The following is a 109,334-nucleotide window of genomic DNA, read 5'->3' as shown; positions in this document are numbered from 1 at the left end:
CGGTGTCCGGATCCTCGTCGACTTCCTGGTCGGCGACGGCGGCCAGCCGCTCTTCGAGTTCGGCGAGCTGCCGCAGCGCCTCTTCGCGGCTCTGCTCGACCTTGGCGCGCTGGTTGCTCAGCCGGTCCATTTCGGCCTGCGCGGCACGCGCGGCCTGCTGCATCCGGTTCAGCCGCTCGGACGAGCGCGCCTTGCGGACCTTCGCGTCCCCGAGCGCTTCCTTGGCCCTGCCGACCTCTTCGCGCCGGGCAGCCTGTCCGGCGCGGGCGCCTTCGAGTTCCGCGGCGGTGCGTTCCAGCGCGCGCTCGGCGGCGCTCAGCCGATCGCCCGCCTCGTCGACCGCGGCCTGCACCTCGATGACGCTCTCGCTGCGGGCGGAACCACCGACCGCCCAGCGCGCGCCGAAGACGTCGCCTTCGGGCGTGACCGTGCTGACTTCGGGATACACCTCGACGAGACGGCGCGCCGACTCCAGACCGTCCACAATGGCCACCCGATCGAGCGCGTGCTCGACGGCGGACCGCAACGCGGGCGGCGCGGTGACCACTTCACGCGCCCAGCGCGCGCCTTCGGGAAGCGAAGGCCAGCCGCTCGTGTCCACAGTGGACTCCAGGCCGCCGAGCAGGATCCCCGCGCGCCCGGAGTCGTGGTCCTTCAAGAACTTCAGCGCGGCGAGTGCGTCTTCGCCACCGTTGACCGCGACCGCGTCGGCGACCGGGCCGAGTGCCGCGGCCAGCGCGACCTCGTGGCCGGCTTCGACGGTGAGCAGCGCGGCGACCGAACCGAGCAGGCCCGGCAGTTCGTGCTGCGCGCCGAGCAGCGCCCCGGCACCGTCCTTGCGCCGCAGGCCCATCGACAACGCCTCCACGCGGGCCTTCTCCGACGCGATCTCACGTTCGGCGGCCCGCTCGGCCTTGACCAGCTCCTCGACCCGCGCCTTGGCGGCGTTGTTGGCCTCCACGGCGCGGTCGTGATGGGCCTGCAGGTCGGAGTCGTCGGATTCCTCGACGCCACCGGCGGCCTTGGCCTCTTCGAGCTCCTCGACGGCGATCTCCGCCCGCTCGGCCGCCTCTTCGAGCGACACGGTGAGCCGGTCGATCTCGTCGGACGTGGCGCCGTTCTTGCTGCGCAGCGCCTCGACCTGACCGGACAGCTTCGCGAGACCTTCCCGGCGGTCGGCGATCGCGCGGACGGCGGCCATATGCGCGCGCTCGGCGGCCTGGACGAGATGTTCGAGCTGCTCGCGCCGCTGGACGGTCTCCGAAAGCACCATCCGGGCCTCGGCGACGGCCTCGTTCAGCTCCTGCTCTCGTTCGGCGACCTGCTCGGCCTCGGCGAGCAGCTCGTCGGGGTCGCGGCCGGTGCTCGCCTGCTGCACGTCGGACGACAGGTGCCGCTGACGCTCCAGCGCGAGCCGCACGGTGCCCCGCAACCGCTCGGTCAAGGCGGAAAGCTTGTACCAAGTCTCCTGTGCGGCGGCCAGCTTCGGCGCGTCCTCGGCCAGCGACGCTTCGAGCTCGGCCTCCTCGGCGGCGACGATCTCCAGCGCCTGCTCGACCTCGGAGCGCCGCTGACGCGCGACACGTTCGTCCGCCTCTTCCTTGGCGATGCCTTCGCGCTGGGTGACCAGGTCGTGGGCGAACAGCCGCAGCCGCGCGTCGCGCAGTTCGGACTGCACCCACTGCGCCTTGCGGGCGATCTCGGCCTGCTTGCCCAGTGGTTTGAGCTGACGGCGGAGCTCGGTGGTGAGGTCGCCGAGGCGGTCGAGGTTGCCCTGCATGTTCGCGAGCTTGCGCAGGGTCTGTTCCTTGCGCTTGCGGTGCTTGAGGACGCCGGCGGCCTCTTCGATGAAGGCGCGGCGCTCCTCGGGCTTCGATTCGAGGATCGCCGAAAGCTGCCCCTGCCCGACGATGACGTGCATCTCGCGGCCGATACCGGAGTCCGACAGCAGTTCCTGCACGTCCATCAGGCGGCAGCGGTCGCCATTGATTTCGTACTCGCTCGCGCCGTCACGGAACATCCGGCGGGTGATCGAGACCTCGGAGTACTCGATGGGCAGCGCGCCGTCGGCGTTGTCGATGGTGAGGGTGACCTCGGCGCGCCCGAGCGGGGCACGGCCGGCGGTCCCGGCGAAGATGACGTCCTCCATCTTGCCGCCGCGCAGGTCCTTCGCGCCCTGGGTGCCCATGACCCAGCGGAGCGCGTCGAGGACGTTCGACTTGCCGGAGCCGTTCGGCCCGACCACACAGGTGATGCCCGGCTCGAAACGCAACGTCGTCGCCGAGGCGAAGGACTTGAAGCCCTTGAGCGTCAGGCTCTTCAGGTGCACGTCGTGCTGACCCCTCTGGCTGCGGGAACCGGTCTTTCAATCGACCCAGGCTACCTGTGTGCTCACGGTGATCGTGGGACGCGGGGCTTCAGCGCTCCACGAACCCGCGAAGCCCGCCTTTCGCGGGCGACCACCGCTCGACGACGTGATCCACACTTCCGGGTGATTCCCCGGATCGCAAGGCGGCCAAAAGCCGCTCACAGTGTTCACGATCACCCTCCGCTATCACCTCGACACGCCCGTCCGCCAGATTGGCCGCGCTGCCGACCAACCCCAGCTCAAGCGCCCTACTGCGGGTCCACCAGCGGAAACCGACACCCTGCACCCGGCCGTGCGCCCACGCGGTCAGCCTGGTGTGCGTTACTTCTTCACTCACGTCCCCTATCGTGCACCATGCGGATGAACGCGGAGGGTGAACACAACGTTCGCTGTAGTTCGCAGACGGTGAAGCGGCGGTGATAATCTCCGCGCCGGGTCCCCACTTCGGGCTACCTCGCCCGGGTAGCCGAACTCCCCGAAGCCCCCCATCCGAGGAGCCAGCACATGCCCCGTCCCGACGGGTCTGATCCGAGCGCACGCGTGTCCGTGGCACCGCCGCGCGGCGCCACCGGCAAGCTCAACCGCGCAGGCTACGCCGTACTCGGCGTCAGCGGCCTCGTGGTGGCGACGGCCTTCGCCGCGATCGCCGAACTCGCGGGCCCCGGTGTCTCCGCCACCGCGGGCGGCACCGGCGTCCCCGGCGGCGGACAGGGCATCGCCCCCGCCGGCGTCCAGCTGGTCCCGGGCAACGCCGTCCCCGGCGGCCCGATGACCGTCAGCGGCTCGCCGACCCCGGGCGCGCCCTCCAGCTCGACGGCGCCGCCGACCACGGTGACCTCGGTCGGCGCGGACGGCAAGGAGACGACGAGCGTCGTCACCCCGCCCCCGCCGAACCCGGGCCCCGGCCCTGGTCCCGGCCCGGGCACCACGGTCCTGCCGCCGACCACGACCACGACGACCCCGCCGAAGACCACCACCACGACCACGACGCCGAAGACGACCCCGACCACGACGACCCCGCCGGAGACCTCGTCGGCCCCGCCGGGTGGCGGCTCCAGCTCCAGCGGCGCCCCCAGCGAGTCGACGCCGGGCCGGTCCAGCACGTCGGGCACCGACACGTCCACGAGCAGCGCCCGGTAAGCCTTGGGTCGTGAAGGCCTCCTTGCCTACCTTGAGGGTAGGGAAGGAGGCCTTCACTACTTTGCGGCAGGGTTCGCAACGCGTCAGCCGCCATTCGAACGGGCTCACACTTCGAAGCGGTACCCCATTCCCGGCTCCGTCAGCAGGTGCCGCGGCCGCGAGGGTTCCGGTTCCAGTTTCCGCCGCAGTTGCGCCAGATACACCCGCAGGTAGTGCGACTCGGTCTCGTAGGTCGGGCCCCACACCTCGTGCAGCAGCTGCTTCTGCGCCACCAGACGGCCGCGGTTGCGCACCAGCAGCTCCAGCACTCCCCATTCGGTTTTGGTGAGGTGCACTTCCTTGCCGTCCCGGCGCACCTTCTTCGCCGCGAGGTCGATCCGGAACGATCCCGTGTCCACCACCGCGTCCGCACCGTCCACACCGGACGACGCCGAGCGGCGCACGGCGGCCCGCAGCCGCGCCAGCAGTTCGTCCATGCCGAAGGGTTTGGTGACGTAGTCGTCGGCGCCGGCGTCGAGGGCCTGCACCTTGTCGGCCGAGTCGCCACGCGCGGACAGCACGATGATCGGCACGGTCGTCCAGCCGCGCAGCCCGGCGATCACCTCGGTGCCGTCGAGATCGGGCAGGCCGAGGTCGAGCACGACGACGTCGGGTTTGGTCTCGGCGACGGCTTTCAGCGCGGCCGTCCCGTCGTGCGCGGTGATCACCTTGTAGCCGCGGGCGGACAGGTTGATCCGCAGGGCTCGCACGATCTGCGGTTCGTCGTCGACGACCAGCACGGTCGCCGACGCGGTGTCTGCGCTCATCGCACTCGCTCCTCCTCTTCGTTCTCGAGGCCCTCGTCGTCGAACGCGAGGAGGCTCTTTTCCGGATCCTGACCAACATATGCGGGCAGCGAGATGACGACGGTGAGCCCGCCTCCTGGCGTGTCCTCCGCCCGGATCCGCCCGCCCATCGCCTCGGTGAACCCCTTGGCGACCGACAGCCCCAGTCCCACGCCGGGCACGCTGTCCCGGTCTCCCCCGAGCCGCTGGAACGGCGCGAACGCCGAGTCCGCGGTGCCCTTCTTGAGCCCGCGCCCGTGGTCGACGATGCGCAGTTCGACGTGATTCGAATGCGTGCTGGCGCGGGCCGACACCGGCTCGCCCGAAGCACCGTGCCGCAGCGCGTTGTCGATCACGTTCGCCACCACGCGTTCCAGCAGGCCTGGATCGGCGCAGACCGACGGCAGCCGCGAGTCGATCGCGACGACGACCGACGCCGAGTTGTCCACATTGGACAGGGCGTGCGAGACGACCTCGTCGTAACCGACCGGGCGCAGGTGCGGGCGCACCGCGCCGGTCGCCAGCCGGGATGAGTCGAGCAGGTTGTCGATCAGCCCGGCCAGCCGGTCCGCCGATTCCTCGATCGCTTCGAGTAGCTCGTCAGTGTCCTCTTCGGACAGTGAGATGTCGGTCGCTCGCAGGCTTCCGCTGGCCGCCTTGATGGACGTCAGCGGGGTCCGGAGGTCGTGTCCGACGGCCGACAGCAGGGCCGTGCGGAGCTCGGTCGCCTCGGCCTTGCGCTCGGCCCGGATGGCCGCCTTCGCCGTCCGCTGCTGCCGCAGGGCGAGCAGTGCCTGCCCGGCGACGGCTTCCAGCACTCCCCGGTCCGACGCGGGCAGCGCGCGGCCCCGCAGCGTCAGGTGGACGTCGGCGGTGACCGCGATGTCGACGTCGGCCTGATCCGGGTCGGTGCACGGGTCCGTGCCGGCGTTCGCCACCCGTTTCCACTTCCCGTCCCGCTTTTCCAGCAGGGTCACCGAAGTCAGGCCGAAGTTCTCTCGGACCTTCTCCAGCAGCCGCTCGATCGGGTTGGTGTGCGTGAGCACCGTCCGCGCATAGGAAGCGAGCAGCGCCGCCTCGGTCCGCGCCCGCGCCGCCAGTGTCGCGCGCCGGGCGGCCGTGTCGACGACCGCCGCGACGAGGACCGCCACCAGCACCATCGCGACCAGCGTGATCACGTTCCGCGGTTCGTGGACGGTCAGGGTGTACAGCGGCCGGGTGAAGAAGAAGTTCAGCAGACCGGCCGAGAACACCGCCGCGAGCAGCGCGGGCCCGAGCCCGCCCGCGAGCGCGACCAGTACCGTCGCCAGCATGTAGACGACCACGTCGGTCGAAAAATCGAGTTGCTCCTCCAGCATGACGCCGAGCAACGTCGCCAAGACGGGCAGGACGACGGCGAGCGCCCAGCCCGCCAGCCGCCGCGAGGAAGGAAGCGGGCTCCGGTTGAAGCGGGCGCGCAGCCGTCCGCCCGCTTCGTCGTGCGTGACCATGTGGACGTCGATCGGGCCGGACCGCTGGACCACGGCCGCGCCGATGCCCTCGTCGAACAGCCTCGCCACGCGTGACCGTCGCGAGGTCCCGACCACCAGCTGGGTCGCGTTCACCCCGCGCGCGAAGTCGAGCAGCGCCGTCGGCACGTCGTCACCGACGACGGTGTGGAAGGTCGCGCCGACCTCTTCGGCCAGCTTCCGGTACTTGCCGACCGCCGTCGGCCCCATCCCGGCGAGCCCGTCACCCCGCAGGATGTGCAGTACCTGCAGTTCGGCGCCCGCGCGGTTCGCGATGCGGCTCGCGCGGCGGATGAGCGTCTCGCTCTCCGGTCCGCCGGTGATGGACACGACCACCCGTTCGCGTGCTTCCCACGTGTCGGTGATCTTCTGCTCGGCCCGGTACCGCTGGAGCGCGACGTCCACCTGGTCGGCGACCCACAGCAGCGCGAGTTCCCGCAGCGCGGTGAGGTTGCCGGGACGGAAGTAGTTGCCGAGCGCGGCGTCGATCCGCTCGGCCGGATAGACGTTGCCGTGCGCCAGGCGCCGCCGCAGCGCTTCGGGCGTGATGTCCACCAGCTCCAGCTGTTCGGCCCGCCGCACGACCTCGTCGGGCACCGTCTCCTGCTGGGTGACGCCGGTGATCCGCTCGACGACGTCGTTGAGGCTCTGCAGATGCTGCACGTTCACCGTGGAGAGGACGTCGATCCCGGCGGCGAGGAGTTCGTCGATGTCCTGCCAGCGCTTCTCGTTGCGCGAACCCGGCACGTTGGTGTGCGCGAGTTCGTCGACCACGGCGACCTCGGGCGCGCGGGCGAGCAGCGCGTCGAGGTCCATCTCCTCGAACTCGTGCTCCCGGTGCGCCGACCGGCGGCGCGGCACCGTCTCCAGCCCTTCGACGAGTTCCGCGGTCTTCTTCCGCCCGTGCGTCTCGACCAGGCCGATGACCACGTCGGTGCCCCGATCGAGGCGTCGCCGCGCCTCGCCGAGCATCGCGTAGGTCTTGCCGACGCCCGGGGCCGCGCCGAGGTAGATCCTCAGCTCACCCCGGCGCGGCTTGGTCGTGTTCTCGTCCACGTCTGTCAGTGTGCTCCTCCGGCCGCGTCGCGCACGGCCAAGTTGACCTTCAGCACATTGACGCCCGGCACACCGATCCCGGCGCCGCTCGTGTTCTCCGCCACGAGCTGCCGGACCTTCTCCTCGGACAGGCCCGTGTTCCTGGCCACTCGCGGGATCTGGAGGTCGGCGTAGGCGACGCTGATCGCCGGGTCCATCCCGGAACTCGACGCCGTCACCGCGTCGGCGGGCACCCGCGACTCCTGGACACCCTCGCGGGCGGCGATGAGCTTCTTGCGCTCACCGATCGCGGAGACCAGGTCTTCGTTGTACGGGCCCTTGTTCGACGCGCCGGACGACGACGGGTCACCGGGACCGAGGACGTCCTTCGAGCCCGCGGACGGGCGGTTGTGGAACCACGGGTCCTTGGCCGGGTCGGCGGCGACCGGGTCGACGCCGATCAGGGCCGAGCCGACGGCCTGCCCGTCCTGGGTGATGATCGAGCCTTCCGCGTTGCCTTCGAGGCCGGGGATCCGGGAGATCGCCCAGACACCCAGCGGGTAGACCACGCCCAGCAGGACCGTGAAGACGAGCAGGACACGCAGCCCGGCGAGGGTCTGTTTCAGCAGTGCGTTCATGAGTCACCCGATTCCAGGGATGAGACGGACGAGCAGGTCGATCAGCCAGATCCCGAGGAACGGGCTGACGATCCCGCCGAGGCCGTAGACCAGCAGGTTCCGGCGCAGCAGCGCCGAGGCCGACGACGGCTTGTACCGGACGCCGCGCAGGGCGAGCGGGATCAGCCCGACGATGATCAGGGCGTTGAAGATGACCGCCGAGAGGATCGCCGACTTCGGCGTCGCCAGCTGCATGACGTTGAGCGCGCCGAGCTGGGCGAAGATACCGGTGAACATCGCGGGCAGGATGGCGAAGTACTTCGCGAGGTCGTTGGCGACGCTGAAGGTGGTCAGCGCGCCGCGGGTGATCAGCAGCTGCTTGCCGATCTCCACGATCTCGATCAGCTTCGTCGGGTCGGAGTCGAGGTCCACCATGTTCCCCGCCTCCTTGGCGGCGGAGGTCCCGGTGTTCATCGCGACGCCGACGTCGGACTGCGCGAGCGCCGGGGCGTCGTTCGTACCGTCGCCGGTCATCGCGACCAGCCGCCCGCCCTCCTGTTCCTTCTTGATCAGCGCCATCTTGTCTTCGGGCTTGGCTTCGGCGAGGTAGTCGTCGACGCCCGCGTCCTGCGCGATGGCCTTCGCGGTGAGCGGGTTGTCCCCGGTGATCATGACGGTCTTGATGCCCATGGCGCGGAGCTGGACGAACCGCTCCTTCATCCCGGGTTTGACCACATCGGACAGCCGGATCACGCCGCGCACGAACGCTTGCGCGCCGTCGTACTCGGCGACCACCAGCGGGGTCCCGCCCTGCTGGCTGATCTCGTCGACGACGCGTTCGGTCTCGTCCGGCATTTCGCCGCCGCGTTCGCGGACCCACTCCCGCACCGCCGCGGTGGCGCCCTTGCGGACCTGGCGTTCGCCGATGTCGATGCCGCTCATCCGGGTCTGCGCGGTGAACTCGACGAAGTCCGCGAGCTTCTCGTCGTCGGACGCCGTTTCCGCGAGCCCGTGTTCCCTGGCGACGAGTTCGACGATGCTGCGACCTTCCGGCGTGCCGTCGGCGAGGCTGGACAACCTGGCCACCTTGGCGATGTCGCCCACGGTGGAGGTACCGACCGGGATCAGCTCGGTGGCCTTGCGGTTGCCGAAGGTGATCGTGCCGGTCTTGTCCAGCAACAGCGTCGAGACGTCACCGGCGGCCTCCACCGCGCGACCGCTCGTGGCGAGCACGTTGCGCTGCACCAGCCGGTCCATCCCCGCGATGCCGATCGCGGACAGCAGCGCGCCGATCGTCGTCGGGATCAGGCAGACCAGCAACGCGGTCAGCACGATCACGGACTGCTGACTGCCGGAGTAGCCCGCCATCGGCTGCAAGGCCACCACGGCGAGCAGGAAGATGATCGTGAGCGTCGAGAGCAGGATCGTCAGCGCGATCTCGTTCGGCGTCTTCTGCCTGGAAGCGCCTTCCACCAAAGCGATCATGCGGTCCACAAAGGACTCACCGGGTTTGGTGGTGATCTTCACGACGACGCGGTCCGAGAGCACCGTGGTGCCGCCGGTGACCGCGCACCGGTCGCCGCCCGATTCGCGGATGACCGGGGCCGACTCGCCGGTGATGGCCGATTCGTCGACGGTCGCGATGCCCTCGACGACGTCGCCGTCACCCGGGATGACCTGTCCGGCCTCGACGACCACGAGGTCGCCGACGCGCAGGTCGGCGCCCGGCACGGTCTCCTCGTCGCCGTCCTCGGTGAGACGGCGCGCGACGGTCTCCTTCTTGCTGCGCCGCAGGGTTTCCGCCTGCGCCTTGCCCCGGCCCTCCGCGACGGCCTCGGCGAGGTTCGCGAACAGGACGGTGAACCACAGCCAGATCGTGATGAGGATGGTGAACACGCTCGGGTCGGTGATCGCGAAGACCGTGGTCAGCGCCGAGCCGATCCACACCACGAACATGACCGGGTTCCCGAGCTGATGCTTGGGGTTGAGCTTGCGCAGCGCCTCCGGGAGCGAGGTCAGCAGCTGGCGCGGGCTGAAGATCCCCGCGCCGACCCGGCCGGTGTTCTCCACGTGGTGCTGCGTTATCTCTTCAGGGGTGCGTTCTTGAGTGGCGGTCATGCGAGTGCTGTGTCCTTCGCGAGTTTGCGCGCGGCCGCGATCGCGTCGCCAGAGCGCGGTTTCCGGATGAAGCGCGAGTCCGATGTAATAGCGCCCTGCCGCCCCGATAGCGGGATCTGCCGACCAACGCGCGCGTGGTGGTCTCGGTGCGTGCCGTGACTCATGCCAGTGCTTCCGCTATGGGCCCGAGCGCGAGCGCCGGGATGAAGGTGAGGGCCGCGACGAGCACGATCGTGCCCGCGAGCATCGTGCCGAAGAGCGGTCCGGTGGTGGGTAGCGTGCCGGCGGTCTCCGGAACCTTCCTCTGCGAGGCAAGGGATCCGGCCAGGCACAGCACGGCGAGGATCGGGATGAACCGGCCGAGCAGCATGGCGACGCCGAGCGAGGACTGGAACCAGTCGTTGGTGACGGTGATCCCCGCGAACGCGCTGCCGTTGTTGTTGCCCGCCGACGCGTAGGCGTAGAGCACCTCGGAAAGCCCATGGGCGCCCGGGTTGTTCAAGGCGGCCAGGTTGCCGGGGTTCATCAGCGCGATCCCGGCGCCGAGCAGCACCACCGTCGGCATGGCGAGCATGGAGACCGCCGCGCAGGTGACCTCGCGTTTGCCGAGCTTCTTCCCCAGGTATTCCGGTGTCCGGCCGACCATCAGCCCGGCGAGGAACATCGCGATCACGGCCATCACGAGGATGCCGTAGAGACCGGTGCCCACCCCGCCCGGCGAGATCTCGCCCAGCAGCATGTTGAGCAGGGTTCCGCCACCGCCGAGCCCGCTGTAGCTGTCGTGCATGCTGTTGACCGCGCCGGTGGACGTGCCCGTGGTGCTGTTGGCGAACAGCGAACTCAGGCCGATGCCGAACCGCTGTTCCTTGCCCTCCATGTTCGCCCCGGCGGCCAGCGACGCCGGCCCGCTCGCGTTGGCTTCGGCCAGCCAGGTCACCGCGAGCATCGCGGTCCACAGCCCGGCCATCACCGACAGCAGGACGTAGCCCTGTTTGGTGTTGCCGACGAGCTTGCCGAACGTGCGGGTGAGCGAGACCGGGATGACCAGGATCAGGAAGATCTCGATCAGGTTGGTCCAGGCGTTCGGGTTTTCGAACGGGTGCGAGGAGTTGGCGTTGAAGATGCCGCCGCCGTTGGTGCCGAGTTCCTTGATGGCTTCCTGGCTCGCGGCGGGGGCGAGCGCGATCTTGCTCGTGCTGCCGTCCGGGTTGAGGACGTCGACGCCGCTCTTGAGGCTCTGCACGACGCCGAGCGCGATCAGCACGATCGCCGCCACGAAGGCGATCGGCAGCAGGATCCGGATCGTGCCGCGCGTCAGGTCCACCCAGAAGTTGCCGAGGCGGTCGGTCTTCGAGCGGACGAAACCGCGGACCACCGCGACGGCGACCGCGATCCCGACGGCCGCGGACAGGAAGTTCTGCACGGTCAGCCCGGCCATCTGTACGAAGTGACCCATGGTCGCTTCGGGGCTGTAGGACTGCCAGTTCGTGTTGGTCACGAAGCTGACGGCGGTGTTGAAGGCGACCGCCGGCGAGACCGGTTCCTTGCCCAGGCTCCACGGCAGGATCGCCTGAAGCCGCTGAAGCAGGTACAGGAGCACGACGGAGACGAACGAGAAGCCGATCACGGCGGACGCGTAGGTCTTCCAGTGCTGTTCCGATCCGGGGTTCACCCGGAACAGGCGGTACAGGCCGCGTTCGGCCTTGGTGTGCTTCTCGGTGGAGAAGACCCGCGCCATGTAATCGCCCAGTGGCCGGTAGACCACGGCGAGCGCGACGAGGAGGAGGCCGGCCTGCAGGAGGCCGGCCGCGGTGTCTGACATCAGAATTTCTCCGGCCTGACCAGTGCGATGAACAAATAGACGATCAGCCCCAGCGCCAGCAGTCCGCCGACGACGTTGGCCACGGTTCCCGTGCCGGTCACAGCTTTTCCAGGCCGCGAAGGGTCAGCGCGAGAACCACGAATACGCCGATCAGGAGCACGGCGTAGAGCAAGTCGGCCACTAGGCACCTCTCAGGACAGGTCACCCCATCGGTGACCAGGACCCCGCAACACTGCGCCTGGTACAGACCATCGTGGCCCCTGCCTGACGGCCTCTTGATGCCCCGATCGGGTGCCTTTACGACTTCTTGATGCCCGGTGACGTGCCCCACAGACCGTGACGCACTGCGGACGGAGCGTGCAATTCGGGCAGACAAGCCCGACGAAGCGTGTTACACCGGTGTTACGGATAGTTGTATGCGCTAACTAATCACCGGGAGGTAGCGATGTGCGGAATCGCAGGATGGGTCTCCTTCGATACGGACCTGCTCCAACGCCGTGAGGTCGTCGACGCGATGACCGCGACCATGGCGTGCCGCGGACCGGACGATTCGGGCACCTGGATCCGGCCGAACGTGGCGCTGGGCCACCGCCGGCTGGCGATCATCGACCTGCCGGGCGGCAGGCAGCCGATGGCCGAAGCCGGGCTGGCCGCGATGGTCTACAGCGGCGAGGCGTACAACTTCACCGAGCTGCGCGAGGAACTTCTCAAGCGCGGCCACAGGTTCGAGACCGACAGCGACACCGAGGTCGTGCTCCACGGCTACCTGGAGTGGGGCGACGAGGTCGTCGATCACCTCAACGGCATGTACGCCTTCGCGATCTGGGACGAGCGCGACGAGAAGCTCGTGATGATCCGCGACCGCATGGGCATCAAGCCCTTCTACTACTACCCGACCCCGGACGGCGTCCTCTTCGGTTCCGAGCCGAAGGCGATCCTCGCGAATCCCTTGGCGCGCAAGGTGGTCGACACCGACGGCCTGCGCGAGCTGATGGCCATGACCAAGACCCCCGGCTGGTCGCTGTGGAAGGGCATGCACGAGGTCGGACCGGGCACGATCGTCACCGTCGACCGCTCCGGCATCCGCACGCGGACGTACTGGACGCTCGACGCGAAACAGCACACGGACGACCAGGAGACCACGGTCGAACGGGTCCGCGAGCTGATGACCGACATCGTGCACCGCCAGCTGATCGCCGACGTCCCGCGCTGCGTCCTGCTGTCGGGCGGGCTCGATTCCAGCGCCGTCACCGGTCTCGCCGCCGCGCGGCTGGCCGGACAGGGTGAGCGGCTGCGCACGTTCTCCGTCGATTTCCAGGGCCAGGAGGAGAACTTCCAGCCGGACGAGGTGCGGGACACCCCGGACTCGCCCTACATCCGCGATGTCGCGCGGCTGGTCGGCTCCGACCACAAGGACGTCGTGCTGAACCCGGCCGAGCTCAGCGACCCCGAAGTCCGCCGCAAGGTGCTGGCCGCACGGGACATCCCGGCCGGGCTCGGGGACATGGACACCTCGCTGTACCTGCTGTTCAAGGCGATCCGTGCCGAGTCGACGGTGGCGCTGTCCGGCGAATCCGCCGACGAGGTCTTCGGCGGATACCGCTGGTTCCACGACGAGGCCGCGGTGAATTCGGGGACGTTCCCCTGGCTCGCCTTCCGGATGGGGCTCACCAGTGAGCGGGGCGCCCTCCTGCGCGGCGAGGTCCAGGAGAAGCTGGACCTGCCCGGCTACATCGCCGACCAGTACGCCACCGCCGTCGCCCAGGTCGAGCACCTCGACGGCGAGAGCGAGCAGGACCGCAAGATGCGCACGGTCTGCAACCTGCACCTGAGCCGGTTCGTGCGGATGCTGCTGGACCGCAAGGACCGGGCGTCGATGGCCGTCGGGCTCGAGGTGCGGGTGCCGTTCTGCGACCACCGCCTCGTCGAGTACGTCTACAACACGCCGTGGTCGCTGAAGACGTTCGACGGCAGGGAAAAGAGCCTGCTGCGGCACGCGACCGAACACGTGCTGCCGACGTCCGTGCGGGACAGGGTCAAGAGCCCGTATCCGTCCACTCAGGACCCCGGCTACGCGGCCGCGTTGCAGCAGCAGGCCAAGGAGGCCTTGACCGAACGGGACAACCCGGTGTTCGAGCTGGTGGACCGCGACTGGCTGCACCGGGTGTCCGAAGTGGACCCGGCCACGATGTCGTCGGCCCAGCGCTCCGGGATCGACCGGGCGCTGGACCTCTACCACTGGTTCGACCTGTACCGGCCCGAACTTCAGCTCGACTGAGCACCCCGGTCCACCGCCGTCTCAGCGACGGCGGCGGACCGTGCCCCCTACCGCGACGCCCCCGAGCACCGCGGTCGCGGCGAGCAGGATGCCCGCCTCGGTCCACTGGAACCGCCAGAACCGGCTGATGGGCTGGTAGACGGTGAAGTCCTGATATCCCGCCGCCTGAGCGCACGCGTTCTTCCCCAGCCCCAGCGGGCAGCCGGGCACTTCGTCCAGCGAACTCATCTCGCGGCCGTCCGGCGTGACCCTGCCCAGCTTGACGATCAGCGCCCCCTTCGTGGCCGGATCCGCGCCGATCGTGCGCACCGGCTCGGCGTAATGCGGCCTCAGCAGCAGCAAGGCGATCGAAGCCGCGAGGAACACCGCGACCGTGATCGCGATGGCGGGCAAGGTCTTGCGCACGAGCGCCCCAGCCGCCGTACCGAGAGCGAAGGCGAACAGCCACCAGGCGGCGGGCGCGACACCGAGCGCGCCGAAGTAGGACGTCTCGGCGAAGCTCTCCGACTTGCCAGGAAACATTTCCAGCCACGCGCCGAACATCTGCCCCGAAGCGAGTCCGGCCAGCATCGCGCATCCGGCCAGAACACCGAACTTGACGGCCAGCCAGTGCCCGCGGCCGACCGACTGCGTCCACGCGAGCTGATGGGTGTTGCGTTCGTACTCCCTGGCGAGCAGCGGCGCGCCCCAGAAGACGCCTGCCAGCAAGGGAACGAACGGTACCAGCACGACGAGCGGGTAGATCTTCTGATAGAGATCCTCCAGCCCCGCGTCGTACTCACGGCACGGGACGCCGCCGCCGTGACAGTACAAGGAGGTCTTGCCGTTCGCGGCGTCGACGGCGACCTTTCCGGACAAGAGCAGGATCCCGCCGAGCACGGCGAGGAATCCGAGGGTGACGAGCAGCTGCGTGCGGTGCTGCCGCCAGGTGAGCCAAAGCAAGAAGCTGTGCCTTTCTATAGAGGGTAAGGCAAACGTGGCGTGCCGGAGTTGGCGTCAGGAGCGGGACTCGCCGACGAGACACCTTCCAGACTGTCCATAAGGGACATTTTCCGAGGTGTCAGTGCCCGAGTTGGGTGATTTGCGCGGTTTGACGAGGAGGTCGTGAGTGGCAAAGAGGGTTAGAACCCTACTTGCCACTCACGACACCCTCACCAACCGGGCGTATGACCTTGAAGCAGACATTTCGCTACCAGAAAGCGTCCCTTGTGGACACTCAGAGGGCAGCTGGCTGGCTCCTGTCGGCCAGTCCAGCACCACGCCGCGAAGGCCGCCTCTCTGTCTTGACCCAGCGAAGGGGTCCTTCACCGCAGAGGCTCGGTCACGCCACATTTGACTTACCCCTTTCTAAGAGCGGCGGCGGATGGCGAAGGTCGCGACGACGGCCAGCAGGAGCGAGACGCCCGTCAGGATCGCGGCTTCGGTCCACTGGAAGCGCCAGTACCAGTCCGCGGGCAGGACCTTGAGCGCGGAGATCTCGCCGGCGGCGTCCCTGACCATCTCGACGACCCGGCCCGCGGGTTCCGCGCCCAGCGCGACGAGCCGGGGTTCCGCGTAGCCGTCACGGACGTTGCTCAGGCCGATCATCAGGCCCACCGACACCGCGATGGTGACGGCGATGGCGGGCAGGATCTTGCGGATGAGCGCGCCCGCGGCGGTGCCGAGCACGAACCCGAAGAGCCACCACGCGCCCGGCGCGACGCCGGTCATCGTGAACAGGACCGGGTTGTCGAAACGGCTGGTGAAGGCGGTGTCGCCGCGATCGGCCGGGAAGACCTCCACCCAGCGCTGCATCATCGCGCCGAACGCGAGCCCGCCGAGGGTGGCGAGAACGGCGAGGAAGGCCAGTTTCACTCCGAGCCAGTGGAACCGTGAGATCGACTGGGTCCAGGCGAGTTTCGTGGTGCCGCGTTCGAATTCGGCCGCGACCAGCGGGGCGCCCCAGAAGACGCCGATCGCGACCGGGACGACCTGGAGCCAGGAGAGGTACTGGTACAGATCCGCGAAGAGCTTCGCCGGGGCCGGACTGTCCGCGGCGGCGTTTCCGTTGATCAGCAAGATGATTCCGACGGCGACGAGCAGACCGGCGGTGATCATCAGCTGCATCCGGTGCTGACGGCAGGTGAGCCAGAGCATCGTTCCCCCTTACGCCGAAGCCAGTGTCGGGCGAGGCAGGCTCGCGGATTCGGGCCGCCGCAGGTAGGCGAGCACCAATTCCTCCAGGTTCGCCGGCCGTTCGGTCCACTGTGGACCCAGCGGGACCGGTTCGGTGCGGGCGAAGACGGTCGCCTGCCTCCCCGCCCTGGCCTCGTCCACGATCGCGACCCGCCTGGCCAGCGCGTCGGCCTCCTCGGCGGGGCCGACCAAGGTCCGGTGCCCGGCGACGAGTTCGTCGATGTCGCCGCTGACCTGGACACGACCGCCGTTGAGGACGATCAGCCAGTCGCAGGTGTTCTCCAGATCGGAGACGACGTGGGACGAGAGCAGGACGGTCATCCCGGTCTCGGCGACCGCCTCCATCAACCCCCGCATGACCTCGTGCCGGGCCAGCGGGTCGAGGTTCGCGAGCGGCTCGTCGAGCACCAGGAGGTCCGGGCGTTTCGCGAGGGCGAGGGTGAGCGCCACCTGCGCGCGCTGGCCGCCCGAGAGCTTGCCGACCTTGTGCCGCAAGGGAAGCCCGAGTGAATCGATGCGCTTGAGTGCGAACTCGTCGTCCCATCCGGGGTTCAGGCGTCTGCCGAACTTGAGCATCTCCGCGATGCTGAAGCCCGAGTACAACGGCTTGTCCTGCGCGAGGAAGGCGGCGGTGCCCCGGATCGCGACCGAGCCGAGGGTCGCGTCGAGCAGTCCGACGGCCAGGTGCAGGAAGGTCGTCTTGCCCGCGCCGTTGGGCCCGACCAGCGCGACGACGCGCCCTTTCGGGACGACGAGGGAACAGTCGCGCAGCGCCCACTTGCGGCGGTAGCGCTTGCCGAGTCCGGTCGCCTCGATGACGGGTTCATCGGTCATGCCGTCCGCTCCCCTCGAAAGCCATCGACCACCACCGAGGTGAACAGCGCCTCGACGTCTTCCTGATCCAGCCCCGATTCGCGTGCGTCGCGGACCCACACTGCGAGACTCTTCCGCAAGCGGGTGCGCTCCGCGAACGAAGCGCCTCCGAGCGTCTTCTTGACGAAGGTGCCGAGGCCCGGCTTCCCCTCGACGAGCCCTTCGCGTTCCAGCTCGCGATAGGCCTTGAGGACGGTGTTGGGATTGATCGCCAGCTCGGCGACCACTTCCTTCGCCGTCGGCAGCCGGTCCCCCGGCTCCAGCAAGCCCAGGCGGAGGGCGTTCTTGACCTGCTGGACGAGCTGAACGTACGTCGCGACGCCCGAACCCTTGTCCAAGTGGAAGGTGACCACCGGCAACACCCTTTCACTAATTAAGTAGTGAAAGGGTGCAGGCAGACGTCGGCGCCTGTCAAGTGATCACGCCGAAAAGCCGTGAAGGCCTCCTTGAGGGACTCTGATTCCCTCAAGGAGGCCTTCACGGAAAACCCCAGCCCCAGTCAAGAAGAAGCGCCAGTTCGACGACACGGGGGAAGACGTCGAGCTGGCACTACCCCCAACCCCCACCGCCCTCAGATTGGCGGTGCCTGTGAAAGTGAAGGTGCCCACCGTCGTACCGGAACCGAATGGGGGGTCCTGCCCGTCTGGTTGGTTGGGCACGGTTCCGGCGACGGGTCCTCGGTGGACACAGGCAAGGATCACGCCGTCCGGATGCAGGGCGCTTGCACTACGCTTGCAGGCTCCGACGAGGGTGAGCGGAGGTGGCCGCGTGGAGTTCCGCGTCCTCGGCGCCGTCGAGGCGCGGGCCGGTGGCGTTCCGGTCGATCTCGGCTCGCCCAAACAACGGCTCGTGCTGGCGGTTCTGCTGCTGGAGGCGGGCAAGCCGGTGCCGCGCGACCGGATCATCGACCTGCTCTGGCCCGAAGAACCCCCCGCCAGTGCACGGAACACCGTTCAAGCGCTGGTGTCCAGGCTGCGCGCGGTGTTCCGCGGCGCGGGCGGGCCGGAGATCGTCTCCGAGGGGACCCGGTACCTGCTCAAGGTCGACCCACGTCAGGTCGACCTGCACCGCTTCACCGAGCTGACCGCGCAAGCCCGCGACGCCGACGACGAGACCGCCGTGGAGCTCTTGGACGAGGCGCTCGGCCTGTGGCGCGGCGAGGCGTTGTCCGATGTGGTGAGCGGCGAGGTCGCCCAGCGGCTTCGCGGCGGCATGAACGAGGCGCGCTGGACGGCGCTCGAGGATCGCGCCGAAGCGCAGCTGCGGCTCGGCCGCGGCAGGCAGGTCCTCGCGGAGCTGACCGAGCTGGTCGCCGCGCATCCCTTGCGCCAGCGGTTCGTCGGCCAGCTCATGCTCGCGCTGCACCGCGAAGGCCGTACCGACGACGCTCTCGAGGCGTTCCGGGCGCTGCGGGGCCGGCTCGGTACCGAGCTGGGCCTCGATCCCTCTCCCGAGCTGCGACGCCTGGAAGCCGCCATCCTCGCCGCCGATCCCGCGCTGGAACCCGCGACCAGGCCTGTCCGCCCGGCCCAGTTGCCACACGACGTCCGGGGATTCGCCGGACGCGCGGCCGAACTGGAACGGCTCGACGAGGCCGCCCGGCACCCGGCCGACGGCACCGACATCTGGGTCATCAGCGGGACCGCCGGGGTCGGCAAGACCGCGCTCGCGGTCCGCTGGGCCCACCGCGTCCGCGACGCGTTCCCCGACGGCCAGCTCTATCTCGACCTGCGCGGCTTCGATCCCGACCACGAACCACTCACCCCGGCCGTCGCGCTCACCCAGCTCCTGCAGGCACTCGGCACCGCGCCCAAGGCGATCCCCCCGGACACCGACACGCGGGCCGCGTTGCTCCGCTCCCTCCTCGCCGACCGCCGGGTGCTGCTGGTGCTCGACAACGTGCGCGACAGCGGCCAGGTGCTGCCGCTGCTGCCGCCTTCGGGCACCGTCCTGGTCACCAGCCGCCAGCGGCTCGGCGACCTCATCGCGCGCACCGGCGCCCGCGCGCTCCCGCTGTCCGTGCTGCCCGCCGAAGACGCGCGGCACCTGCTGGAAGCCGTGCTCGGCAGCGAAACCGTCGCCGCCGAGGCCGTCGCGGCCGCGGAACTGGCGCGGCTGTGCGGGCATCTTCCGCTCGCCCTCCGGATCGCGGCGGCCAACCTCGGTGCCAGTGGCGAACCCGAGATCGCCGAACTCGCCCGCGAGCTCGCCGGTGGTGACCCGCTGGCGGAGCTGACCGTCGACGGCGCCGAGGAAAGCGCCGTGACCACGGCGTTCGGCGTCTCCTACCGGGCGCTTCCCGAGGAGCACCGCGAGCTGTTCCGCCGTCTCGCGCTGGTTCCGGGCCAGACGTTCACCGCTCCCGCCGCGCAGGCACTGACCGGCGTTCCGCACTCGAAGGCGAACCAGCAGCTCAAGGCGCTCGCGGCGGCGCACCTGGTCGAGCGCTACACCCCGGGGCGCTACCGGTTTCACGATCTTCTCCGCAGTTTCGCGGCGGGCCGCACGCTGTCGGAGGACTCCAAGGCCGAACGTGACGCCGCGGAGAGGCGGCTCTTCGAGAGCTACCTGAGCACCGCCGACGCCGCGGGACGTGCCCTCATCCCGCACTTCCTGCGCCTGCCGCGCGAAGAACCCGCGGGCAAACCCTTCGCCGACACCGAAGAGGCGCTGGCCTGGCTGGACGCCGAATGGCCGAACCTCGCCGCCGCCGTCGAGCACAGTGCCGAACACGGCCCGCCCGAGTTCTCCTGGCATCTTGCCGACGCGCTCCGCGCCTTTTTCCACCAACGCGGGCATCACGCGGAATGGATCGACACGGCCTCGACCGCGCTCAAGGCCGCGCGCCGCAGCGGCGCCGGGCAAGCCCAGGCCGCGATGCATCTGAGCATCGCGCTGGCCTGCGTCAACAGCGGCCGCTACGACGAAGCGCGCGAACACCTCACCAGCGCCTTGCGCGGTGATCTCCTCGACGGCTGGGACGCCGGCCGCGCGGCCGTGCTCAACAATCTCAGCGCGGTGCACCAGCGTCTCGGCAACCCGCAGGAGGCGATCCGCTGCGGGCTGGAATCCCTGCGGCTGTGCGAAGAACTCAACATGCCCGCCGTCTCGATGGCGCTGGCGAACCTCGGTTTCCCGTACTGGCAGACGGGGCAGCTCGACGAGGCGCTCGCCAACTTCACGCGCGCGCTCGCGGTCTCCGAACGGGACGGCGCCCGGTTCAGCGTCGCGGTCCTGCTGGTCGACCTCGGCAACGTGCACCGCGACCTCGGCCTCCTCGACGACGCCTACGATTTCTACACTCGCGCGCTCGCGGCCAACCGCGAGCTGGGCTACACCTACGGCGAGGCGACGGCGCTCTCCGGCAGGGCCGTGCTCGAAAGCAGGCGCGACCCGAGCGAGCAGAACCGTGCGGACGCGCTCGAAGCCGTCGAACTCACCCGCAAGATCGGCGACCGAGGCACCGAAGCCTGGACGCTCGTCGGGCTCGGCGAGGTCTGCCTGCGGCTCAGCCTGCCGGAAGAGGCCGCCGAGCACTATCGGCTCGCGTTGTCCATCGCGCGGACGACCAGCTTCTTCTGGTGCGAGGCCGCCGCACGCACCGGACTCGCGGAAACCCTGCTGAAACTGGGAAAGCTCGCGGAGGCCCGGACGCACGGCGAACTGGCACAGGAGCTCGCCGCGCGCTCCGGCTACCGGCTCGTCGAAGAACGCGCGAAGCTGATCCTGGACGAGCTTTAGTTCTTCCCGCCGTTGGATTTCACGCTACCGGCGATCGCCGCCGCGATCGCCGTCAGAACGGCGAGGATGATCGTCACCGCCATGGCGGTGCTGTCGCCGTCGTCGAAGCTGAAGAGCCACTTGACCTGAGCGCCGAACGGCGTGCCCCACACCAGGGGCGTCCCCACGAAGACCGCGACCACGTAGAACAAGCAAAGCCCGAACAGAGTCCACGCGGCGGGAATCCGGCGGGCGAACGTGAACACCGCCGCGATCACCAGGACCACGGCGGAGATGGTGCCGCTGACCATGTTCTGCACCACGATGCCCGACGGGCGATCGTCCGCCTCCGTGGCGACGATGACGTTGTAGAGCGCGAACCAGACGAGCATGGTGGCGGCGAGCAGCGCCAGGATGCCTGCGACCATCGCCGCCGCGACGTTGGCCCTCGGCTTGGGCGGCCTCGGCTCGCTCCACGGCGCGGGTCCGCTCGCGGTTGGCTGACCGTACTGCGGAAAGCCGGGCCGCGGTGGATTCGGCTGCATCCGCACTCCTCGCGCGTTCGGCGGCACGAACCGGCCGCCTGTCGTGGTTCGTGGCCACCGTAGCGAGAAGTGGCTCGCGGCGGGCTGTTTATGGCAGGAAGCTGCCTTCGCGGCGCGGTGACGCCGTGCCAGGGTGCGGCGATTTCGCGTGACTGGACGGACGACTCGCGTGATGGGGCGGACGACTCGCGGCGGAACCCGGTCACGCTCGTGTCGTCCACCCAGCCGGGTCGATCACGCGAACCGCCGACATCGGTACAGCGGTCGTGACTCCCGTGGTCAGACGCGGACCTCGTCCACGCGAACCGGGCGGCGTTCGCGGCGCGAGACCTCGCACGCCTCGGCGATGTAGAACGCTTCCAGTGCGTCCGCCGCGCCGCACGGGCTCGGCGCGCGACCGGCGGCGACGTCGAGGAACGCCTTCAGTTCACTGATGTACGCGGGGCGGAAGCGTTCCATGAACCCGGGATAGGCCGGGCCGGGCAACGGCTGGACGCCGGGCTCCACCGAGGTCAACGGCGCGCGGTCGTCCAGGCCGACCACGGCGTTGCCCGCCGAGCCGAAGACTTCCAGCCGGACGTCGTAGCCCGCGCCGTTATAGCGCGTCAGCGAAACCACCGCCAGCGTTCCGTCGTCCAGCGTCAGCGTCGCGGCCGCGGTGTCGACGTCACCTGCGTCGACGAAGAACCGCTCGCCCTTGTTGGCACCGACCGCGTAGACCTCGACGACCTCGCGGCCGCTCACGAACCGGACGACGTCGAAGTCGTGCACGCCGCAGTCGCGGAACAGGCCACCGGAGTGCGCGACGTACTCGGCGGGCGGCGGTGCCGGGTCGAGCGTGGTCGCGCGCAAGGTGTGCAGCCAGCCGAGTTCGCCCGAGGCCACCGCCGCCCGCGCGGCGGTGTAGCCGGCGTCGAACCTGCGCTGGAAACCGATCTGCACCGGCACGTCCGCACCGGAGATCTTGTCGATCACCGCGAGTGTCCCCGGGATGTCGGCGGCGACCGGCTTCTCGCAGAACACCGGGATGCCCGCGTCCACGGCCTTGAGGATCAGTTCCGGATGCGCGTCCGTCGCCGCGGCGATCACCAGGCCGTCCAAAGAGGACGCGAACAGCGAGGGGATGTCCGCCGCCGCTTCGACGCCGAGCTTCGCGGCGGCGGCCTGGGCACGGGCGGTGTCGACGTCGGCGACGACCACGGAGGAAACCTCGTCGAAGCTCTTCAAGGTCTCGGCGTGCGAAGTGCCGATCCGGCCGGTGCCGGCGAGTCCCAACCTCATGTGGTTACCTTTCTGGAGCGGCGGTGGTCGAACGGACCACCAGCGACGGGTGCAGCAGATGCCGGACCGGCTCGGCGCGTTCGCCCCGGATCCGTTCGAGCAGTGCTTCGACGGCCAGCCTGCCCATTTCCGTACGCGGCTGGTCCACAGTGGTCAGTGAGAGATGGCGCAGCGCGGCGAGCGAGGTGTTGTCGTAGCCGACCACGGAGACGTCCTCCGGCACGCGCAGGCCCACCTCTTCGAGCGCGGAGATCGCGCCGACGGCGTTGAAGTCGTTGCCCGCCACCAGCGCCGTCGGCATCCCTCCCTGCGGAGGGTCGCTGAGCAATTCATGCACGGCCTTCTCCCCGGCGGTGTCCGTGTGCTCGCTGTGCACGATGATCGGATGCAGCCGATGCCGCCGCATGGCCCGCTGGTAACCCCGGCGCCGGGCCGCCGCGCCGGCGGCGAGCCCACCGTCCAAATGCGCGATCCTTCGGTGCCCCAAGGAAACCAGGTGATCGACGGCGAGCGCGGAACCGGCCTCGCCGTCGTCGTTCACCGTGTCCACGCCCGCGGCGCGCGAAGTGCGCGACACCAGGACGACGGGACCTTGCGCGGCCGCTTCCTCGATCGCCGACGCGGGGACCACCGGCGACAGGAGGATCACCCCGGCTGGCCGGAAGGACAGCAGGCTCTTCAGCGCGGCACGCTCGCGCGCGGGACTGCGGCCACCGGTGTTGAGGATCAAGTGGAACCCGGCCGCTTCGGCCGCCGCGTCCAGCCCCTCGACGACGTCGGCGAAGAACGCGTTGCGGAGATCGGAGACCATCACGCCGAGGACGGTCGACGTCCGGCTCGCCAGCGACCTGGCCATCGCGTGCGGTTGGTAACCCAGTTCGTGCGCCGCGCACAGCACGCGCGTGCGCCGTTCGTCGGAGACGTTCGGCGCGTTCCGCATCACCAGCGACACAAGCGCACGGGACACCCCCGCCTTTGCGGCGACGTCCTCCATCGTCGGTCGCGCCATTTCCACTGTCCCCCTGCCCTTGACTTTACTGTGACGGACGCTACATGATTAGAGCGCTCTAATCAATAGAGCGCTCTAATCGATCTCCCGGAGGCCGCCGATGACAGCCACGACACCCCGGATCCGCATCGCCGCCGCCCCGATCTCCTGGGGTGTCTGCGAAGTCCCCGGCTGGGGCCGCGTGCTCGACGCGGGCACCGTACTGGGCGAGATGGCGGAACTGGGAGTGCGCGCCACCGAACTGGGCCCACCCGGATACCTGCCGCGCGACCCGGCCGCCCTGCGCGAACTGCTCGGCGGGTACGAGCTCGAACTCGTCGGCGGTTTCCTCGCCGTGGTACTGCACGAGAACCCCGAAGCCGCGCTGGCCGAGGCCGAGGAGTCCGCCGCGCTGTTCGCGGCCTGTGGCGGTGACGTGCTCGTGCTCGCCGCCGCCACCGGTCTCGACGGCTACGACGACCGGCCGAAGCTGAGCGACACCGAATGGACGACCCTCGTCGAAACCTCCGGCGAGATCGAGGAAATCGCCGCGCGCCACGGCCTTCGCACCGTGCTGCACCCGCACGTCGGGACGCACGCGGAGACCGAGGACGAGGTCGAGCGTTTCCTCGCGGATTCCGCTCTCCCGCTGTGCCTGGACACCGGGCATCTCCTGATCGGCGGGACCGATCCGGTCGCGCTGGCGAAGCGGTACCCCGAACGGGTCGGCCATCTGCATCTCAAGGACGTGCGCGGCGAGCTCGCCGAAGACGTCCGCGCCGGCAGGCTTCCCTACGCCGAGGCCGTGGGCAAAGGTCTCTATGTCCCCCTCGGCGACGGTGACGTCGACATCGAAACGATGGTCAGGTCCGTCCACGAGGCGGGCTACGACGGGTGGTACGTGCTCGAACAGGACACCGCGCTGAGCGAGGGGAGCCCGGAGGATCTGCCGAAGCGGGATGTGGCCAGGAGCCTGGCGCGTCTCGACGGAATCGTCAGCCGGCTCCCGGCTGCCAGGTAACGGAAGAAGCGAGGAGAGACGACGATGTCCCATCGCTTGAAAATGGCTTTGGTGGCCGTGGCGGGGCTGCTGCTCCTGTCCGCGTGCACCGGGCCGAAGGCCGAGGAGAAACCCACCGCGGGAGTGGGCCCGGCGACGACGGCGCAGCCGAGTGGTCCGCTGCGGGTCGCGGTCATCTCGCACGGCACGGCGGGTGACGCGTTCTGGAACGTGGTCAAGAACGGCGCCGAGGAGGCGGGCAGGCAGCTCGACGTCCAGGTCGAGTACAACTCCGACGGAGACCCCGGCAACCAGGCCAAGCTGATCGACAACGCGGTCGCCCAGCGGGTCGGCGGGCTGGTGGTGTCGATGGCGAACCCGGAGGCGCTCAAGACCTCGATCGAGAACGCGGTCCGCGCCGGGATCCCGGTCATCACCATCAACTCCGGCGAGGACAAGAGCGCGGGCTACGGCGCGCTCACCCACGTCGGGCAGAACGAGACCATCGCCGGCGAGGAAGCCGGGAAGAAGTTCCGGGAACTCGGCAAGAAGAAGCTGCTCTGCGTGGTCCACGAAGCGGGCAACGTCGGGCAGGCGCAGCGATGCGACGGCGCCAAGACCGGCTTCGCGGGTGACGTGCAGACCTTGCAGGTCGACATCAGCAACCCCACCGACGCCGAATCCCGGATCAGGGGCGCGGTGCGGACCGACTCCTCCCTCGACGCCGTTCTGACGTTGAACTCCCAGGTCGCGGCTCGGGCGGTGAGCGCGATCAAGGCGGTGGGCTCGGAGGCCCAGGTCGGCACTTTCGACCTCAACACCGACGTCGTCGGCGCGATCAAGGCGGGCGAAGTGGTCTTCGCGGTCGACCAGCAGCAGTACGAGCAGGGCTATCTCCCGGTGCAGTTCCTCAAGCTCTACCGGGACAACGCGAACGTCGTCGGCGGCGGGAAGCCGGTGCTCACCGGACCCGACCTGGTCGACAAATCCACTGTGGACACCGTCGGCCAGTACGTGCAAAGGGGCACGCGATGACAACCACCATGCTCGACGAACGGATCGCGAAACCCCGGCTGCTCGACCGGCTGGTCGTCCGCCCCGAGATCGGCGCGCTGCTCGGCGCCGTCGTCGTCTTCCTGTTCTTCACCCTCGTCACCGACCAGTTCTTCAGCGGCAGCGGCGTGGCGACCTGGCTGGACGACGCCTCGACGCTCGGCATCATGGCGGTCGCGGTGTCCCTGCTGATGATCGGCGGCGAGTTCGATCTCTCGGCGGGCGTGATGACGGCGTCCACCGCGCTCGTCACCGCGACACTGGCGACACAGGCCGGCTGGAACGTCTGGCTCGCGCTGTTCGCGTCGCTGGTCTTCGCCCTCGCGGTGGGCGCGTTCAACGGCTGGCTGGTGATGCGCACCGGACTGCCCAGCTTCATCGTCACCCTGGGCACGTTCCTGGCACTGCAGGGGCTCAACCTCGGCGTGACCCGCCTGGTCACCGGCACCGTCCAGGTGTCCGGGATGCGGTCGACCGACGGCTACGAATCCGCCGGTTTCGTTTTCGCGTCCACAGTGGACATCGGCGGGACCGCGTTCCAGATCTCCATCGTCTGGTGGATCGGGTTCGCCGTACTGGCGGCCTGGCTGCTCGTCCGGACCCGGTTCGGCAACTGGATCTTCGCCGTCGGCGGCTCCGCGCAGAGTTCGCGCGCGGTCGGGGTCCCGGTGGTGCGCACCAAGATCCTGCTGTTCATGACCACCGCGCTCGCCGCGTGGCTGGTCGGCTCGATCAACATCCTGCGGTTCGCGAGCGTCCAGGCGAACCAGGGCATCGGGCTGGAGTTCCAGTACATCATCGCGGCCGTGATCGGCGGCTGCCTGCTCACCGGCGGATTCGGTTCGGCGATCGGCGCCGCGATCGGCGCGCTGATCTTCGGGATGGCGCGGCAGGGCATCGTGTTCGCCCGCTGGGACAGCGACTGGTTCATGTTGTTCCTCGGGGTCATGCTGCTGTCCGCGGTCCTGGTCAACAACGCCTTCCGGCGGCGCGCGGAAAGGGTGCGGCGATGAGCCATCTTCTCGAGGTCAAAGACGTCGGCAAGACCTACGGCAGCGTGATCGCGCTGCGCGACGTCTCCACCGTGGTCGACGCGGGCGAGGTCACCTGCGTGCTCGGCGACAACGGCGCGGGCAAATCCACTCTGATCAAGATCCTCGCCGGGGTCCACCAGCACGACCGGGGCGAGTTCCTGGTCGAGGGAGAGCCGGTCAAGTTCGCTTCGCCGCGTGAGGCGCTCGATCGCGGAATCGCGACGGTGTACCAGGATCTGGCCGTCGTCCCGCTGATGAGCGTGTGGCGGAACTTCTTCCTCGGCTCCGAACCGACGGTCGGTTTCGGCCCGTTCCGGGCGCTCGACCGGAAGAAAGGTCGCGAGACGACCAAGAAGGCGTTGTCCGACATGGGCATCGACCTGCGTGACGTCGAACAGCCGGTCGGCACGCTGTCCGGTGGTGAACGGCAGTGCGTCGCCATCGCACGCGCGGTGTACTTCGGGGCGAAGGTGCTGATCCTCGACGAGCCGACGGCCGCGCTGGGTGTCAAACAGGCGGGTGTCGTGCTCAAGTACGTCGCACAGGCCCGTGACCGCGGGCTCGGCGTCGTGCTGATCACGCACAACCCGCATCACGCGTACCCGGTGGCCGATCGCTTCCTGCTACTCAAACGGGGCGCGTCGCTCGGCGCGTACGAGAAGTCCGAGATCGATCTGGCCGAGCTGACCCGGCAGATGGCGGGCGGCGCGGAACTGGAAGCCCTCGAACACGAATTGCGAGCCTCGGAGTCCCCTTCATGACCGCTCTCGAAGCACTGACCGTCGGCCGGGTCGGGGTGGACCTCTACCCCGAACAGAGCGGCGTGCCGCTGGCCGGGGTCAGCACCTTCGCCAAGTCGCTCGGCGGCACCGCGACCAACGTCGCGGTCGCCGCCGCGCGGCTCGGCCGCTCGACGTCGGTGCTGACGAAAGTGGGCCCGGACGGCTTCGGCGAGTACGTGCGGCAGGCGTTGCGGGAGTTCGGCGTGTCCCCCGAGCACGTCGGGACGTCGGCCGGCTTGCAGACGCCGGTGGTGTTCTGCTCGCTCGACCCGCCCGCGGATCCGCCGCTGCTGTTCTACCGGTCCCCCATCGCCCCGGACCTGACCATCACGGAGAACGACGTGCCCTGGGACGTCGTGGAATCCGTTCCGCTGCTGTGGGTCACCGGCACCGGTGTCTCCGCCGAGCCGTCGCGCGGCACCCAGCGCAAGATGCTCCAGCGGCGCGGGCGCCGGTCGCATACCGTGCTGGACCTCGACTTCCGGCCGATGTTCTGGCCCGACACCGAGACGGCTCAGGAAGAGATCGGCTGGATGCTCGACCACGTCACGGTCGCCGTCGGCAACCGCACCGAAGCCGAGGTCGCCGTCGGCACGGCGGACCCCGACGAGGCCGCGTCCCGGATGCTGGCCAGGGGGGTCGAGCTGGCCGTGATCAAGAAAGGCGCCGAAGGGGTGCTGGTGGCCACCGCCGGGGGCCGCTGGACCGTGCCGCCCCAGCGGGTCGAGGTCGTCTGCGGGCTCGGCGCCGGGGACGGTTTCGGCGGCGCGCTGATCCACGGTCTGCTGTCCGGCTGGGATCCGGTGGGGATCGCCACCTACGCCAACGCGGCGGGCGCGCTCGTCGCTTCCCGGCTCGCCTGCGCCGACGCCATGCCCACCGCCGACGAGATCGAGGAGTTGCTGTGAGCAAGCTGCATCGTCCACTCGGGACGCTTTCGGACGAGCGGGACCCGGTCCGGCTCACCCCGGATTCGGCGGGCTGGGACTACAGCGGCCTGCGGGTTCTCTCGTTGGCCGCCGGAGAATCCAGGCTGGTGCGCACAGGCGAATACGAAGCGTTCGTCCTGCCCCTGGCGGGTTCCTGCACCGTCCGGGTCGACGGACAGGTCTTCGCACTCGCCGGACGGGATTCCGTGTTCACCCGTGTCACGGATTTCGCCTATGTGCCACGGGACGCCGAAGTCGAGTTGTCGACAGTCGCGGGGATCGAGGTCGCACTGCCGATGGCGCGCTGTACCCGCCGTCTCGAACCGCGCTACGGACCGGCCGAAAACGTGCCGGTGGAGGTGCGCGGGGCCGGACAGGCGACCAGGCAGGTCACCAACTTCGGCGTGCCCGGTGCCTGGGAGCACGCGGACAAGCTGAACGCCTGCGAGCTGATCACCCCCGGCGGCAACTGGTCGTCGTACCCGCCGCACAAACACGACGAGGCGTCCGAATGCGAGGTCGTCAACGAGGAGATCTACTACTTCCGCATCGCGGGCCGCGACGGCGTGACACCTTCGCGCGAAGGGTTCGGCCTGCACCGGACGTACACCTCCGACGGTGAACTGGACGAGGACGTCGCGGTCCGGGACGGCGACGTCTTCCTGATCCCGCGCGGCTACCACGGGCCTTGTGTCGCCGCGCCCGGCTATTCGATGTACTACCTGAACGTCCTGGCAGGGCCCGCCGACGATCGGTCGATGGCCTTCTGCGACGACCCGGCGCACGGCTGGGTCCGCGAGACGTGGAAAGACCAGGAGCTCGATCCGCGCTGTCCGGTCACGAGCCACGAAGGGCGGGTCTCATGAAGCTGACCACGGCACAGGCCTTGGTGCGCTGGCTGCTGGCGCAGCGGTCGGAAACCCTGGACGGGCGGGAAGTCCCGTTGTTCCCCGGGGTGTTCGCGATCTTCGGGCACGGCAACGTCCTCGGCCTCGGCACCGCGCTGGAAGAGCACCGTGACGAACTCCCCGTGTGGCGTGGGCAGACCGAGCAGGGCATGGCGCTCGCGGCGGTCGGCTACGCCAAGGCGACGCACCGGCGACAGGTCGGCGTGGTGACGTCGTCGATCGGGCCCGGCGCGCTGAACATGGTCACCGCGGCCGGGGTCGCGCACGCGAACCGGTTGCCGGTACTGCTGCTCCCCGGGGACACCTTCACCAGCCGCGCCCCGGATCCCGTGTTGCAGCAGGTGGAGCATTTCGGCGATCCGACGGCCACGGTCAACGACGCCTTCCGCGCGGTGAGCCGGTATTTCGACCGTATCGTCCGGCCGGAGCAGCTGCTTTCGACAGTGCCGCAGGTCACCAGGGTGCTGACCGATCCGGCGGACGCGGGGCCGGTGACGCTGGCGCTCCCCCAGGACGTCCAGGCGGAGACCTACGACTTCCCGGACGCCCTGTTCGCGCCGGTGACCCATCGTCCGCACCGCCCGCGGCCCGATCGCCGGGCTCTCACCGAAGCGGCAGGCCTGCTCCGGGCGGCGCGGAAACCGTTGCTGGTGCTCGGCGGCGGCGTCCGGTATTCCGGCGCGGGCGGGCGCGCGCTGGCCTTCGCCGAACGGCACGGCATCCCGGTCACCGAAACCACGGCGGGGCGCACCCTGGTCCCGCACGGTCATCCGCTGCACGCGGGCCCGCTCGGGGTCACCGGCTCGGCGTCGGCGAACGTCCTGGCCGCGGAGGCCGACGTGGTGCTGGCCATCGGCACTCGCCTGCAGGACTTCACCACGGCGTCCTGGACGGTGTTCTCCTCCGGAGTCCGGCTGATCACCCTGAACGCCGCCCGGTTCGACGCGGTCAAGCACGGTGCGCTGGCCGTCGTGGGCGACGCAGACGCGGGTCTCGTGGATCTGGCAGGCCAGCTGGAGAACTGGCATGCCGATCCACAGTGGACAGAGCGCGCCTCGGCGGAACGCGGCCGCTGGGACGCGCATATCGACACCCTGCGCGCCGCTTCCGGCGAGCTGCCGACATACGCCCAGGTCGTCGGCGCGGTCAACGATCTTTCCGAGCCGCACGACTACGTGATGACCGCGTCCGGCGGGATGCCGGGCGAACTGATCGGCGGCTGGCGCGGATCGGGCTCGATCGGCATGGACGTCGAGTACGGGTTCTCGTGCATGGGCTACGAACTCGCGGGCGCCTGGGGTGCGGCGATGGCGCATACCGAGGGCCTGGTCACCACGATGCTCGGCGACGGTTCGTACCTGATGCTCAATTCCGAGCTGTTCTCGGCCGCCTTCGCCGGACATCCCTTCGTGGCGGTGGTCTGTGACAACGACGGTTACGCGGTCATCGCCCGGCTGCAGCAGGGACAGGGCGGCAAGCCGTTCAACAACTTCCTCGGTGACTGCCGGAGCGCGCACACCACTCCCCCTCGGGTCGACTTCGCGCGGCATGCGGAATCGCTGGGATGCGCGGTGTTCACAGCGTCCACTGTGGACGAGGTGCGGGCGGCGTACGCGAGGGCGAGGGAAGCCGCGGTGGCCGAGCACCGGCCGGCGGTGGTCGTGGTGCGCACCCAGCCGGACTCGTGGACCGAAGCCGGTGCCTGGTGGGAAGTCGGCGTTCCGGAACACCTCGCGGGAAGGGAGGGGTTCGAGCGGGGCAAGTCCGGCCAGGTGCGCTACGTGAACAGTCGCCTTTAGAGGACTAAACGCGAGCGGTGAAACTGGCGAAGTAGCCGGCCGCCATGTCCTCGGCACCGTGTCCGGCCTCGGACGCGCGGGCGAACCGGGCTCGCCCGGCCTCGACGGTGTCCATCCGGACACCCGCGCGGGCCGCGGCTTCCAGCACCAGCCGGGCGTCCTTCTCGGCGTTGTCGACCGAGAAGGCGGTGGTGTAGTCGTTCTTGAGGATCGCGGCGGACTTCGCCTGGAAGTAGCCGTTGTCCATCGGCCCGCCGGTGACGACGTCGACGAAATGCCGCGGCTCGACACCGAGCCCCTCGGCCAGCGCGAGTGCCTCGCCGACGCCGTGGGTCAGCGCGATCACCCAGGTGTTCAGCACCAGTTTGAGCCTGCTCGCCGCGCCGGTGCGGCCGTCTTCGCCGACCCACAGCGTGCGCTTGCCGATGGCGTCGAACAGCGGCTGGACGGACTCGCGCGCCTCGGTGGTGCCCGCCGCCAGCACGATCAGCTGGCCCAGCTCGGCGGGCTGACGGGTGCCCTGCACCGGTGCGTCGACGAAGACGAGGCCGTGCTCGTCGGCGTACGCGACCAGTTCGTCGACCGCGTCGCCGACGGTGCTGAGCTGGACCCAGATCGTTCCGGCGGCGGGGGCGGCCGCGCTGATCGCCTCCAGTACCGCCGGGCCGTCGCTCCCGGTCACCGCCGCCGCCAACGCGATCCCCGAGCTGATCGACCGGGTCGTCTACATCGCCGCGCAGTGCCCCGCGGACCGCGCGCCCGGCGAATACCCGGCGCTGCCCGAGTGGTCGTCGTCCGCTCTCTTCCCCGCGCTGGCACCGCTCCTCGTCGGTGCCCCGTCGCGCCAGGGTTTCGTCCGGGTCAACTGGCGTGGTGCCGACCGCGCCCAGCGCGACGCGCTGCGGAAGGCCATCTCCGGCGAACTCACCGAAGAGCAGTTCCTTCAGGTCGTCGTGACGAGCCAGCCGGACGAGGTGTTCTGGCTGACCGGGCAGGAATGGGACCAGCGCGCCGACAAGGACTCCTGGGGCCGGATCCCGCGCACGTACGTCAGGCTGACCGAGGACCGGTCGATGCCGCTCGCCGCGCAGGACCTCTACCTCGCCGAGGGCGACGCGCTGGCCCCGGACAACCCGTTCGGCGTCCGCGACCTCGCGAGCAGTCACGCCGGGTTCTTCCGGCGGCCCGCCGAGCCGGCCGGGATCCTCGACGACCTCAGCGTCCGAGCAGGCGCCGGATCTCGGTGACGGCCGTGCGGCCCGCCCGGTTCGCGCCGACGGTACTGGCGGACGGGCCGTAGCCGACCAGATGCAGCCGCGGCTCGGCGACGACGCGGGTGCCGTCCATCCGGATGCCCCCGCCGGCCGCGCGCAGGCGCAGCGGCGCGAGGTGGTCGATCGCGGCACGGAACCCGGTGGCCCACAAGATGACGTCGGCGGGCTCGAAGGTGCCGTCCGCCCATTCCACGCCGTCCGGCGTGATCCGCTGGAACATCGGGCGGCGGTCGAGGATCCCCGCGTCGAGGCCGGCGCGCACTTCCGGCGTCACCGCCAGGTCGGTCACGCTGACGACACTCTTCGGCGGCAGGCCCTCGCGGACCCGCCGATCGACCTTCGCGACGGCCTCCCGGCCCCAGTTCTCGCTGAACGGCTCGTCACGCCACACCGGCGGGCGCCGCGCCACCCAGCGCGTCGAGCGCGCGAAGGGCGCGATCTCCAGCAACAGCTGGACGGCCGACGCGCCACCGCCGACCACGACGGCACGTTTGCCGCGGAAGTCGCCGGTTCCGGTGTAGTCGGCGGTGTGCAGCTGGCGGCCGCGGAAGGTTTCCTGCCCCGGGTAGTACGGCCAGAACGGGCGGTCCCAGGTACCGGTCGCGCTGATCACCGCACGCGCGGCCCAGGTTTCCGCCGCGCTCGCCACGACCAGCCGATCGTCCTCGGCGCTCACCGACAGGACGTCGACGGGCCGATGGACCGGAAGGTCGTAGGTGCGCTCGAACCGGCCGAAGTACTCGGCGACGGCCTCGGCCGCGGGCTGTTTCGGATCCGGGGTGCCGAAGGACATGCCGGGAAGGTCGTAGACGCCGTGGACCTTCTCCATCACCAACGAAGGCCATCGGTACTGCCACGCGCCACCGGGCCGTTTGCCGTGGTCGAGCACGACGAAACCCGCCTCGTTGGCGAATCCCGCGCGGCGCAGGTGATACGCCGCCGACAGACCCGCCTGGCCCGCCCCGATCACCGCCACGTCGACTTCGTGATCCGCCTTCATACCGGGTTCAACGGCTGGGCGAAGCGGCTATTTCGTCCGCTGCGTCACAGCCCGCACGATCGCGACGACCAGGAGCACCCCGGCGAGCGCCACCAGCACCGGCGCCACGCGTTTGACCACGGATCCGCCCGCGTACTCCATCAGGTCGATGGCTTCGCCCTCCGTCACCGGCTTGACCGCTTGCAACGGCGGGCGTTCCTGGGGTTTCTCGGGCTCGGGCGTGGTGGCGAGCTTGCCGGACAGGCAGTCCGCGAACGAGTCGAGGATCTTGCCGCCGACCTCGGAGATCATCCCGCGCCCGAACTGCGCCGGCTTGCCGGTGACCGCCAGCTCCGTGGCGACGGCGCCGTGGGTGACGCCGCCCTTCTCGGTCAGGGTGAGCGTCACCGTCGCCGAAGCCGTGCCCGCTCCCCGCGCGTCCTTGCCCGCTGCCTTGATCACCACCCTCTTGGCGTCGGCGTCCTTCTCGACGAAGTGGCCGGTTCCCTTGTAGAGCAGGGAGATCGGCCCGAGCTTGACCTTCACCGTGCCTTTGAAGGCGTCCCCGTCGACTTCGGTGACGGTGGCGCCCGGCATGCACGGCGCCACTCGTTCCGGGTCGACGACGGCCTTCCAGACCTCGCCGACCGGGGCGGGAACGGTGAATTCGTGGTCGAGCCGCACGGGCCGACCTCCTCTCTGGTATCTAAGAACCCGCCGCGGCGAGGACCGCCCGGCCGGTCAGCACCCGCGCGAGGTGCTGCCGGTATTCGACGTCGGAGTTGCCGTCGGCCGTGGGGTTCGTGCCCTCGGCCGCGCGTTCGGCCGCGCCGCGGATCGCCTCGGCGGTGGCCGCGCAGCCGACCAAGGCCTCCTCGACCCCGGCCGCCCGTACCGGGGTCGAGCCCATGTTGGTCAGCGCGACCCGCGCCTCCTCGATGGTGCCCGCCTCGGTGCGGACACAGGCCGCGACCGCGACCATCGACCACGCCTGCGCGACCCGGTTGAACTTCTCGTAGTGGGCCTGCCAGCCGGTGTGCTTCGGCACCCGGACCTCGACCAGGAGTTCGTCCGCGGCGAGCGCGGTGGTGAACATGTCCTGGAAAAAGTCCGCCGCGGCGACCGTCCGCCGTCCGCCCGGCCCGGCGACGACGAGTTCGCAGCCGAGCGCGAGCACGGGAGCCAGCAGGTCACCGGCGGGATCGGCGTGCGCGATGGCACCGCCGAACGTGCCGCGGTGGCGGATCTGCGGATCGGCCACCGTGTCGGTGGCGGCCTTGAGCAACGCGGCGTGCTCGGCGACCAGCGCGTCCCGCTGGACGTCGTAATGCGTGGTCATCGAGCCGATCACCAGCGCGTCGCCGTCCTCACGGACGCCACGCAGCTCGGCGATCTTCCCGAGGTCCACCAGCGTGGTCGGCGTGGCGAGCCGCATCCGCAGCACCGGAAGCAGGCTTTGCCCGCCCGCCAGGACCTTGGCGTCCTCGCCCGCCTCGGCGAGCGCACTGATCGCTTCGTCCACTGTGGACGGGGCGACGTAGTCGAACGGGGCCGGGATCACTGGGCACCTCCGGTGGCGTCGATCGAACCGAGACCGCCACCCGCTTCGGAGCCCAGCCCGCCCGCGGCGGCCGACCCGTGCTGGATGGCATGCCAGACCCGCATCGGGGTCAACGGCATTTCGATGTCGTTCACCCCGAAGTGCCGGACGGCGTCGACCACGGCGTTGACCACCGCCGGGGTCGAGGCGATCGTTCCCGCCTCTCCGACTCCCTTGGCGCCCAACGGGTTCGTCGTCGACGGTGTCTCGGTGCGGTCGGTGGTGAAACTGGGCAGATCCGCCGCCGACGGGAGCAGGTAGTCGGCGAAGGTCCCGGTGGTCAGCGTGCCGCCTTCGTCGTGGACGGCCTCCTCGAACAACGCCTGCGCGATGCCCTGCGCGAGCCCGCCGTGCACCTGGCCCTCGACGATCAGCGGGTTGACGGCCACGCCGACGTCGTCGACGCAGACATAGGAGCGCAACCGCACGCGCCCGGTCTCGGTGTCGACCTCGGCCGCGCACAGATGCGTGCCGTGCGGGAACGAGAAGTTCTCCGGATCGAACGTGTCCGACGAATCCAGCGACGGTTCGACCCCGTCCGGCAGGTTGTGCGCCGAGAACACGGCCCACGCGATGTCCTGGATGGACGTCGAGGAATCCGTGCCCTTGACCGAGAACTCGCCCGCCGAGAATTCGAGGTCGTCCTCGGCACACTCCATCAGATGCGCCGCGATCGGCTTGGCCTTGGCGAGCACCTTGTCCGCCGCCTTGACCACCGCGATCCCGCCGACCACCAGCGACCGGGAGCCGTAGGTGTCCATGCCCTTGTGCGAGGACTGGGTGTCGCCGTGGATGACCTCGATGTCCTCGAACGGGACGCCGAGTTTGTCGGCGACGATCTGGCTCCACGCCGTCTCGTGGCCCTGGCCGTGCGCGGAGGCGCCGGTGATGACCTCGATCTTGCCGGTGGGCAGCACGCGGATCTCCGCGTGCTCCCAGCCTCCCGCCGCGTAGTCCAGCGAGCCGAGCACCCGCGACGGCGCGAGACCGCACATCTCGGTGAATGTCGAGATGCCGATGCCGAGCTGGACCGGGTCGCCCGATTCCCGCCGTTCCTTCTGCTCGCGGCGGAGCCCGTCGTAGTCGAAGAGCTCCTTGGCCTTGGCTGTCGCGGCCTCGTAGTTGCCCGAGTCGTAGGTCAGCCCGGCCACCGTGGTGAACGGGAACTCCTCGTGCTTGATCCAGTTCTTCTCGCGGATCTCCATCGGGTCCATGCCCAGTTCGACGGCGAGTTCGTCCATCATCCGCTCGATCCCGAACGTGGCCTCCGGCCGCCCGGCGCCGCGATACGCGTCGGTGAGCGTGGTGTTGGTGAACACGTTGGTGCAGGCGAAGTGGTACGCCGGGAACTTGTAGATCGCGTTGAACATGAACGCGCCGAGGATCGGCACGCCGGGGCCGACGAGGCCGAGGTACGCGCCCATGTCGGCGAGCAGTTCGACCTTGAGGCCGGTCACCGTGCCGTCGCGGTTCGCGGTGATGGTGATGTCCTGGATCTGGTCGCGGCCGTGGTGCGCGGCGACCATCGTCTCCGAACGGGACTCGGTCCACTTGACCGGTTTGCCGAGCCGCTGCGCGACGAGCGTCGACATCATCTCTTCGGGCAGCACGGCGATCTTGCCGCCGAACCCGCCGCCGACGTCGGGCGCGATCACCCGCACCTTGTGCTCGGGAAGACCGAGCGTGGCCGCGGTCATCGTCTTGAGGATATGCGGGACCTGGGTGGCCGACCACATGACCAGCTGATTGCCCGTCGGGTCCACGACGCACGCCCGCGGTTCCATGAACGCCGGCACCAGCCGCTGCTGACGGAACCGCCGCTTGAGCACGACTTCGGAGTTCGAGATCGCGTCTTCGACACTGGAACCCGTTCCCGCGTCGGCGGAATCGAAGACCCAGAACGCGTTCCGGTTCGTGCCGAGATCCTCGTGCACCAGCGGCGCGCCCTCGGCGAGCGCGTTCTCCAGGCCGAGGACGACCGGCAGCTCGTCGTAGTCGACGTCGATCATTTCAAGGGCGTCGTGTGCCTCGGCCGAGGTGCGGGCGACGACCACCGCGACCCCCTCACCGGCGAAGTTCACCGTGTCCGAGGCGAGGATGGGCCGCCTCGGCGACTTCATGTCCGGCGTGATCGGCCACGCGCAAGGCATGCCGATGGCGCCCTCGGGGTCGAGGTCCTTCCCGGTGAACACCGCGACCACACCGGGCGCGGACTTCGCCTCGGTGACGTCGATCGAGACGACCTTGGCGTGCGCGAACGGGCTGCGGAGCACCGCGAGGTGCAGCATGCCGGGCAGGGTCAGGTTGTCGGTCCAGCGGGTCCTGCCGGTGATGAGGCGCTCGTCCTCCTTGCGGCGACGGGACTTGCCTACCTCCGGTTCGATCGTGGAGGTCATCACTCACCACCCGCGCCGACACGGGAAGCGGTGTCCGAAGCGAGCCGCTCGGCCTCGGGACCGGCGCCGGGCCGCATCTCGTGGGCGACGTCGCGCACCGCGCGGACGATGTTCTGGTAGCCCGTGCAGCGGCACAGGTTGCCTTCGAGGCCTTCACGGACCGCCTTCTCGTCCGGATCGGGATTGTCGGCGAGCAGGTCGATCGACTGCATGATCATGCCGGGGGTGCAGAAACCGCACTGGAGCGCGTGGTTCTCGTGGAAGGCCTTCTGAACGGGATGCAGTTCGCCGTCGCGGGCGAGTCCCTCGATCGTGGTGACCTCGCAGCCGTCGGCCTGGACCGCGAGTACCGAACAGGATTTCACGCTGTGCCCGTCGAGGTGGACGGTGCAGGCACCGCAGTTGCTGGTGTCGCAGCCGACCACGGTGCCTACCTTCCCGAGCCGTTCGCGCAGATGGTGCACGAGGAGGGTGCGGGGCTCGACGTCGTCTGTGTAGCAGGTGCCGTCGACGGTGACGGTGATGCGCATCAGGCCTCCAAAAGCAAGAGAAACCCCGCGCTGGTCCGGGGTCGTTCGGGAGCGGCCGGTCATTCGGTTGTCACGGACCGACCCCGGAGCGACCGTGATCGGACTCACAGTCGAGCGTGCTACTTAGGTCCTGCCAGGGCAACCCCCACCAGGGGGTGACTCGCCAACAGGTGCGCAGATGCGGTGTCAGGGAAGAGAAAACGACGCAGATGCGGGGAAAGCGAGAGTGTCCTTTAGGTACAGACTCGTGAGTGGCAAGGACGGTTAGAACCGTCCTTACCACTCACGAGGCCAGACGGCGTTCGCGCCGGTGACCACGGTTGCGACCCGGTCGCCGGGGATCTCGTGCACGGTCAGCGCAGCCAGGCCGGCGGCTCCCGCGGGTTCCGGCAGGACACCGAGGGTTTCCGCGCCCAGCCGCATGGCCGCGCGCAGATCGTCGTCCTCGACCAGCACGAAGTCGTCCACGAGCGACCGCAGGCGCCGGACGGATTCGGGTTCCGGGGTGCGGATCGAAATGCCACCGGCGAACCAGTTGGCCCGGTCGACGGTGACCGGCTCACCGGCCCGCCAGCTCGTCGCCATCGCCCGAGCCGACGTAGTCCCGACGCCGACGATCCGGACGTCCGGCGTATGCGCCTTGAGCCAGAGCGCGACGCCGGCGATCAGCGCGCCGTCGCCGACCGGGAGCACGACCGTGTCGATCGCGCCCGCCCCCGCCAGTCCCAGCCCGATCGTGCCAGCCCCTTCGGAGATCGCCGGTTCACGGCCGTCGACCACGAAGACACGGTCCGGCGCTTCGGCGGCGAAGGCGGCCGCGGCGTCCTTCACCTCGCCCTCGACCCGGCGCACCCGCGCCCCCAAGGTCTTCATCCGCCGCAGTTTGACCGGGGAGATGTCGGCCGGGACGAACACCTCGGCCCGCGAACCGCGCTTCCTGGCGGCGAAAGCGACGGCCTGCCCGAAGTTGCCGCTGGTCCCGCACACCATCGTGGTGCCCGGCTCCAGCCCGGCCGCGAAGTAGTCCGCGCCCCGGCCCTTGAAGCTGCGCAAGGGATTCAGCGTCTCGATCTTCACCAGCACGTTCCGGCCGAGCCGCTCGTTCAGCTGTTCGTCGCTGTACTGCGGAGAGTTCAGGAAAACGGGATCGATCACCTTCGCCGCCTCGGCGACGTTGTCCAGCTTCAGGTCCATGTCGGTCATGACGCCCAAGCTAGGCCGGGAGCCGATCACGGCGATTGTAAATTTTCCCGCCCGCGTGCAAAATTCTTGCGTGCCTCTCGACGAGATCGACCATCGGCTGCTCGACCTCGTCCAGGCCGACGCCGCCCGCCCCCTGCACGATCTGGGCGACGCCATCGGCCTCTCCCCGAGCGCGGTCCAGCGGCGGCTGACCCGGCTTCGCGCCGCGGGCGTGATCCGCGCCGAGGTCGCCGTGCTCGATCCGGAGACGCTCGGCGCGGGGATGACGTCGGTCATCCTGGTCGCGCTGACCGACGACGACGAGAAAAGCCACACGGCCTTCCGCGAGCGGATGCTGGCCGAGCCCCGCGTCCAGCACTGCTACAGCATCGTCGGGCAGTGGGACTACGTCGTCGTCCTGCTCAGCCCGGATCTCAAGGCGAGCCGGTACCTGTCCAGGAAACTGTTCGACGAGCACGTCAAACGGTACGAGACCCTGCCAGCCTGCGAGGTGATCAAGTCGAGTCAGTCGGTGCCGCTGCCCGGCGTCAGCCGTGGATCCGGCCGCTGAGTTCGGCGAGCCTCGATCCCGAACCGCTCCACCGCAGCGCGATGATCTCCGCCGCGATCGACACCGCGGTCTCCTCGGGGGTCCGCGCGCCGAGATCGAGGCCGATCGGCGAGGAAAGCCGTTCGAGTTCCGCCTCGGTGATCCCGGCTTCACGCAGCCGCGCGAACCGGTCGTCGTGGGTCTTGCGCGAGCCCATCGCGCCGACGTAGCCGACGTCGAGGCGCAACGCGACCTCCAGCAACGGCACGTCGAACTTCGGGTCGTGGGTGAGCACGGCGATCGCGGTCCGGCCGTCGACCCGGCCCGCTTCGGCTTCGGCCTTGAGATAGCGATGCGGCCAGTCGACGACGACCTCGTCGGCGTCCGGGAAACGGCTCTTCGTCGCGAACACGGGCCGCGCGTCGCAGACCGTGACCTGGTAGCCGAGGTACGCGCCCATCTTCGCCATCGCGGCGGCGAAGTCGATCGCGCCGAAGACCAGCAGGCGCGCGGGAGGCTCGAAGGAGTTGACGAAGACCGTCATCCCCTCGCCGCGGCGCTGCCCGTCCGGCCCGTAGTGCAGGGTGCCCGTGCGGCCGCCGGCGAGCATGCCGCGCGCGTCGTCGACGACGGCGTCGTCCATCCGCGACGAACCGAGCGAACCCGCGACGCGATCCGGCCAGACGATCAGCTGCTCGCCGACCAGGCCGTCCCGTTCGTGTTCGATCACCGTGACCACGGCGACCGGCTGTCCACTGTGGACCGATTCGACGACGTCGCCGAACTCCGGCATCGAGTCGCGGTCGATGTGCTGGACGTAGATGTCGATGATCCCGCCGCAGGTCAGCCCGACGGCGAACGCGTCGTCGTCGGACACGCCGTAGCGCTGCAGCACGGGCGCGCGTTCGGCGACCACCTGCTGCGCGAGCTCGTAGACGGCGCCTTCGACGCAGCCGCCGGAAACGCTGCCGGTGACCGTGCCGTCCGGGGCGACGAGCATCGCCGCGCCCGGGCTCCGCGGCGCCGACGAGAACGTCGCCACCACGGTGCCGACCCCCACCGTCTCGCCTGCCGCCCAGCGGCGGTGCAGTTCGTCCAGTACGTCACGCATCGGCGATCTCCACCAGCAGTCGTTCCAATGTGGCCAAGCTGTGCCCGGCGAGCAGCCGATCGAGGTACGGGAGCGCGGCCACGATGCCGGACTGCACGGGAGCGTAACCCGCCCGCCCCGCGTGCGGATTCACCCAGAATACGACGTGCGCGAGCCGCCGCAGCCTGGCGAGCTGCTCGCCGAGCAGTCCGGGGTCGCCCCGTTCCCAGCCGTCGGAGAACACGGTGACCACGGATCGCCTGGCCACACCGCGTTGTCCCCACCGGTCCAGGAACGCCCGCAAGGTCTCGCCGAGCCTCGTCCCGCCCGCGAAATCGGGGACCGCGGCGGCCGCGGCGAGCATCGCGTGCTCGGGATCGCGCAGCCGGAGCTGGCGGGAGACCCTGGTGAGCCGGGTGCCCAGGGTGAACACCTCGACCCTGCCCGGAGCGCGCCGCGCCACGACGTGCGCGAACCGCAACAGGGAGTCGGCGTACGGCCCCATCGAGCCGGAGACGTCGATCAGGAGGACGACGCGGCGCGGTTTGACCCCCTTCCGCCGGTACGCCAGGCGCACGGGCTCGCCGCCCCCGGCCAGCATCGCGCGGAGCGTGCGCGAGGGATCGAGCGTGCCCCGGCGGGCCGCGCGACGGCGCGGGGACGACCGCACCGGGAGCGCGGGGCGCAGTTTCGCGAGCAGTTCCCGCAGGTGAGCGCGTTCGGCGACACTCAGCTCGGCGAGATCGCGGTGCCGCAGGACCTCTTCCTCGCTCGCCGCCACGCGGAGCTCGTCGGGATCCGCGGCGGACTCGCCTTGGCCTGCCTGCGCGAGTGTGGCGATCCTGGCGCGCTTCGGGGCCGCTTCCCGGCCGCGCCGCCGTGACCCGGTTTCCTTTCCGGCGAACCAGCCGTCGAACGCGGCGTCGTAGCGCGGAACGTCGTCGGGATCAGCGCACAGCGTCAGCCGTCCGGCCCAGTACAGCTGGTCCGGATCGGCCAGATCGATCTCGCCGACGGCTTCGAGGTACGCCCGCACTCGGTGCGCGTCGCACGGCAAACCGGCTTCGCGCAATGCCTCCGCGAAGCCGACGAAGCCCGCCAGTGGATCGCTCACTCCCCCATTGTGCGCGCGTTTCGTCCTCTGGATGCGGTACTTGCGCGTGCAAGTATCGCATTCAGAGGACGAAACGCGGGGTCAGCGGCGCGCGAAGACCGGGGTTTTCTCGCGCAGGGGGCCGATGCCACCCATGAAGGCAGCGAGAGCGGTCAGCTGCGGAAACCGGTCCGAAATCCGGAGCGGGAGCGGCACGGTCCGCTCGTTCAGGGTCCCGTCGAGAGCGGGCTCGATGAGCATCTTGTGCTCCTCCAGCTGCTGCTTCTGGGCGAGCGAAACGGCCACCGATCGCCTGCGCTGCACGCGGGCGAGATCCCGTGCGGTCAGCGTTCCGCGCAGCAGCGGGGCGGCGAGGATCCGCGCGGCCGCGACCGCGTCCTGCACCGCGATGTTGACGCCCATGCCGCCGACCGGCGACATCGCGTGCGCGGCGTCGCCGATGCAGAGCACCCGGCCGGAGTACCAGTGCGGGAGCTTGGACATCCGCACCTTCAGCAGTTTGACGTCGTCCCAGCCGCGGATCTCGCTCAACTGCTCGTCGTTCCAGCCGAACAGGCCGCCGATCCGCTCCCGGAACTTCTCGATCCCTTCGGCTCGGTGCGCGGCGTCCTGCCCCTTCCTGATCAGGTACGAGGTCTGGAAGTAGTCGCCGCGGTCCATCGTCACGCCGGCGAGCCCGCCCTCGAACCGGCCGAACACCTGCGCATCCTTGCCGGTGTCTTCGAGTTTCGGCACCCGGACCCACCAGACGTCCATCGGCACCTCGTACTCCTTCGGCACGAGTCCCGCCTCGGCGCGGATCAGCGAGTCCCGGCCGTCACAGCCGACCACGAGCGGCGCGGCCAGTTCCCGCTCCTCGCCGTCGGAATCGCGATAACGCACGCCGCCACCGTCGCGCAGGCCGAGCACCTCGGCCCCCATGCGCAGGGTGAACGTGGGTTCCTCGGCCGCGGCTTCGGCGAGCAGGTTCAGGAAATCCCATTGCGGGACCATCGCGATGTATTTGTGCGGCCCCGGAACGCGGCTGAAATCGGCGGCGACGATGGTCGCGTCGCCGATCAGCATCCGCATCTTCTCCAGCCGTCGCGACGGCAATTCCGCGAAGCGCTCGCCGAGCCCGAGTTCGTCGAGCAGCATCAGCGTCGGCGGATGCACCGTGTCACCACGGAAATCGCGGAAGAAATCCTTGTGCTTTTCGAGAACGGTGACCTCGACCCCGGCTCGCGCCAACAGGAGCCCGAGCACCATCCCCGCCGGACCGCCCCCCACCACACAGCACTGTGTACGTTCCATAGTCGAGTTGTAGCGCGTGGAATGGGACGTCGCCACGTCTTCGGCCGCGAAGGGGACCTAGGTCCTAAGGCCCGCGATGAGGACGCCGACCATCTTGCGCGCGTTGTAGCGCGGATCGCTTTCGGCGCCGATACAGAGGTTCCCGACGCCGCGCATGACTTCGAGCGCCTCCAGATCGGAGCGGATCTCGCCCGCCTCCGCCGCCGCGTCGAGCAACCGGGCGCACACCGGCAGGAGGGTGTCGAGGAAGTAGGCGTGCAGAGTCTCGAATCCGGCGTTGTCGGACTGCAGTACCGCCGCCAGACCGTGTTTGGTGACCAGGAAATCGACGAAGAGGTCGACCCAGCGCCGCAACGCCTCATAGGGGGAAGCGCTCGACGCCAGCAGCTCCGGCCCGGCTTCGGCGCACGCGTCGACCTGATGCCGGTAGACGGCGATGATGAGGTCGGCCCTCGTCGGGAAGTGCCGGTAGATCGTGCCCATCCCGACCCCCGCCTTGGCCGCGATGTCGCGGACCGGTGCCTCGACGCCCGAGGTGACGAAGACCGCGGCGGCGGCGTCGAGCAAGGTCTTCTCGTTGCGGCGGGCGTCCGCGCGTTTGGACTTGGTGCCCTCTTCACTCATCACGCCACTCCTCTGCCACCGGGCTTGCCAAACGGAACACTGCTCCGTATCGTTAGCGGAGCAACGTTCCGCTTGCTCATTTTGCCATGGAGGACATCGTCATGCGGTACCGCACCTTGGGCAGGACCGGCGTGCAGGTCAGCACCCTCGCGCTCGGCGCGATGAACTTCGGCGCGATCGGGCGCACCACCAAGGACGAGGCCACCGCCATCGTCGACGCCGCGCTGGCTGGCGGGATCAACCTCATCGACACCGCGGACATGTACAGCGCAGGCCAGTCGGAGGAAATGGTCGGGAAGGCCATCGCGGGCCGCCGCGAGGACATCGTGCTGGCCACGAAGGCGAGCATGCCGATGGGCGACGAGCGCAACCACCAGGGCGCTTCACGTCGCTGGCTGGTCACCGAACTGGACAACAGCCTGCGCCGCCTCGGGGTCGACCACGTCGACCTCTACCAGGTCCACCGCTGGGACCCGAAGACCAGCGACGAAGAAACCCTTTCCGCGCTGACGGATCTGCGACAGGCGGGGAAGATCCGGTACTTCGGTTCGTCGACGTTCCCCGCGTATCGCATCGTGCAGGCCCAATGGGCCGCCAGCGAACTCCGCCTTGGCCGCTACGTCACCGAGCAGCCCAGCTACTCGATCCTCCAGCGCGGGATCGAAACGCAGGTCCTGCCCGTGACCGAGGAATACGGGATGGGCGTGCTCGCGTGGAGCCCGCTGGCGTCCGGCTGGCTGTCCGGCGCGGTCCGGGAAGGCCGGGAGATCAGCACGAACCGATCGGCCGTCCTGCCCCAGCGTTTCGACCTGGCCCGGCCCGCCAACCGGGCCCGGCTGGAAGCCGTCGAACGGCTGGTCAAGGTCGCCGACCAGGCCGGGCTGAGCCTGATCCAGCTCGCGCTCGGCTTCGTCGTCGCGCATCCGGGGGTGACGAGCGCGATCATCGGCCCCCGCACGCTGGACCACCTCGAGTCGCAACTCGCCGCCGCGGACACCGTGCTTTCCGCCGACGTCCTCGACGCGATCGACGAGATCGTCGCCCCGGGCACCGACCTCGCCCCGGAGGAGAAGCACGACACCCCGCCCGCCCTGCTCGACGCGTCACTGCGGCGCCGCTGACGCTCAGGCGAGCAGTGTGTCCAGCTTGGCCCGGACCCTGTCCAGGTCTTCGCTGTACTTGAGGACCGAACCGAGGGTCCGGGCGGCGGTCGCGGCGTCCAATTCGGACATCCCGAGCGCGAGGAGCGCCTGAGCCCAATCGAGGGATTCCGCCACCCCGGGCGGTTTCAGCAACTCCATCGCGCGAAGCCGGTGCACCGCCGTCGCGACCTGTGCCGCGAGCGCCTCGCCCAGGTTCGGGATCTTGCGGCGCAGGATCTCGATCTCGCGGCCGAGGTCCGGATGTTCGAGCCAGTGATAGAGACAGCGGCGCTTCAGCGCGTCGTGCACCTCCCGCGTCCGGTTGGAGGTGAGCACCACAAGCGGCGGATGCTCGGCGCGCACCTCGCCGAACTCGGGGATCGTCACCGCGTTCTCGTCGAGGAGTTGCAGCAGGAAGGCCTCGAATTCGTCGTCGGCCCGGTCGATCTCGTCGACCAGCAGGACACACGGAGCGGTCTGCAACGCCTTCAGCAGCGGCCGGGAGAGCAGGAAGCGTTCGGTGTAGAGGGACTGTTCGGCGGCCTCGACGTCGAGGCCGCCGTCACCTGCGGCTTCCAGCGCGCGCAAATGCAGCAACTGGCGGGGGAAGTCCCATTCGTACAGTGCCTGCGCCGCGTCGATCCCTTCGTGACACTGGAGCCGGATGAGCGGTATGCCGAGCGCTTCGGCCAGTCCCAGCGCGAGCGAAGTCTTGCCGGTGCCCGGTTCGCCCTCGCAGAACAGCGGGCGGCCGAGAGCCACGGCGAGGAACCCTGCCGTGGCGATGCCGTCGTCGGCGAGGTAGCCGACCGTTTCGAGGGCTTCGGCCAGTTTCTCGGGCGATTCGACGGTCACGTGCCGATCGTAAGCCTCGGCGAGCGTGAGATCAGCCCGGAAGATCCTCGCGGCGGTCCACGTCGTGCCCGGTGCCGAGGTCGCCGCATTCGACGAGCCGCAGGTCCTGGCGTCCCTTGAGCCAGTCGCGGGCGCCCTTGTCCCCGGACGCGCCCGCCAAGATCTCCGGCCACCATCGGCGGCCGAGTACGACGGGATGGCCGGGAACACCTTCGTACGCGGCGCGCGCGACGGTGACTTCGTCGGCCCCGGCGGCGACCCGGCTGACCACTTCGGCACCGACGCCGGGCAGATCCACGAGATGCACGACGGTGGCTTCGGCATCGGTTCCGGCGAGCGCCCTCAGGCCCGCGCGCAAGGACGCGCCCATGCCGGACTCCCAGTCTTCGGCCACGACGGTGGCCTCGGGGGCGGGCAGGAGCGCGCGGACTTCCGCGGCCGAGGCACCCAGCACCACCCGGACCGGCGCGCAGCCCGCGTCGGTGAGTACCCGCAGAGCCCGGACGACGAACGGCTCCCCATCGAGGACGGCCAGTGCCTTCGGCCCGCCGAACCGGCGCCCCGCTCCGGCCGCGAGCAGCAACCCGGCGACCTCAGCCATGCCGCGCTTTGGTGGGCGGCGCCGAGGCCAGATCGGTCTCGATGGCGCGTGCCGTCGCGAGCAGGGGTGGCAGCAATTCCTGTTCGACCGACTCACGTGTGGTACGGCTGGCATGGGTGGAGAGGTTGACCGCGGCCACGACCTTGCCCTGCCGGTCACGGATCGGCGCGGCGATCGAGCGGAGGCCCTCTTCGAGTTCCTGGTCGACCATCGCGTAACCCTGCTCGTAGACCCTGACCAGTTCGGCGAGTAGTTCCTCCGGCCGGCTCTTGGTCCGCGCGGTGAGCTTGTCGAGCTTCGCCCCGGCGAGGTAGTCCCGCAGGTCGGCGTCATCGAGGCCGGCCAGTAGGACATGTCCCATCGACGTCGCGTGGGCCGGGAAGCGGGTGCCGACGTTGATGCTGACGGTCATGATCCGCGATACGGCCACGCGCGCGACGTAGACGATGTCCCGGCCTTCGAGCACCGAGACCGAACTCGACTCGTGCACCTCGGCGGAAAGCCGCTCGAGATGCGGCTGGGCGACCTCCGGGAGCGACAGGCTCGACAGATACGAGTAGCCGAGTTCGAGGACCCGCGCGGTGAGCGAGAAGTACTTGCCGTCCGTACGCACGTACCCCAGGTCGACGAGGGTGAGCAGGAACCGGCGGGCGGCCGCCCTGGTCAGCCCGGTCGAGCGGGCGACGTCGCTCAGGGTGAGTTCCGCCGCGTCCGCGTTGAACGCCTTGATCACGGCCAGCCCGCGCTCCAGCGACTGGACATGATGCGCCCCGCGCTCGGTCACCTCGCCTTCGTCCATATGAGAACCCTAGGACGTGTCCGGTAACTCTGTTCGATGGGCTTCGTGATCCAAGTGGTTCCTGACGGTGCGGGCGGTTCGGCCTCGTACCGGGTTGTACTCGGCTGAACCGCCCGTGCCGTCAGGGACCGCTTGGGCGCGAAGACCGCGGACAGAGTTACCGGACACGTCCTAGCGGCCTCCCTTTTCCTGGGCGGCAGGCTCACCGAGTTCGGCCAGGACCCGCTGGGCGACGGCGAACGCGGTGTTGGCGGCCGGGGCACCCGTATAGACGGCGGTGTGCAGCAGGACCTCGGAGATCTCCCGCGCGGTGAGTCCATTGTGGACGGCGGCACGGACGTGCATCGCGAGCTCGTCGTGGGCGTGCAGCGCGGTGAGCGCGGCCAGGGTGACGCAGCTGCGGGTCTTGCGGTCGAGCCCGTCCCTCGACCAGACCGACCCCCAGGCGCCCCGGGTGATGTAGTCCTGGAACGGGCGGCTGAACTCGGTGGTGCGGGCGACCGCCCGATCGACGTGCGCGTCCCCGAGGACCTCGCGGCGCACCTTCATGCCGGTCTCGTAGGTGTCGTCGGTCATCGGGCGGCCTCCAGGTGTTCGAGGATCAACGCGGTGAACCGCTCGGGCTGTTCGAAGCTCCCGAGATGCGCGGCGCCTTCGACGACTTCGAGCCGCGCGTCCGGGATGCCGCCCGCGATCACCTCGGCGTGTTCGACCGGGGTGGCTGGATCCTCGGCCCCGGCGATCACCAGGGTCCGAGCCGCGATCTTGGGCAGGTCGCCGACGAGGTCCATCGTTTCGATGGCCTGGCAGGACGACGCGTAGCCCTCGGCGGGGACGCTCGCGATCATCTCGCGCAGGTACCCGGCCCGCTCGGGGTGGGCGGCGGCGTAACCGGCGGTCAGCCAGCGGCCGACCCCGGCCTCGGCGACCGCGGCGGTGCCCTTCTCGCGGACCGTCTTCGCCCTGTCCGCCCACATGCTCGGCGGCCCGAGCTTCGCGGACGTGCAACACAGGACGAGGCTCGCGATCCGGTCCGGCGCGTTCACGCCCAGCCACATCCCGGTCATCCCGCCGAGCGAGAGCCCGACGACATGAGCCCGCTCGGCACCGTGCTCGTCGAGCAGTGCGAGCAGGTCACCGCCGAGCTCCGCGAGGGTGTACGGACCGGGCGGCACGGGTGACGCGCCATGCCCGCGGTTGTCGTATCGGATCACCCGGAAACCCTGCTCCACCAAGGGTTTCACCTGCGGCTCCCACATGCGGCGATCGCTGCCGAGCGATCCGCTGAACACCACGGCAGGGCCGTCCGCGGGCCCTTCCGCGACGCTGTGCACCTTCACCGGCTCAGACATCGAAGAACACCGTCTCTCCCTCGCCCTGCAACCGGATGTCGAACCGGTAGCCGTCGCCGGCCTTGGTGGCGACCAAGGTTCCCCGGCGGGCCTCCGGGACCGACGCCAGCACCGGATCCCCGGAGTTGTCGTTGTCCTCGAAGTAGATCCGGGTGACCACCCGGTGCAGGAGTCCGCGCGCGAACACCGAGACGTCGATATGCGGCGCCTGCGTGCTGCCCGCCGGACCGGGCAGCGAACCGGGCATGATCGTCCGGATCTCGTAGTTGCCGCCCGGATCGGTGGGGCAGCGTCCGAAGCCCCGGAACCCGCTCGCGACCGGCCCGCGCGGGTCGTCGGCGTGATCGAACCGGCCGTCGGCGTCGGCCTGCCAGGTCTCGATCATCGCGTCCGGGACGGGTTCTCCCGCGCCGTCGAGGACGCGGCCGTGGATCCGGACCGCGGCAGGCTCGTCCGCGGGGACGACGTCCGGCCCGTCCGGCCAGGGCAGGCCGATGGACAGGTACGGGCCGACGGTCTGGGAAGGCGTCGTCTCCGGCATCAGTGCTCGTCCTCCTCGTCTTCGAAGACCGAAGCCTCGCGGCCGCGCACGACGATGTCGAACTGGAAGGCCAGCGCCCACTCGGCTTCCGTGCGGTCGAGGTCGAAGCGCGCGATCATCCGCTGCCGCGCCTTCTCGTCCGGGATCGAGTTGAAGATCGGGTCCTGCGAGAACAGCGGGTCTTCCGGGAAGTACATCTGGGTGACCAGCCGCTGGGTGAACGCGCTGCCGAACACGGAGAAGTGGATATGCGCCGGCCGCCAGGCGTTGTCGTGGTTCTTCCACGGGTACGCGCCCGGTTTGATGGTGGTGAAGGTGTAACGCCCTTCGGAGTCGGTGAGCGTCCGGCCCGCGCCGTCGAAGTTGGGGTCCAGCGGCGACGGCCAGCGATCACCGGTGTGCCGGTACCGGCCCCCCGCGTTCGCCTGCCAGATCTCCACCAGCGAATCGCGGATCGGCCGCCCGCCGCCGTCGAGCAGCCGTCCGGTGACGATGATCCGCTGGCCCTGCGGCTCCCCCGCGTGCCCCTTGGTGAGGTCGTTGTCGAACTCGCCGATCCGGCCCGGCCCCAGCGCGGGGCCGGTGACCTCGGTCAGCAGATGCGGGAGCACGATCAACGGCTCTTTCGGGTGCCGCAGCGCCGTCGACCGATAGCCGGCGTAGTCGAGCGGCGGATGTGTGCCCTCCGGATCGCGCCGATAGCGCGGGAGCCTCAGTTCTGCGGGTGCGGACATGCTGTTCCCTCCAGCGCGGGTCAGTGGGTCACTGGGCTTCGAGGACGACGGCCAGCCCCTGGCCGACGCCGATGCAGATGGCGGCCAGACCCCACCTGCCGCCGGTGCGGCGCAGGTGGTGGGCCAGCGTGCCGAGGATCCGGCCGCCGGAGGCGCCCAGCGGATGCCCGATCGCGATCGCGCCGCCGTTCACGTTGACGAGCTCCGGGTCGAGCTTCGACCAGTCCCGCAGGCAGGCCAGCGACTGCGCGGCGAAGGCCTCGTTCAGTTCGACGGCGGCCAGGTCTTCCCAGCCGATCCCGGCCCGCTCCAGGGCGATCTCCGCCGCGCGTACCGGGCCGATGCCGAAGACGTCCGGGTCGACGCCCGCCGCACCCCGGCCGGCGATCCGGGCCAGCGGGGCCTTGCCGAGCCGCTTCCCCGCCGCCTCGTCACCGAGCAGCAGCGCGGAGGCGCCGTCGTTCAACGGCGACGCGTTCGCGGCCGTGACCGTCCCTTGTGGACGGAAGACCGGCTTCAGCTTCGCGAGCTTTTCCAGGCTGGAATCGGGCCGGATGCCTTCGTCGCGAGTGAGTCCGACTCCCTCGACGGGGACGACGTGGTCGTCGTAGAACCCCTCGTCCCAGGCGCGGGCGGCGTTGACGTGGCTGCGGACGGCGAACGCGTCCTGTTCGTCGCGGCCGATGCCGTAGCGCTCGGCGAGCTGCTCGGTGGACTCACCGAGCGAGACCGTCCACTGCTCGGGCATCTCCGGGTTGACCATGCGCCAGCCCAGCGCGGTGGAGTACAGGGTCTGGTTGCCCGCCGGGAAGGCCTTCTCCGGTTTCTGCATGACCAGCGGCGAGCGGCTCATCGACTCCACCCCGCCCGCGACGGCGAGCGAGGCGTCGCCGACCTGGACCGACCGGCTGGCCTGCATGACGGCGTCGAGGCCGGATCCGCACAGGCGGTTGACCGTGGCACCGGGCACGGACGTCGGCCAGCCCGCGAGCAGAGCCGCCATCCGCGCGACGTTCCGGTTGTCCTCGCCCGCGCCGTTGGCGTCACCGAGCACCACCTCGTCGACGGTGGCCGGGTCGAGGTCGTTGCGCTCGGCCAGCGCCCGCAGGACGGTGGCGGCGAGGTCGTCCGGGCGAACCCCGGACAGGGCGCCGCCGTACTTGCCGAACGGGGTACGGATGGCGTCGAACAGGAAGACGTCGGTCATGCGCTCGCCCTTGTGAGGTCTCGGAGGATGCGGAGTTCTGCCTCAGTCGGCGCCGGGGTGGTTCCCAGGTCGCCTGCCACCTTCAGTTTCCACCCGGTCGCCGCGACGACCTGATCGACCTCGACCCCGGGGTGCAGCTCGGTCAGCGTGAGCTCGGAGGTCTCCGGGTCCGGCCGCATCAGGCCGAGGTCGGTGACCACCAGCGTCGGCCCGGCGCCGGGGAGACCGAGGCGCTCGCGATCACCCTTGCCGGTGCCGTGGCCGAACGAGGTCACGAAGTCGACCTTCTCGACGAACGTGCGGGTGCTCTGCCGGAGCACCACGAACACCTCGCGACAGGAGGCGGCGATCTCCGGAGCGCCGCCCGCCCCGGGCAGGCGCACCTTGGGATTGGCGTAGTCCGGGCCGATGACGGTGGTGTTGATGTTGCCGAATTTGTCGAGCTGGGCGGCACCGAGGAAACCGACGTCGATCCGGCCCGGCTGGAGCCAGTAGTTGAAGACCTCGGGAACGCTGACCACGGCGTCCGCGGTGTCGGCGAGTTCACCGTCGCCGATGGACAACGGGAGCCTGCTCGGCTTGGCCCCGAGGCAACCGGATTCGTAGATGAGCGTCAGGTTCGGCGCGTGCCCGCGTCGGGCCAGGTTGGCGGCCGTGCTCGGCAGGCCGATCCCCACGAAACAGGACATCCCGTCGCCGAGCGCGCGAGCGGCGGCGACGCTCATCATCTCGTCGGAGGTGTACTCGGTCATGCCTTCACCCCCGTCAGCTCGTCGAGCCAGCGGGTGAAGCTCTCCCTGTCCCGGCCGATCGCGTCCCATGACTGGTAGGCGTCGTTGTCCCGTTCGTAGTAGCCCGCCGCGTACGACGGCCTCGCGCCGCCGGGCACCTCGGCCACGGCGGTGACGGCCCACGACGGCAGCACGATCGCGCCCGGCCGGGGCTCCAGCTCGTCCACGACCTCCTCGACGGTGACCAGTGACCGCTTCGCCGCGAGCACCGCCTCCTTCTGCACGCCGGTGATCCCCCAGATCTGGACGTTGCCGGACCTGTCCGCGCGCTGGGCGTGGACGATCGTGACGTCCGGGTTGAGGGCGGGCACGGCGGCCAGCCGCTCACCGGTGAACGGGCAGGTGATGGGCTTGATCGTGTCGGTGTGCGCGGCGAGATCCGTGCCGGTGTACCCGCGCAGGACGGCGAACGGCAGGCCCGAGGCACCGGCGACGTACCGATTCGCCATGCCCGCGTGACTGTGTTCCTCTATCTCCAGTGGTACCGGCCAGGAATGCTGGACCGCGTCACGGAACCGGTGCAGTGAGCCGACTCCGGGGTTGCCACCCCACGAGAAGATCAGCTTGCTCGCGCAGGCCGCGCCGATGAGCTGGTCGTAGACGATGTCCGGGGTCATGCGGATCAACGTCAGGCCGGTGCGGCGCTGGCGGATGATCTCGTGACCGGCGGCCACGGGGATGAGGTGCGTGAAGCCCTCCAGCGCGACGGTGTCCCCGTCGTGCACCAGCCGTGCCACGGCCTCCTTCAACGACAGCAGCTCAGCCATCCCCACTCCCGGCTTGTTCGGATCGCGCACACATGTTCTGCATATGAACATAGCACGGTTCGGCAGGCCCGCGCACTCCTTACTTTGGGCGACGATCACCGCCCGGCACCGCCCGGAAAGGACTCCGGCTCAGCTGATCCCACTGCCGGGCGGGCGGGAACCGTTCGACGGCCTTGTAGTCCCCCGTCTCGAACGGAGCACAGCTCATACAGGGCGGCACGACTGACTTGTGCTCGGGATCAGGACCCCAGCTGCAGCCGAGCCTGTCGCGCCTGCCGTTGTCGTACACCGTCATCCCGACCCGGCGGTCCTTGAGGCCGGGGACGTCCGCGTCCTCGACGATGCCGGTGACCACGGCGACCGGGCCGCCGACGACAGGGCAGTCGATCCTGCCCCGGAAGCAGGCGGAGAACCCGCCGCCGACGTGACTCACCCGGAACGTCCCCCGGCTTTCCGGGAAGAGACCTTCGCGTCGAAGGCGAACCGGACGTCCTGGCCGTCCTTGCGCAGCATCTTGGCGCTACCGACCAGACTCGGCTCGGACGGCGCCGTGGCGAGGACCATCGCGACGCCGACGGCGGCGAGTTCTCGTGATCGTTTCATGTTCCCCCTGGAATCCCCTGCTCGCGGAACTTTTCCGCGCTCATCACCATCCCGGGGTGCCCGAGGGTGACGACTCCCCCGCGCAGGGGAAGCGTCTCCCTCATAGCGGGGATTTCCATGTTTGGGATACCAACCGGCGCACACTAGGCTGAGGACGTGACCTCGAAGATCGCGGTGACCCGGTGGATTCCCGACGAAGCGCTGAAAGTGCTCGCCGAAGCCGGGGAGGTGAAACTTTCGCGCGCCGACCGCCCGCTGACGCGGGACGAACTGCTCGAGTTCGTCCGGGGCGCGTCCGCGATCGTCGGCATGCTGCACGACCGGCTCGACGGCGAGGTCGCCGACGCGGCGGGCCCGGAGCTGAAGGTCGTGGCGAACGTGGCCGTCGGCTACGACAACGTCGACGTCGCGGCGCTGTCGGAGCGCGGGATCACCGTCACCAACACCCCCGGTGTGCTCACCGACGCCACCGCGGATCTGGCGTTCGGGCTGATCCTCGCGGTCACGCGACGGCTCGGCGAGGGCGAACGGCTGCTCCGCTCGCGCACCCCCTGGTCGTTCCATCTGGGCTTCCTGCTCGGCTCTTCACTGCAGGACAAGACACTCGGGATCGTCGGGCTCGGCCAGATCGGGCAGGCGGTCGCGCGGCGGGCACTGGGTTTCGGCATGCGGATCGTCTACTCAGGACGATCGCGGGCCCCCGAAGAAGTCGAGAAGACCCTGGGCGCGGAGTACGTGTCCTTCGGCGAACTGGTGCGAAGCTCCGACGTCGTGTCGCTGCACTGCCCGCTGACGCCCGAGACCCGGCACCTCATCGACGCGGACGCGCTGAAGTCGATGAAACCGGGCGCGTACCTGATCAACACCACACGTGGCCCCGTCGTCCACGAGACCGCGCTGGCGGACGCGCTCGAAGCGGGCGAGATCGCCGGAGCGGGCCTCGACGTGTTCGAGGCCGAACCCGAGGTCGAACCACGCCTGCTGAACCGTGAAAACGTCGTCTTGACGCCGCATCTGGGATCGGCGACGGTCGAGACCCGTACCGCCATGGCCGTGCTCGCGGCCGAGAACGTCGCGTCGGTGCTCACCGGCGGCAGTCAACATTCCCGGAGTGTAGTCTCCTGACATGGCAACGCTGCGGATCTTGTCTGTCACCAGGTTATCCCAGCTCAGCGACGTGACAACGTCGCCTGAGCGCCAACGAGAGTACCCCCAGAAATGGGCCAAGACACACGGGGGCGTGATCGTAGGGGAGGCAGTTGACCTAGGGGTTTCCGGATCGGTGTCGCCGTTCGAGCGCCCGGAGCTAGGTCCATGGCTGACGGATAGCCCACCGAAGCCATGGGACGTCCTAGTGTCCTGGAGACTGGACCGTGTGAGCCGCAACGCCCTGGACACCCTCCTACTCCTTGGGTGGCTCGAAGAGCGAGGTAAACGGCTTGTCACCGTAGCCGACGGGTTGGATTCGGCGGGCCCCTTCGCCAAGGCGTTCATCACCCTAGCGGCGGTTTTCGCTGAGATGGAACGAACGGCAGCACTAGAGAGGTCGGCGGACGCAAGGGCGAAACTCCGGGCTGACGGGAAATGGGTCGGCGGGTCCGTCGCCCCAGGATACCGAGTGGGGCCTGAGGGGCTTCTGGAGATAGACCCGGAGGCTGCTCTCGCTGTGCATCGGCTGTTTGAGCTAGCAGGGTCTGGGAAGAACCCTACGCAGATAGCGCGGGACATTGGGTGGCCTGTTAATCGGGTTCGCAGGGCACTTCGCAACTCGGCGTACATCGGGTTAGGGACACCCCCCGCACCCGCGATAATTAGCTCGGAAGCCTTCGAGAGGGCACAACGACCTGTGGGGGCCTACACCCGTGCAGAGTCTGCGGAGCTAACGGGCGTCCTGTGCTGCCTGGTCTGCGAGTTGCCCCTATGGGTGAATCGGAAGAGGGCACACGATGGGCGAAAGCTCCGGGAGTCGTACAAATGTAGAACTAAAGGACACACCGGAAGCATTCTGTTCGATGAAGCGGCAGAGCTAGCGATAATTGAGTTTACCTCCGCCTTCGGGGCGGAGCATGTCTACGACGAAGTCGTCCATCCCGACGCGGTAGCGGAGGAGTCCGCACGATGCCGGGTGGAGATGGCACAACTGGCCGGAAAGATCTCCGGCAAAGACCGCGTCGCGGCAATCGCCAGGATGAACGAACTATCCGAGCGCCTCACGGAGTTGGAGGAGACGCCGGAAACCGGTACCCGAGTGGAACGGGTGGACACGGGCCGCACGTGGGCCGAAGAGGTCGACAGGCTGTCCCTGGCTGAACTGGGAGACGAACTACGCCGGCGGGGCGTCCGTATCGGCATCCGGAAGACATCGAACAAACCCGAGGTGATCGAGGTCCGGGTGTTGACCCCGGGCGCCACCGACGGGTAGCCCCCGGCTGCTCGTTATCCTGGCCGGATGAGGACATCTTCCGACTACCTGATGGTCGAGGGCACCCGGCAGGAGATCCTTGGTGAGATCCGCCGCCTCGCCGAGGGCTGGGACCACCTCGGGAATCAACGATTGGTCCAGGAGGCTAACCGGGCTGTCTCGGATCTCCTCCTGGGAGCAATATCCGTTCGGGTGGGTCATGTGGTCTACGACGTGACAGATGACACACAGGGGGTCTAGTCTGACCGGGCCGCCCGGCAACGGGCCGGGCTCGATCTAGGACAACTATATGATCACCCAAGCGGACAACGCTACGGCGTTGAGAAGGTCGCTTGACTCTCAGCCCGTTGTGGGTCTGTGGGCAAGCGAGCAAGACAGCCCCGGACTCCGGCGGGCTGAGTCATGCTAGCGACGTATACGGAGAAGTACGTCAGTGCGGACGGGTTCGTCCACGACTTCGCCACGGAGTCGTTGGAAGACCCCTCGATCACGGCGTTTGTCCCCCGATGTCAAAGCAATCGATGCTACCCCTCGCTGCGGTTCTTCCGCAGGGAACTTCGGGACAACACGCCTGCAAACGCCGTTCGCTGCCAGTGGTGTGACTGGCGAGAGCGGGTGCACCTATGAACAGCCCAGCCCCTACACTCCCGGGGGGAGGTAGGGATATGGAATACGATCATGACTGCAACTGCAACCCTGGGCAACAGATCTGCCGTGTTTGCGGGTCTGCCTGCCACTGTGGGCAGTGATGCGTTACGACGAGACCCCGCCATGGTCGCGACGCAAGGAATCCTGGTGGTCGTTGTACGGCCGCGCGGTCCGATGGTTCTCCGTGATGTACGCCATCATGCTGCTGCCGCTGGTCATCCTCTTCTTCGTCAACCCTGAGGAGGCTTGGGAGAAGACGAAGATTCTCGGTATCGGCCTAGCGGCCTGGTCGCTCCTGTTGCCCACTGCCTGGTGGTACAACCGCCGTGATGGCGGCATCATGGTTGACCAACTGATTGCGCCAGAGGAAGAACACCGCTGAAACGACAGAAAGCCCCCTCCCAGGCCCGCGAGGACCCGAGAGGGGGCTTTCGTTATCCGATGTCCCACGACCGGCCACAACGGGAGCAGCAGACCCTAAGGGGCTCCCCCGCTGGATTTAGAATGTGGTCAAAGTCGTGGCCGTACGTACTGCACTCGTGTTCGGCGACAATGCGCTGTGCTTCCTGTAGCTCCACTAGACCTCCTTCGCGGCCTGTCGCCGGCGGATGGCCTTGACCCACTGGAGCGCGACCGCGGCAACCTGGATCAGCTCCTCAGCCCTCTTGTCGTCGTCGGGCTCGCTGAGGGCTTCGTAGACCTCTTCGAGGAGGATCAGGTCCCACCCAAGGGTGCCTTCTTCGCGCCGGGTGGCTTCCAGCTTCCGGATGTCCCAAAGGCTGTCCGCGTACAGGCGTCGATACGCGGTCGGATAAGGGCCACCGATGTCCGGGTGGTCCTGCTGGCCCCACCGGTTGTCCTGGCGAACCATCTCTTCGGCGACGGCGCCGAATACCTGGGTCGTCTGGTTGAGGTCCTCCATGTCCATCACGCAGCCGCCTTTCTGGCGGCCCGCATCCGGGCTGCCCTTAGTCGTAATTGGGTCAACGTATCCCGCTCGACGACGTACGTCGGATCAAGGTCGGGGAATCGGGTCGCAGTCACTTTGACCGTACGGACCTTGGGGCCGCCGATGAGGGCGCCCTCAGGCGCCCCGGTCAGCCCTACGATTCCGTGTGATCGGACATCCCGGATGACGGCGTTGCCGTTGATGTCGACGACGGTCATTCGTTCACCGGCTTCCAGGTGACCCGTTCAAACCCTGGGCTGGCTAGGAGCTGGGCGGTCATCTCCGCCAACGCGTCGTCGGTGCTTGCGTACTTGAGCAGGGTCGACCCATTCCGCCGTTTGGCTTCGATGATGTAGCCGCCTCGGGGCTTCGAGGGGTCAATGGGTCCGGTCATCAGCCGACCTCGTAAGGGCGCTCACCCGTCGGGATGTCTTCTAGAGAAACTACTTCGAACCTGTCGAGGTAGTACCCATCGTTGTCACACAGGACGGTATCGAATGCGTCGGCCGCGGTGTCATTCGTTACGATCGGCTCCCCCGTCCGATCAATGAGGTATACGACGTGGGTCTCCACATCTTCCGGCTCCAACACGATCCGGTAAACAACTTCGTCAGCCATTTGCTTTCTCCAATCGATCGAGGGCTTCTTTCTCGCGGACCAAGGACCGCTCCGTCTGCTGATGCCAGAAGCGGGCTTCGTAGACCCAGTGGTCCTTCTCCCGATGGGCCGCCGCTAGCCGGCGTTCCAACGTCTTGCAATCACACTCACCCCGGGTGGCCCGATGCAGGATCAGGCCACCCAGGAGAGCCCAGGGAATCAGGGTTTTCATTCGCTGTCGATCTCATCCGCGTGCATCCGAAGGACAGCCCTGACCACCTGAGCGGGGATCAGCTCGTTCGGCGGCTTGTCGTCCAAGGTATCCGCCAGGAGCCGGAGGGTTACCGATACGACACCCTTGGCCGCCGTCCGGTAATCCGTCAGGCCGTAGTCATCATGAGGAGCGTTCTCGATTTCCGCTTCTGCTGAGTCCAACAGTTCTTCGAGGAATTCCCTCATGGCAACCAGCTTTCTGCGTCGGCGTGTCTCCCGCGGTCGTCCACGTATAGGGCGAACAACGGCTTCCCACATTGGATCTGGTCGAACGGGATGCCCCAGTGATTGAGCCATCCTTCGATCGCCTCGTAGTCCGTCCACGGGCGAGACGTGTGAATGACAATCTTGTAGCCCTCAAGACGGAGTTCGTCGACCTTGTGGACGTTCTCGCCGATCGGATTGCCGATTCCCGAGGTCGGGTTATCCGGCGTCCACAGCGGATAGGCCAGCGTGCCGTCTAGGTCGACTCCGACCCATTTGAGGTCTGACCGGGGCGGCGGGTTGGTGTAGGTCATTCGAAGGACTCCTCCAAGTTGTCGCTGAGCAGAAGGCCCGCCTTCTCCGCGAATTCGCGGAGAGTGATGAAGCCCTCCCAGGGGTCTTCCGTGGAGAATTCGGCAATCAGTTCGCCGTCACCTCGGGTATCCCAGTCCGGCCCAGTGAAAACCCTCACGGTGCCGTGGCCGTATCGATAGCGGAGATAGAGATACCGGCCTGTGTCAGTCCAGGCGTCCCATTGCGCCGGGCAGCCCCAGCAGGTCTGGATGGCTTTGACGATGGTGTAGGTCATCGGCGGTCGTCCTCCAGTGTCTGCTTGAAAAGGGCGACTACGTCAACCTTCCCCCGAAGCTTCCAGCGGATCAGCTCGATAGCCTGGACGTTGAACCAGACAGCCGCCGCGTGATCCTCGTCCGTCTGCCCGGCCAGCAATTTGAACGTGTGCCGGAGAAGGGACCCCTTAGCGTGCTCCAGGGCCTCCGCACTGTCGAACTGCTCCCAGTTCCTCGACTCGTACTTCTCCGCTCCACGGGCCATCCAGTGGCCATAGCGGGTCAGCATCTGGTCTTCGTACGGCTGGTCAGCCGTCCAGGCTAGCTCGGGGCGCTCTTTGCCGGTCGCAGTGTCACGCATTCCCCCGCCGGGGAATGCCTTACGCTCTCCGCTGTCTTCCATCAGTTCTTGCCCTCCAAGTCCTTACGAATAGCGGCAACGATTTCCGTCACGTTGACCACATCGCCAAGGCAGGCAACGGTCTCGCCTTCGTCGAAATCCTCGGAGTACCCGAGCCAGAGTTCATCGTCCTCGATGAACAGGTAATAACGGTCGTCATTCATGCCTTCAGCCCTTCGATGATGTTTCCGACAGAGGCAGTGAGGTCCCTAACGGGGACCTCGTCCAACACCCGAAGGCTTTCGATCGCCTTGTCGATCTTCGTATAAACCGAGTCCAGCTCACGGGAAATCCCGCCACAGACGTGGCGGACGGTGTCGTAGGCGCTATTCGCCTCGATAAGCTCCGACGCCAGGTTGTCCTTCTCGATCTCCAGGGTTTCGATCAGCTGAAGAGCGTCCGTCAGTCGGCCGTTCAGCTCGATGATTTCCCCGTGCTGCCGCTCGATCTCCCGGAGCTGTTCAACGATAACTACGTCGTGGCTCATCAGTTCTCCTCGACCTTCCGCAGGTCTTTCTTCCGGAAGTCATTACCAGCGAAAACCACATTTACGTATGGGTCAGCTTCGTTTTCGAACATCTCACAAATGTTAATCGCCTTAACGTCGGATTCCGAATGCCCGGAATCTGCCATTTTGCTAAGACGTCCAATAAGCTCCGAAAGAATCATTTGCTCTCTCCCTCTAACTGTGATCGGCCGATTGCCAGTTGTCCCCGGGCGGCCCAACCTCCGCCGGGATGTCCATTGCTTGCCCTCTTGGCGGCGCCGTCAGGCTGACCGTCATGGCGTTCTTCAACCACTCTCGATGACGCTCGACGTTCTTCCGGGGAACGGAGAACGCCAAGGCATCATGAATGTTTGCCTTGCATTTACGGAGGGCGGGTATCGGCAGCTGGAGCACGATGTCACAAATAACCTCCCGTGTCCCGCTCTGGCCCTCAAGGGCAGGGCCTTGGGTAAACTCCCGGCCCTTTTCCACCCGCATCTTGCGGCCCCATTGATTGACGACAAAGCCGTCTCTACGGGCTAGCCTTCGGACGCGGTCCTGCCAGGCAACGAGCACCCGGAATTGCGAGTCCATCCCTTCGCAGAACTGTTGGGCGTCCTCCAAGGGCAACTTCGCTTGCTTGGACAACGTCTTCGGCCTACCGCCGTAAGACCACCCGTGGCCCAGCGGCTTCGCCTTCTGGCGATACTCCGCCGTCACCGGGTCGTGCTTGTCCGTCCCGACGACGTCTTTGCCCCAGGCCGCCCATGCGTTGATCAGGTGGCCGTCTGCCCCGGGCTCGAATCGCTTGGCGTACTCCGCGTCCCCGGATAGCCATGCGACGATTCGGGCGTCGGCATTCGAGAGGTCGCACTCCAAGAGAACTTCGTCGTCCGAGTCCGGCAGGTAGTAGAACTTCTCCTTCTTGTCGAAGATGGTCAGCCCGGGTTTCGTGGTCGACCATCTGCCCGATGCCTGGAGCATCGTGATCTCTGGGTGGACCCTGCCGTCCGGGTGGACGTTGTCCAGGGTCAGCTGAGCCAACGACCGGAAACCCTTAACCTCCGCCAGGGCGGCTCCGAGGTCTTCGGCATCCGTCCCCTTGGTCAGCTGGGTCAGCGTCTCGCCACCGAGGGATAGCCCATAGAACGGCGGCAGCGGCTCGCGCTCCAGGCGCGAAGCCTCTTCGGTATCCCGGGCAATCCAGCGCTCCCGGGCGGCTATCTGGCTCTTGGACAGCTTCCGGCCATTAGCCGCTATCCCGGAGAGCAGTTCATCCCTCCAGCCAGCGACAGAAGCTCTGAGCGCTTGAGCCTTCTCCCCGGCCTTCTGTCGATCGCGGTCCCGGTTCTCGTAGCCGTCCGTCTTCGGCCAGTCGACGGTGTCCGGGGTGATCCCGGCGTCCGCAAGGGCCGACACGATGACCCGCTTGCCGTCAGAGGTCGACCACGGGTTATCGCTGTCGGTCGGGAGGCCGTAGTCCTCAGCCAGCCTCCCGACGATGACGTCTCGACGGGCGGCGAGTTCGTCCCGCCGGCGGGTGGCCGCTGGGATATCGACTCGCCATCCGTTGGAGGAGATGACCGCGGCTCTCGCCGCGATCTCCTGTTCCCGCATGGGGTAGCCGACGTAGTCCCGGTCGTCGTAGCGCTCTCCGTTGCCGGACAGCTTGCCGAGTTTGACGAGGGCAGCCGCTACCCGCTCGGACGCCTCGACGTCGCCGACGAGGTAAGCCCGATAGCGAGGGTCGTCGACCGGGATTCGCCCGAAGCCGACCCAGTCCTCTTCGCCGTCCTCGACGTATTCCGCGGCAAGCTTCTTGAGGTCGTCAGTCTTCCCGCCGACTCCGAGTTGATAAGCCTGCTCGTCCAACCCGAACCACTTCTTGGCTGACTCCGGGCCGTCGGCCAACGCCTCGCGGCCGAATCGGTTGACGTACTTGAACGGTGCTGGGTTGACCAGGCCGGCGTGAGTCCACGTGTCGTAGACCCGGCCCTCCATAGCCAGCTTTACGGGCTCGTTCGACCCCGGGCCGAAGATGGCCTTCAGGTCGAATGCGTGGATATTATGGCCGACGATCCAGCGGGCTCGGCGGATAACGTCCCGCATCTCTTCGAGGTCGGTAGTGATGGTGACTTCGGGATCACCTTTCCACCGATAGCCGCCGAGTCGGAAGAAGTCTTCGGGGGGCATCGAGTAGATGAGATGCGCCGAATGGGTTTCGATGTCTACTACGAGAGTTCCTTCAGGCTTTCGCACGAAGTCGCCTCTCTCTTGTTTTAACTCGTTTGCATTCTCGGCAGTAGCGAACCTCGTAGCCCTTTACCGTCGAAAACCCCGTGTTTTCCTTCGTGTATTCATGGCCCGCTGGACAAGCTTTGACCCCGGCATGTCGACTCCGCGTGACGTTCGGCCCCTCACCCCGCTGGATATTCACGGCCGGAGTAACCGGCTCCAGGTGCTCCGGATTTACACAGGGTGGGATTCGACACAGGTGATCAAGGTGTAAACCTGGGGGCACCGGGCCCTTCAGGAAGTCAAAAATCGCCCTATGGGCGCCCCACGGGCGGCCCTTGTAGAAAGTGGCTCCGTATCCCGCGTCGTGACTAGCGCCTATCCAGAGCCAGCAACCCGTCTCCTCGTGCTCAATAATTCGAGCACACCAACGGAACGGTAGTCCTGCGTCTTCAGGCGTGAGAGTGCCCTTCGGGGCAACCATGGTTTTCCCTCCGGGTTAACCGGCGGCCCCTTGATCGGGGCCGCCAGCACGAATCAAGTAATCGGGTATCAGAAATCCGGCTCGTCGTCCGACGTCGTCTCCGCGGGCTCAGCCTTCTTCGGAGCCGCCTTAGGGGCAGCCTCGCCGCCTCCACCCTTGCTGCGAACCACACTCACCGTGTACTTGATCCACCGTTTGCCCTTGGGGACCTCGCCCCGGGTGATAGTGACCTCATCACCCGGCTCGGGCGATTCGTCAACCAATGCATTCTTGAGAACAGTCGCAGTCGCATCGAGCTTCATCAGACGACCCGCCCGGTTCCGGAACGTCAGCGACGGGACTACCAGGTCTTCGGGCTGATAGGTGAAAGTGTGCGCCGGAATGGTCCGAGGCTTCACGCTGATCAGCGTGCCCGTGAAGGAATCCCCGGCGTTCTCCAGCGACACGAACCCCGGCTGGTCAGATTCGTTGGTCTTGTACGTGTCCCAGCTACCCATTACTTGTTTCCCTTCGGAGGGTTGATCCAGACCGCGTCACACTGCTTCGGGTCCGGGTATTCGACGGCGACGCACTCGAACAGATGCCCGATCTCGCCGTTCTTCTTCATCATCGACTTGTACCGGCGCTTCACGCCGTGGTCACACTCCGACGGCTCACCCGCCCACTCGGGCGGCTCTACGCTACCCGCGGGTTGCCCCGGCCTCAGCCTTTTGGGGCCGACCCATCGCCGCCGATCTGCTTCTTGAAGAAGGTGTCCACGGTCGCGACCTTCTTCATCAGGGTGGACAGCTTGCCGTCGTAGTCCTCGATGCCCATTAGGTCAGCGAGGTAACCCGCGCTGCCGTGGACGGTGACCTTCGGGGCGTCGTAGCCACCGTGGGCCGGAAAGGTCACAGAGACCCAGTTCTCTTCTGCCACTACGCTCTCCTCGTTATCCGCGAACGGGTTGAAATCAATGTCAGCGGGCAGACCCATTGGTGAATTCGCCTCCGCAGTACATTTCTCTGTCATCAGTCGACCAATTGCCGATCATGGCGGGCCGCTCATCCGGAAACAGCTCCGGGACCACCCACGACTGGTACATCTCTCCTCGGGTAACCGTGATGTCAAACAAGCTCGTCACAGGCTTCCCCCTTCTCTCTTGGACAGCGAATGGGCCGCCGCGTTGGACAACACCCGGCGTGATCCCGGGCCTTCGTAGGCCGACTCCGATTCCCTCCGGACGCGATTCATGGCGACCGCCAAGGCGTCCCGGGCTCGCGTCAGGTTCATCCGGGAGATGCCAGCGGAGGCGTCGTAGTCCTCGGCGACATACCGGGAGAACAAGACCTCCGCATGTCGCGGATTGATGACCTTCATGCCTTCCTGGGCGTCGATCCATTCGACGTGAGAAGGCGATCCGGGAATATCGTTGGCTCCCCCGTTCTCCAGGATTCGCCGGACGTCGTCCGTCGAGTAGTAGACCTGGGCGGAGAAGACTTCCCGATCGGCCAGCTCGGCGCCGACGCACTGCCGGGCGATAGCCCGGAGCACTTTCCCCCGCTGTCCCTCGTCGTACGACTGCAAAGACGACAGGGTGTTCGGGGATTCCAGGATCTTGACCCAGGTGTCGTTACGGATGTCCTCGACGTCCAGAACGCCCGTCCACGAACGGGATACCGTTAGGGCGGCCTTCTCGACTTCTTGGACCAGATCGATTTCGTCATTCATCAAGTTAGCCTCTCGCCAGCACATGTCAAGTAATCAGGCAGAACGAAGGTCAACGCCGAAGGTGCGCTTGCCCTCCGACGACCACGACCCACATGCGTCGCACCGGTAGCGCTGGTAAGCCCCAACGACTGTGTGACGGAATCCCCGTGGCTTCAACGCTTCCGGGCCAGCCGGGCAGCGAGGACAGCCGTCGGTCTCCGAGTAGAGATTACGGTTCGGGTGTTCGTGCCCGATCCACGGCAACATCTTGTCGTAGAGGTCAACCAGTAGGTTGACGTCCTGAATGTTGTACTCCTTCATCTCTTCCCAGGCGTCAAGGTCGCCCTTCATGCAGCGAAGCCAGAGGTCGAACCCGGAGTGCTGGACCTTCCCCGCCAACCCGAGTTCCTGGGAGACGTTCTGGAGCTTGCTGCTGACAAACCGGAAGTGCTTCCGGGAGGTCAGCATCAGGTCGATTTCCTTGTGCGCCGACGGTCGGCCCAGGCCCTCCAGGAGGAAAGCCCGCTGCATCCACCGGGTATCGAATCCCTTCCCGTTCCAGGACACCAAGGCGTCGGCCTCGTCGAACAGCTTGAAGGCGGCCCGGATCATCTTCTTGTAGTCCGACTTCTTCGGACCACCGAAGAACATGATGTTCTCCGCAGGCTCGTCGACCCAGCGGGCCCCGAAGCTCATGATCTCGCCGCGGTCTTTGATCTGATTCAGGCTGACGTTTTGCTTGAACAGCCCCCAGACGTACGCCAGGTTCGGCGACGTCTCGATATCCCACGCCAAAATACGCGGTTCGGTCATCCTGCGGTCTCCTCGTCGTAATATCCGCCGGTTGACTCCCTGACGGCGTCCCGGATATCCCTAGCCGTCAGACCTGCATCCAGGAAATCGAGAATGTCCCCCAGCAACCCTTCGGCGTTGTCGCCTTCCAGATGGAAGACCAGTTGTTTAGTCATACGCCCGATCGGGAACAGGTTCGACACGTTGGCATAACTAGCGCCTAATGCATCCGCCGGAGGGTCCCAGTCCACCAGTGGACTGTTGTCAAACGGCATGGAGCGGATAATCCCTGTGAACCCGAAGACACTGTGTCGAACCCGGTCGCCCGGTTTGAAATCGGTCACCGGTTAGCCTTCCGGGACGCCTTCTGACGTCGGTTGAGGGAACGCCGGGTGGCCTTCGTCTTCAGGGACACCGTCCCGCCGTACACGTGCTTGCCCAAGGTGTTCAGGGCGAACAAGATGGCCTTCTGATAAGACGTGCTCTCCGTCATTCGTTCTCCTCGATCGCTTGCCACGTTTTGCTCTCCCGGTCCCACCAGGCGACCCGACGGCCGTCTTCGTCCAGCCGGATGATTGTCGGCGGGCCGTCGTTACCCCGGACGACCGTGCATCGCCACGTCATGCGCTGCCCCGGATGAAGCCCGGGAGGTCAGCCTCCGACAGCTCGGTGTACGGCAGGTGCCCCGGGGCGAGAGGGTTGGCAACTGCCTCGATCCAACCCTCGTCGGAATTCGACCAGATCTCCACGGAGTCCCCGCCAACACGGTAATAACGCTTGGGCCGATTCGAGAGACAGTTGTCCCGGACGAAGTAGCGGTAGCTCATCAGACCTCCTCGCCGGTCTCGACGTCGATCAGCGTGTAGTGGTTGTTGGGCAGCTGCCACCCCTTAGCCCCGCACTCACGAGCTTCATCCGCCTCCTGTCGGCTCGAAGCCCACATGAACCACCCCGGGTTGATCTCGTAAACAAACTCGTGACCACCGTTAGCGTTCGCTAGCGTGCGGAGCTTCGGAGTCTCTCCCGATGCCAGGAGTTCTTTCTCCCAGTCGGCCAACGGAGTCGTCTCCGGCTCCCCCCCGAACTTCTCGTTGAGGGCGTCGGCGATCGCCTGGGCCATCTCATTGTCGTCGTCGATCTCCGGGGTGTCGGAACGGGCGACAAGGAAACCTCTGGCGTCCTTGACTTCGTCTCCGTCGGCGTAGAACGGCGTCGTGTACTTCGGGCCATCCGTCGGCCGCGGTCCGATAAACGTCATGATCTCTCCTACAGTCCGAAAATTCCGACGACCGGGTTTCCGTTGTCGTCCTCGTCTACTGCGACATCTGTTGCCGACTCCCAACTCTGGGCATGGTCGGCATACAGGGCTACACGTCGTGCCCCGTAGCCCTGGTTAACGAGCGAATGCAGCGCGTCAACCAAGTCGTCCAAGTCCATTAACACTCCCTAAACGAAAGAACCCGCCTCGCGGGCGGGTCGGCTAGATATTCGATTGCTCTCCGGAAGAACTCCGGGTTATCCCCGGCTCTCCCTAGCAGTTGATTACACGGGCCGCAGAGACAGCCTCGGCCGCACTTGCCACACGTAGGCGGTGCGGGACAACAGGCGTGGTCGTGATCCCAGGCCAGCGCCTTGGTGGCCCCGGTCGCCCGCTGACACAGGGCACATTTGCCACCCTGCTCCGCCTTGACGGCGGCGTAGTCCTCGTCCGTGATACCGAAGTCCCGGGACAGCCTCGACGCCCTGGCGCGCCCTCGGGTGGCCTTACGGCGGGCCCGATGATGGGTGACACATCGAGGGCTACGCGGGCCGCCGTGGGGCGTCGGCCGGACGGTCTTCACGCCGTCCCTGAGGCAGTCTGTGCAGACGACGGCCCTACTCAACGCCGAAGTGTTCGTTCAGCAGACGGACGACGAGGGCGGCCAGTTCGGCATCCTGGTCGTCCTGGGTGATGTCTCCGTAAACCCGGAGAACTTCGTTGCCCCTGCTGTCGAAGACAACGTGTCGGCCGCTTCCGCGAACCTCGAAGGGAGTCGTCACCGTGGGCTCTTTAGCCGGCTCGGGCTTCGGGCCGACGAAGGACAGCGGGTCATCTGCGACCTTCACGGAGGCAGCCCGGACATACCGGAAATTACCCGGCTCGTTGCCGTCGGGCAGCACGGATCGCTCGTTGGAGTACTCGTTAAGCTGCCCCTTCTCCAGCAGAACCCCCGTAATCTCGTCGCCGTCCCGGGTCGTCGTAGCCGTCACACGGGTACCCTCTTTGATTTCCGTCATCACACAGCCTCGATTCCGAAGTATGCGTTCAGCGCCTTGGCGATAACCTCGGCGATCTTGGCGTCGTCCCCGGGCTCGTAGTCGTCGTGGCCGCTGTCCACCCAGGTGATCCGAGCCCCCCGGGCGTCAACAATGTAATCCTCGTCATCTGTCCCGAACGGCCCGACCAGCTTCGGGCCCTCGACCTCGGGCGCCTTGCCGATCAGCTCTCGGGTCGGCTCCGGGCTGACCACGGCGATGGGACGCCCGGGGTCCAACCACCAGGCATCCCCGTCGTCACCGTGAACCTCCAACCAGCCGTCGCCGTTGTCGGCCCCCCGGAACACACCCTCGTACACTTCATCGTTCGGCAGCCCGGAGCACGTCGCCGTCCCGCGCACCCGGTCGCCAACCTTGATTTCCGCCATGATCTCTCCCTAATATCCGAGTTTTCCCTCTGACACATACACCGGGAAACGTCCCGGCCCCTCGACGGTCCGCCCCATAAACCGGGTGCCGTCCTCGTTATCCTTATTCTTCGTCACTGTCACCGAATACCGGTGTTCTCCGTCGGGCTCGGCGAACAGGACGTAATTCGTCTTGTTGTAGAACGCCCCGTGCGATCCGGCCATTTCCTTGGAGAACACCGTGTTTCCCTCGCGGTCGACCTTCGACGCCTTCGTGTGATGAAGGACGACCAGGGTCACACCCGCGCGGGTTGCGATGTCTTTCAACAGGATGACGATCCGAGCTGCCTCCGTGTTGATGGACAGCCCACCGGTTACGTACTCCAACATGTCGACAACGACGACCCCGTAGGGCTTCATGTACTCAACCGCGCGCTCTACCGAGCGCGGGTTGTCCAACTGGAGATTGCCCGGTTGGACCTCGATCATCCTCGGGTCAGGGGTCAGCCCGTGATGTTGGAACCAGCTACGGAAACGGTTAGCCACCGATGTGAACGCCTCAGCCGCCAGGTAGAGAACCCGGGTCGCCTTTACATCGGCCTTCATGAAGCTTCCGGCAGTCACCAACTGCCCACAGAGGTCGATCATCATGGCCGTCTTCGCCGCCCGGCTTCCGCCGTACAGCAAGGTAACCTCGTTCTCCGCAAGAAAATCGGGGACGACCCACGCGGTCGACTCCATCGGCGCCGTGAGATCTGCGGCATCTTCCCGACGGAGATGGATAGCCGACTCACCCTCGATCCGCTCCAAGGCCTTCTTCTGACCCCGCAACCGGATCTCCTGCCGGGTGGCCTCTTCGGCTACGAGGTCGTCGAAGTCCGGCTCTGGGTCGCCCGGGAACCACGGCTCCACCTTCTTCAGGGCTGACCGGATCGACCGCCTGGCGTCGGACAGCGTGCCGCCGGGGCGGTCCTTGTAGGCATCGAGGAAGCTAGATTCGATCTCCTCGTCCGTCATCCGGATGCCCATAGCGACCGCGGCATACCTCATCGACAGCGGTCCGAGTTGTTCCCAGCCCTCGCCGGCGGGCATCTCGCGGACCCGCTGTAGGAGGGCATCGGGGTCAGACGGCAACGGCGCTGACTCACGCCGCCCGATGTCCTCCTTCACCATGACGAGGTCGACCCAGTCGGCGGGGAACTCCGGGAGGTCATCCCGGGCTACCACCTTCTGGAATTTCCATGCCCGACCGTCTGAGAGGGCCGTCGGCTCGACGAACAGCAGTCCTCCGTTGCCCCCTGCCGCCCGGATGTCGACGTCCTTGACGGGGACACCTTGGCGGCTGGACAGCTCGACACCCTCGGGTGCTCGGTAGAGAAGGTGTCGACCGCCGCCGCTGGTGTTCTGGATCATCGGCGTAGCGGGGGGCGTCAGACCCGCCGCCTTCAGGTTGCCCCAGCCGTCTTTACCCGACCCCTGGTCGATGTCGACGGCGACGATGCCCGACAACGCGCAGACGATGACTACGCCGTCGTAGTCGCCCCAGTGGGCCCGGATGGCGTCCGGGTCCGTCGGGTATTCGGCACCCTTCTCGGGCGACCAATGGCCATCACGGAAGCGGGGAATCTTGCGGACCTTGCCGTCTGACCCGGTGACGAGGTCGACATGACAGGGGTAGCAGCGATAACCCAGCTCGGTGTATCGGACGGCCGCCTCTGCTGCTGGGTTGGTCATTTGCTATCCCCTTTCGGCACCCAAGGCCATCATTCGGAAGTCGGTAGCCGTCGGTAACTCGAAGTCCTCCGGATAGCCAGCATCCTTGAGGGCGTCGAAGTGTTTCGAAATGGCGTCGGCAAGCTCTCGAAGAACAGCGGCCACGGCCTGTCCCGTGGAGCAATCGAGGACATGCCGTGTGTCGTTTCCAAGGGCATCGTTTGCTGCACGTACCAGCCGTGCTGAAAGCCCGCTCACGCCGTCTTCCTCACGGCAGGCATCGAGAGCTAGGGCACCCTGAGAATCAACGTCCCCGTTTTCCCATCTGACGAAAACCGATCCGCGGTTCTGGCTGATGACGCTTCCGTAAAGCTCCTCGTCGTATGGATGGTGTACGAATTCGCCCTTAGCGAAGGTTGGCAAGTCGATCACGATGCCCCCTCGATCTCGTCGGCCAGTTCGTGGAGGGCCTCACCAAAGCGGCCCATATCGAGAGCTGCCGTCCGAAGGACGATAACGGCGACTGTCCCACACAGTTCCCGTGCGATATCTACATCGACATCCTCTAGTACTCCCTTACGGCTTGCGAGTTCACCCTGAACAGCCTCGACTATGTGTTTGGACAAATCGCTCACGATGTCTCCTCGTTGAACGGGAACACCCTCCGACGGACGGCGCTCATGATCTCCGGGTCAGCCAGACGATTCGGCGGGCCGTCCGGGACGTCGTAGAAGTCATCGAGATGCTCTTCCAGTTCGACGAGGGCCGGGTGGCCGTAGAACATCGCCTGGACTTCCTTGTCGTCGACATGACGGCGGAGTCGCCTTTGGGCGTAGAACGCCCATGCGGCTGACCACTTGCTCTCAGCCAACGGATTCCACGGGCCGACGTAGATCGTGATCGGGATCGAGGTAAGCGTAGCCTTCACGCGGATTTCGTAGCTCTTCTTCGGGTCCCATCTCTTGTCCATCACGCCTCCGCGAACTCGGCGTTATCAGGAAGGAGGCCCTTGTATTCCGCTGGGATCGCACCCTGATACCAACAGTTATTAGTCTCGTAGACCTTGCCATCATCAATTCGACGGAAGCGAAATGTCCGTCCGGCAAACCCGGCAGCCCCACACCGCACAGCGCTTTCGCTGGCCTGCTCACCGACGACGTAGTGATAGCCATCGACCCGCATCACGGGCTGACGTGTATCGGTGAGTTCGCCCGCGTTCTTCCATCGGACCTTTTCGTCCCAGAAATCGAACGTTGACCGAAGAGCGCCACTAAGGATTTGCTCCGCCTCCTCTCGGGTAGCCACAGCAGCCCATCGGGTAGAACCGCCCTCGGACTCCTGATAAGCGAACCAATCGCCATCAATCTGGTAGATCTCACAGTAACCAGCCGCAGAGGGCGGGTTCTGTCGTAGGTTCTCCCTCTCGCCGTACTTACGATGACGATTACGATCCGAATAGACGATGTCCATCACGCCTCCAACAGCCGACGGAGATGGCGAAGCGATCGGAGGGCCTCGCTGGCGTCGGATTTCTCCGGCAGTGTCGGCAGGAACTTCGCCAGCGCTTCGATTTCTTCGATCAGGCTGGGAATCCTCCGGCGGGCCAAGCGTTCGCCGAGTTCCCGGTACAGCCCAATGAAGTCGGAGGGGCCGTCTTCTGCGTATACCTCATGGGGGTCAAGTCGGTCAGTCATCGGGATCACTTCTCGGGAAAAGCGCGGGCATTGAGGGCGGCGGCGACGTACTTGGCGAAGTCGTGAGCGTCGTTTTCAGTCAGGCCGTGGTATTTGAAGACATCGGTGAGGACGTTTATTACCAAGACGTTATTGTCGTCGTAGACGTGGTCTCCCCACGCCCGGAACGGAGACAGGATCTTCGGCGTTTCGACCTTCGGAGCCGGGCCGACAAGGGGGCGCGGGGTGGCCTCGGTCGTCGTCAAGAGTTTCAGGTACTTCGTATCATGTCCGTACCCGTTCAGCCCGTTATCCCACTGAACATTAGCTACTACACCCATGCCGAAGACAATCGTTCCGGTTGCACCGTCGTACTCCGCCAGCCCGTGTTTGTCACAGCGGTCATACCGCACACGATCACCCTTGTTGAACCCAGACATATCAAATCTCCCTAGCTTGTTGCTTCCTGTCAGCACGAATCAAGTATTAGAGCACGCGAAAATCACACGACGACGCGACAGAGCACCGCCGACATTGCTCGCCCGGCTTCGGGTCGAAATTGCCCGCCTTGATCCCCTCGTCGGCCTTGTGGAATCGGGCCGTCAGGGTTTCTACGGGAATCGTCGTCAGGTCCTTCTTGACGACCTGAGCCGCACTGATGCGGCCCGTCTTCGTGGGGGGTTTGGCAGTCATCGCATAGACGCCCCTGGAGACGTCTGAGTTGCCCGTAGCCCGCCTCACGGCTTCGGCGTACACCGCCAGCTGCCCCGGGTCGTCCGGCGTCTTAGAGCCCGCCTTGACGTCCACGATGACGAAGCCTGCGGCATCCACCCGGACTTGGTCCGCCGACCCGATGACCCGGACGCCGTCGAGATCCATGTCGACGGCCCACTCGACGGCGGGGACCGCATCGGGTGACCAGATCGGCGGCAGAGTCTCCGCTATCTGGAGATAGTTGACCAGATGCCGCCGGAGGTCGTTGTACCGCCTCGGGACGTCCGTCGGACCGTGGTACGTCCCGGACGACTGCCAATAGTCTGCGTTGGGTGTCTCCTCCAGACGAGCGTTGACGTCCTGCCTAAAGGCCTCCTGAGCGACCGGAAGCATGGCGTCGACCGTGAAGGCGACCTCGCGCTTCTCGCCGGCTTCGGCGGCGGAGTGGACCCCGAGGCCCGTGGCGAACCATGCAGCGGGTCGACTCCAGACCTTGGCTATCCGTTCGAGGTAGAAGGCGTGGGGACAGCTCTCGTAGCTGGAAAGCTGACTCCAGGAGCGCGGTCGGGTCTTGTACTCTTCCCACTTCTCGTCAGCAGGCATCTTTTACGAACCTCATGATTTCTTCGATCGTCACTCCGAGTTCTAAGAGGTTCTCCACTGCCCCCAGAACTCGCCAGGAACAATCGGGATCACAGTCCATAGATCGTTCGATAAGCCCGAAGGAGGCCCGCTTGATTACTTCCGTTGTTGGGTCATCAGCTTGCGACATCAGCGACCTCCACGACGCAATGGTGTTCGTACGGCGGGCAGATAGCCCAGACCTTGTAAAACCTCGCCTCGGCATCCTGGGCCCACTCGGGTTCGCCCGGGATGTCCCCGTTGAACCCGAAGTCACCGAAGGTGTGGCAATGCTCCGCCAGGAGCCGGCGAACCGGCTCGAAGGCCGGTTCGTGCTGGCTGACGTCGTCCCTCGTGATCACTATCAGCAGCGCGCCGTCTTGGAAGGCGTACACCCTGCCGTCTATATCGGCAACCAACCCCATTGTGGGTCCCCTTACTCCGGCCAATCCTCCCGTGCCGGGAGGGACCATTTAGCCCGGTCATCGACCGGTATCTTCGTATTCTCGTCGACCCGGATAATCAGGTCCCCATCGCTCTCTACCCGTGGTGTGTACTCGAAGCCACCGAATCGCTGACCTGGGAGCGGTGGGATATCCGGGTCATACCTGACGACCAGGGAGAAGTCATCCAGCTTCTGATAGAAGGCCCGAAGCTTCTCCAGCTTCCGCGGGCTGCTCATCGAGTTACTCGCGGACATCCCCTTGCCCTTGGTTTCCAGGTACTCCAGATGCAGCAGAATCATCCGGTAAGGGACGGCTTGCACCATCTCCCCGGAGATATCCCAAGGCAGCGACTTCTTCAACCGTTCTACCAGAGACTCCACAGGTTTTCCCCCTGTGTGCCGTAGGTAGTAGGAAATGCCCGACTCAGTGATGCCTTCGATTTTCGCCACCTCGGCCCGGGTGAAACCCTTGGCTAAAAGGGCTTCGATTCGATCCCGTGACGTCGTACGCTTCCTCGCCATTGTGTAGCCCCCTTCGTCTGAGGGTTACTTTACTGGTGGCCCCAGTACGCCTCAAGTCATGTGCTCTCCCTCACCCCTGGGCCACTCGTTGCAGCCTGTTGCCCCGTACGTCGTGGGGACTACCCGGAGTTGTTAACGAGACATCCCGGGTCGTTGTGTCACCGTGACCTACTTTCGGGTAGTTTGCACTCCGCTGACCAGGGACTTTAGCCCCATAGATAGAACACCTGTTCTAAACTCTGGGTGGCCTGTCGGATGACGGACGGTAACTTGAAACCTCAACTGACCTGGGCTGTTAACCCGTTCGGCGTAACCTCAAGGAAGCCTCTGAGGTCACTCTGGTGGCGCAAGGACCTCTCAAGTTATGAGAGAAGTTGGTGGGCTCAACCCACGTCGACGACGCCGGCGTGGGGAGCCCCGCGCCCGTCGGCGCGGGAAGGGCCACCCCGGAGGATGACCCATCCTGCCACGACGGACTAGCGCTGCCACACCTTTCGGGTGACCGCGAGGATGGCCAGGGCCAACCCTCCGAGGAGAACGCCCCGCTCGGCACACCCCTGAGGCCCGTAATCCCGCCGCCCGTCCAGCTGAGGCATCGACTCATCCAACGCCGACACGACTTCGTTAGTCTGCCCAAAGACGTTCATTTGCTTCTCCTGACTCGGAATGCGGAATGGGCGATGACACCCATCTGATTGGACAGCGAGCCGCCGAATGCGGCCCGGTATTCGTGGTCAACCACGCCGCCCTTACGGGTGCGATGAAGGGCGGCCGGAAGCTGTTCGGGATGGCGTCGAGTGCTGCAAATGCACTCGACAACGGCGCAGTCTGTCAAGTTATCTCCTTGCAGCACATGTCAAGTAATCGGGTATGAGAAAACGCGGAGGGTCAGCCCTCTACGGAAACCGTGTGCGCCTGATAAGGCGTCCCAGACAGGCTTAGATCGGCTCTAGCGGCCACAAAAGCCGCCCGGGAGCGGAACACCCGGGTGCACGGGATACCCCTCTGCTCCCAGGTCAGCACGATGACAAGGTCCGGCTGTTCGGTGTCGTCCATTAGAAGTCCTCCGTTTCATGGCGACAAGAAGCCGGGCAGAGAAGAGAAGACCTGTCCGGCAAGTTGCTGTCGCGAGTGGCGTCCTACTTCTTTCCCGATCCACCACAGGTACGGCATGTGACCTGAATGAGCTGGTTCTCATCGTTAACGGTACCGTTGCCCGCGCATCCCTTACAAGTGTCGTCGTCAGCCATTGGCGTCCTTCCTTGCCCGATGAGCCTTCCGTGCGTCATAAACCGGGGTCCAGACAGCCGAGGCGGCGTCGTAGGCAGCCTCTAGCGTCTGCTGGGTACTCGGCGATACACCCAACCGTTGACCCATCCTCATTCGGCGATAGAAGCCATCGACGGCATCCCCTAGAAACCGGACCCGCCGGTCGTCCCTTTCGCGGTCAAGTAGAGACCGGACGAAGCTCATCCCGCTCCCCATCAGTTGTTACGTCCGGTCGGGTCGTAGCCGGCCCGCCGCATCTTGATGTCCTCGGCGACCCCCTCGGTCGTCATCGGCGGCGCTCCTTGGGCTTCGGGTTCGGGCCGTAGGGACACCCGTCGACCTGACAGCTTCCGTGGTGGCTGTCCGCCAGGTGGAGATTCAGGCATTGATAGACGACCCCCTCCGGCTCGGGTGCGTCCTCTGTGGGCTTTCCCCGCCATCGTGCGGCGTCGTTGCTCATCGTTTCCCCCTCGTGTCAGCCGTAGCAGATTGTCACCAGACGCCCATCCGGGTCGTACCCATTCATGGCACGGCACAGCGGTCCGAAGGAATCACCCTCAGCGGTGTACCAACGACCCGGCTGGTAGCCTGCGGAGATCAGCGCGGGATTCAGAACATCGTGTTCGCACCGCTGCCAGTTCTGGTAATCAATTGAAACGTCGGGCAGTATGTCGTAGATATCCCGGGGGTCTTCAACGGTCTCCATTACGTTACCTCCAGTGCCGCCCGAGGTACCGACCCTCGAAGCCGTCATCCTGAGTCGCCCGCTAGAGCCAGTTGATCCGCATCGTTCGCGGCTGACCCGTCCCGGGAAGATCATGTGAACCTCGTAGATGGCGACTGCCTGCCTGGGCAAGCGGCCCTGTTCAGCGGGCGCTATCCGTCTCCCGACAGTCGCCGCCCCGCTCACCCCCTTTTCGAGGTCTCCCGGGGCTATCAGGCCCGGGTGGATGCTTCCTCGATCTGGCGATGGTTCCCGATTCCCGTTGCTGCTTCTACCTCGCGGCGCAGTCCGTGTCCTCGGTGTCTGTCTGGCTTCCCGGTGTCCCGCTCGGCCTGACCCCTAGAACTATCCACGTGTTGGCAGCACGCGTCAAGTCATCGGGCGCCCGTGTCACCCGGATGGAGGAGTTGTCCTGGGCTTTCGCCTGGTCAGCGTCCGCCGTCTGACGCTCGCTCCGACAGCACGTGTCAAGCTATGACTCCCCCAAACGGGTGATATCTGGAGGGGTCGTGTTACGGATGTCGGCGATGCAACCTCACCTACTGGGGGACTAGGTAATTAAAGCTAGCTAAAGCTGACTGAAGACAACTTGAGGTCATCCGGAGGTCCTCCGTAGGAGGACCTCACAAGGGTAACTAAAGACAACCCTTAGTTGACCAAGCTGTCTTACAGGCGTCTAAGACTCCTCCGGGTCGACACGGAGAGCTGCCGGGTGCGCTAACACCGCGGGCAGCCCACAGCCCCCGCAAGTAGCGGACGGACCAGTTAGCGCTGGTTGACAGTGGGTTAGTGCCCACGATGAAGGAAGTTTCATCATGGTTAAGGTCGAAACCGAAGACGGCGTTGTTGTCCTGATGGATCACGCCGACTACGTGGCCCTCCAGGACTACCCGTTGGAGTCTTTCGGGGCGGGCCGAACACGGTACGTAAGCGTCAAGTTCAGTAGTACGAAAAGGCCCGCGTTGCACCGGGTTCTCCTGGGTAAGCGACCTGGGTTTGAGATCGACCATGTTAACGGTGATGGCTTGGACAACCGAAGAACCAACCTGCGGTGGGCTACTCGTTCCCAGAACAGGGCCAACAGCCGACTACCTCGAAACAACACCTCTGGGTTCAAGGGTGTGCAGCCCGCCGGTGCTAAATGGGTTGCCCACGTTGCCGGTAGGTATTTGGGTACCTTCGTCACCCCTGAAGACGCCGCCCGCGCCTACGACGCGGCGGCCATCGAAAACTATGGCGAGTTCGCCAGAACCAACGCAGCCTTAGGGCTGATCTAAATCTCCGGTGGGTTGAGCCAGCCCGTGAGTAATGACAGCCTCTCCCCTGTCATGGTCCGGGCTGTGCTCCCCATCGGGTTCAACCATCGACGATCAAGGAGTTCCAAGGATGACCGTGATCGTCGCTGCCAAGAGCGGGAAACATGTAGTCGTCGCTGCTGACAGGCAGACCACCGCGGGTGGGAGCCAGATGGAGAACTCCGAGCCGAAGTTGTTCATCCGGGGTCGGTACGTCATCGGGTGCGCCGGCGATGTCCGGGCATCTCAGGTTCTCCGGTACACGGCTAACTGGCCGACGTGGCGACCCAAGGAAGACCCAGACTGGCTCCGCTTCGTCGTTACCCGGGTGGTACCGGAGGTGCGACGAGCGCTGTCTCAGGCCGACGCCGACGACGCTGATGTCATCACGCTGATCGCGAACCGTGGACGGTTCGCCACGATCTACGAAAACGGCGCTGTCATGGCTGACCGAAGCGGTCGTACGGCCATCGGTAGCGGTCAGTCGGAGGCCCTCGGGTATCTGGGCAAGGAAGGCCCTTGGGACGCCGGAGACGTCGTCACAGCGGTCAGTAGGGCATCTCAGGTTGACGTCGGTTGCAGTGGGCCGATCTCGGTTGCTGACACCCGGTCGTTGGAAGTGTTGACCGAGGACGAGAGCTAGACAACTAGGGAGAGCATAGTGAACGACGACCTTGTCCTAGCACGTGTATCCGAGGGCTACGTAGTCCTTCCCGATGAGGCGATAGATCGTCTTGGCGTGGACTTCTTTGCCAAGCTCGGCGGTGTGTCCGCGGACAATGTCTACCGTCTTAGCGAAGTTTGGCCAGTGGAGCCTAAGTGACCTGGTCGACTGGTCCGCGGTACGGCCCGGAGTTCTACCGGAATCGGGCCATCGTTCGTAAGCGATCGGGTGGTTACTGCGAGCTTCCGGGCTGCGCCCTCCCGCTCGCTGCTGTCGACCACGTCATCCCGAACGCTGAGGGTGGCTCGGATGACATCGACAACCTACAGGGGCTGTGCAAGCCCCATCACGACCTGAAGACCGCTGAAGAGGCCCAGAGAGGGCGTCTACGGCGTAGCGGTAAGCGGAGACCGAGAGAACACCCAGGGAGAGCACAGTGAGCGATAACCTTGTATTGGCCCATATATCTGAAGGCTACGCAGTTCTTCCCGATGTAGCGGTTGATAACCTTGACGTACATTTCTTCACCATGCTGGACGTCATTTCCGCGACTAACGGCTATCGTATCAGCGAGTTTTGGCAGAGGGAGTCCAAATGAAGATCCAATACACCGAAGACCTGGCCAACGTGAAGGCCGGCGACGTCGTCGATCAGACGCCGTGTACGGCTGAGTGGCTGATCACCCGAGGGTTTGCTGTGGCCGTCGAGGAGACGACTGAGGAGCCCGAAGAGGAGACCCCTAAGCGCAGCCCTGGTCGACCCAGGAAGACCAACGCTAGCGAGGAGAGCTAAGCGGTGTTCCCTGAAGAGGGCGACGTCATTGTGTGTGGCTCTGAAGCTGAACTTCGTCCGTTGCAAGAACGCTTCCCCGATGTTCGAGTTGTCACAGCCAACCCGATGTCACCTGAAGGCCGTCGTGTCCCGGGTCGGATCTGGGTAACAGTGACCGCGACAAAGTGCGCTGGGTGGGAACGTACGATCCAGCTTCTTCGTCGAGCCGCTGTCGCTACCCGTCTGGGTGACGCTGTCCCTCGCATATTGATGGCCTGAGAACAAGCGCTCAGATGGCCTGTGCCGTCCGCGGCTGGCTCTGGGGTATCCAGGGTGGCTCAGGCTGTCCTAGGCCCAGGGGGGTACCCCTCCGCCCCTCTCTGCTTACTTCGGTTGGCATAGCGTCTGCCAGTCTGCTCGGCGAATGAAGTTTTCCCACAGGCATCGTTCGGTGTCCTGTAGTGACCGAACATCGAACATACCCGCAGGTAGGAGGCCCTTAGATGACGGAACGGTGTGAACACGCTAACCCGAGCTGTCAGGTGTGCTCCTCGCGGGTGCTCCTGGTGTCAGCCGACGACCCTTCGTACGTCATTCTCGGCAACCGCACTATCGGCAGTAGTATTGCACAGCGGGTGGGCGACATATACCAGACGATCTGGCGTCGGTCGTCTAAGAAACCCGTGGAGGGTACGCCCACCCTAAGGTATTTCGTCAACTACGAAGAGCCGCCGAACGGCGAGAGAATTCGGCTTAAGACGATCTCGGGGCAGCGCGTTACCTGGACGGGGAAGCGCTGGCATTGGGGCCACGAGGCAGCCGACGCCCAGACCCATGAGGCTTGGCCGCCGCCTATTAGCGACCCTATGTTGGAGGTCGTCTGATGGCGGGCGTAGCAGGCCGCTCGGGTGGCTCGAACGCCAAGCGGCCGGAGGCCAAGCTTGGCAGGCCGAATGGGGCTGGCGACGCTACCCCGGGGTTCACCCGGATCGATGCCAGCGAAGAGCCGCCCCCGGTCATCCCGAAACCCAACGGTAACTGGTGCACGGCGGCCAAGCTGGTGTGGGACTCCATGACGGCATCCCCGACCCGGGTGTTCGCCGAGTCCCCCGACTGGGCTTACCTCTACATGACCTGTGAGGCTGTCCACCAGCTTGCCGAGGACGGCTACCGCGCGGGTCAGCTCACCGCCGTTCACTCGATGATGAGAGACCTCGGGATGACGGAAATCCAGCGTCGTCAAGCGAAGCTGTTGATCGACCGTACGCCCCCGCCGCCGAAGCTGGCCCCCGTTAGCCAGATTGACGCCGCTAGGAAGGCGTTCGAGGAATGACCGAGTGTCAAGACTGCTTCGACATCCTTCCTGATGGCGTCGAATGCGATAACGCCCACTGCGAAGAGGTCCGAGAACTTAGGGCGGAACAGAGTGAATGAGTTTGCCAAGGGTGGCCGGATCGAGCCCAAGGGCGACGAACCCCTATTTACTTATCTGACCCCGGGTGAGTACTGGGTGCCCCGAGTGGTCGTGGAGAAGTATCCCGACCTTCTCAAGGCACTCTTTAAAACCAGCGCTGACGACTAACAAGCGCTAACCGGATAGCCGCACCGGTTGACCAAAGGCGGCCCTAAACGTGACCGGTAAGGCTCTCCCGCGACGGCGGTGATTCCTACCGATGCCGACTCAGCTAGCGAGTGCGGCACCTGGCGCCCCCTGCCGTCGGCGGTCTTTCTAGCAGGGGATTTCCCGCCCCGGGCCTTCGTGCCCGGGGTTTCTTCTTACCCACGGACAGCAATCTACGGCGGGAAACCCTCGTACCCGATGCAGATCGGCACAGATTGTTGGCGTGGGTGCGCCTACGCCGGGCGCTTAAGCAGCTCAAGTCCTTTGAGGGGCCCCTGAGCAAGCAGGCGTTCTAGGCCCGTTAGCTCAGTTGGTCAGAGCGCTGCCCTGTCGAGGCAGGTGTCGCCGGTTCGAATCCGGCACGGGTCGCTTGCCCAAGCCGATTAGCCGGTAAGGCGATCGGATCACAGCCCGTGTGTCGGCTTTCTGTAAGCACGGTGCGCCGTCGCAAAGGTCCGTTCGCGCTTGGGCGTCTACTTATCGAAAGGAGCCCGCGTGGAGCTAACCGCCCCTGCGGGCTACTACAGAAATCAGACCACGGGTGGGCTCGAATCCATCCCCTGGCCGGATGACCTCGCCGACCTCCCGCCGTCTATTGGCTTCCAGGTCATCGAATGGGCTGAGTCCAACCTTCTGCACCACCTTACGGGCGACCCCTGGCGTTTCAGCGTCTTGCAGAAGAAGTTCATAGTCCTGCACTACGCCGTCAAACCCAACGGAGACTGGCACTATCGGTCCTCCGTCATGCGGATGGCCAAGGGATCGGGCAAGGACCCGATGTTGGCTGCTATGGCGCTAGCCGAGTGTCTTGGGCCTACCAAATTCGCAGGGTGGGACCCCGCTACGGGTCGCCCTATCGGCGAAGCGCACAGGATGGCCCTTGTTATCCTCGCGGCCAACTCCGAGGCGCAGGCCCAAGAGTCTCTTCTCGTTGCTAACGCCATGGTCAGCGACCAGCTGCGTCGTGAGACGGGCTTTGAAGCCGGAAAGCTGGGGTCGGCTACTGCGGCCGGCAGTCGTATCAAGCTAATGACGGCTTCGGTGCGTACTGCGGAGGGTCAGCCCGCTACGGCTATCTTCCTGAACGAGTCCCACCACATGACGGAGTCAAACGGCGGCGTCAAGGTCGCGGACGTTGCCCGGCGTAACGTGGCTAAATCCCCCGGCGGCATCGCCCGCATTGTCGAACTCACGAACGCCCACGAACAAGGGGGCGGATCGGTCGCAGAGCGAACGTACGACGCATGGCAAGCGCAGGTATCGGGTAAGAACAGGATGCAAGACATCCTGTACGTCTCTACGGAGGCTGACCCTTCTCTTTCGTTCGGCAACCCGGAGCATGACGCCAAAATCATCGCCCAGGCGTACGCTCATTCCCCCTGGATCAACCAGGAGCGAATTCTGGCGGAAGTCTACGACGAACGGACGTCCCTGGCGGACTCCATCCGCTTCTACGCCAACGGTGTGGCAGCGACGGAGTCGGCATGGGTGGAGCCGAACAACTGGAACGCCCTGGCTCGCCCAGATATCGTCATCGAGGATGGCACTGAGATTGCGCTCGCCCTCGACTGTTCGAAGTCAGGCGACGCGACAGCCCTTGTCGGCGTACGGATCTCCGATGGTCACGTCTTCCGGCTCGGCCTCTGGCAGAAACCCCACGGCAGCCAGAACAAGCGATGGCTAGCACCGCGGCATGAGGTCGACTCAGCCGTCCGGCAAGCGTTCGACCGCTACGCGGTCTGCTGGTTCGGGGTCGACCCCTCGCCGGCTACCGACGACGAGGACGACGCTACGCCGTACTGGGGTCACCTGGTCGAACAGTGGCACCTCGATTTCCGCGACCAGTTGCCCGTGTGGGCGTCGAATAAGTCGGCAGTGACGTACGACTTCAGGACGTCGCTCCCCGGCGGCAAAGAGCGATTCAGGCTCTTCGTCGAGATGTGCGAACGGGTCCGCGAGATGATCGACGAGGACGGCACGCTGACCCACGATGGGGATGCGGCTCTGGCTGCCCACGTCCATAACTGCCGGGTTCGACCCAACGTCTACGGCGTAGGTATCGGCAAGGAAACCCGCTCGTCGCCGAAGAAGGTCGACCTCGCGGTAACCATGGTGATGGCCCTTCTCGGCCGATCCTTATATCTCGCATCCGGTAAGACTCTCGAAGAGCGATCCGGCGAAATGTATTTCTTCTAATCGGAGCGCGAGGCTCCTTAATCGGAGGGGCCTCGATGGCGCTCACCAATAAAATCCTCAAAGAGCTGATCGAAGAGCACGCGGGCGGTATCGCCAACGAGCTAGGTCGGCTCCAGAAAATCAAGAACTACATCATCGGCAAGCACGATCGGCCGTACACGCCGAAGGACGCTACGGATCAGTATCTGCTTCTTCGCGAGCGCTCGGTCACCAATATGATGCCGATGATCCGCAACGCCCCCCTTCATCAGCTGTTTGTTGACGGTGTGTGGGCGGAGAAGGAAACGGGGTCACCCGTTCCTGCCTGGGATATCTGGCAGAAGAACGACATGGACCGCCGTCACCAGCAGATCATTTCGGCCGCTCTGACGGACGGCTATTGCTATGCGATGGTTACCCCGGGCGAACCTGTGCCGAAGATGCGAGGCGTCTCCGCTGCCCGGATGTATGCCCTCTATGAGGACCCGGTAGACGACCTATGGCCGAAATACGCCTTCCAGCTCAGCCCGAGCGGGGAAATCGTCGGCATTATCGACGAAGTAGCCGTTTATCCGGTTACGATCCACCCCCAGAAAGTGGATCAGACGGGTCGGGACGTTACGCCGCCACCCACTTTGGGTACCCCCGCTGTTCACGGTGCCAAGGTGTGCCCGGTTATCCGGTTCGCGCCGGATATGGACCTCGACGGCAACTGCTACGGCGAGATCGAGCCGAACTACCAGGCCCAGGACCGCGTCAACCAGGTGTCGTTCGACATGCTGATGGTCCAGCACTACGGCGCCTTCCAAATTAAGGGTTTCTCCGGCGTCAAGGTCGCTAAGGGCCCCGACGGCAAACCCGTTCCGATTCGGATGGACCCGTCTATCACTCCGGTCCTGGAAGACCCGAATTCGAAGGCGTGGTCTCTCCCCGGGTCGCCCCTCGAAGGCTACATCTCTGCCAAGGAGCAGGCTCTCCAGGACCTCGCGGTGTCTTCGCAGACCCCAGCCCACTATTTCCTCGGTCAGCTGTCCAACCTCGCCGCCGACGCTATCGCGGCGGCGGAGACGATGCTGACCCGAAAGGTCACGGGCTACAAACATACCCTGGGCGAGTCTTTCGAGCAGATGCTACGACTCGCGTCGTCTCTTGCTGGCCTCAGCTTCCCCGACACGGCGGAGCTACAGTGGGCCGACCGGGAGTCCCGTTCGCTGGCCCAGGTCGCCGACGCGGGCACCAAGATGACCACTTTCCGCGTTCCCCACGAGGCTATCTGGGAAATGCTGCCGGGTGTCACACAGACCAAAATCGAGCAGTGGCGCAAGATGGCGGAGGCACAACAAGATGAGGTGGCCGTTCTCGCCGACAAGCTGTTGAACAAGAAGACGGCGGACGACGATGCCGAGTGATGCCGCTCTTGCCACCCGTGGCAAAGCGGCTCAGATGGCCGTTCGTAAGTCAGCGCTGAACGATGTTCTGACGGCCTGGCAATGGATCGATCCCACCAACCCGATCACCTCGACGACCCGATGGCTCGCCATCGTGGTGGAAATCCTCCGGGAGCACCGCGACAGGTCCGCCGAGCAGGCTATGAAAACGTACAACGCTCTTCGGCCCCTGCCGGATATCTGGTACGAGCCGACGTCGCCGTTGGATACAGATCGGGTTATCCGGTCTCTCCTGATTACGGGCCCCGGTCGCATGCGACAGCTGATGAACGGCGGTATGGAGCCGGATGTGGCCCACGCACAGGCGTTCAAACTGCTCTCGCGGGCTTCCTCCTCTGCCGTCCTTGATGGCGGCCGGGGGACGACGGAGAACGCCATCCACAAGGACAAGACGGCCTTAGGGTTTGCCCGTGTGCCGTCCCCGGGTGCCTGTGCCTTTTGCATTGTGCTTGCCAGCCGGGGCGCCGTCTATTCCAAAGACACCGTGCTGACGACGACCTCGCGGTCTAAGCGCCGCGGCTCGGGTAAGTCGTACCACGAGGGTTGCAGCTGCACCATGATTCCGGTTTTCGATCGGGAGCAAACGTTGCCGGACATCATTGCCAAGGCCGAGCGTATTTACACGTCGGCTTCGTCTGAGGCGTCCGGGACCAAAGACATTCTCAGAGCTATTCGACAATCGGAAGGGGTGCGGTAATGGTCACGGTCACTACAGCCCTGAAAACCCCGGTTGCCGGGGCATTCGCCGTCTTCACCCCGTCGGTTGTCCTCAAGGACAGCGCCGACAGCAAGCACACGTTGCCGTTGCCTACCCGCGTGGACTTCGAGACGGACGGCACGTTGTCCGTCAGCCTTCCCGCGACCGACGACCCGGCTATCACGCCGGCGGGCTGGTTCTACAGGGTGGAGATTCGGGCGGGCGACTACCGGACGGCTTTCTCCGTCCTCCTGCCGACGTCCGCCACCCCGGTCGATCTGTTCGACCTTGCTCCGGCGGAGACGATGACCCAGCGGTTCACGCGGGTCCTCTCCGTCAACGGGGTTTTCCCCGATGCAGAGGGAAACGTGGTCGTCTCCGGCGGCGGTGGAGGCGGCACGGTCGCCTGGACGGATGTCACCGGTAAGCCGACGACGTTCACCCCGTCAGCCCATACGCACGCGCAGGCGGACGTGACCGGGCTGTCGACGTCCCTTGCTGGCAAGGAAAACACGGGCGTCGCGGCGGGCCTGCTGTCCACGCATACAGCTGCCGTCGACCCTCATCCCCAGTACCTCACGGCCGCCGAAGGGTCAGCGTCGTTTGACGCCGCGGGCACTGCTGCCGCTGGGATGTCCGCTCACACCGCGGCGGCCGACCCGCATCCCCAGTATCTGACGGCGACGGAAGGCAATGCCGCCTACGAGCCGGCGGGAGCTGCCGCTACGGCCGTCTCCGGTCACACAGCCGCCGTCGATCCCCACCCGCAATACCTGACTGCGACAGAGGGCAATGCGGCGTACGAGCCCGCTGGCTCTGTAGCGGGCCACGTGGCCGCTGCCGACCCTCATCCGCAGTATCTGACGCCCACCGAGGGAAACGCTGCCTACGACGCCGCTGGCACTGCTGCGGCGGCTGTCGCCGCGCTAGCCCCGGTCGCCTCTTCGGGTGCCTATGCCGACCTCACGGGCAAGCCCACACTCGCCACGGTGGCGACCACGGGCGACTACGACGACCTCACCGACAAACCCGCCATCCCCTCGGTAGCGACGTTCGCCCAATTCGCCGTGTGGTCTGGGTCTACATGGCCCACCCGTCCCGCCGGCAGTCAGCCCGTCATCTGGATCGGGGGAACGACGTCGCCGACCGGTGCCGTCGCTAACGACGTCTGGATTCCAGCCAGCTAGGAGGCCTTACCGTGGCCCTAGAAGGCGCGTACAACTTCGACGACGTCGGTAATACGACTGTCGTCGACTACTCCGGCAATGGCCGGGATCTGACCCTGGTTGGCACGGATGGTGCCCAGGTGGCCGCAGGCCACACCGGGGGAGCCTTCGGGAAAACCGGGGCGATTATGCCCGCGTTCCCGACGACCCTCCTGACAGCTACTCAGACTGACGATCGATGCGTCATGTTCTGGGCGTTGAACAACACCACGACGTGGTGGGTTCGCTGGCAGGACGACGGAATCAACTCCGGCGCCTGGGGCGTCCTCCTGGTTAGCGGCTCGATGGCCGTGCAAGCCCGGGACGGTGCTAACTCCCTTGCTACCCGGCCGACCGCTTCTCCGCCCGGGGCGACGTGGCATCACTACGCCGCCACGTACACCCGCTCTACGGGGCAGATCAAGATTTACCGCGACGGTGTCTTGACCAATACCACCAGCTTCGCGGCGGGCACGGCGCTCTCTACTGCCGCCGACCGCATCGATATCGGCGAATGGTCCTCGACCGGACCAACAATCGATGATTTGCGTTTCTACAGCCACGTTCCGACTGATTCGGAAATCGTGGACCTCATGAACACCCCGGTTGGCGCTCAGTCGTCCGGGGTGAAGATTTACAACGGCACCGCCTGGGTCGACTCGGGGATGCCCCACATCTACTCGGGCTCTGCCTGGGTTTCCGCGGCTAATGCCCGCGTTCTCTGATTCCGCGTTCTCGTAGTTCGCGGCTGTCTCCCTCGAAGGGATTACGAACCATGTCCGAAAACACCCAGGAAACCCCTAAGACGGATGAGAACGAAGCTCTCCGTGAAGAGGGTATCAGGGCTCTCAAAGCTGAACGTGAAGCCAACAAGGTCCTCCGCGAAGAGATGAAGGCTCTCAAGGACTGGAAGGAAGCCCAGGAGGCAGCCGGAAAGTCGGAGACCCAGAAACTCGCCGACGAACTCGCTGCCCTGAAGGCGTCCAACGCCAAGGCATCCGCGGACGCACTCCGCCTCCGGGTGGCCATGCAAAAGGGTCTGACGGAGAAGCAGGCGGCTCGCCTCGTCGGCGACGACGAAGAGGCGCTTTTGGCTGACGCTGACGACCTTCTGTCGTCTTTCAAGCCGGCTGAAGAGCCCGAAGAGGGCCAGGACAACGGTTCGGATCTCGAGACACGTCCCAAAGAAAAGCTCAAGGGTGGCGCCCGTCCTCTGGAAGAGGGCGTGGAGTTGGACCCCGCAAAGCTCGCCGCCGAAATCGCGGCCATCTCCCAGTAAAGCTCCGCTCCGAATTGCGGCGGCGGATCGCCGAAAGGTAATCACTAATGGCTTACACGCCGAAAATCACGCCCCTTAAGGCGGAACAGGTCGCCGCTGCTGCGATTGGTCTGCTCCAGCGGGACATCATCCTGCCGAGCCTGGTCACCCGTAAGGCGGGTTCCGACTTCGCTGGCGCGAAGAACGACACGATCTCCTACCGTGTCCCGGCTCTCCCGGGCACCGCGCGGACGGCGAACCTCCGTCCCGACCCCAACGACGACGCGGGTCGTATTCGTACCCTGGACGCCCTGGCGGAGACCAAGGTTGACGTCACGCTGACCAAGGACATCTACAAGGGCACCGTGATTGAGGACGAGGTCCTCAACCTGGACATCGCCAACTTCGGCGCCCAGGTCCTCAACCCGCTGGTCCAGTCCGTCGCGTACGGCGTTGAGGACCTGGTGGCCGCGACCATCACCGGTGCGACCTACGCCGCGGGCCACTCGCTGACCTACGCCGTCACCGACGACCCGTACGACGTCCTCATCGACGCCCGTACCGTCCTCAATGACCGCAAGGTTCCGCAGGAGGGCCGTGTGGTCGTCTGTGGTTCCGGCGCTGAGAACTGGATTCTCAAGAGCGACCACCTGAACCAGTTCGAGCAGAGCGGCAGCGCTGACGCGCTCCGCAACGCCCAGATCGGCCGCCTCGCGGGCAACACCGTCATCACCTCGCTGGCTCTGCCGGCGAACGACATCTACGTCTTCCACAAGACGGCGTTCATCCTGTCGCTGATGGCTCCGTCCGTCCCCCGCGGTGCGACCTTCGGTACGTCGACCTCGTACGCCGGGCTGGCCATGCGGTACATCCACGACTACGACGCTCTGTACGTCCGTGACCGCGCGATCGTCGACACCTACGCCGGCGCCAACGTCATCACCGATGAGCTGACCGAGACGCCGGGTACCAAGGGTCTCGTCCGCGCCGTGAAGATCACCCGCACCGTCACCCCGTAATAGGAGTTCTGCCCCATGATGCTTGCGAGCGTTGAAGAGCTAGCGGATCTCCTGGGGCAGACCCTCACCGAGGGAACCCCGGATTACAAGCGGGCTAAGGCGAACCTGTTTGCTGCTAGCGCGCTGGTAACCCGGGAAACCCGTCGGTGGACCCCGGGGGATGCCCTCCCCGATGTTGTCGTAACGGTGACCCTCGCTGCTGCGGAACGGAAGTTCCGCAACCCCGGCGGGTTGTCTCAGAGGAACACCGGTCCGTTTGGTGAAGGCCTGAGCACACAAGCACAGTCCGGCATCTACCTCACGGAGGACGAACTTCGGGTACTCGCCGACTACGCGGAAGCTCCAGCCAACGGGCTTACCTCGGTACCGACGATGCGGGCCCATGAGCGGCAGCGCTGCGAGTGGGAAAACCGTGTGATGATCACGGATTCCCTAGGAGAGCCCGTGCCGTACTTCCCCGATTGCGATCCGGGCCAGCCCGTCCTCATCAACTTCTGGGACGGACAGCGTGATTGACGTAACGGTGATCACGGAGACGGCCCGGGACCGCCACGGCGACCCGGTGACGACGGCGACGGAAGTCCTTCAGGCCATCGGGTTTGCCCCCGGCTCTGGGTCGTCCGGGCGGGCGTCGTCTACGACGACCGAGACCGTCAACAGCGCTCAAGTCCGGGTGACAGGAACTCTCTACTTCCCTCCGGGCACCCGCCGCTTCCCCGCGTCGACAGTGTTCGAGTTCAAGGAGCACCCGGCAGCCCTCCCCACGAAGTGGGGCATTGACGGCGACCTAGCCGAATGGGTTTCCCCTTGGGGCAGCTGGGACGCCGGGTCCGAGGTTCGCGTTAGGAGGCAGACCGGATGAGATACCGACAGGGCGACATGAGGGACTTCCTTCAGGGCCGCGATATGCGTCGGGTTTGCACCCTCGCGGCAGCCCGGAAGATGGCGATTGCCCGCTACTACGTCGGCAAGGTCTCCGGGGAAACGGCGGCCTCGGGTCGCCTGGTTCAAGGCAGAGCAGCCGACGATCGTCGCGTCAAGGTGACTATTGAGTTCTCCGCCGCGGCCGTTGCTGAGCAGTTCGGCAACGACCAGCGGCCGGCGTCCCGCTTTCTCACTAGGGCGTTGATGGCTGAATGACCGCCGACTTTCCCGACGTCGAGGACGCCTTGTGCGAACTCCTCGAAAGCATTGCGCCTACGACGACTGACCTCGGGCCGTTTTTGGACCCCGAGGACCCGGCGGGCGGTCCTCCGCCCCCGCGCATCGTCATCAATCGGGTCGGCGGCGGCGCCGATCGACAAGGGCTGTTCGACCTCGCCCGCGTGGAAATCTCCGCATTCGGAGCCAGCCGGGCGGCCTCGAAGGATCTCAATAAAGCGATCCGACAGAAAATGTGCGACTCGGCCGAAGGCGTTTCCACCACGGCCGGTCTTCTCGACTCAATCGACGAAGACGGGTCGCCAACTCCGATTCCCTACGGGTTGGAGTACCTGAACATTCGTCGACAGGTGAGCAACTGGGTCGTTCAGACCCGTTCTCTCTGATTCCCGGAAAGGTCAGTTATGGCTGACGTTACTTTTGAAGCTGCGGCGGACCGCGATAACGGTCACATCCGCAAGGCGCTTAAGGGCTTGGTTGCCCTCGCACCCTATGAAACCTCCGCTATTGTGACGACCCTGGTCGGTACCGTCTCGGGCCAGATCAACATGCCCACGGGGCACTCTTCGGTCGGCTGGCTGTCGTCCGACGGTGCCACTGAGTCGGGCGAGGTTTCGACCACGGACATCACCGGGTGGGGCTCCGCTGCTCCGCTGCGGACCGACGTCACCGAGCAGACCGCGACCCTTCAGGTTTCCATGCTGGAGAACAAGCGGCTGGCCCGCGAGGTCTACGACTCGATCGACCTGAGCGCTGTCACCGTGTCTACCTCTGGTGAGGCGAAGTACGACATCCAGGCGCAGCCTGACGTGAAGTACTGGCGAGCCCTGGTCATCTCCGTGGATGGCACTGGTTCGACCCGTCGTTACTGGGCGACCGCATACCACAAGGTCAGCGTTACCGGCCGGGAAGACTTCGTCAACGCCAACGGGGATGACCCGGCGGCTCGCGGCGTCACTCTTACCGCGGTCCCGGACGACGTCACCGGCACGCTGGCGACGAAGTTCGAGTTCGGTCCGGGCTTCCTGGCCAAGGCCGTCGACGAGGGCTGGACCCTCGCCGTCTGATGACTAGCGGCCCGGAGACCTCCTGCCCTCCGGGCCGCTTTCCCTTTGGCAGGAGAACCACGAAAGGCATCACCTATGGCTGACTTCCGGCTGTATCGGGGCGAAGAGGTCTACGTCACCGGCGACCCGGCGGAGGCGTCCAAGCTTCGGCATGCGGGCTGGTCTACCGCGCCCCCGAAGCCCGCTCCCAAGGCCATCGAGCCCAAGCCGACTGAGCCCAAGACCAACCAGAAGTAATCATCCGCTAACCAGGCAGGAGACCTGTAATGGCTGTTTTCAAGAACGAGCGCTTCCTTGACCACCGTACCGTCGAGCCTTTCCAGCTGGACATCAGCAAGGAAGGCGAGCCGGAGAAGCTGGTTACCTTCGCTGACCCGAACCGCCTCCCGATTGAGAAGGCCTTCGAGCTTCAGACGAACGCGGAGGACAACCCGACGCTGTTCTTCGAAGTCCTCTTGGGTGATGACTTCGGCGCGTTCTGGGACGTCTGGCGGGCGTTCCCGGCTGACTCGGTGTCCAACCTGGTCAAGGCCGTGACCGACCACTTTCGCCGTTGACGGGTCTCTAGGGTTTCTCTACGACGTCCTCAAACGGTGGGGCGATGCGGTTGAGCGTGACCTACTCACGTCGACCCACCTCACCTTCGAGGACTTCGGCCCCTCGGGTCGCCTTTCCTGGGCGACCCTGTACAACCTGGTGACCGGATTTCAACATCGGTCAACATCGCATCTCGCGGAAGCTATGGCCACCGACGTCGAGCTGTATGAATCAATGCTCGATGAGGACGGCAAGCCGCCTCGATCGAAAGCCCAGGCTCCGCCACTGACTGAGGTCGGCATGGCGGAAACATTGCTGATGGCCATCCACGAGCAACTTCAGGCCATCGCGCATTACACGTCTCAGAACACGGGGAAGCCGAAGGTTAGCCCGTTCCCACGGCCTGAGACGGCCGCGGCGAAGTATCGCCGCGAGCAGGAAAAGCTAGCCGAACAGGACCTTCTCAGGTTGGTCGGCGAAGATTAGCGGGTGTGGCCAGTCCAGCGCTGGCCATCCCACCACGCCATCCGGCCGTCTTGGGTCGGATACCACCCCGCGGGGTAGAAGACGGGCGCCGGCTCCGTGACCATGTACGTCTCCCCCGTGCTGCTTGAGCTGGCGAGGGCTAACGCGATCCACACGGGGAGCCACAGGCCACACGTAAAGATCGTTAGCAGTAAATGCAGCACATGGTTGACCTTGCCTGGCGTTGCCGTCGTGCTGACCGTTCTCATCCCATTTCTCCTTTAGTCGTGCTGTCGCTACGTGTCAAGTTACCGTAATTGCCGCCGGCTCGCAAACCACCCTTGGAGGTGAGAGTTGGCCACATACAGCGCCGGAACAGCAACTGTTGATGTTGTTCCAAGCCTCAAGGGTTTTCACCAGAAGATCAAACGAGAACTGGCGACGATCAACCCGGAAGTTGACGTTACCGCTAATATCCGCCAGGCCCAGCGGCAGATCACCCAGCTCACCCGGACGTCCCCGACGATCGATGTCGACGTCAGGGTCAAGAAGGCCGAAGCAGGAATCGCCGCCGCCCTTCGGGAAATCAAAGCGGCTGAGGCAGCCCTTACCTCTACTCGGACCCAGTCTGAAGACGCCGCCGCCCGCGTTGCCATCGCAGAGAAGAAGCTGGCGGAAACCCGCTCTAGCGCGGGGGCCAAGAGCAGCCAGATTGCCACCAGCGAACTTCAGCTGGTCCAGGCACGCCGCGCAGCGGCGGCAGCGGTCCGGGATATCGACGTTGCCGAACGTCGGCTCATCACAGCCCGAGGCGACAAGAACCGCCGGGACTTCGACCTGTTCGACGCCAAAGGCGCCGCGCGGGCCGCTCACAGCTTGCTCCAGGTTGGCCAGTCCGCCGGCGAAGCCGGACAGACGGTCAGCCGAATGGGGCTCCAGGCCGTCTCCTCGCTGACCGGGATCGCCGGGACGGCGACATCCGCGGGTGGAGCCGTGGGTGCGCTAGTCGTCGCGGGTCTGGGCATCGGAGGCATCGTCTCTCTGGGCAGTACGGCGGCTGCCTCTCTCATCGGTTTGGGGCAGGCTGCCATTACGGCGGCCGGGGCTCTCCTGCTCATCCCCGCTGGACTCGCGGTCGGCGGGGCAGCCCTGGGTACCCTCACCATCGGCACCATGGGCGTCACGGATGCCCTTGAGGCGGCTACGCAGGCTCAGGGTGAGTCCGCCAAGTCGGCAGCCTCCAACGCCAAGCAGCAGAGGGCCGCCGCGGAGTCCATCCGGTCGGCCGAGGTCAGCTTGTCGCGGGCCGTAGAGGATGCCGCCCAGTCGCGGGAAGACGCCGCCTCTCGGGTGGCTCAAGCCGTCCAGCAACGTGAGCGCGTCGTCCGCGAGGCAGCCCGGTCAGAGGTCCAGGCCGAACGCGCCGTCATCGACGCCGAGAAGGACCGCAACCGGGCCCTAGATGCGCTGACGGAGTCGATCCAGGATGCCGAGAAGACCCAGCGCGATCTCAACATTCAGGTTCGCGGGGGCGCCCTCGACGCCAAAGAGGCCGCGCTAGACCTCGTCGACGCCGAGAACCAACTGAAGAACGCCCGGGAGTCCGGGGCTGACGGGGCCGCTCTAGAGCGCCTGGTCCTCGCCTACGACCGCGCGAAGCTTCGGGTGGAGCAGACGGCGAACAGCAACGCCGACCTTGCCGTCCAGCAGAAGGCGTACGCCACCGAAGGTGTCAAGGCCAACGAGGCTGTCAAGTCGGCTACCGAGGCCGTCCAACGGGCGGAACGCCAGCTGGCAGACGCCCGGGAGGCCCAGGACCGCCAGCGACTCCAGAGCCAGGAACAGTTGACCGACGCCACCCGTGCGGTCACCGACGCTCAGAAGGCCTCCGACCAGGCGGCCAAGCAGGCTCAGCGATCGATTGTCGACGCTCAGAACGCCTTGGCGTCGGCTCAGCGTAGCGCGGCCGACTCTATGAACCAGGCCTCTTCGGCTCAAAGCAAGCTCAAAGAGGCTATGGCCGCGCTCTCTCCGGAGGCCCGCCAGTTCGTCGAGGAAATCCTACGCCTCAAGCCCGCATTTGACGACCTCAAGAAGTCCGTTCAAGACGCGTTGTTCAACGGTCTGGCGGAAAAACTTGGGGAACTCTCCGATGTCTATATGCCGATCCTTGAGGATCGGCTGACGGACATCGCAGGCGCGGCCAACGGTGCGGCTAAAGAGATCGTCGACCTGCTGACCGACCCGGGTAATGCGGGTGCGGTCAACCACATCTTGGAGCAGACGGCCGTTATCGTCGAGAAACTCGGCGACGTCATGAAGCCTCTGATTGAAGCCTTCATCGACCTCGCTGAAGTCGGCGTGGACGTCCTTGCCGAAGAACTGGTTCCCGCCGCTGAAGACGGGGCTAACGCATTTGCCGACTGGATCGGCGACATGAAGGCATCGGGACAGCTCAAGGATTGGATGTCCGGCGCCGTCGACCTTCTGAAGGACGTCGTGGGGTTCGCCGTCAAGGCGGGCGCTGCTCTTTACAACGTCATCACCTCGTTGAACAAGGGCGTTGCCGAGTCTGGCTTCTATGACCAGATCGGCCAGATGTTCAACGACTTCGTGGCCTTCGCGGCATCGGAAGAGGGCAAGCAGTTCTTCGAGAACCTTGGCCGAACTATTGGCGACATCGCTACGTGGGTCGCCGAGATCCTAGAGTTCATCGGCGAAGTCGCCAAAGTCTGGAGTGATCTCGACGAAGGCACCCGCCGGGTGACCGATGGCGCGGCAGGGTTGTTCGAGGTCTTGTTCCGCATCTTCCTTGCTGTGCAGACCTTCGGTATCTCCGAAGCTCTCCGAGCCCTCTTTACCATCGACTGGGCGGGAATCTGGCAGAAGTTCTGGGATGGGTCGAAGGCTCTTCTTCAGAAGATCATAGATGCCCTGATTCCCCAGCCCGTTCGCGATGCCATTGGCGCCCTGTTCTCCATCGACTGGGGTGCTATCGCCAACACCTTCTTTACGAAGGCGGGCGAAGTCCTCCAGAAGATCATCGACGTTATCGTCCCGTCGCCGATCAAGGAGTTCCTGCAATCCCTGTTCGAACTCGACTGGGGCCGGATCATCGGCGCCTTCCTCCGAGGGCTGTCGGATCTGGGTCAGAAGATCAAGCAGAAGATTGAAGAACTGCCCGTCCTCGGGTCTCTCTTCAAGCTGGTTACCGACGGCTCCGGTTGGGGCGAAAGCCTCGGGGATGTCTTCGGGCAATCCCGCGGGGGCAACTTCGACCCGTTCGGATTCGCAACGGGTGGCCTCGTCCTCGGGCCGGGCACCGGGACGTCAGACGACATCCCAGCGTGGCTGAGCAACGGCGAATATGTCATGACGGCCGAAGCCACACGGAAGTACTTCCCGTTGCTGGAAGCCATGCGGGCCAACAAGTTCGCCCAAGGCGGCTTGGTCGGCAGCACGTCGGGAACGTCGGCATCTCCACTGGCTATCTCCGGCACGGCAGACACTGCCGGGCTGGTCGCCATCGAAGAGACGGCTACGGCCGCCGTGGCAGCCCTCCAGGCTCTCGCGGACTTCATTGCCGGCGTCATGGTGCCGTCGTTCGCCGCTCTCGCGGCGGCGAATCTGCTGTCCACCAACGGCATGGTGAACAACGCCAACGTGCTGGCGGCCAGGAACGCCCTGCTGGCCCAGGAGCTGACGGCCCACTGGCAGAACATCGCCTACGCGGTTAACGCCAGTGTGATGGCTCAGGGGGCCGCCTTCGGCAACCTGAACTCCGGCATGGGCAGCGTTCGAGCCGCCATGCAGTTCACGGCCGACTGGGCTGTCTCCCAGTGGAACAGGATTCGGGCCGCGGCAGCGGACCCGATCCGCTGGGTTCTCCAGGTTCCGATGAACGGCGGCCTGATTGCCGCCTGGAACAAGCTCAACGGCGACTTTGCCTTGGGCAAGGAAGTCAGCCCAATCCCCATTGGGTTCGCCACGGGTGGCTATGTCTCTGGACCCGGTACGGGTACCTCGGACAGCATCGCCGCCCGGCTGTCTAACGGTGAGTTCGTCGTCCCGGCGAGGGTCACCAAGAAGGCCCGGCCGTTCCTTGAAGCCCTTAGGGCTGGCGCTCCGGAAGCCCTTCAGGCCGCTGGCGTCTCCGTCCCCGGGTTCGCCAAGGGTGGCCTCGTGGACATCCACGGGCAGCGGGCGGGCGAGGCCATCGCGGCTGCCGTCCAGTTCGCCCGGTCGGAATCCGGCAAGCCCTACATCTGGGGCGGTGTCGGCCCCGCTGGCTACGACTGCTCCGGCTACATGTCGGCGATTACCAACGTGCTCCGTGGGGAAAACCCGCACAAGCGCCTTGGTGTCGCTCGATCGCAACCGTGGCCCGGGTTCTCTTCCGGCCTCGGCGGGGCCTTCTCTACGGGTTACTCCACGGGACACACAGCGGGCACGCTCGCCGGCGTCAACGTGGAATCCGGAGGGTCGCCGTCCCGAGTGAAGTACGGAGCAGGTGCCGTCGGTGCCGACTCTGCGCAGTTCAGCGGGCATGCCTTCCTGCCGCTCGTCGGAGGACAGTTTGTCTCCGGCGGAGCCAGCGGCGGCGGATTCGATCCGTCAGCCCTTGTCGGCGAAGCCTTCAAGTCAGCTCTGTCTGACGCTGAGTCCACCGCGGGCCGGTGGCCGGGCAACCGTGCCGCCGACTTCGCTGGTGCTATCGCTGCCCAGGCCGTCAAGGCCGTCCAGACGAAAGCCGTTGAAGAGCTCTCCAAGACCCTGGCACCTACGGGTGCCGGAGTCGAACAATGGCGAGGGCTCGTGCTCCAGGCGCTGGCTCGTGTTGGGCAGGCGGCCGACCTTGTGGACACCGTCCTCCGACGGATGAACCAGGAATCAGGCGGTAACCCCCGGGCGATCAATGACTGGGACTCCAACGCCGCCATGGGAACGCCGTCTAAGGGCCTCATGCAGGTTATCGACCCGACGTTCCAGGCCAACCGCGATCCGTCGTTGCCTAATGACGTATGGGACCCGATGGCCAACGTCGTGGCGTCAATGAGGTACGCCCTCAAGCGATACGGCAGCCTGCCGGCCGGTTACAACCGGGCGGGCGGGTATTCCCTGGGCGGCATCGTTCCGGGTGTCGGCAGCAGAGATACCGAGCCCGCGTTCCTGACGCCTGGCGAACGGGTTCTCCCTGTCAGCGTTACGCGGACGTTCGACCGCTTCGTCAGCAACCTGGCGACGGCAGACCGCCTTGCGGCTAACGCCGCGGCGCCCTCGGGCAGTCGTGACGTCAGCATCACCAACAACATCCACCCCGCTCCAGGGATGGATGAGCGGGCGATTGCTGCTGACTCGTCTCGCCGGACGGCGTTCGCTATCCGTAACGCCTAACCAGACCCGGGGTCGCTTCGGCGGCCCCGGGGTTCCCGGAATGGAATCCCGATGCCTATTAACCGTCCTCCTGTGTGGGCCATCGACGGTCTGCGTCTCAACGACGGAGCCGACGAAAACGGCGTCACGTGGATTGCGACGTCGGACAGCAAACCGTTGTCAGCGTCCTCGCCGACGACGTCGTTTACCCCGAAGTACCAACGACACGGGTCGTACATGCTCCCGGGTTACGTCGAGCGCGGTTCGGTTGAATTGACCATCCGGGCTTACGCTCGACGGGATGACTGGGTCGCCCTAGAGAGAGCCCGTCTCAAGGTGCTGGCCTTGTGCCAGGACGTCACCCGTCTTTATCCCTTGGTTTATTACTCGGCCGTCGGTCCACTGGTCCAGCACGTCACTCGCGAGGGCGACATCCTGATCGAACACGTGACGGCACAGCATCCGGCCTTTGAGGCGTCCGTGCAGTTCGCTGCCCCTGATCCCCGGCGGTACGCCCTGGAAACCCAGGTGCTGACCACGGGCGTCCCCCAGAACTCCCTGACTGGGCTGGACTTCGGCACGGGGTCAGGGCTCGACTTCGGCACCGCGGGCGGTCTGACCTTCGGCCCAGCCTCGTCCTCCGGGTCGATCCTCCTCGACAACACCGGAGGCACCGCCCCGTCGTCCCCCGTGCTGACACTGGCTGGCCCACTGACCACACCGATTCTCGCGGTAGCGGGTGGCAGCATCAAATACAACGGGACGCTCACCACAGGGCAATCCGTGGTTATTACCCCCGAAGACCCGAGCGCTCTAATGGGCACGGTCTCACAAAGCTATCTGGTCAACCCGGCGAACTGGGACGCCTTCATTGTCCCGCCCGGTGAATCGCTGACCATCGGACTTTCTCACAGCGGCCCCTCGACAGATCCGGGAACGGTGACAGCCGAGTTTGCGCCCGCCTTTTGGTAGGAGATACACATGGCGTCCATTGGGACCACCGTTAATTCTGCGTTCGACCCGTGGGCCGTGGAAGACAAAATCAACGAGGCGGATGCCCGGTACGCGCTGGCAGGGTACGCCCTTCCCAAACCCGGGTCAGTGATGAGCTACCGGTCCGGCGTTTTCGCAGGTGGGGCTATCTCCGGGACGACTCTGGGGGACGCCAACCACGGCGGTCTTCGGGTTACCGTATCCACGACGGGCACCAGCCCGTCGGTGAACGTCAACGTGGGTAACTGCCTTGTTGATACCCCGTCCAACGGCCCGTATCTCTGTGGCCTCGACGCGGTCAAGAACGTTGCCCTGGCGACCCCGAGTACGACCCAACGGAGAATTGACCTCATCGTTGCCCGGGTCTACGACGACCGAAACTCCGCTATCGCTTCGACTGCGGGTGACCGTCGGTTCACCATTCAGGCCGTCACCGGGGATAACACCTCGGGCACACCCGTCGTCCCTACGGCGGTCCTGCCCGCCAACGGGTGGATTCCGCTTGCTACCGTGCTGATCGAGGCCAACGGGTCGACCTTGACTCTTACCGACCTGCGCGGTCCGGGCCTTGTGGCCCGCGGCGGACGACGCATTCTCTACGGCAACGACGCCAAGATTACGTCAGATGCCTTCTTGGAGGCAGGTGCCTACGCGGGTGATCAGCGCTATGTAGTCGGCCACCCGTTCCCCAACCAGACGTACTACGTCAGCTCCGACGCGGGTACGGCCGGATGGCGCGGGGACGGCGGGAAGATTGTCTTCACGGCCAACGCCCCTAACGTTGGAATGCGTACCCAGATCGGCGGCGGTACCGTCGTCCAGGTGCAGTCCCTGACTGTTCCCGCGTATGGCATCCCCGTTGTTATTACCCCCCGGGCCCGCATTCGGCCCATTACCGACCCGGACATGGTTGTCCAGTTCGAGGCCCGCATCGGGTCAGATATCAGCAATCACCAGTCGATCAACACATGGGGGCAGTCGGGCGCCCTGAATAACCCGGTAACGGCTCCTGATTTCACCCTTGGGCCGTTCACAACGGCTCAGACGGTCAGCTCCTGGATTAACCTCCTGGGCGGCTCTCCGACGGCCAAGGTCCAATGGGACACCGCGGCCACCGGGTTCACCGTGCTTCAGGCCGTCGTTGAGCCGGCGAACATCGACCCCATCAAGGTGTGGGTCTGATGTGGCGCTGCCTCATCTTCGAGGCCACCACCGGACAGGTCGTCAATGAGCTAAGGCTCATCGGCGACCCCAGCTGGAGTACGGAAATCGGCGCTAAGGGTGATTGGGGCGTCGATCTCTACCTGGGCCCCGGGGGGCATCTTTCCGACACCGTGATGCCCTATGTCACCTCGGGTCGCTATGCCTGGGCCGTCGTCTACGGGACGACGGCTATTCAGGCGGGGATGCCGACGGGTGCCCGGTACGAACAGCAGACCCGGATGCTAAACGTTTCCGGGGCGGGTATAGGGGCCATCTTCGAGAACCGGATTGTTCGCATGAGGAATGCGACACCGCTCACGATCACGTCGTCGGCGAATAACCTGTCGTACACGGGGCTGACCAATCGCAGAATCATGCGGGAGATCGTCACTAACAGCCTCCTGGACTCCAACAGCGGCGGAGGCCTTCCCTTCGATGTCTCCGACGGGGAGACGGAAACCGGATCGGTTTCCGCTGCCTACCCGGCGTGGGACTTCACCACGGTATGGAAAGCCCTCGTAGACCTCTCCGAGAAGAGCGGCGGCTCAGAGTTCATCTTTCGGCCGTTTCTGACGTCGCTTGGCGGCGTACCCTACGTCGCGTGGAAACTGGCCTTAGGTAACCCGCGGTTGGGTAACACCAACTTGGACGCGGCCTGGGAACTCGGAGCCGCCTTCGGCAACATCGACGTCGATATCAACTGCGCTATCCCCACCCCGCACTACGTGTGGGCCAAGGGGTCCGGAGAGGGTGGGGCGTCGGTTGTCGGCGTAGCGGGCAACTCAGCCGCTTTACAGACGGCCAAGGTCCCGTATGCCGACTACGTCAACACCGAGCACACGGAGATTGGCGTTAAGGCGACCCTCGACGGCTACGCCGCCGTCGACCTCGCTAAGTACTCGACGCCCATGGCAACCTGGACTGCCACCGTTCGTATTGACGGCAAGAACACCCGGGGTGTTCAAATCTCGCCCACGCTCGGATCATGGGTTGAAGGCGACACCCCGCTATTCCGAGTAACGGGCCACCCGGTTATCGCTGACGGGGCTTATCGTCGTCGCATCGTCGGCATGTCCAACGGCAGCGAACCGGGCACCGTGGCTTTGAAAATCCAGCCGACACCTGTGTAGGAGAACATATGGCCGACATCAGGACGGCGAGATCTACGGAGCACGCCCTGAAGCAACTGGCCGACCGCCTAGCGCGGGCTGAACGTACTGCGCGGCCGTCTTCTCTATTGCGCTATACAGGGGCACCCCTGGCCCCCTTTACGGCGGCTAACACGCTAAACGCCAGTACGGCGTACACGGTGTCCTCGGTGAGCATCGACGACCCGGGGTACCCCTACACCCTTGAAGTCGCCGCCGGATTCCTGATCCAGAGCATGGCAGGGTCCAACCCCGGGGTATCCCACTACGTTTGCGTACGGGTGGACACGACGACCCCGGTTGGCCCGGCGGCAACGCCGGATACCGCCACCCTTGGAGCACAGTTCGTGGGGGCGATAGGCACATTTGCTACCCCCCAGTTTCGCCGTAGAGGGCATACCGTTTACACAGGCGCCCATACGGTGCATTTGCTTCTCCAAATGGGCGGTGCGGGCAGCGCAGCCACCCCCGGGTCTTATGCCACCCGAAACGATTACTACTTCGATGTACTGGTGCACCCTGCCACCTCCTGACCTTTGGAGTCACCCTTGACAGCATTGGGCGATCACGCCATCGCGGAACTCGACTTCGAGGGGATTGTAGACCCGGAGCGAGCCCGCTTGATTACCATTGTGGGCACATTCGCTGAATACGCCGGCGCGGACATCCCCGCTGCCCTTGAGAAGGTCCAGAAACTCCTACAGTTTCAGCCACTAAGCCCGCTCACCAACAACCCCGCCGAATGGCTCCTTAGGGAATCGGTGGTCAGCGGACAGCGGGTATGGCAGAGCACCCGATGGCCGGATGCATGGACGTACGACCCCGCCTTCGCCACCTACTTCCTGCTGTCCGGCCACAACGGGGGCAACGGCGGCCCGTTCAACACGGAGCAGGTCGTGTAGCCATGACGTCCCCAGACCCCTTTCAGTACGTCCGAGAGGAACTTGCCGCTGTGCGTGAATCTGTTCACGATGACCTTGCGGCGACCCGGGCTGACATGACCGCCCTTGCCAGCGAGGTACGCAGCTACATGGCCCGTCAGGAACCGCGTATCGCGGTTCTGGAGCACCGAGTGACGGCCGCTGAGAACTCCAAGAAAGACAACAAAGCGACGTGGGTGGCGCTCGCGCTCGCCGCGCTCGCCTGGGTACCAAACCTTATCCAGCTCATCGGCAAATAAGGACAGAAATGTATTTGACCAACCTCGCGGACGTCGCTCGTTCAGCGGGACTACGGGTGGTCGAACAGCCTGGGTGGAAAACCCGCGGCCACGGCGGCATGTCCGGCGTTAAGGCCGTCGTTTGCCACCACACCGCCGGGCCTGCTACGGGCAACGCTCCGTCCCTAGGGGTTGTCCAGAACGGCCGTACGGGTCTTCCTGGCCCCTTGGCGCATATCGTATTGGGTCGGGATGGAACCGTCTTCATCGTTGCCGCCGGCCTGAGTTACCACGCGGGGGCCGTTCGCGACAATGCGTGGTCCAACAATTGGTCGATCGGCATCGAGGCGGAGGCCACCGGCGTCACTACGTGGCCGGAGGTCCAGGTGGCTGCATACGCCCGTCTCTGTCGGGCGCTGGCCCAGGCTTTCCGTCTACCGACGTCAGCTGTCCTCGGACACAAAGAGGTCTGCTCTCCCGTCGGTCGAAAGATCGACCCCAATTTCGACATGGGCGCATTCCGCAATCGGGTAGCAGGGGCTACCCCCATCGAAGAGGATGACATGTACTCGTTTTCTGACCTGTTCTACGGCAACCCGGTCCAGGAGTTCGGTAACTTCAGCCAGCTTCTGGCGGAATTGAAGGACAAGGCTCGCGCTGCGTCCGCTGACGCTGCCGCCGCCAAGGCGGAGCTTGGCAGTGTCAAGAGCGCCCTTGCGGCCCTGACCGCCAAGGTTGACAACATCTCCGTCGGCGGTGTCGACGTGGCCGCCCTCGCCAAGGCCATCAACGACGACGCGGCCCGCCGGATGGCCGAGTGATGACCTTCGTCCGTAAGTACGCTAAAGCCCTCCTCGCGGCGGCCTTCGGGCTGTCGCCCGCGGCCGTCGTCGGCCTCCTTGCCGCCTTCGGTGTTCACCTCGACGTCAACACCGTGGCCGCCGTCCTGGGCGGCCTGAGCCCGCTCCTGGCGTCCCTCGGTGTCGCCGTGGGCCCCGCCAACAAGCAGTAAACACAGAAGCCCCCTACCTAGCCATCGCGGCCGGGTAGGGGGCTTTTCGTCGTTTCAGGGGTTAAGGCTTGCCGGACGGTTTGCCCCAGGTGGGCCGCCCAGCCTACCCTCCGTGTTACGACTGCCTTGGGAAATGTTGTCGTCCGTCGGTGCTCACCGGCGGAAACCCGCTGACGGAGGTTCGTCCATGACTCGCGTGGTCATCGCGCCCGACAAGTTCAAGGGAAGCTTGACCGCGGTCGAGGCCGCGGAGGCGATCGCCCACGGCGTCCGCGACGCGCTGCCCGGAGCCGAGGTCTCCTCCTGTCCGGTCGCCGACGGCGGCGAAGGAACGCTCGACGTCCTCGTCGCGGCAGGTGGCCGTCTCGTGGAACTCCCGGTCCGCGGCCCGCTCGACGACACCGTCGACGCGCGCTACGTGATGCTCGACGGAACCGCCTACATCGAATCGGCCCGCGCGTGCGGCATCGAATTCGTGGAGCCGAGCCCGGAAGTGGCGCTGGCCGCGCACACCTGGGGTGTCGGCGAACTCCTCGCGCACGCGCTCGACAACGGCGCGCGACGCCTGGTGCTGACCGTCGGCGGAACGGCGAGCACCGACGGCGGCGCCGGGATGCTGGCGGCGCTGGGTGCCGGGGTCTTCGACGCGTTCGGCGCGCCGGTCGGGCTCGGCGGCGGCACGCTGGGCCGTGTCGCCCTGGCCGAACTCGGCCCGGTGCGCGAACGGCTCGGCTCCGTCGAGGTCGCCGTCGCCACCGACGTGACGAACCCGTTGCTCGGGCCCCGTGGCGCGGCCGCGATCTTCGGCCCGCAGAAAGGCGCGGGCCCGCGCGAGGTCGAGCGACTGGACGAGTCCCTGTCCCGCTGGGCGCAGGCGTTGCGGAACGCCGGGACCCCCGATGTCTCCGATCTTCCCGGGGCGGGCGCGGGCGGCGGGGTCGCCGCCGGCGCGATCGCGGGACTCGGCGCGAGCGTCGAATCCGGCTTCCAGCTCATCGCCGGGCTCACCGGGGTCGCCGACGCCATCGAACGCGCCGACCTCGTCATCACCGGCGAGGGCTCGCTGGACGAGCAGAGCCTCGACGGCAAGGCCCCGGCGGGCATCGCGGCCCGCGCGCAGGAGCACGCGGTGCCGCTGATGGTGCTGGCCGGACGGATCCAGCTGGACCAGAGCCAGCTCGCCGGCCTCGGGGTCGTGGGCAGCGCCGCCCTGATCGACCACGCGCCTTCGCTCGACCACGCGCGTGCGCACGCGGCGGAACTCCTGCGCGAGCGGGCCGGCGAGCTGGTCCGCGCCTGGGCCCGGACTTAAGACCCGCCGGGCTCAGCTGCCAGGCTGGGGCTGAGCCTGCGGGAGTACGGCGAAGGCGACTTCGCCGGTTTCGTCCTGCTGGACGTCGAGCACCTTGTCGTCGAGCAACGCGGCGGCTTCCGGCTCCAAGAACACCTTCGGACCGCCGTCGGCGCCGAGTACCTTGTCGCCGCTTTCCGGTTCGGGGGCGACGGAAACCGCGAGCTGGGGACTGTCCCCCTGCTGGGAATGCATCGCGAACCGCAGTCCGCCCCCGTCCTGGCCGTTCTCCTGGCCGGTCAGTGCGGTGATCGCCTCGGCGGCGGCTTCGGTGACTGTCAGCATCTCTGCCCTTCCTTCGTCGCGGTCTTGCACTTGACCGACCACGCTAGGGGCTGTCGGCACAGCCCGCCGTGTGAGTGAAGATCACTTCTCGCCGACGTCCGGCTCCTCCTCGGCCAGCCGCATGGCGTGCGACTCCCCTTCGTGGATCTCCGCGGGCGTTGTCCCGAAGCGGTCTGCCCCGCTCCAGTGCTCGGGCGGTTCGACGCCTTCTTCGAGCGGGTCGACGCGGAGTTCGTCCTCGTCGAGTGCCTCGCTGGGATCCAACGTCTCCGGCTCCGCGGTCTCCCGGTCGCTCATCGGCCGCTCCCTCCTGGTCGGACGTTGGCCGGGACGTGCTGTACTCGACCCGGTCCCTGTGGCTTACCCGGCGTCTCCGCAGGCCAAACGGCGGCGCTGTCGCGGGGATCACAGTTTCTCAGGTGGTTCACTACCTTCACGAGTTTGTGAAACAAGGAGTAGCGTCGTCGGTATGACCACCACCAGGTGGGCGCCAGGGCACCGGATCATCCGGCGCGCGCCGGAGCGGCATCACGAACTCGGCAACCATGCCGCTTGGTACGTCGTCGCCGGCGTCGCCGCCACCGGCCTGCAGGCGGTGGTGTTCCTTGTCCTGCAGCCGATCCTCGGCCCCCAGTTCGCCAATCTGGTCGCGCTCGCGGTCACGACCGTCGGGAACACCGAATTCCACCGCAGGGTCACCTTCGCCACCCGGAAGAGCAACGCGGGCAAACGGCATTTCCAGGATCTGGTGACCTTCGCCTTCTACGCCGCGTACGGCTCGATCGTGCTCGCGTCGCTCGACGCGGTGATCACCGAGCCGACCGCGCTGGAACAGACAGGCGCCCTGCTCGCGGCCAGCGTCGTGGGCGGCATCGCGCGCTTCGCGGTCCTTCGCTGGTGGGTCTTCGCGCGCCGGAACGCCTAGTCTCCTTCAAGTGGCAGAGATCAACGGCCCGCACGACGGCGGCTCCGAACCCGATTACCGATTCACGCTCGCCAACGAACGGACCTTCCTCGCCTGGCTCCGGACGGCCCTCGGCCTGCTGGCCGGCGGCGTCGCCGTCCATCAGCTGGTTCCCGACCCGAGCGCGTTGAGCACCGTCCTGGCGGGATTGTGCGTCCTGCTGGCCGCCGTCGTCGCGGCGAGCGCGTATCCACGCTGGCGGCAGGTGCAGAGCGCGATGCGCGCGGGACGGCCGCTGCCGAAGAGCGGGATGCTGATCCTGCTGACCGCCGGGATCCTCGCGATCACCCTGACGGCGGCGGCGCTCGTGGTCTTTTCGTGAGCCCGCGCGATCACGGAGCGCAAGCGGAGCGGACCGGGCTGGCGTGGCGCCGGACCGCGCTCGCGGCTACTGCCTGCACACTCCTGCTCTTGCACACCGCGGCCCGGCGGGGCTGGGGGACGGCGGTCGTCCCGGTCGCGTTCGCGGGCGCCATGGTGATCACCTTGGTCGCCACCGGCGCGATCCGTGAACGAGCACTCCGCCGCCCGGGAACCCCGAAACCTCTTAACAGAGTCGTTGCTGTCACGGCATCGGCACTCGTCGTAGCGACAGCGGTCGCGCTGATCGCGGTGCGCTAAGTGGCGCACACGTCCAGCTACCTCGGGGCCCGTTTTCCCGGCGCAGAGTCTCGGTTGTATTAAGCCGACTCCGGCGAATGGGCTATCTCTAGTTGAAATCTTTACTGCCGTCCGATCGACGCCTACGATTACGCTGCGTCGCAACGGCGGCAGATGAATCTGATCTTACGGAGCATCTGCCGCCCTCAATCGTTACGGAGTGTTGACCCCTCGACAGCGAAGGTCGCAGGGTCGGCCGGGGAGGACGACCATGCAAGCAACTTCCAGCGCGTCCAGAACCGTCACCCCCGATGCGGTCCCCGGATACACGACTCCGGAGAACCTGCCTCGACCGGGCGGACGGCTGACGAAGGAGGACCTCGACCCCCTCGTCAAGGACGCGGGCGACGGGAATCCCGCCGCGATCCAGTCCCTCCTGCGGATGATCGGCCCCGTCGTGGTCCGCTACTGCCGCGCCAGAATGGGCGGCCGCGACCTGTCCTACCTGTCGGCGGACGACGTCGCGCAGGAAGTGTGCATGGCGGTGTTGAAGGCGCTGCCCGGCTATCAGGATCGCGGCGGCTCGTTCCTCTACCTCGTGCACGCCATCGCCGCCAACAAGGTCGCGGACGCCTACCGCGCGGTCTCCCGCGACCGGTCGGAACCGGTCCCGGAACTGCCGGAACGGCCCATCGGCGACAACGAACCCGAAACGCACGCCCTGCACCTGGACCTCGGTGCCCGGCTCAGCCGCCTGCTCTCCACCCTGCCGCGGGTGCAGCAGGAGATCCTCGCCCTCCGCATCGCCGTCGGCCTGTCCGCCGCCGAAACCGCCGAAGCGCTCGGGATCTCCGCCGGCAACGTGCGCGTGACGCAGCACCGCGCACTGGCCCGCCTGCGGACGATGGTCAAGCAGGACGAGTTCTGATCTTTCGTCCCCCTGCCGCAGGTCGTCGATCGGCGGCTCTCAGGCGCCCGGACCCCGCGCCGCCCACTTCTTCCGCTCGGAGCGATTCACCGCCGCAGTTCGGCGACGCCGACCGCCCGGGGCAACTTCGCGATCACCGATGGATCCGGTTCCGCCCGGAATGCCACGCCTGAGTGCGCGACTCCATCGCTCTGCGATGGGCGACGAACACCGGAGCCACGACGATCATCCGTGGTCACCGGCGATCGGCAGCGAACCCGCGCCGGGCTCTTTCTCCATAGAGGAAGTCACGAGCACTCGATACCCGCCCCGCCATCGGCCAAACCGGCGCGGCACGTGGGGCTCGGCACATCCAGCCTGCTCACTGGTCCTCGTCGTCCGGGGGAACGGACGTGTGGTCCTCGTTGTCGACGGGACCGAAACCTTCGGCGGGCTCCGGTGCGCCCGGTCCGGCGTCCGCGGCCGCGATACGGACTTCCCCGGTGTGGGGGTTCGGTTCGAACGGTGCTGTCGTCATGAGGGCCGGGTACCCGCGGCGGGAAGCCGGTAAGCGCGCTTCGCGGTGCCGTCGAAGAACTCCAGCCGCTCACCATCGCTCAGCGAGCCCGTCAGCGAAAAAGCGGTGTCCACGACGACTTCGTACGCCGCCGCGAGTTCGCAGACCGGCCAGTCCGAGCCGAACATCAGCCGCAAAGCCCCGAAGGACTCCAGTACGTGTTCGGCCCAGCGCGCCAGATGCCCGACCTTCCACCGCGCCCAGTCGGCCTCGGTCACCAGCCCCGAAAGCTTGCAGTACACGTTGTCCAGCTCCCCCAAGGCCGCGACACCATCGGCCCACGGCTGCCATTCGCCCGTGGCGATCGGTGGCTTCGCGGCGTGGTCGAGCACGAAAACCTGGTCCGGCAACGCTTTCGCGGCGGCGAGCGCGGCGGGGAGCTGCGGTGGCTTCACCAGCAGGTCGTACGCCAGCCCGGCCTCACCGAGGGCGGCGAGACCACGCAGGACCTCGGGCCGCGTCAGCCACGACGGGTCCGGCTCGTCCTCCACCTGATGCCGGATTCCCACCAACGGCCCGGAAAACGACGCCACGCGCTCGGCGACGCCGGGCGCGGTGAGGTCGGTCCAGCCGACGACGCCCACGATGAGCGGCTCGGCCTGAGCCGCCGCGAGGAACTCGTGTGTCTCCTCTTCCGACGAGACCGTCTGCACCAGCACGGTCCCCTTCACCCCCACCGCCTTCGTCACCGTGCGCAGACCGTCCACTGTGTACGGACGGCGGATCGGTTCCAGTGCCGTACCGGTCATCCACGGGTAGTCCCGCCGCGCGGGATCCCAAAGATGATGGTGCGCGTCGATCACGGCCGTCCCTCCTGCCGCAGCACGGTGTCCTCACGCAACAGTCCCGCACGGATCAGGTCCGTCCACACCTCGCGTGGCACCGGACGCCGGAACCGTTCGGCGTTGAGCCGGACCTGGCCGGGATCGTGCGCGCCGACGACGACGGACACCACCGATGGATGCGCGGCGGGCAACGCCAGCGCGGCCTGCGGGAGTTCGACACCGTGCCGCGCGCAGACGTCGGCGATCCGCTGGGCGCGCTCCACCAGTTCGGCGGGGGCCTCGGCGTAGTCGTACATCGTGCCCGGCGACGCGGTGGCGAGGATCCCGGCGTTGAACGCCCCGCCCGCCACCACGTCCACGCCGCGCTCCGCGCACAGCGGAAGAAGGTCGTCGAGCGCGGGCTGGTTGAGCAGGGTGTACCGGCCGGCCAGCAGGATCACGTCGAGATCGAACCGGCGGACGAACTCCGTGAGCATCGGCGCCTGGTTCATCCCTGCCCCGATGGCGTCGACGACACCCTGCTCCCGTAGTTCGAGCAGCGCGGGGAACGCACCGTTGACGGTGTCCTCGAAGTGTTCGTCCGGGTCGTGCACGTAGACGACGTCGACGCGGTCGAGCCCCAGCCGTTCCAGACTGTCCTCAAGCGACCGGAGGATCCCGTCGCGGCTGAAGTCCCATCTGCGTTTGTACGCGGCGGGAACGACGAAACCCTGCGAGTCGGTGCGCGAAGCGCCGCCGGGATCGGGTTCCAGCACGCGGCCGACCTTCGTCGAGACCACGAAATCCGCGCGGGGATACGCCGAAAGCGCCGCGCCCAGCCGCCGTTCCGACAGCCCGAGACCGTAGTGCGGGGCGGTGTCGAAGTAACGGATGCCTTCGTCCCACGCCTGCCGGACGGTCGCTTCGGCCGTCTCGTCGGTGATGGCGTGGTACAGGTTGCCCAGCTGCGCGCAGCCGAGCCCCAGCGGGGACAGGGGGATCTTCACGGAAGCTCCCAAACGAGGCCGAGCCCCGAATCGTCGCCCGAGTAGTCGTCCTCGACGTCGAGCAGTTCCGACATCCGTGCCTGCCACGGGATGTTGGCCGGGTGGTCGCGCAGGATCGCGCGCATCTTCGCGTAGTCCTCGACCTCCACGACGTGGAACAGGTCGAGCCCGTCCCGCCAGATCCGCCACGAACGCACGCCCGCACCGCGCAGGGCTTCGTCCAGCTCAGGCGGGATCACGGCGTGGACCGACTCGTATTCGGCCTCCTTGCCCGGCTTCAACCGGGTGTGGAGCGCCACTCTTTGTAGTGTGACACCGTGGGTCACCGCGCCTCCTCGACTCGAAACATGGCACTCTGTCAACTAACACTCAAACATCCGAGGTCTTCGGGGAGGGCGGTGGAACATGCCGGTCACCGATGTCGCGATCGACAAGATCAAGGACATGATCATCTCCGGCGAGCTTGCTCCGGGCGACAGGCTGCCGAAGGAGGCCGAACTGGCCCAGCGGCTCGGCCTGTCCCGCAGTTCGCTGCGCGAAGCGGTGAAGGCGTTGTGCCTGATCCGCGTGCTCGACGTCCGCCAGGGCGACGGAACGTACGTCACCAGCCTCGAACCGAATCTCCTCCTCGACGCGATGACGTTCGTGGTGGACTTCCACCGCGACGACACCGTGCTGGACTTCCTCGCCGTGCGCCGGATCCTCGAACCGGCGGCGACGGCGCTGGCCGCGATGCACATGAGCGACGAGGACATCGAGGAACTAGGCCGCCTGCTCGACGAACTGGCCGACTCGCCGACGGTGGAGGCGCTGGTCGCGAACGACCTGCAGTTCCATCGCAAGATCGCCGACGGCTCCGGCAATCCGGTGCTGTGCTCCCTGCTGGACAGCCTGTCCGGCCCCACCGCGCGGGCCCGCATCTGGCGCGGGCTCACCCAGGAGGGCGCGGTCGCGAAGACCCGCGAGCAGCACACGGCGATCTACGAGGCCATCGCGGCCCGCGAGCCCGAACTCGCGCGTTCCTGGGCGACCGTGCACGTGGCGGGGGTGGAGCAGTGGCTCCGCAACGCGCTCGGCACCGCCGACGACCCCACCACTGCCGCCGAAGCTTCCTGACACCGCACTCTCCTCCATGGACGCTCCGTGAAGGCCTCCTTCCCTACTCTCAAGGTAGGGAAGGAGGCCTTCACGGACTTTCGGACTACGTTTGGGCCTTCCCGCCGGCATAGCGGGAGATGATCAGCGCGACCAGGATGATCACGCCGTAGATCGCCTTCAGCCATTCCGGCGGCACCTGCGCCACCTGCAGCAGGTTGGTGACCGTCTGCAGGAGCAGCACACCGGTGAGCGCCCCGACCAGAGTGCCCTTCCCACCGTCCAGTGAGACACCGCCGATCACCGCAGCCGCGAACACCTGAAGGATCAATCCGTCGCCCTGGTCCGCCCCGAGCGCACCGACGTAGCCGGTGTACGCGAGCCCGCCGAGCGCGGCCAGCACACCGGCCACCACGAAGACACCCCACGAGATCCGGTCGACCCGGATACCGGCAGCCCGCGCGGCTTCCCGGTTGCCGCCGATGGCGTAGAGCGACCGGCCGATCCGGTGATACCGCAGTCCCAGCCCGAACACGGTGAACAGCGCCGCGGCCAGCCACACCGACATCGGCAGCCCGATGAACGTCGTCGTGGCCAGC

At 66.5% G+C, this 109,334-nt stretch carries 134 protein-coding genes and 1 tRNA gene (2 of these 135 only partly in view); 53 read left to right on the top strand and 82 right to left on the bottom strand.

All coding sequences use genetic code 11. The annotated features are described in order from the left end of the window. The 9 genes from smc to kdpF all read right to left on the bottom strand — a co-directional run. Window positions 1–2,329: the 5' portion of a chromosome segregation protein SMC gene (gene smc / locus AC069I_RS11880; protein WP_478225637.1), read on the bottom strand. It extends 1,271 nt beyond the left edge of the window; 2,329 of the gene's 3,600 nt are visible here — the first part of the coding sequence; it begins with the start codon at window positions 2,327–2,329; its stop codon lies off the left edge, out of view. An 88-nt stretch (window positions 2,330–2,417) separates the two neighbouring features. Continuing rightward, window positions 2,418–2,705: an acylphosphatase gene (locus tag AC069I_RS11875; RefSeq protein WP_478225638.1), complete on the bottom strand. Its 288-nt coding sequence runs from the start codon at window positions 2,703–2,705 to the stop codon at window positions 2,418–2,420. 253 nt (window positions 2,706–2,958) lie between these two features. Further along, the gene (locus AC069I_RS11870; RefSeq protein WP_478265404.1) at window positions 2,959–3,480 is read right to left on the bottom strand and encodes a hypothetical protein; all 522 of its coding nucleotides are present in this window, start codon (window positions 3,478–3,480) and stop codon (window positions 2,959–2,961) included. A 132-nt stretch (window positions 3,481–3,612) separates the two neighbouring features. Further along, window positions 3,613–4,314 (bottom strand): response regulator, encoded by a 702-nt coding sequence (locus AC069I_RS11865; RefSeq protein WP_126733454.1) that lies wholly within the window; start codon window positions 4,312–4,314, stop codon window positions 3,613–3,615. Then, window positions 4,311–6,896: a DUF4118 domain-containing protein gene (locus AC069I_RS11860; protein WP_478225640.1), complete on the bottom strand. Its 2,586-nt coding sequence runs from the start codon at window positions 6,894–6,896 to the stop codon at window positions 4,311–4,313. Before AC069I_RS11860 ends, AC069I_RS11865 begins: the two co-directional genes overlap by 4 nt. Before the next feature lie 5 nt (window positions 6,897–6,901). Then, the gene (locus AC069I_RS11855) at window positions 6,902–7,513 is read right to left on the bottom strand and encodes a potassium-transporting ATPase subunit C (protein WP_478225641.1); all 612 of its coding nucleotides are present in this window, start codon (window positions 7,511–7,513) and stop codon (window positions 6,902–6,904) included. Between the two features lie 3 nt (window positions 7,514–7,516). Next, window positions 7,517–9,610: a potassium-transporting ATPase subunit KdpB gene (gene kdpB / locus AC069I_RS11850; protein WP_478231509.1), complete on the bottom strand. Its 2,094-nt coding sequence runs from the start codon at window positions 9,608–9,610 to the stop codon at window positions 7,517–7,519. A gap of 160 nt (window positions 9,611–9,770) precedes the next feature. Next, entirely contained in the window at window positions 9,771–11,432 is a 1,662-nt protein-coding gene (gene kdpA / locus AC069I_RS11845) for a potassium-transporting ATPase subunit KdpA (protein ID WP_478225643.1), read from the bottom strand. Further along, window positions 11,432–11,533, bottom strand: a complete 102-nt coding sequence (gene kdpF / locus AC069I_RS11840; protein WP_020630647.1) for a K(+)-transporting ATPase subunit F — start codon at window positions 11,531–11,533, stop codon at window positions 11,432–11,434. Before kdpF ends, kdpA begins: the two co-directional genes overlap by 1 nt. Window positions 11,534–11,877: 344 nt before the next feature. On the opposite strand from kdpF, the gene asnB reads away from it, so the two are divergent. After that, window positions 11,878–13,710: an asparagine synthase (glutamine-hydrolyzing) gene (gene asnB, locus AC069I_RS11835; RefSeq protein ID WP_478265403.1), complete on the top strand. Its 1,833-nt coding sequence runs from the start codon at window positions 11,878–11,880 to the stop codon at window positions 13,708–13,710. Between the two features lie 21 nt (window positions 13,711–13,731). Here the strand turns inward: asnB and AC069I_RS11830 are convergent, their stop codons facing one another. The 4 genes from AC069I_RS11830 to AC069I_RS11815 form a co-directional block, all read right to left on the bottom strand. Next, complete coding sequence (locus AC069I_RS11830; RefSeq protein WP_478265402.1) at window positions 13,732–14,652, bottom strand: ABC transporter permease; 921 nt, start codon at window positions 14,650–14,652, stop codon at window positions 13,732–13,734. A gap of 405 nt (window positions 14,653–15,057) precedes the next feature. Next, entirely contained in the window at window positions 15,058–15,846 is a 789-nt protein-coding gene (locus AC069I_RS11825) for an ABC transporter permease (protein WP_478265401.1), read from the bottom strand. A gap of 9 nt (window positions 15,847–15,855) precedes the next feature. Next, the gene (locus tag AC069I_RS11820; protein ID WP_478265400.1) at window positions 15,856–16,719 is read right to left on the bottom strand and encodes an ABC transporter ATP-binding protein; all 864 of its coding nucleotides are present in this window, start codon (window positions 16,717–16,719) and stop codon (window positions 15,856–15,858) included. Then, window positions 16,716–17,111 (bottom strand): GntR family transcriptional regulator, encoded by a 396-nt coding sequence (locus tag AC069I_RS11815; RefSeq protein WP_478225648.1) that lies wholly within the window; start codon window positions 17,109–17,111, stop codon window positions 16,716–16,718. Before AC069I_RS11815 ends, AC069I_RS11820 begins: the two co-directional genes overlap by 4 nt. Before the next feature lie 415 nt (window positions 17,112–17,526). Between AC069I_RS11815 and AC069I_RS11810 the strand changes: the two genes are divergently transcribed. After that, a complete protein-coding gene (locus AC069I_RS11810; protein WP_478265399.1) occupies window positions 17,527–20,499 on the top strand; it encodes an AfsR/SARP family transcriptional regulator in 2,973 nt (990 codons plus the stop codon). On the opposite strand, the gene AC069I_RS11805 is transcribed toward AC069I_RS11810, so the two are convergent. From AC069I_RS11805 to AC069I_RS11795, 3 genes are all read right to left on the bottom strand, one after another. Continuing rightward, a complete protein-coding gene (locus tag AC069I_RS11805; protein ID WP_478225650.1) occupies window positions 20,496–21,023 on the bottom strand; it encodes a hypothetical protein in 528 nt (175 codons plus the stop codon). The genes AC069I_RS11810 and AC069I_RS11805 overlap by 4 nt on opposite strands. A gap of 279 nt (window positions 21,024–21,302) precedes the next feature. Then, window positions 21,303–22,304 carry a Gfo/Idh/MocA family protein gene (locus AC069I_RS11800; protein ID WP_478225651.1) on the bottom strand — a complete coding sequence of 334 codons (1,002 nt, stop codon included), beginning with the start codon at window positions 22,302–22,304 and terminating at the stop codon, window positions 21,303–21,305. 4 nt (window positions 22,305–22,308) lie between these two features. Beyond that, window positions 22,309–23,313 carry a LacI family DNA-binding transcriptional regulator gene (locus tag AC069I_RS11795; RefSeq protein ID WP_478225652.1) on the bottom strand — a complete coding sequence of 335 codons (1,005 nt, stop codon included), beginning with the start codon at window positions 23,311–23,313 and terminating at the stop codon, window positions 22,309–22,311. 100 nt (window positions 23,314–23,413) lie between these two features. Between AC069I_RS11795 and AC069I_RS11790 the strand changes: the two genes are divergently transcribed. From AC069I_RS11790 to iolD, 7 genes are read left to right on the top strand one after another with little or no spacing between them, the layout of a single operon-like run. After that, window positions 23,414–24,313, top strand: a complete 900-nt coding sequence (locus AC069I_RS11790; protein WP_478225653.1) for a sugar phosphate isomerase/epimerase family protein — start codon at window positions 23,414–23,416, stop codon at window positions 24,311–24,313. Window positions 24,314–24,337: 24 nt separating this feature from the next. Further along, on the top strand, window positions 24,338–25,327 hold the full coding sequence (locus AC069I_RS11785; RefSeq protein WP_478225654.1) for a sugar ABC transporter substrate-binding protein: 990 nt from the start codon (window positions 24,338–24,340) through the stop codon (window positions 25,325–25,327). Next, window positions 25,324–26,358, top strand: coding sequence for an ABC transporter permease (locus tag AC069I_RS11780; RefSeq protein ID WP_478231520.1), 1,035 nt, complete (start codon window positions 25,324–25,326; stop codon window positions 26,356–26,358). The genes AC069I_RS11785 and AC069I_RS11780 overlap by 4 nt, the downstream gene beginning before the upstream one ends. After that, entirely contained in the window at window positions 26,355–27,140 is a 786-nt protein-coding gene (locus tag AC069I_RS11775; protein WP_478225656.1) for an ATP-binding cassette domain-containing protein, read from the top strand. The genes AC069I_RS11780 and AC069I_RS11775 overlap by 4 nt, the downstream gene beginning before the upstream one ends. Then, entirely contained in the window at window positions 27,137–28,069 is a 933-nt protein-coding gene (gene iolC / locus AC069I_RS11770; protein WP_478265398.1) for a 5-dehydro-2-deoxygluconokinase, read from the top strand. Before AC069I_RS11775 ends, iolC begins: the two co-directional genes overlap by 4 nt. Continuing rightward, a complete protein-coding gene (gene iolB / locus AC069I_RS11765; RefSeq protein ID WP_478231523.1) occupies window positions 28,066–28,956 on the top strand; it encodes a 5-deoxy-glucuronate isomerase in 891 nt (296 codons plus the stop codon). Before iolC ends, iolB begins: the two co-directional genes overlap by 4 nt. After that, complete coding sequence (iolD, locus tag AC069I_RS11760; protein ID WP_478225659.1) at window positions 28,953–30,797, top strand: 3D-(3,5/4)-trihydroxycyclohexane-1,2-dione acylhydrolase (decyclizing); 1,845 nt, start codon at window positions 28,953–28,955, stop codon at window positions 30,795–30,797. Before iolB ends, iolD begins: the two co-directional genes overlap by 4 nt. A gap of 4 nt (window positions 30,798–30,801) precedes the next feature. Here the strand turns inward: iolD and AC069I_RS11755 are convergent, their stop codons facing one another. Further along, complete coding sequence (locus AC069I_RS11755) at window positions 30,802–31,479, bottom strand: NAD(P)-dependent oxidoreductase (protein ID WP_478225660.1); 678 nt, start codon at window positions 31,477–31,479, stop codon at window positions 30,802–30,804. Here AC069I_RS11755 and AC069I_RS11750 point away from each other — a divergent pair. Then, a complete protein-coding gene (locus AC069I_RS11750) occupies window positions 31,394–32,044 on the top strand; it encodes an alpha/beta hydrolase (protein WP_478225661.1) in 651 nt (216 codons plus the stop codon). The genes AC069I_RS11755 and AC069I_RS11750 overlap by 86 nt on opposite strands. On the opposite strand, the gene AC069I_RS11745 is transcribed toward AC069I_RS11750, so the two are convergent. The 6 genes from AC069I_RS11745 to AC069I_RS11720 form a co-directional block, all read right to left on the bottom strand. Further along, on the bottom strand, window positions 32,013–33,071 hold the full coding sequence (locus AC069I_RS11745; RefSeq protein WP_478265397.1) for an NAD(P)-binding domain-containing protein: 1,059 nt from the start codon (window positions 33,069–33,071) through the stop codon (window positions 32,013–32,015). The genes AC069I_RS11750 and AC069I_RS11745 overlap by 32 nt on opposite strands. Before the next feature lie 27 nt (window positions 33,072–33,098). Next, window positions 33,099–33,734, bottom strand: a complete 636-nt coding sequence (locus AC069I_RS11740) for an SRPBCC family protein (protein WP_478265396.1) — start codon at window positions 33,732–33,734, stop codon at window positions 33,099–33,101. A 22-nt stretch (window positions 33,735–33,756) separates the two neighbouring features. Further along, window positions 33,757–34,611: an FAD binding domain-containing protein gene (locus tag AC069I_RS11735; RefSeq protein WP_478225664.1), complete on the bottom strand. Its 855-nt coding sequence runs from the start codon at window positions 34,609–34,611 to the stop codon at window positions 33,757–33,759. Next, window positions 34,608–37,046: a xanthine dehydrogenase family protein molybdopterin-binding subunit gene (locus AC069I_RS11730; protein ID WP_478265395.1), complete on the bottom strand. Its 2,439-nt coding sequence runs from the start codon at window positions 37,044–37,046 to the stop codon at window positions 34,608–34,610. Before AC069I_RS11730 ends, AC069I_RS11735 begins: the two co-directional genes overlap by 4 nt. Next, window positions 37,046–37,576 carry a (2Fe-2S)-binding protein gene (locus AC069I_RS11725; protein ID WP_478225666.1) on the bottom strand — a complete coding sequence of 177 codons (531 nt, stop codon included), beginning with the start codon at window positions 37,574–37,576 and terminating at the stop codon, window positions 37,046–37,048. Before AC069I_RS11725 ends, AC069I_RS11730 begins: the two co-directional genes overlap by 1 nt. A 276-nt stretch (window positions 37,577–37,852) precedes the next feature. Next, the gene (locus tag AC069I_RS11720) at window positions 37,853–38,770 is read right to left on the bottom strand and encodes a threonine ammonia-lyase (protein WP_478265483.1); all 918 of its coding nucleotides are present in this window, start codon (window positions 38,768–38,770) and stop codon (window positions 37,853–37,855) included. 79 nt (window positions 38,771–38,849) lie between these two features. Here AC069I_RS11720 and AC069I_RS11715 point away from each other — a divergent pair, with 79 nt between their 5' ends. Further along, window positions 38,850–39,329 (top strand): Lrp/AsnC family transcriptional regulator, encoded by a 480-nt coding sequence (locus AC069I_RS11715; protein WP_478265394.1) that lies wholly within the window; start codon window positions 38,850–38,852, stop codon window positions 39,327–39,329. Here AC069I_RS11715 and AC069I_RS11710 read toward each other — a convergent pair. From AC069I_RS11710 to AC069I_RS11695, 4 genes are all read right to left on the bottom strand, one after another. Beyond that, window positions 39,307–40,419, bottom strand: coding sequence for an XdhC family protein (locus AC069I_RS11710; protein ID WP_478265393.1), 1,113 nt, complete (start codon window positions 40,417–40,419; stop codon window positions 39,307–39,309). The two genes, AC069I_RS11715 and AC069I_RS11710, sit on opposite strands and share 23 nt — an antisense overlap. After that, window positions 40,412–41,512: a vWA domain-containing protein gene (locus tag AC069I_RS11705; RefSeq protein ID WP_478265392.1), complete on the bottom strand. Its 1,101-nt coding sequence runs from the start codon at window positions 41,510–41,512 to the stop codon at window positions 40,412–40,414. Before AC069I_RS11705 ends, AC069I_RS11710 begins: the two co-directional genes overlap by 8 nt. An 81-nt stretch (window positions 41,513–41,593) precedes the next feature. After that, window positions 41,594–42,805: an FAD-dependent oxidoreductase gene (locus AC069I_RS11700; RefSeq protein WP_478231534.1), complete on the bottom strand. Its 1,212-nt coding sequence runs from the start codon at window positions 42,803–42,805 to the stop codon at window positions 41,594–41,596. Window positions 42,806–42,862: 57 nt separating this feature from the next. After that, window positions 42,863–43,429 carry a TetR/AcrR family transcriptional regulator gene (locus AC069I_RS11695; RefSeq protein WP_478225672.1) on the bottom strand — a complete coding sequence of 189 codons (567 nt, stop codon included), beginning with the start codon at window positions 43,427–43,429 and terminating at the stop codon, window positions 42,863–42,865. Window positions 43,430–43,530: 101 nt separating this feature from the next. Between AC069I_RS11695 and AC069I_RS11690 the strand changes: the two genes are divergently transcribed. Then, window positions 43,531–44,550: an aldo/keto reductase gene (locus AC069I_RS11690; protein WP_478225857.1), complete on the top strand. Its 1,020-nt coding sequence runs from the start codon at window positions 43,531–43,533 to the stop codon at window positions 44,548–44,550. Between the two features lie 3 nt (window positions 44,551–44,553). On the opposite strand, the gene AC069I_RS11685 is transcribed toward AC069I_RS11690, so the two are convergent. The 12 genes from AC069I_RS11685 to AC069I_RS11630 form a co-directional block, all read right to left on the bottom strand. After that, the gene (locus AC069I_RS11685) at window positions 44,554–45,426 is read right to left on the bottom strand and encodes an AAA family ATPase (RefSeq protein ID WP_478225673.1); all 873 of its coding nucleotides are present in this window, start codon (window positions 45,424–45,426) and stop codon (window positions 44,554–44,556) included. Between the two features lie 31 nt (window positions 45,427–45,457). Further along, window positions 45,458–46,027, bottom strand: a complete 570-nt coding sequence (locus tag AC069I_RS11680; RefSeq protein WP_478225674.1) for a nucleotidyltransferase family protein — start codon at window positions 46,025–46,027, stop codon at window positions 45,458–45,460. Then, window positions 46,020–46,826 (bottom strand): IclR family transcriptional regulator domain-containing protein, encoded by an 807-nt coding sequence (locus AC069I_RS11675; RefSeq protein ID WP_478231537.1) that lies wholly within the window; start codon window positions 46,824–46,826, stop codon window positions 46,020–46,022. Before AC069I_RS11675 ends, AC069I_RS11680 begins: the two co-directional genes overlap by 8 nt. Before the next feature lie 171 nt (window positions 46,827–46,997). Further along, window positions 46,998–47,402, bottom strand: coding sequence for a 4-carboxymuconolactone decarboxylase (pcaC, locus tag AC069I_RS11670; RefSeq protein WP_340687258.1), 405 nt, complete (start codon window positions 47,400–47,402; stop codon window positions 46,998–47,000). Further along, window positions 47,399–48,178 carry a 3-oxoadipate enol-lactonase gene (pcaD, locus tag AC069I_RS11665; protein ID WP_478225676.1) on the bottom strand — a complete coding sequence of 260 codons (780 nt, stop codon included), beginning with the start codon at window positions 48,176–48,178 and terminating at the stop codon, window positions 47,399–47,401. Before pcaD ends, pcaC begins: the two co-directional genes overlap by 4 nt. After that, entirely contained in the window at window positions 48,171–48,719 is a 549-nt protein-coding gene (gene pcaG, locus AC069I_RS11660; protein ID WP_478225677.1) for a protocatechuate 3,4-dioxygenase subunit alpha, read from the bottom strand. The genes pcaD and pcaG overlap by 8 nt, the downstream gene beginning before the upstream one ends. Continuing rightward, window positions 48,719–49,453 carry a protocatechuate 3,4-dioxygenase subunit beta gene (gene pcaH / locus AC069I_RS11655; protein ID WP_478225678.1) on the bottom strand — a complete coding sequence of 245 codons (735 nt, stop codon included), beginning with the start codon at window positions 49,451–49,453 and terminating at the stop codon, window positions 48,719–48,721. The genes pcaG and pcaH overlap by 1 nt, the downstream gene beginning before the upstream one ends. A gap of 28 nt (window positions 49,454–49,481) precedes the next feature. Continuing rightward, entirely contained in the window at window positions 49,482–50,660 is a 1,179-nt protein-coding gene (locus AC069I_RS11650; RefSeq protein WP_478225679.1) for a thiolase family protein, read from the bottom strand. Continuing rightward, complete coding sequence (locus AC069I_RS11645) at window positions 50,657–51,412, bottom strand: CoA-transferase subunit beta (RefSeq protein WP_340687253.1); 756 nt, start codon at window positions 51,410–51,412, stop codon at window positions 50,657–50,659. Before AC069I_RS11645 ends, AC069I_RS11650 begins: the two co-directional genes overlap by 4 nt. Beyond that, the gene (locus tag AC069I_RS11640; RefSeq protein WP_478225680.1) at window positions 51,409–52,218 is read right to left on the bottom strand and encodes a CoA transferase subunit A; all 810 of its coding nucleotides are present in this window, start codon (window positions 52,216–52,218) and stop codon (window positions 51,409–51,411) included. Before AC069I_RS11640 ends, AC069I_RS11645 begins: the two co-directional genes overlap by 4 nt. A gap of 79 nt (window positions 52,219–52,297) precedes the next feature. Next, window positions 52,298–52,651 carry a hypothetical protein gene (locus AC069I_RS11635; protein ID WP_478225681.1) on the bottom strand — a complete coding sequence of 118 codons (354 nt, stop codon included), beginning with the start codon at window positions 52,649–52,651 and terminating at the stop codon, window positions 52,298–52,300. Further along, window positions 52,648–52,821: a hypothetical protein gene (locus AC069I_RS11630; protein WP_478225682.1), complete on the bottom strand. Its 174-nt coding sequence runs from the start codon at window positions 52,819–52,821 to the stop codon at window positions 52,648–52,650. Before AC069I_RS11630 ends, AC069I_RS11635 begins: the two co-directional genes overlap by 4 nt. A 156-nt stretch (window positions 52,822–52,977) precedes the next feature. Here AC069I_RS11630 and AC069I_RS11625 point away from each other — a divergent pair, with 156 nt between their 5' ends. From AC069I_RS11625 to AC069I_RS11610, 4 genes are all read left to right on the top strand, one after another. Further along, window positions 52,978–53,946: a 2-hydroxyacid dehydrogenase gene (locus AC069I_RS11625; RefSeq protein WP_478265391.1), complete on the top strand. Its 969-nt coding sequence runs from the start codon at window positions 52,978–52,980 to the stop codon at window positions 53,944–53,946. Window position 53,947: 1 nt separating this feature from the next. Continuing rightward, window positions 53,948–55,243, top strand: coding sequence for a recombinase family protein (locus AC069I_RS11620; protein WP_478265390.1), 1,296 nt, complete (start codon window positions 53,948–53,950; stop codon window positions 55,241–55,243). Window positions 55,244–55,270: 27 nt separating this feature from the next. Beyond that, the gene (locus tag AC069I_RS11615; RefSeq protein WP_478265389.1) at window positions 55,271–55,483 is read left to right on the top strand and encodes a hypothetical protein; all 213 of its coding nucleotides are present in this window, start codon (window positions 55,271–55,273) and stop codon (window positions 55,481–55,483) included. Between the two features lie 508 nt (window positions 55,484–55,991). Beyond that, window positions 55,992–56,273, top strand: a complete 282-nt coding sequence (locus tag AC069I_RS11610) for a hypothetical protein (protein ID WP_478265388.1) — start codon at window positions 55,992–55,994, stop codon at window positions 56,271–56,273. Window positions 56,274–56,468: 195 nt separating this feature from the next. Here AC069I_RS11610 and AC069I_RS11605 read toward each other — a convergent pair whose 3' ends face one another. The 36 genes from AC069I_RS11605 to AC069I_RS11430 form a co-directional block, all read right to left on the bottom strand. Beyond that, window positions 56,469–56,822 carry a hypothetical protein gene (locus AC069I_RS11605; protein WP_478265387.1) on the bottom strand — a complete coding sequence of 118 codons (354 nt, stop codon included), beginning with the start codon at window positions 56,820–56,822 and terminating at the stop codon, window positions 56,469–56,471. Continuing rightward, window positions 56,819–57,058, bottom strand: a complete 240-nt coding sequence (locus tag AC069I_RS11600) for a hypothetical protein (protein ID WP_478265386.1) — start codon at window positions 57,056–57,058, stop codon at window positions 56,819–56,821. The genes AC069I_RS11605 and AC069I_RS11600 overlap by 4 nt, the downstream gene beginning before the upstream one ends. Next, a complete protein-coding gene (locus tag AC069I_RS11595) occupies window positions 57,055–57,234 on the bottom strand; it encodes a hypothetical protein (RefSeq protein ID WP_478265385.1) in 180 nt (59 codons plus the stop codon). Before AC069I_RS11595 ends, AC069I_RS11600 begins: the two co-directional genes overlap by 4 nt. After that, a complete protein-coding gene (locus AC069I_RS11590; RefSeq protein ID WP_478265384.1) occupies window positions 57,234–57,458 on the bottom strand; it encodes a hypothetical protein in 225 nt (74 codons plus the stop codon). The genes AC069I_RS11595 and AC069I_RS11590 overlap by 1 nt, the downstream gene beginning before the upstream one ends. 207 nt (window positions 57,459–57,665) lie before the next feature. Beyond that, window positions 57,666–57,896, bottom strand: coding sequence for a hypothetical protein (locus AC069I_RS11585; RefSeq protein ID WP_478265383.1), 231 nt, complete (start codon window positions 57,894–57,896; stop codon window positions 57,666–57,668). Continuing rightward, a complete protein-coding gene (locus AC069I_RS11580) occupies window positions 57,893–58,228 on the bottom strand; it encodes an HAD family hydrolase (protein WP_478265382.1) in 336 nt (111 codons plus the stop codon). Before AC069I_RS11580 ends, AC069I_RS11585 begins: the two co-directional genes overlap by 4 nt. Then, window positions 58,225–58,503 (bottom strand): hypothetical protein, encoded by a 279-nt coding sequence (locus AC069I_RS11575; RefSeq protein ID WP_478265381.1) that lies wholly within the window; start codon window positions 58,501–58,503, stop codon window positions 58,225–58,227. The genes AC069I_RS11580 and AC069I_RS11575 overlap by 4 nt, the downstream gene beginning before the upstream one ends. Further along, entirely contained in the window at window positions 58,500–58,886 is a 387-nt protein-coding gene (locus tag AC069I_RS11570) for a dATP/dGTP diphosphohydrolase domain-containing protein (protein ID WP_478265380.1), read from the bottom strand. The genes AC069I_RS11575 and AC069I_RS11570 overlap by 4 nt, the downstream gene beginning before the upstream one ends. Beyond that, on the bottom strand, window positions 58,886–59,047 hold the full coding sequence (locus AC069I_RS11565) for a hypothetical protein (protein WP_478265379.1): 162 nt from the start codon (window positions 59,045–59,047) through the stop codon (window positions 58,886–58,888). Before AC069I_RS11565 ends, AC069I_RS11570 begins: the two co-directional genes overlap by 1 nt. Beyond that, window positions 59,044–59,370 (bottom strand): hypothetical protein, encoded by a 327-nt coding sequence (locus tag AC069I_RS11560; protein WP_478265378.1) that lies wholly within the window; start codon window positions 59,368–59,370, stop codon window positions 59,044–59,046. Before AC069I_RS11560 ends, AC069I_RS11565 begins: the two co-directional genes overlap by 4 nt. Before the next feature lie 195 nt (window positions 59,371–59,565). Continuing rightward, entirely contained in the window at window positions 59,566–61,629 is a 2,064-nt protein-coding gene (locus AC069I_RS11555) for a DNA polymerase (protein ID WP_478265377.1), read from the bottom strand. Next, complete coding sequence (locus tag AC069I_RS11550; RefSeq protein WP_478265376.1) at window positions 61,616–62,089, bottom strand: HNH endonuclease signature motif containing protein; 474 nt, start codon at window positions 62,087–62,089, stop codon at window positions 61,616–61,618. Before AC069I_RS11550 ends, AC069I_RS11555 begins: the two co-directional genes overlap by 14 nt. Before the next feature lie 68 nt (window positions 62,090–62,157). Further along, the gene (locus AC069I_RS11545; RefSeq protein ID WP_478265375.1) at window positions 62,158–62,586 is read right to left on the bottom strand and encodes a hypothetical protein; all 429 of its coding nucleotides are present in this window, start codon (window positions 62,584–62,586) and stop codon (window positions 62,158–62,160) included. After that, window positions 62,586–62,720, bottom strand: a complete 135-nt coding sequence (locus tag AC069I_RS11540) for a hypothetical protein (RefSeq protein WP_478265374.1) — start codon at window positions 62,718–62,720, stop codon at window positions 62,586–62,588. The genes AC069I_RS11545 and AC069I_RS11540 overlap by 1 nt, the downstream gene beginning before the upstream one ends. Before the next feature lie 71 nt (window positions 62,721–62,791). Then, window positions 62,792–63,064, bottom strand: a complete 273-nt coding sequence (locus AC069I_RS11535; protein ID WP_478265373.1) for a hypothetical protein — start codon at window positions 63,062–63,064, stop codon at window positions 62,792–62,794. Further along, window positions 63,048–63,122, bottom strand: coding sequence for a hypothetical protein (locus AC069I_RS11530; RefSeq protein WP_478265482.1), 75 nt, complete (start codon window positions 63,120–63,122; stop codon window positions 63,048–63,050). The genes AC069I_RS11535 and AC069I_RS11530 overlap by 17 nt, the downstream gene beginning before the upstream one ends. An 86-nt stretch (window positions 63,123–63,208) precedes the next feature. Then, window positions 63,209–63,799 carry a hypothetical protein gene (locus AC069I_RS11525; protein WP_478265372.1) on the bottom strand — a complete coding sequence of 197 codons (591 nt, stop codon included), beginning with the start codon at window positions 63,797–63,799 and terminating at the stop codon, window positions 63,209–63,211. 33 nt (window positions 63,800–63,832) lie between these two features. Continuing rightward, window positions 63,833–64,591 carry a ribonuclease H-like domain-containing protein gene (locus AC069I_RS11520; RefSeq protein WP_478265371.1) on the bottom strand — a complete coding sequence of 253 codons (759 nt, stop codon included), beginning with the start codon at window positions 64,589–64,591 and terminating at the stop codon, window positions 63,833–63,835. After that, complete coding sequence (locus tag AC069I_RS11515; protein ID WP_478265370.1) at window positions 64,588–64,914, bottom strand: hypothetical protein; 327 nt, start codon at window positions 64,912–64,914, stop codon at window positions 64,588–64,590. Before AC069I_RS11515 ends, AC069I_RS11520 begins: the two co-directional genes overlap by 4 nt. Then, window positions 64,911–65,063, bottom strand: a complete 153-nt coding sequence (locus tag AC069I_RS11510; RefSeq protein ID WP_478265369.1) for a hypothetical protein — start codon at window positions 65,061–65,063, stop codon at window positions 64,911–64,913. Before AC069I_RS11510 ends, AC069I_RS11515 begins: the two co-directional genes overlap by 4 nt. Before the next feature lie 127 nt (window positions 65,064–65,190). Continuing rightward, a complete protein-coding gene (locus tag AC069I_RS11505) occupies window positions 65,191–65,397 on the bottom strand; it encodes a hypothetical protein (RefSeq protein WP_478265368.1) in 207 nt (68 codons plus the stop codon). Further along, window positions 65,397–65,828, bottom strand: coding sequence for a hypothetical protein (locus AC069I_RS11500; protein ID WP_478265367.1), 432 nt, complete (start codon window positions 65,826–65,828; stop codon window positions 65,397–65,399). The genes AC069I_RS11505 and AC069I_RS11500 overlap by 1 nt, the downstream gene beginning before the upstream one ends. 178 nt (window positions 65,829–66,006) lie before the next feature. After that, window positions 66,007–66,411, bottom strand: a complete 405-nt coding sequence (locus tag AC069I_RS11495) for an endonuclease VII domain-containing protein (RefSeq protein ID WP_478265481.1) — start codon at window positions 66,409–66,411, stop codon at window positions 66,007–66,009. A gap of 34 nt (window positions 66,412–66,445) precedes the next feature. Beyond that, complete coding sequence (locus AC069I_RS11490; RefSeq protein ID WP_478265366.1) at window positions 66,446–66,847, bottom strand: hypothetical protein; 402 nt, start codon at window positions 66,845–66,847, stop codon at window positions 66,446–66,448. After that, window positions 66,847–67,254 carry a hypothetical protein gene (locus tag AC069I_RS11485; RefSeq protein WP_478265365.1) on the bottom strand — a complete coding sequence of 136 codons (408 nt, stop codon included), beginning with the start codon at window positions 67,252–67,254 and terminating at the stop codon, window positions 66,847–66,849. Before AC069I_RS11485 ends, AC069I_RS11490 begins: the two co-directional genes overlap by 1 nt. A 9-nt stretch (window positions 67,255–67,263) precedes the next feature. Then, the gene (locus AC069I_RS11480; RefSeq protein WP_478265364.1) at window positions 67,264–68,967 is read right to left on the bottom strand and encodes an AAA family ATPase; all 1,704 of its coding nucleotides are present in this window, start codon (window positions 68,965–68,967) and stop codon (window positions 67,264–67,266) included. Window positions 68,968–68,970: 3 nt separating this feature from the next. Then, window positions 68,971–69,378, bottom strand: coding sequence for a hypothetical protein (locus tag AC069I_RS11475; protein ID WP_478265363.1), 408 nt, complete (start codon window positions 69,376–69,378; stop codon window positions 68,971–68,973). Further along, window positions 69,375–69,581: a hypothetical protein gene (locus tag AC069I_RS11470; RefSeq protein WP_478265362.1), complete on the bottom strand. Its 207-nt coding sequence runs from the start codon at window positions 69,579–69,581 to the stop codon at window positions 69,375–69,377. The genes AC069I_RS11475 and AC069I_RS11470 overlap by 4 nt, the downstream gene beginning before the upstream one ends. Next, window positions 69,578–69,916 (bottom strand): hypothetical protein, encoded by a 339-nt coding sequence (locus AC069I_RS11465; protein ID WP_478265361.1) that lies wholly within the window; start codon window positions 69,914–69,916, stop codon window positions 69,578–69,580. The genes AC069I_RS11470 and AC069I_RS11465 overlap by 4 nt, the downstream gene beginning before the upstream one ends. Then, complete coding sequence (locus tag AC069I_RS11460; protein ID WP_478265360.1) at window positions 69,916–70,416, bottom strand: hypothetical protein; 501 nt, start codon at window positions 70,414–70,416, stop codon at window positions 69,916–69,918. The genes AC069I_RS11465 and AC069I_RS11460 overlap by 1 nt, the downstream gene beginning before the upstream one ends. Further along, entirely contained in the window at window positions 70,416–70,640 is a 225-nt protein-coding gene (locus AC069I_RS11455) for a hypothetical protein (RefSeq protein WP_478265359.1), read from the bottom strand. Before AC069I_RS11455 ends, AC069I_RS11460 begins: the two co-directional genes overlap by 1 nt. A gap of 5 nt (window positions 70,641–70,645) precedes the next feature. Further along, window positions 70,646–71,095, bottom strand: a complete 450-nt coding sequence (locus tag AC069I_RS11450) for a hypothetical protein (protein ID WP_478265358.1) — start codon at window positions 71,093–71,095, stop codon at window positions 70,646–70,648. A gap of 10 nt (window positions 71,096–71,105) precedes the next feature. Continuing rightward, complete coding sequence (locus AC069I_RS11445; protein WP_478265357.1) at window positions 71,106–71,936, bottom strand: RecB family exonuclease; 831 nt, start codon at window positions 71,934–71,936, stop codon at window positions 71,106–71,108. 155 nt (window positions 71,937–72,091) lie between these two features. Beyond that, a complete protein-coding gene (locus tag AC069I_RS11440) occupies window positions 72,092–72,379 on the bottom strand; it encodes a hypothetical protein (protein ID WP_478265356.1) in 288 nt (95 codons plus the stop codon). An 11-nt stretch (window positions 72,380–72,390) separates the two neighbouring features. Further along, complete coding sequence (locus tag AC069I_RS11435; RefSeq protein ID WP_478265355.1) at window positions 72,391–72,921, bottom strand: hypothetical protein; 531 nt, start codon at window positions 72,919–72,921, stop codon at window positions 72,391–72,393. A 1,744-nt stretch (window positions 72,922–74,665) separates the two neighbouring features. Next, complete coding sequence (locus tag AC069I_RS11430) at window positions 74,666–74,896, bottom strand: hypothetical protein (RefSeq protein ID WP_478265354.1); 231 nt, start codon at window positions 74,894–74,896, stop codon at window positions 74,666–74,668. A gap of 833 nt (window positions 74,897–75,729) precedes the next feature. On the opposite strand from AC069I_RS11430, the gene AC069I_RS11425 reads away from it, so the two are divergent. The 32 genes from AC069I_RS11425 (at window position 75,730) to AC069I_RS11270 (ending at window position 102,497) form a co-directional block, all read left to right on the top strand. Beyond that, window positions 75,730–76,191, top strand: a complete 462-nt coding sequence (locus AC069I_RS11425) for an HNH endonuclease (RefSeq protein WP_478265353.1) — start codon at window positions 75,730–75,732, stop codon at window positions 76,189–76,191. Between the two features lie 109 nt (window positions 76,192–76,300). Then, complete coding sequence (locus AC069I_RS11420) at window positions 76,301–76,852, top strand: hypothetical protein (protein WP_478265352.1); 552 nt, start codon at window positions 76,301–76,303, stop codon at window positions 76,850–76,852. Between the two features lie 176 nt (window positions 76,853–77,028). Continuing rightward, window positions 77,029–77,313, top strand: a complete 285-nt coding sequence (locus AC069I_RS11415; protein WP_478265351.1) for an HNH endonuclease signature motif containing protein — start codon at window positions 77,029–77,031, stop codon at window positions 77,311–77,313. After that, the gene (locus AC069I_RS11410; RefSeq protein ID WP_478265350.1) at window positions 77,310–77,471 is read left to right on the top strand and encodes a hypothetical protein; all 162 of its coding nucleotides are present in this window, start codon (window positions 77,310–77,312) and stop codon (window positions 77,469–77,471) included. Before AC069I_RS11415 ends, AC069I_RS11410 begins: the two co-directional genes overlap by 4 nt. Next, window positions 77,468–77,665: a hypothetical protein gene (locus AC069I_RS11405; RefSeq protein WP_478265349.1), complete on the top strand. Its 198-nt coding sequence runs from the start codon at window positions 77,468–77,470 to the stop codon at window positions 77,663–77,665. Before AC069I_RS11410 ends, AC069I_RS11405 begins: the two co-directional genes overlap by 4 nt. A gap of 545 nt (window positions 77,666–78,210) precedes the next feature. Beyond that, window positions 78,211–78,528 carry a hypothetical protein gene (locus AC069I_RS11400; RefSeq protein ID WP_478265348.1) on the top strand — a complete coding sequence of 106 codons (318 nt, stop codon included), beginning with the start codon at window positions 78,211–78,213 and terminating at the stop codon, window positions 78,526–78,528. Continuing rightward, window positions 78,528–78,977: a phage terminase small subunit gene (locus AC069I_RS11395; protein ID WP_478265347.1), complete on the top strand. Its 450-nt coding sequence runs from the start codon at window positions 78,528–78,530 to the stop codon at window positions 78,975–78,977. Before AC069I_RS11400 ends, AC069I_RS11395 begins: the two co-directional genes overlap by 1 nt. Before the next feature lie 583 nt (window positions 78,978–79,560). After that, a tRNA-Asp gene (locus AC069I_RS11390) sits at window positions 79,561–79,634 on the top strand. A 126-nt stretch (window positions 79,635–79,760) separates the two neighbouring features. Next, window positions 79,761–81,461, top strand: coding sequence for a hypothetical protein (locus AC069I_RS11385; protein ID WP_478265346.1), 1,701 nt, complete (start codon window positions 79,761–79,763; stop codon window positions 81,459–81,461). A gap of 35 nt (window positions 81,462–81,496) precedes the next feature. Further along, complete coding sequence (locus tag AC069I_RS11380; RefSeq protein ID WP_478265345.1) at window positions 81,497–82,849, top strand: phage portal protein; 1,353 nt, start codon at window positions 81,497–81,499, stop codon at window positions 82,847–82,849. Beyond that, window positions 82,839–83,585, top strand: coding sequence for a VG15 protein (locus tag AC069I_RS11375; protein WP_478265344.1), 747 nt, complete (start codon window positions 82,839–82,841; stop codon window positions 83,583–83,585). Before AC069I_RS11380 ends, AC069I_RS11375 begins: the two co-directional genes overlap by 11 nt. Next, complete coding sequence (locus AC069I_RS11370) at window positions 83,585–84,772, top strand: hypothetical protein (protein WP_478265343.1); 1,188 nt, start codon at window positions 83,585–83,587, stop codon at window positions 84,770–84,772. The genes AC069I_RS11375 and AC069I_RS11370 overlap by 1 nt, the downstream gene beginning before the upstream one ends. 11 nt (window positions 84,773–84,783) lie before the next feature. Next, window positions 84,784–85,515 (top strand): LamG-like jellyroll fold domain-containing protein, encoded by a 732-nt coding sequence (locus AC069I_RS11365; protein WP_478265342.1) that lies wholly within the window; start codon window positions 84,784–84,786, stop codon window positions 85,513–85,515. A 50-nt stretch (window positions 85,516–85,565) separates the two neighbouring features. Next, window positions 85,566–86,069 carry a hypothetical protein gene (locus AC069I_RS11360; RefSeq protein WP_478265341.1) on the top strand — a complete coding sequence of 168 codons (504 nt, stop codon included), beginning with the start codon at window positions 85,566–85,568 and terminating at the stop codon, window positions 86,067–86,069. 47 nt (window positions 86,070–86,116) lie between these two features. Continuing rightward, window positions 86,117–87,067: a major capsid protein gene (locus tag AC069I_RS11355; RefSeq protein ID WP_478265340.1), complete on the top strand. Its 951-nt coding sequence runs from the start codon at window positions 86,117–86,119 to the stop codon at window positions 87,065–87,067. Between the two features lie 15 nt (window positions 87,068–87,082). Continuing rightward, a complete protein-coding gene (locus AC069I_RS11350; protein WP_478265339.1) occupies window positions 87,083–87,583 on the top strand; it encodes a hypothetical protein in 501 nt (166 codons plus the stop codon). Further along, entirely contained in the window at window positions 87,576–87,929 is a 354-nt protein-coding gene (locus AC069I_RS11345; RefSeq protein ID WP_478265338.1) for a hypothetical protein, read from the top strand. The genes AC069I_RS11350 and AC069I_RS11345 overlap by 8 nt, the downstream gene beginning before the upstream one ends. Further along, entirely contained in the window at window positions 87,926–88,207 is a 282-nt protein-coding gene (locus tag AC069I_RS11340) for a hypothetical protein (RefSeq protein WP_478265337.1), read from the top strand. Before AC069I_RS11345 ends, AC069I_RS11340 begins: the two co-directional genes overlap by 4 nt. Next, entirely contained in the window at window positions 88,204–88,614 is a 411-nt protein-coding gene (locus tag AC069I_RS11335) for a phage tail termination protein (RefSeq protein ID WP_478265336.1), read from the top strand. Before AC069I_RS11340 ends, AC069I_RS11335 begins: the two co-directional genes overlap by 4 nt. Before the next feature lie 18 nt (window positions 88,615–88,632). After that, on the top strand, window positions 88,633–89,295 hold the full coding sequence (locus AC069I_RS11330; protein ID WP_478265335.1) for a hypothetical protein: 663 nt from the start codon (window positions 88,633–88,635) through the stop codon (window positions 89,293–89,295). A gap of 75 nt (window positions 89,296–89,370) precedes the next feature. Next, complete coding sequence (locus AC069I_RS11325; RefSeq protein ID WP_478265334.1) at window positions 89,371–89,532, top strand: hypothetical protein; 162 nt, start codon at window positions 89,371–89,373, stop codon at window positions 89,530–89,532. Between the two features lie 29 nt (window positions 89,533–89,561). After that, entirely contained in the window at window positions 89,562–89,852 is a 291-nt protein-coding gene (locus tag AC069I_RS11320) for a hypothetical protein (protein ID WP_478265333.1), read from the top strand. 184 nt (window positions 89,853–90,036) lie between these two features. Then, entirely contained in the window at window positions 90,037–90,318 is a 282-nt protein-coding gene (locus AC069I_RS11315) for a hypothetical protein (protein ID WP_478265332.1), read from the top strand. Window positions 90,319–90,651: 333 nt separating this feature from the next. Continuing rightward, window positions 90,652–95,691, top strand: a complete 5,040-nt coding sequence (locus AC069I_RS11310) for a transglycosylase SLT domain-containing protein (RefSeq protein ID WP_478265331.1) — start codon at window positions 90,652–90,654, stop codon at window positions 95,689–95,691. Window positions 95,692–95,763: 72 nt separating this feature from the next. Then, window positions 95,764–96,642 carry a phage tail family protein gene (locus tag AC069I_RS11305; protein WP_478265330.1) on the top strand — a complete coding sequence of 293 codons (879 nt, stop codon included), beginning with the start codon at window positions 95,764–95,766 and terminating at the stop codon, window positions 96,640–96,642. Window positions 96,643–96,651: 9 nt separating this feature from the next. After that, window positions 96,652–97,845: a hypothetical protein gene (locus tag AC069I_RS11300; RefSeq protein WP_478265329.1), complete on the top strand. Its 1,194-nt coding sequence runs from the start codon at window positions 96,652–96,654 to the stop codon at window positions 97,843–97,845. Continuing rightward, window positions 97,845–98,996: a hypothetical protein gene (locus tag AC069I_RS11295; protein WP_478265328.1), complete on the top strand. Its 1,152-nt coding sequence runs from the start codon at window positions 97,845–97,847 to the stop codon at window positions 98,994–98,996. Before AC069I_RS11300 ends, AC069I_RS11295 begins: the two co-directional genes overlap by 1 nt. Before the next feature lie 566 nt (window positions 98,997–99,562). After that, a complete protein-coding gene (locus tag AC069I_RS11290) occupies window positions 99,563–99,916 on the top strand; it encodes a hypothetical protein (RefSeq protein WP_478265327.1) in 354 nt (117 codons plus the stop codon). A gap of 50 nt (window positions 99,917–99,966) precedes the next feature. Then, window positions 99,967–100,194 (top strand): hypothetical protein, encoded by a 228-nt coding sequence (locus AC069I_RS11285; protein WP_478265326.1) that lies wholly within the window; start codon window positions 99,967–99,969, stop codon window positions 100,192–100,194. Window positions 100,195–100,202: 8 nt separating this feature from the next. Then, on the top strand, window positions 100,203–100,994 hold the full coding sequence (locus AC069I_RS11280) for a peptidoglycan recognition protein family protein (protein ID WP_478265325.1): 792 nt from the start codon (window positions 100,203–100,205) through the stop codon (window positions 100,992–100,994). Then, window positions 100,994–101,185 carry a hypothetical protein gene (locus AC069I_RS11275; protein ID WP_478265324.1) on the top strand — a complete coding sequence of 64 codons (192 nt, stop codon included), beginning with the start codon at window positions 100,994–100,996 and terminating at the stop codon, window positions 101,183–101,185. Before AC069I_RS11280 ends, AC069I_RS11275 begins: the two co-directional genes overlap by 1 nt. A gap of 187 nt (window positions 101,186–101,372) precedes the next feature. Further along, window positions 101,373–102,497 (top strand): glycerate kinase, encoded by a 1,125-nt coding sequence (locus tag AC069I_RS11270; RefSeq protein ID WP_478265323.1) that lies wholly within the window; start codon window positions 101,373–101,375, stop codon window positions 102,495–102,497. Between the two features lie 12 nt (window positions 102,498–102,509). Here the strand turns inward: AC069I_RS11270 and AC069I_RS11265 are convergent, their stop codons facing one another. Further along, a complete protein-coding gene (locus tag AC069I_RS11265; RefSeq protein WP_005153325.1) occupies window positions 102,510–102,821 on the bottom strand; it encodes a hypothetical protein in 312 nt (103 codons plus the stop codon). 81 nt (window positions 102,822–102,902) lie between these two features. Next, window positions 102,903–103,118 (bottom strand): hypothetical protein, encoded by a 216-nt coding sequence (locus AC069I_RS11260; RefSeq protein ID WP_125673288.1) that lies wholly within the window; start codon window positions 103,116–103,118, stop codon window positions 102,903–102,905. 172 nt (window positions 103,119–103,290) lie between these two features. Here AC069I_RS11260 and AC069I_RS11255 point away from each other — a divergent pair, with 172 nt between their 5' ends. The 4 genes from AC069I_RS11255 to shbA all read left to right on the top strand — a co-directional run bounded on the left by AC069I_RS11255 (window position 103,291) and on the right by shbA (window position 105,313). After that, window positions 103,291–103,746, top strand: coding sequence for a GtrA family protein (locus AC069I_RS11255; protein ID WP_478225686.1), 456 nt, complete (start codon window positions 103,291–103,293; stop codon window positions 103,744–103,746). A 10-nt stretch (window positions 103,747–103,756) separates the two neighbouring features. Next, the gene (locus tag AC069I_RS11250; protein WP_340687247.1) at window positions 103,757–104,107 is read left to right on the top strand and encodes a YidH family protein; all 351 of its coding nucleotides are present in this window, start codon (window positions 103,757–103,759) and stop codon (window positions 104,105–104,107) included. Beyond that, the gene (locus AC069I_RS11245; protein ID WP_340687246.1) at window positions 104,104–104,406 is read left to right on the top strand and encodes a DUF202 domain-containing protein; all 303 of its coding nucleotides are present in this window, start codon (window positions 104,104–104,106) and stop codon (window positions 104,404–104,406) included. The genes AC069I_RS11250 and AC069I_RS11245 overlap by 4 nt, the downstream gene beginning before the upstream one ends. 250 nt (window positions 104,407–104,656) lie before the next feature. Beyond that, the gene (shbA, locus tag AC069I_RS11240) at window positions 104,657–105,313 is read left to right on the top strand and encodes an RNA polymerase sigma factor ShbA (protein WP_233621370.1); all 657 of its coding nucleotides are present in this window, start codon (window positions 104,657–104,659) and stop codon (window positions 105,311–105,313) included. Between the two features lie 361 nt (window positions 105,314–105,674). Here shbA and AC069I_RS11235 read toward each other — a convergent pair whose 3' ends face one another. The 4 genes from AC069I_RS11235 to AC069I_RS11220 are packed head-to-tail and all read right to left on the bottom strand — an operon-like array spanning window position 105,675 to window position 107,939. Then, the gene (locus AC069I_RS11235) at window positions 105,675–105,830 is read right to left on the bottom strand and encodes a hypothetical protein (RefSeq protein WP_478265322.1); all 156 of its coding nucleotides are present in this window, start codon (window positions 105,828–105,830) and stop codon (window positions 105,675–105,677) included. Further along, window positions 105,827–106,672, bottom strand: a complete 846-nt coding sequence (locus AC069I_RS11230) for an amidohydrolase family protein (RefSeq protein WP_478265321.1) — start codon at window positions 106,670–106,672, stop codon at window positions 105,827–105,829. The genes AC069I_RS11235 and AC069I_RS11230 overlap by 4 nt, the downstream gene beginning before the upstream one ends. After that, entirely contained in the window at window positions 106,669–107,640 is a 972-nt protein-coding gene (locus tag AC069I_RS11225; RefSeq protein WP_478225688.1) for an aldo/keto reductase, read from the bottom strand. Before AC069I_RS11225 ends, AC069I_RS11230 begins: the two co-directional genes overlap by 4 nt. After that, a complete protein-coding gene (locus AC069I_RS11220; protein ID WP_425342042.1) occupies window positions 107,637–107,939 on the bottom strand; it encodes an L-rhamnose mutarotase in 303 nt (100 codons plus the stop codon). The genes AC069I_RS11225 and AC069I_RS11220 overlap by 4 nt, the downstream gene beginning before the upstream one ends. Before the next feature lie 106 nt (window positions 107,940–108,045). On the opposite strand from AC069I_RS11220, the gene AC069I_RS11215 reads away from it, so the two are divergent. Beyond that, a complete protein-coding gene (locus AC069I_RS11215; protein ID WP_034321224.1) occupies window positions 108,046–108,756 on the top strand; it encodes a FadR/GntR family transcriptional regulator in 711 nt (236 codons plus the stop codon). Between the two features lie 85 nt (window positions 108,757–108,841). Here AC069I_RS11215 and AC069I_RS11210 read toward each other — a convergent pair whose 3' ends face one another. After that, window positions 108,842–109,334: the final stretch of an ABC transporter permease gene (locus tag AC069I_RS11210; RefSeq protein ID WP_016336350.1), read on the bottom strand. 524 nt of this gene lie beyond the right edge of the window; only the last 493 of its 1,017 coding nucleotides appear in the window; the start codon falls outside the window, past its right edge — the gene reads right to left on this strand; it ends in the stop codon at window positions 108,842–108,844.

Source organism: Amycolatopsis sp. NPDC043885 (genome assembly GCF_056435685.1).
Note: the sequence above shows the minus strand (reverse complement) of the source record. Positions and strands in the feature narration are given on the sequence as shown.

Bases quoted from the DNA above. Each gene is read 5' to 3' on its own strand.
- AC069I_RS11865 (WP_126733454.1), bottom strand. From the start codon at position 4,314: ATGAGCGCAGACACCGCGTCGGCGACCGTGCTGGTCGTCGACGACGAA.
- AC069I_RS11855 (WP_478225641.1), bottom strand. From the start codon at position 7,513: ATGAACGCACTGCTGAAACAGACCCTCGCCGGGCTGCGTGTCCTGCTC.
- kdpB (WP_478231509.1), bottom strand. From the start codon at position 9,610: ATGACCGCCACTCAAGAACGCACCCCTGAAGAGATAACGCAGCACCAC.
- kdpA (WP_478225643.1), bottom strand. From the start codon at position 11,432: ATGTCAGACACCGCGGCCGGCCTCCTGCAGGCCGGCCTCCTCCTCGTC.
- asnB (WP_478265403.1), top strand. From the start codon at position 11,878: ATGTGCGGAATCGCAGGATGGGTCTCCTTCGATACGGACCTGCTCCAA.
- AC069I_RS11825 (WP_478265401.1), bottom strand. From the start codon at position 15,846: ATGCTCTGGCTCACCTGCCGTCAGCACCGGATGCAGCTGATGATCACC.
- AC069I_RS11820 (WP_478265400.1), bottom strand. From the start codon at position 16,719: ATGACCGATGAACCCGTCATCGAGGCGACCGGACTCGGCAAGCGCTAC.
- AC069I_RS11805 (WP_478225650.1), bottom strand. From the start codon at position 21,023: ATGCAGCCGAATCCACCGCGGCCCGGCTTTCCGCAGTACGGTCAGCCA.
- AC069I_RS11800 (WP_478225651.1), bottom strand. From the start codon at position 22,304: ATGAGGTTGGGACTCGCCGGCACCGGCCGGATCGGCACTTCGCACGCC.
- AC069I_RS11795 (WP_478225652.1), bottom strand. From the start codon at position 23,313: ATGGCGCGACCGACGATGGAGGACGTCGCCGCAAAGGCGGGGGTGTCC.
- AC069I_RS11790 (WP_478225653.1), top strand. From the start codon at position 23,414: ATGACAGCCACGACACCCCGGATCCGCATCGCCGCCGCCCCGATCTCC.
- AC069I_RS11785 (WP_478225654.1), top strand. From the start codon at position 24,338: ATGTCCCATCGCTTGAAAATGGCTTTGGTGGCCGTGGCGGGGCTGCTG.
- AC069I_RS11780 (WP_478231520.1), top strand. From the start codon at position 25,324: ATGACAACCACCATGCTCGACGAACGGATCGCGAAACCCCGGCTGCTC.
- AC069I_RS11775 (WP_478225656.1), top strand. From the start codon at position 26,355: ATGAGCCATCTTCTCGAGGTCAAAGACGTCGGCAAGACCTACGGCAGC.
- iolC (WP_478265398.1), top strand. From the start codon at position 27,137: ATGACCGCTCTCGAAGCACTGACCGTCGGCCGGGTCGGGGTGGACCTC.
- iolD (WP_478225659.1), top strand. From the start codon at position 28,953: ATGAAGCTGACCACGGCACAGGCCTTGGTGCGCTGGCTGCTGGCGCAG.
- AC069I_RS11745 (WP_478265397.1), bottom strand. From the start codon at position 33,071: ATGAAGGCGGATCACGAAGTCGACGTGGCGGTGATCGGGGCGGGCCAG.
- AC069I_RS11730 (WP_478265395.1), bottom strand. From the start codon at position 37,046: ATGACCTCCACGATCGAACCGGAGGTAGGCAAGTCCCGTCGCCGCAAG.
- AC069I_RS11725 (WP_478225666.1), bottom strand. From the start codon at position 37,576: ATGCGCATCACCGTCACCGTCGACGGCACCTGCTACACAGACGACGTC.
- AC069I_RS11720 (WP_478265483.1), bottom strand. From the start codon at position 38,770: ATGGACCTGAAGCTGGACAACGTCGCCGAGGCGGCGAAGGTGATCGAT.
- AC069I_RS11710 (WP_478265393.1), bottom strand. From the start codon at position 40,419: ATGCGTGACGTACTGGACGAACTGCACCGCCGCTGGGCGGCAGGCGAG.
- AC069I_RS11700 (WP_478231534.1), bottom strand. From the start codon at position 42,805: ATGGAACGTACACAGTGCTGTGTGGTGGGGGGCGGTCCGGCGGGGATG.
- AC069I_RS11695 (WP_478225672.1), bottom strand. From the start codon at position 43,429: ATGAGTGAAGAGGGCACCAAGTCCAAACGCGCGGACGCCCGCCGCAAC.
- AC069I_RS11690 (WP_478225857.1), top strand. From the start codon at position 43,531: ATGCGGTACCGCACCTTGGGCAGGACCGGCGTGCAGGTCAGCACCCTC.
- AC069I_RS11680 (WP_478225674.1), bottom strand. From the start codon at position 46,027: ATGGCTGAGGTCGCCGGGTTGCTGCTCGCGGCCGGAGCGGGGCGCCGG.
- AC069I_RS11675 (WP_478231537.1), bottom strand. From the start codon at position 46,826: ATGGACGAAGGCGAGGTGACCGAGCGCGGGGCGCATCATGTCCAGTCG.
- pcaC (WP_340687258.1), bottom strand. From the start codon at position 47,402: ATGACCGACGACACCTACGAGACCGGCATGAAGGTGCGCCGCGAGGTC.
- pcaD (WP_478225676.1), bottom strand. From the start codon at position 48,178: ATGTCTGAGCCGGTGAAGGTGCACAGCGTCGCGGAAGGGCCCGCGGAC.
- pcaG (WP_478225677.1), bottom strand. From the start codon at position 48,719: ATGCCGGAGACGACGCCTTCCCAGACCGTCGGCCCGTACCTGTCCATC.
- pcaH (WP_478225678.1), bottom strand. From the start codon at position 49,453: ATGTCCGCACCCGCAGAACTGAGGCTCCCGCGCTATCGGCGCGATCCG.
- AC069I_RS11650 (WP_478225679.1), bottom strand. From the start codon at position 50,660: ATGACCGACGTCTTCCTGTTCGACGCCATCCGTACCCCGTTCGGCAAG.
- AC069I_RS11645 (WP_340687253.1), bottom strand. From the start codon at position 51,412: ATGACCGAGTACACCTCCGACGAGATGATGAGCGTCGCCGCCGCTCGC.
- AC069I_RS11640 (WP_478225680.1), bottom strand. From the start codon at position 52,218: ATGGCTGAGCTGCTGTCGTTGAAGGAGGCCGTGGCACGGCTGGTGCAC.
- AC069I_RS11630 (WP_478225682.1), bottom strand. From the start codon at position 52,821: ATGAAACGATCACGAGAACTCGCCGCCGTCGGCGTCGCGATGGTCCTC.
- AC069I_RS11620 (WP_478265390.1), top strand. From the start codon at position 53,948: ATGGCAACGCTGCGGATCTTGTCTGTCACCAGGTTATCCCAGCTCAGC.
- AC069I_RS11615 (WP_478265389.1), top strand. From the start codon at position 55,271: ATGAGGACATCTTCCGACTACCTGATGGTCGAGGGCACCCGGCAGGAG.
- AC069I_RS11610 (WP_478265388.1), top strand. From the start codon at position 55,992: ATGCGTTACGACGAGACCCCGCCATGGTCGCGACGCAAGGAATCCTGG.
- AC069I_RS11600 (WP_478265386.1), bottom strand. From the start codon at position 57,058: ATGACCGTCGTCGACATCAACGGCAACGCCGTCATCCGGGATGTCCGA.
- AC069I_RS11595 (WP_478265385.1), bottom strand. From the start codon at position 57,234: ATGACCGGACCCATTGACCCCTCGAAGCCCCGAGGCGGCTACATCATC.
- AC069I_RS11590 (WP_478265384.1), bottom strand. From the start codon at position 57,458: ATGGCTGACGAAGTTGTTTACCGGATCGTGTTGGAGCCGGAAGATGTG.
- AC069I_RS11585 (WP_478265383.1), bottom strand. From the start codon at position 57,896: ATGAGGGAATTCCTCGAAGAACTGTTGGACTCAGCAGAAGCGGAAATC.
- AC069I_RS11580 (WP_478265382.1), bottom strand. From the start codon at position 58,228: ATGACCTACACCAACCCGCCGCCCCGGTCAGACCTCAAATGGGTCGGA.
- AC069I_RS11575 (WP_478265381.1), bottom strand. From the start codon at position 58,503: ATGACCTACACCATCGTCAAAGCCATCCAGACCTGCTGGGGCTGCCCG.
- AC069I_RS11570 (WP_478265380.1), bottom strand. From the start codon at position 58,886: ATGGAAGACAGCGGAGAGCGTAAGGCATTCCCCGGCGGGGGAATGCGT.
- AC069I_RS11565 (WP_478265379.1), bottom strand. From the start codon at position 59,047: ATGAATGACGACCGTTATTACCTGTTCATCGAGGACGATGAACTCTGG.
- AC069I_RS11560 (WP_478265378.1), bottom strand. From the start codon at position 59,370: ATGAGCCACGACGTAGTTATCGTTGAACAGCTCCGGGAGATCGAGCGG.
- AC069I_RS11550 (WP_478265376.1), bottom strand. From the start codon at position 62,089: ATGGTTGCCCCGAAGGGCACTCTCACGCCTGAAGACGCAGGACTACCG.
- AC069I_RS11545 (WP_478265375.1), bottom strand. From the start codon at position 62,586: ATGGGTAGCTGGGACACGTACAAGACCAACGAATCTGACCAGCCGGGG.
- AC069I_RS11535 (WP_478265373.1), bottom strand. From the start codon at position 63,064: ATGGGTCTGCCCGCTGACATTGATTTCAACCCGTTCGCGGATAACGAG.
- AC069I_RS11525 (WP_478265372.1), bottom strand. From the start codon at position 63,799: ATGAATGACGAAATCGATCTGGTCCAAGAAGTCGAGAAGGCCGCCCTA.
- AC069I_RS11520 (WP_478265371.1), bottom strand. From the start codon at position 64,591: ATGACCGAACCGCGTATTTTGGCGTGGGATATCGAGACGTCGCCGAAC.
- AC069I_RS11510 (WP_478265369.1), bottom strand. From the start codon at position 65,063: ATGACGGAGAGCACGTCTTATCAGAAGGCCATCTTGTTCGCCCTGAAC.
- AC069I_RS11505 (WP_478265368.1), bottom strand. From the start codon at position 65,397: ATGAGCTACCGCTACTTCGTCCGGGACAACTGTCTCTCGAATCGGCCC.
- AC069I_RS11500 (WP_478265367.1), bottom strand. From the start codon at position 65,828: ATGACGTTTATCGGACCGCGGCCGACGGATGGCCCGAAGTACACGACG.
- AC069I_RS11490 (WP_478265366.1), bottom strand. From the start codon at position 66,847: ATGACGGAAATCAAAGAGGGTACCCGTGTGACGGCTACGACGACCCGG.
- AC069I_RS11485 (WP_478265365.1), bottom strand. From the start codon at position 67,254: ATGGCGGAAATCAAGGTTGGCGACCGGGTGCGCGGGACGGCGACGTGC.
- AC069I_RS11480 (WP_478265364.1), bottom strand. From the start codon at position 68,967: ATGACCAACCCAGCAGCAGAGGCGGCCGTCCGATACACCGAGCTGGGT.
- AC069I_RS11465 (WP_478265361.1), bottom strand. From the start codon at position 69,916: ATGGACAAGAGATGGGACCCGAAGAAGAGCTACGAAATCCGCGTGAAG.
- AC069I_RS11460 (WP_478265360.1), bottom strand. From the start codon at position 70,416: ATGGACATCGTCTATTCGGATCGTAATCGTCATCGTAAGTACGGCGAG.
- AC069I_RS11455 (WP_478265359.1), bottom strand. From the start codon at position 70,640: ATGACTGACCGACTTGACCCCCATGAGGTATACGCAGAAGACGGCCCC.
- AC069I_RS11445 (WP_478265357.1), bottom strand. From the start codon at position 71,936: ATGCCTGCTGACGAGAAGTGGGAAGAGTACAAGACCCGACCGCGCTCC.
- AC069I_RS11440 (WP_478265356.1), bottom strand. From the start codon at position 72,379: ATGGGGTTGGTTGCCGATATAGACGGCAGGGTGTACGCCTTCCAAGAC.
- AC069I_RS11435 (WP_478265355.1), bottom strand. From the start codon at position 72,921: ATGGCGAGGAAGCGTACGACGTCACGGGATCGAATCGAAGCCCTTTTA.
- AC069I_RS11430 (WP_478265354.1), bottom strand. From the start codon at position 74,896: ATGGAGACCGTTGAAGACCCCCGGGATATCTACGACATACTGCCCGAC.
- AC069I_RS11425 (WP_478265353.1), top strand. From the start codon at position 75,730: ATGGTTAAGGTCGAAACCGAAGACGGCGTTGTTGTCCTGATGGATCAC.
- AC069I_RS11420 (WP_478265352.1), top strand. From the start codon at position 76,301: ATGACCGTGATCGTCGCTGCCAAGAGCGGGAAACATGTAGTCGTCGCT.
- AC069I_RS11405 (WP_478265349.1), top strand. From the start codon at position 77,468: ATGAAGATCCAATACACCGAAGACCTGGCCAACGTGAAGGCCGGCGAC.
- AC069I_RS11395 (WP_478265347.1), top strand. From the start codon at position 78,528: ATGGCGGGCGTAGCAGGCCGCTCGGGTGGCTCGAACGCCAAGCGGCCG.
- AC069I_RS11380 (WP_478265345.1), top strand. From the start codon at position 81,497: ATGGCGCTCACCAATAAAATCCTCAAAGAGCTGATCGAAGAGCACGCG.
- AC069I_RS11375 (WP_478265344.1), top strand. From the start codon at position 82,839: ATGCCGAGTGATGCCGCTCTTGCCACCCGTGGCAAAGCGGCTCAGATG.
- AC069I_RS11370 (WP_478265343.1), top strand. From the start codon at position 83,585: ATGGTCACGGTCACTACAGCCCTGAAAACCCCGGTTGCCGGGGCATTC.
- AC069I_RS11360 (WP_478265341.1), top strand. From the start codon at position 85,566: ATGTCCGAAAACACCCAGGAAACCCCTAAGACGGATGAGAACGAAGCT.
- AC069I_RS11355 (WP_478265340.1), top strand. From the start codon at position 86,117: ATGGCTTACACGCCGAAAATCACGCCCCTTAAGGCGGAACAGGTCGCC.
- AC069I_RS11350 (WP_478265339.1), top strand. From the start codon at position 87,083: ATGATGCTTGCGAGCGTTGAAGAGCTAGCGGATCTCCTGGGGCAGACC.
- AC069I_RS11340 (WP_478265337.1), top strand. From the start codon at position 87,926: ATGAGATACCGACAGGGCGACATGAGGGACTTCCTTCAGGGCCGCGAT.
- AC069I_RS11335 (WP_478265336.1), top strand. From the start codon at position 88,204: ATGACCGCCGACTTTCCCGACGTCGAGGACGCCTTGTGCGAACTCCTC.
- AC069I_RS11330 (WP_478265335.1), top strand. From the start codon at position 88,633: ATGGCTGACGTTACTTTTGAAGCTGCGGCGGACCGCGATAACGGTCAC.
- AC069I_RS11325 (WP_478265334.1), top strand. From the start codon at position 89,371: ATGGCTGACTTCCGGCTGTATCGGGGCGAAGAGGTCTACGTCACCGGC.
- AC069I_RS11320 (WP_478265333.1), top strand. From the start codon at position 89,562: ATGGCTGTTTTCAAGAACGAGCGCTTCCTTGACCACCGTACCGTCGAG.
- AC069I_RS11315 (WP_478265332.1), top strand. From the start codon at position 90,037: ATGGCCACCGACGTCGAGCTGTATGAATCAATGCTCGATGAGGACGGC.
- AC069I_RS11300 (WP_478265329.1), top strand. From the start codon at position 96,652: ATGGCGTCCATTGGGACCACCGTTAATTCTGCGTTCGACCCGTGGGCC.
- AC069I_RS11295 (WP_478265328.1), top strand. From the start codon at position 97,845: ATGTGGCGCTGCCTCATCTTCGAGGCCACCACCGGACAGGTCGTCAAT.
- AC069I_RS11280 (WP_478265325.1), top strand. From the start codon at position 100,203: ATGTATTTGACCAACCTCGCGGACGTCGCTCGTTCAGCGGGACTACGG.
- AC069I_RS11275 (WP_478265324.1), top strand. From the start codon at position 100,994: ATGACCTTCGTCCGTAAGTACGCTAAAGCCCTCCTCGCGGCGGCCTTC.
- AC069I_RS11270 (WP_478265323.1), top strand. From the start codon at position 101,373: ATGACTCGCGTGGTCATCGCGCCCGACAAGTTCAAGGGAAGCTTGACC.
- AC069I_RS11265 (WP_005153325.1), bottom strand. From the start codon at position 102,821: ATGCTGACAGTCACCGAAGCCGCCGCCGAGGCGATCACCGCACTGACC.
- AC069I_RS11260 (WP_125673288.1), bottom strand. From the start codon at position 103,118: ATGAGCGACCGGGAGACCGCGGAGCCGGAGACGTTGGATCCCAGCGAG.
- AC069I_RS11255 (WP_478225686.1), top strand. From the start codon at position 103,291: ATGACCACCACCAGGTGGGCGCCAGGGCACCGGATCATCCGGCGCGCG.
- shbA (WP_233621370.1), top strand. From the start codon at position 104,657: ATGCAAGCAACTTCCAGCGCGTCCAGAACCGTCACCCCCGATGCGGTC.
- AC069I_RS11235 (WP_478265322.1), bottom strand. From the start codon at position 105,830: ATGACGACAGCACCGTTCGAACCGAACCCCCACACCGGGGAAGTCCGT.
- AC069I_RS11215 (WP_034321224.1), top strand. From the start codon at position 108,046: ATGCCGGTCACCGATGTCGCGATCGACAAGATCAAGGACATGATCATC.